This is a genomic window from Streptomyces sp. NPDC058701 (assembly GCF_042715295.1).
Lineage (GTDB): Bacteria > Actinomycetota > Actinomycetes > Streptomycetales > Streptomycetaceae > Streptomyces.
The window spans coordinates 175,848-284,101 of the sequence record NZ_JBHXSY010000002.1 but is presented as its reverse complement, the minus strand read 5'-3'; the positions used below and the strand labels follow the sequence as shown (position 1 = coordinate 284,101).

The 108,254-nt window shown below is 72.9% G+C and carries 96 protein-coding genes, 2 tRNA genes, 4 pseudogenes and 1 riboswitch; of the genes and pseudogenes, 59 read left to right on the top strand and 43 right to left on the bottom strand.

Annotated elements, in window-relative coordinates; all coding sequences use genetic code 11:
• The 4 genes from ACFWW8_RS03105 to moeZ form a co-directional block, all read left to right on the top strand.
• Positions 1 to 1,053 (top strand): hypothetical protein (locus ACFWW8_RS03105; RefSeq protein WP_386522768.1); only part of this gene is annotated, 1,053 nt, incomplete at its 5' end.
• 132 nt (positions 1,054 to 1,185) lie between these two features.
• Positions 1,186 to 2,193 (top strand): NAD-dependent epimerase/dehydratase, encoded by a 1,008-nt coding sequence (locus tag ACFWW8_RS03100; protein WP_386522766.1) that lies wholly within the window; start codon positions 1,186 to 1,188, stop codon positions 2,191 to 2,193.
• Entirely contained in the window at positions 2,181 to 2,936 is a 756-nt protein-coding gene (locus tag ACFWW8_RS03095; RefSeq protein ID WP_386522763.1) for a spherulation-specific family 4 protein, read from the top strand. Before ACFWW8_RS03100 ends, ACFWW8_RS03095 begins: the two co-directional genes overlap by 13 nt.
• Before the next feature lie 63 nt (positions 2,937 to 2,999).
• On the top strand, positions 3,000 to 4,178 hold the full coding sequence (gene moeZ, locus ACFWW8_RS03090) for an adenylyltransferase/sulfurtransferase MoeZ (RefSeq protein ID WP_386522760.1): 1,179 nt from the start codon (positions 3,000 to 3,002) through the stop codon (positions 4,176 to 4,178).
• A 79-nt stretch (positions 4,179 to 4,257) separates the two neighbouring features.
• Here moeZ and ACFWW8_RS03085 read toward each other — a convergent pair whose 3' ends face one another.
• Positions 4,258 to 5,853 carry an alpha/beta hydrolase gene (locus ACFWW8_RS03085; protein ID WP_386522758.1) on the bottom strand — a complete coding sequence of 532 codons (1,596 nt, stop codon included), beginning with the start codon at positions 5,851 to 5,853 and terminating at the stop codon, positions 4,258 to 4,260.
• A 653-nt stretch (positions 5,854 to 6,506) separates the two neighbouring features.
• A pseudogene (locus ACFWW8_RS03080) lies at positions 6,507 to 7,335 on the bottom strand (nitrate reductase subunit alpha); the annotation flags it as partial.
• A gap of 302 nt (positions 7,336 to 7,637) precedes the next feature.
• Here ACFWW8_RS03080 and ACFWW8_RS03075 point away from each other — a divergent pair.
• Positions 7,638 to 8,507 (top strand): YwiC-like family protein, encoded by an 870-nt coding sequence (locus ACFWW8_RS03075; protein ID WP_386522755.1) that lies wholly within the window; start codon positions 7,638 to 7,640, stop codon positions 8,505 to 8,507.
• Positions 8,508 to 8,758: 251 nt separating this feature from the next.
• Here the strand turns inward: ACFWW8_RS03075 and ACFWW8_RS03070 are convergent, their stop codons facing one another.
• A complete protein-coding gene (locus ACFWW8_RS03070) occupies positions 8,759 to 11,626 on the bottom strand; it encodes a flippase-like domain-containing protein (RefSeq protein ID WP_386522752.1) in 2,868 nt (955 codons plus the stop codon).
• A gap of 158 nt (positions 11,627 to 11,784) precedes the next feature.
• On the opposite strand from ACFWW8_RS03070, the gene ACFWW8_RS03065 reads away from it, so the two are divergent.
• The 5 genes from ACFWW8_RS03065 (at position 11,785) to nudC (ending at position 22,488) form a co-directional block, all read left to right on the top strand.
• A complete protein-coding gene (locus ACFWW8_RS03065) occupies positions 11,785 to 12,150 on the top strand; it encodes an MGMT family protein (protein WP_386522750.1) in 366 nt (121 codons plus the stop codon).
• 258 nt (positions 12,151 to 12,408) lie between these two features.
• Entirely contained in the window at positions 12,409 to 16,098 is a 3,690-nt protein-coding gene (locus ACFWW8_RS03060; RefSeq protein ID WP_386522748.1) for a UvrD-helicase domain-containing protein, read from the top strand.
• Between the two features lie 185 nt (positions 16,099 to 16,283).
• Entirely contained in the window at positions 16,284 to 20,015 is a 3,732-nt protein-coding gene (locus ACFWW8_RS03055) for a UvrD-helicase domain-containing protein (RefSeq protein ID WP_386522746.1), read from the top strand.
• Between the two features lie 10 nt (positions 20,016 to 20,025).
• A complete protein-coding gene (locus tag ACFWW8_RS03050) occupies positions 20,026 to 21,432 on the top strand; it encodes a dipeptidase (RefSeq protein ID WP_386522743.1) in 1,407 nt (468 codons plus the stop codon).
• Between the two features lie 108 nt (positions 21,433 to 21,540).
• Entirely contained in the window at positions 21,541 to 22,488 is a 948-nt protein-coding gene (gene nudC / locus ACFWW8_RS03045; protein WP_386522740.1) for an NAD(+) diphosphatase, read from the top strand.
• A 117-nt stretch (positions 22,489 to 22,605) separates the two neighbouring features.
• Here nudC and ACFWW8_RS03040 read toward each other — a convergent pair whose 3' ends face one another.
• The gene (locus tag ACFWW8_RS03040; protein ID WP_267718075.1) at positions 22,606 to 22,866 is read right to left on the bottom strand and encodes a mycoredoxin; all 261 of its coding nucleotides are present in this window, start codon (positions 22,864 to 22,866) and stop codon (positions 22,606 to 22,608) included.
• Between the two features lie 90 nt (positions 22,867 to 22,956).
• Between ACFWW8_RS03040 and ACFWW8_RS03035 the strand changes: the two genes are divergently transcribed.
• From ACFWW8_RS03035 to ACFWW8_RS03015, 5 genes are all read left to right on the top strand, one after another.
• A complete protein-coding gene (locus ACFWW8_RS03035; RefSeq protein ID WP_386522737.1) occupies positions 22,957 to 25,182 on the top strand; it encodes an ATP-dependent DNA helicase UvrD2 in 2,226 nt (741 codons plus the stop codon).
• Between the two features lie 193 nt (positions 25,183 to 25,375).
• Entirely contained in the window at positions 25,376 to 25,672 is a 297-nt protein-coding gene (locus ACFWW8_RS03030) for a hypothetical protein (RefSeq protein ID WP_386523018.1), read from the top strand.
• Between the two features lie 192 nt (positions 25,673 to 25,864).
• Positions 25,865 to 26,236 (top strand): WhiB family transcriptional regulator, encoded by a 372-nt coding sequence (locus ACFWW8_RS03025; protein WP_383927796.1) that lies wholly within the window; start codon positions 25,865 to 25,867, stop codon positions 26,234 to 26,236.
• Entirely contained in the window at positions 26,233 to 26,562 is a 330-nt protein-coding gene (locus ACFWW8_RS03020; RefSeq protein WP_386522735.1) for a hypothetical protein, read from the top strand. Before ACFWW8_RS03025 ends, ACFWW8_RS03020 begins: the two co-directional genes overlap by 4 nt.
• A gap of 106 nt (positions 26,563 to 26,668) precedes the next feature.
• Positions 26,669 to 26,875 (top strand): hypothetical protein, encoded by a 207-nt coding sequence (locus ACFWW8_RS03015; protein ID WP_386522733.1) that lies wholly within the window; start codon positions 26,669 to 26,671, stop codon positions 26,873 to 26,875.
• A gap of 39 nt (positions 26,876 to 26,914) precedes the next feature.
• Here ACFWW8_RS03015 and ACFWW8_RS03010 read toward each other — a convergent pair whose 3' ends face one another.
• Together ACFWW8_RS03010 and ACFWW8_RS03005 are read right to left on the bottom strand one after the other, a co-directional pair.
• Positions 26,915 to 28,243, bottom strand: coding sequence for an ABC1 kinase family protein (locus tag ACFWW8_RS03010; RefSeq protein WP_386522730.1), 1,329 nt, complete (start codon positions 28,241 to 28,243; stop codon positions 26,915 to 26,917).
• 74 nt (positions 28,244 to 28,317) lie between these two features.
• Positions 28,318 to 29,460: a ThiF family adenylyltransferase gene (locus tag ACFWW8_RS03005; RefSeq protein WP_386522728.1), complete on the bottom strand. Its 1,143-nt coding sequence runs from the start codon at positions 29,458 to 29,460 to the stop codon at positions 28,318 to 28,320.
• Positions 29,461 to 29,671: 211 nt separating this feature from the next.
• Here ACFWW8_RS03005 and ACFWW8_RS03000 point away from each other — a divergent pair, with 211 nt between their 5' ends.
• The 4 genes from ACFWW8_RS03000 to ACFWW8_RS02985 all read left to right on the top strand — a co-directional run bounded on the left by ACFWW8_RS03000 (position 29,672) and on the right by ACFWW8_RS02985 (position 33,443).
• Positions 29,672 to 30,211 carry a M48 family metallopeptidase gene (locus tag ACFWW8_RS03000; protein WP_386522725.1) on the top strand — a complete coding sequence of 180 codons (540 nt, stop codon included), beginning with the start codon at positions 29,672 to 29,674 and terminating at the stop codon, positions 30,209 to 30,211.
• 129 nt (positions 30,212 to 30,340) lie between these two features.
• Positions 30,341 to 31,969 carry a TerD family protein gene (locus tag ACFWW8_RS02995; protein WP_386522723.1) on the top strand — a complete coding sequence of 543 codons (1,629 nt, stop codon included), beginning with the start codon at positions 30,341 to 30,343 and terminating at the stop codon, positions 31,967 to 31,969.
• Between the two features lie 20 nt (positions 31,970 to 31,989).
• Complete coding sequence (locus ACFWW8_RS02990) at positions 31,990 to 32,670, top strand: AIM24 family protein (protein WP_386523015.1); 681 nt, start codon at positions 31,990 to 31,992, stop codon at positions 32,668 to 32,670.
• Between the two features lie 17 nt (positions 32,671 to 32,687).
• Entirely contained in the window at positions 32,688 to 33,443 is a 756-nt protein-coding gene (locus ACFWW8_RS02985; protein ID WP_386522720.1) for an AIM24 family protein, read from the top strand.
• Positions 33,444 to 33,514: 71 nt separating this feature from the next.
• On the opposite strand, the gene ACFWW8_RS02980 is transcribed toward ACFWW8_RS02985, so the two are convergent.
• Positions 33,515 to 34,054, bottom strand: coding sequence for an NUDIX hydrolase (locus tag ACFWW8_RS02980; RefSeq protein ID WP_386522719.1), 540 nt, complete (start codon positions 34,052 to 34,054; stop codon positions 33,515 to 33,517).
• The gene (locus ACFWW8_RS02975) at positions 34,051 to 35,526 is read right to left on the bottom strand and encodes a zinc-dependent metalloprotease (protein WP_386522717.1); all 1,476 of its coding nucleotides are present in this window, start codon (positions 35,524 to 35,526) and stop codon (positions 34,051 to 34,053) included. Before ACFWW8_RS02975 ends, ACFWW8_RS02980 begins: the two co-directional genes overlap by 4 nt.
• Positions 35,527 to 35,718: 192 nt before the next feature.
• On the opposite strand from ACFWW8_RS02975, the gene ACFWW8_RS02970 reads away from it, so the two are divergent.
• The 4 genes from ACFWW8_RS02970 to ACFWW8_RS02955 all read left to right on the top strand — a co-directional run bounded on the left by ACFWW8_RS02970 (position 35,719) and on the right by ACFWW8_RS02955 (position 39,108).
• Positions 35,719 to 36,876, top strand: coding sequence for an SDR family oxidoreductase (locus ACFWW8_RS02970; RefSeq protein ID WP_386522714.1), 1,158 nt, complete (start codon positions 35,719 to 35,721; stop codon positions 36,874 to 36,876).
• A 158-nt stretch (positions 36,877 to 37,034) separates the two neighbouring features.
• A complete protein-coding gene (locus tag ACFWW8_RS02965) occupies positions 37,035 to 37,496 on the top strand; it encodes a molybdenum cofactor biosynthesis protein MoaE (RefSeq protein ID WP_386522711.1) in 462 nt (153 codons plus the stop codon).
• 189 nt (positions 37,497 to 37,685) lie between these two features.
• Positions 37,686 to 37,919 (top strand): hypothetical protein, encoded by a 234-nt coding sequence (locus tag ACFWW8_RS02960; protein ID WP_386522708.1) that lies wholly within the window; start codon positions 37,686 to 37,688, stop codon positions 37,917 to 37,919.
• A 97-nt stretch (positions 37,920 to 38,016) separates the two neighbouring features.
• Entirely contained in the window at positions 38,017 to 39,108 is a 1,092-nt protein-coding gene (locus ACFWW8_RS02955; RefSeq protein WP_386522706.1) for a PDZ domain-containing protein, read from the top strand.
• Positions 39,109 to 39,132: 24 nt separating this feature from the next.
• Here the strand turns inward: ACFWW8_RS02955 and ACFWW8_RS02950 are convergent, their stop codons facing one another.
• A complete protein-coding gene (locus tag ACFWW8_RS02950; protein ID WP_386522704.1) occupies positions 39,133 to 39,702 on the bottom strand; it encodes a PPA1309 family protein in 570 nt (189 codons plus the stop codon).
• Between the two features lie 128 nt (positions 39,703 to 39,830).
• Here ACFWW8_RS02950 and ACFWW8_RS02945 point away from each other — a divergent pair, with 128 nt between their 5' ends.
• From ACFWW8_RS02945 to ACFWW8_RS02930, 4 genes are all read left to right on the top strand, one after another.
• A complete protein-coding gene (locus tag ACFWW8_RS02945) occupies positions 39,831 to 42,713 on the top strand; it encodes a UPF0182 family protein (protein ID WP_386523012.1) in 2,883 nt (960 codons plus the stop codon).
• A gap of 88 nt (positions 42,714 to 42,801) precedes the next feature.
• Positions 42,802 to 42,875, top strand: a tRNA-Met gene (locus tag ACFWW8_RS02940).
• Positions 42,876 to 43,166: 291 nt separating this feature from the next.
• Complete coding sequence (locus ACFWW8_RS02935; protein ID WP_386522701.1) at positions 43,167 to 45,023, top strand: tetratricopeptide repeat protein; 1,857 nt, start codon at positions 43,167 to 43,169, stop codon at positions 45,021 to 45,023.
• Positions 45,024 to 45,145: 122 nt separating this feature from the next.
• Positions 45,146 to 45,219: transfer RNA gene (locus ACFWW8_RS02930), tRNA-Met, on the top strand.
• Positions 45,220 to 45,379: 160 nt separating this feature from the next.
• Here ACFWW8_RS02930 and ACFWW8_RS02925 read toward each other — a convergent pair.
• On the bottom strand, positions 45,380 to 45,796 hold the full coding sequence (locus ACFWW8_RS02925; protein WP_386522699.1) for a Fur family transcriptional regulator: 417 nt from the start codon (positions 45,794 to 45,796) through the stop codon (positions 45,380 to 45,382).
• A 146-nt stretch (positions 45,797 to 45,942) separates the two neighbouring features.
• Between ACFWW8_RS02925 and ACFWW8_RS02920 the strand changes: the two genes are divergently transcribed.
• A complete protein-coding gene (locus ACFWW8_RS02920; protein ID WP_386522696.1) occupies positions 45,943 to 47,394 on the top strand; it encodes a catalase in 1,452 nt (483 codons plus the stop codon).
• A gap of 64 nt (positions 47,395 to 47,458) precedes the next feature.
• Here ACFWW8_RS02920 and ACFWW8_RS02915 read toward each other — a convergent pair whose 3' ends face one another.
• Positions 47,459 to 47,860, bottom strand: coding sequence for a cyclic nucleotide-binding/CBS domain-containing protein (locus ACFWW8_RS02915; RefSeq protein ID WP_386523010.1), 402 nt, complete (start codon positions 47,858 to 47,860; stop codon positions 47,459 to 47,461).
• Between the two features lie 168 nt (positions 47,861 to 48,028).
• On the bottom strand, positions 48,029 to 48,832 hold the full coding sequence (hisN, locus tag ACFWW8_RS02910) for a histidinol-phosphatase (protein WP_386522694.1): 804 nt from the start codon (positions 48,830 to 48,832) through the stop codon (positions 48,029 to 48,031).
• A gap of 128 nt (positions 48,833 to 48,960) precedes the next feature.
• On the opposite strand from hisN, the gene ACFWW8_RS02905 reads away from it, so the two are divergent.
• The gene (locus tag ACFWW8_RS02905) at positions 48,961 to 49,500 is read left to right on the top strand and encodes a TetR/AcrR family transcriptional regulator (protein ID WP_386522691.1); all 540 of its coding nucleotides are present in this window, start codon (positions 48,961 to 48,963) and stop codon (positions 49,498 to 49,500) included.
• Here ACFWW8_RS02905 and ACFWW8_RS02900 read toward each other — a convergent pair.
• The 4 genes and pseudogenes from ACFWW8_RS02900 to ACFWW8_RS02885 all read right to left on the bottom strand — a co-directional run bounded on the left by ACFWW8_RS02900 (position 49,466) and on the right by ACFWW8_RS02885 (position 53,226).
• Complete coding sequence (locus ACFWW8_RS02900) at positions 49,466 to 49,789, bottom strand: multidrug efflux SMR transporter (RefSeq protein WP_030225858.1); 324 nt, start codon at positions 49,787 to 49,789, stop codon at positions 49,466 to 49,468. The genes ACFWW8_RS02905 and ACFWW8_RS02900 overlap by 35 nt on opposite strands.
• A gap of 193 nt (positions 49,790 to 49,982) precedes the next feature.
• On the bottom strand, positions 49,983 to 50,993 hold the full coding sequence (gene rsgA, locus ACFWW8_RS02895; RefSeq protein ID WP_386522688.1) for a ribosome small subunit-dependent GTPase A: 1,011 nt from the start codon (positions 50,991 to 50,993) through the stop codon (positions 49,983 to 49,985).
• Between the two features lie 137 nt (positions 50,994 to 51,130).
• A pseudogene (gene aroA / locus ACFWW8_RS02890) lies at positions 51,131 to 52,459 on the bottom strand (3-phosphoshikimate 1-carboxyvinyltransferase); the annotation flags it as partial.
• Positions 52,460 to 52,512: 53 nt separating this feature from the next.
• Positions 52,513 to 53,226 carry a M50 family metallopeptidase gene (locus ACFWW8_RS02885; protein ID WP_386522686.1) on the bottom strand — a complete coding sequence of 238 codons (714 nt, stop codon included), beginning with the start codon at positions 53,224 to 53,226 and terminating at the stop codon, positions 52,513 to 52,515.
• Positions 53,227 to 53,279: 53 nt separating this feature from the next.
• Between ACFWW8_RS02885 and ACFWW8_RS02880 the strand changes: the two genes are divergently transcribed.
• The 8 genes from ACFWW8_RS02880 to def all read left to right on the top strand — a co-directional run bounded on the left by ACFWW8_RS02880 (position 53,280) and on the right by def (position 61,142).
• Positions 53,280 to 54,095 carry an SOS response-associated peptidase gene (locus ACFWW8_RS02880; protein WP_386522683.1) on the top strand — a complete coding sequence of 272 codons (816 nt, stop codon included), beginning with the start codon at positions 53,280 to 53,282 and terminating at the stop codon, positions 54,093 to 54,095.
• A gap of 27 nt (positions 54,096 to 54,122) precedes the next feature.
• On the top strand, positions 54,123 to 54,773 hold the full coding sequence (locus ACFWW8_RS02875; RefSeq protein ID WP_386522681.1) for an alpha/beta family hydrolase: 651 nt from the start codon (positions 54,123 to 54,125) through the stop codon (positions 54,771 to 54,773).
• A 335-nt stretch (positions 54,774 to 55,108) separates the two neighbouring features.
• Positions 55,109 to 55,753, top strand: coding sequence for a sigma-70 family RNA polymerase sigma factor (locus ACFWW8_RS02870; RefSeq protein WP_267718386.1), 645 nt, complete (start codon positions 55,109 to 55,111; stop codon positions 55,751 to 55,753).
• Positions 55,750 to 56,055 carry a mycothiol system anti-sigma-R factor gene (gene rsrA, locus ACFWW8_RS02865; protein ID WP_267718020.1) on the top strand — a complete coding sequence of 102 codons (306 nt, stop codon included), beginning with the start codon at positions 55,750 to 55,752 and terminating at the stop codon, positions 56,053 to 56,055. Before ACFWW8_RS02870 ends, rsrA begins: the two co-directional genes overlap by 4 nt.
• 203 nt (positions 56,056 to 56,258) lie before the next feature.
• Positions 56,259 to 57,914 carry an HD-GYP domain-containing protein gene (locus tag ACFWW8_RS02860; RefSeq protein ID WP_386522678.1) on the top strand — a complete coding sequence of 552 codons (1,656 nt, stop codon included), beginning with the start codon at positions 56,259 to 56,261 and terminating at the stop codon, positions 57,912 to 57,914.
• A 104-nt stretch (positions 57,915 to 58,018) separates the two neighbouring features.
• Entirely contained in the window at positions 58,019 to 59,311 is a 1,293-nt protein-coding gene (locus ACFWW8_RS02855) for an HD-GYP domain-containing protein (RefSeq protein ID WP_386523006.1), read from the top strand.
• A gap of 105 nt (positions 59,312 to 59,416) precedes the next feature.
• Positions 59,417 to 60,424, top strand: coding sequence for a tetratricopeptide repeat protein (locus ACFWW8_RS02850; RefSeq protein ID WP_383929199.1), 1,008 nt, complete (start codon positions 59,417 to 59,419; stop codon positions 60,422 to 60,424).
• Positions 60,425 to 60,506: 82 nt separating this feature from the next.
• Entirely contained in the window at positions 60,507 to 61,142 is a 636-nt protein-coding gene (gene def, locus ACFWW8_RS02845; RefSeq protein WP_386522675.1) for a peptide deformylase, read from the top strand.
• A 119-nt stretch (positions 61,143 to 61,261) separates the two neighbouring features.
• On the opposite strand, the gene ACFWW8_RS02840 is transcribed toward def, so the two are convergent.
• Both ACFWW8_RS02840 and ACFWW8_RS02835 read right to left on the bottom strand, forming a co-directional pair.
• Complete coding sequence (locus ACFWW8_RS02840; protein WP_386522672.1) at positions 61,262 to 61,462, bottom strand: hypothetical protein; 201 nt, start codon at positions 61,460 to 61,462, stop codon at positions 61,262 to 61,264.
• Between the two features lie 194 nt (positions 61,463 to 61,656).
• On the bottom strand, positions 61,657 to 62,625 hold the full coding sequence (locus ACFWW8_RS02835; protein ID WP_386522669.1) for a helix-turn-helix domain-containing protein: 969 nt from the start codon (positions 62,623 to 62,625) through the stop codon (positions 61,657 to 61,659).
• Positions 62,626 to 62,706: 81 nt separating this feature from the next.
• On the opposite strand from ACFWW8_RS02835, the gene ACFWW8_RS02830 reads away from it, so the two are divergent.
• Positions 62,707 to 62,934 carry a hypothetical protein gene (locus ACFWW8_RS02830; RefSeq protein WP_386522666.1) on the top strand — a complete coding sequence of 76 codons (228 nt, stop codon included), beginning with the start codon at positions 62,707 to 62,709 and terminating at the stop codon, positions 62,932 to 62,934.
• 114 nt (positions 62,935 to 63,048) lie between these two features.
• On the opposite strand, the gene ACFWW8_RS02825 is transcribed toward ACFWW8_RS02830, so the two are convergent.
• From ACFWW8_RS02825 to ACFWW8_RS02815, 3 genes are all read right to left on the bottom strand, one after another.
• Entirely contained in the window at positions 63,049 to 64,065 is a 1,017-nt protein-coding gene (locus tag ACFWW8_RS02825; RefSeq protein WP_386522663.1) for a ribonucleotide-diphosphate reductase subunit beta, read from the bottom strand.
• Entirely contained in the window at positions 64,065 to 66,506 is a 2,442-nt protein-coding gene (locus ACFWW8_RS02820; protein WP_386522660.1) for a ribonucleoside-diphosphate reductase subunit alpha, read from the bottom strand. Before ACFWW8_RS02820 ends, ACFWW8_RS02825 begins: the two co-directional genes overlap by 1 nt.
• A gap of 164 nt (positions 66,507 to 66,670) precedes the next feature.
• Positions 66,671 to 66,805: riboswitch (cobalamin riboswitch) on the bottom strand.
• Between the two features lie 41 nt (positions 66,806 to 66,846).
• A complete protein-coding gene (locus ACFWW8_RS02815) occupies positions 66,847 to 67,344 on the bottom strand; it encodes a GNAT family N-acetyltransferase (protein ID WP_386522658.1) in 498 nt (165 codons plus the stop codon).
• Between the two features lie 76 nt (positions 67,345 to 67,420).
• Here ACFWW8_RS02815 and ACFWW8_RS02810 point away from each other — a divergent pair, with 76 nt between their 5' ends.
• Positions 67,421 to 68,005 carry a Uma2 family endonuclease gene (locus tag ACFWW8_RS02810; RefSeq protein ID WP_386522655.1) on the top strand — a complete coding sequence of 195 codons (585 nt, stop codon included), beginning with the start codon at positions 67,421 to 67,423 and terminating at the stop codon, positions 68,003 to 68,005.
• Positions 68,006 to 68,055: 50 nt separating this feature from the next.
• On the opposite strand, the gene ACFWW8_RS02805 is transcribed toward ACFWW8_RS02810, so the two are convergent.
• From ACFWW8_RS02805 to ACFWW8_RS02795, 3 genes are all read right to left on the bottom strand, one after another.
• Complete coding sequence (locus ACFWW8_RS02805) at positions 68,056 to 68,244, bottom strand: CstA-like transporter-associated (seleno)protein (protein ID WP_386523003.1); 189 nt, start codon at positions 68,242 to 68,244, stop codon at positions 68,056 to 68,058.
• 146 nt (positions 68,245 to 68,390) lie between these two features.
• The gene (locus tag ACFWW8_RS02800) at positions 68,391 to 70,610 is read right to left on the bottom strand and encodes a carbon starvation CstA family protein (RefSeq protein ID WP_386523000.1); all 2,220 of its coding nucleotides are present in this window, start codon (positions 70,608 to 70,610) and stop codon (positions 68,391 to 68,393) included.
• Between the two features lie 184 nt (positions 70,611 to 70,794).
• Positions 70,795 to 71,559: a GntR family transcriptional regulator gene (locus ACFWW8_RS02795; protein WP_267718382.1), complete on the bottom strand. Its 765-nt coding sequence runs from the start codon at positions 71,557 to 71,559 to the stop codon at positions 70,795 to 70,797.
• A gap of 287 nt (positions 71,560 to 71,846) precedes the next feature.
• Here ACFWW8_RS02795 and ACFWW8_RS02790 point away from each other — a divergent pair, with 287 nt between their 5' ends.
• From ACFWW8_RS02790 to ACFWW8_RS02775, 4 genes are all read left to right on the top strand, one after another.
• Positions 71,847 to 73,130 carry an extracellular solute-binding protein gene (locus tag ACFWW8_RS02790; RefSeq protein ID WP_386522652.1) on the top strand — a complete coding sequence of 428 codons (1,284 nt, stop codon included), beginning with the start codon at positions 71,847 to 71,849 and terminating at the stop codon, positions 73,128 to 73,130.
• A gap of 127 nt (positions 73,131 to 73,257) precedes the next feature.
• Positions 73,258 to 74,280, top strand: coding sequence for a carbohydrate ABC transporter permease (locus ACFWW8_RS02785; protein ID WP_386522650.1), 1,023 nt, complete (start codon positions 73,258 to 73,260; stop codon positions 74,278 to 74,280).
• 92 nt (positions 74,281 to 74,372) lie between these two features.
• Positions 74,373 to 75,176 (top strand): carbohydrate ABC transporter permease, encoded by an 804-nt coding sequence (locus tag ACFWW8_RS02780; protein WP_386522996.1) that lies wholly within the window; start codon positions 74,373 to 74,375, stop codon positions 75,174 to 75,176.
• An 8-nt stretch (positions 75,177 to 75,184) separates the two neighbouring features.
• Positions 75,185 to 76,666 (top strand): glycoside hydrolase family 3 protein, encoded by a 1,482-nt coding sequence (locus tag ACFWW8_RS02775; RefSeq protein ID WP_386522647.1) that lies wholly within the window; start codon positions 75,185 to 75,187, stop codon positions 76,664 to 76,666.
• Positions 76,667 to 76,920: 254 nt separating this feature from the next.
• Here the strand turns inward: ACFWW8_RS02775 and nagB are convergent, their stop codons facing one another.
• Complete coding sequence (nagB, locus tag ACFWW8_RS02770; protein WP_386522644.1) at positions 76,921 to 77,706, bottom strand: glucosamine-6-phosphate deaminase; 786 nt, start codon at positions 77,704 to 77,706, stop codon at positions 76,921 to 76,923.
• An 821-nt stretch (positions 77,707 to 78,527) separates the two neighbouring features.
• On the opposite strand from nagB, the gene ACFWW8_RS02765 reads away from it, so the two are divergent.
• The gene (locus ACFWW8_RS02765; protein WP_386522993.1) at positions 78,528 to 79,997 is read left to right on the top strand and encodes a sensor histidine kinase; all 1,470 of its coding nucleotides are present in this window, start codon (positions 78,528 to 78,530) and stop codon (positions 79,995 to 79,997) included.
• Positions 79,998 to 80,156: 159 nt separating this feature from the next.
• On the opposite strand, the gene ACFWW8_RS02760 is transcribed toward ACFWW8_RS02765, so the two are convergent.
• Both ACFWW8_RS02760 and ACFWW8_RS02755 read right to left on the bottom strand, forming a co-directional pair.
• Complete coding sequence (locus ACFWW8_RS02760; RefSeq protein ID WP_003953983.1) at positions 80,157 to 80,414, bottom strand: WhiB family transcriptional regulator; 258 nt, start codon at positions 80,412 to 80,414, stop codon at positions 80,157 to 80,159.
• A gap of 315 nt (positions 80,415 to 80,729) precedes the next feature.
• Positions 80,730 to 81,695 carry a diacylglycerol/lipid kinase family protein gene (locus tag ACFWW8_RS02755; RefSeq protein WP_386522642.1) on the bottom strand — a complete coding sequence of 322 codons (966 nt, stop codon included), beginning with the start codon at positions 81,693 to 81,695 and terminating at the stop codon, positions 80,730 to 80,732.
• A gap of 84 nt (positions 81,696 to 81,779) precedes the next feature.
• Between ACFWW8_RS02755 and ACFWW8_RS02750 the strand changes: the two genes are divergently transcribed.
• Positions 81,780 to 82,229: a hypothetical protein gene (locus tag ACFWW8_RS02750; protein ID WP_386522639.1), complete on the top strand. Its 450-nt coding sequence runs from the start codon at positions 81,780 to 81,782 to the stop codon at positions 82,227 to 82,229.
• Positions 82,230 to 82,254: 25 nt separating this feature from the next.
• On the opposite strand, the gene ACFWW8_RS02745 is transcribed toward ACFWW8_RS02750, so the two are convergent.
• The 3 genes from ACFWW8_RS02745 to ACFWW8_RS02735 form a co-directional block, all read right to left on the bottom strand.
• The gene (locus tag ACFWW8_RS02745; RefSeq protein WP_386522990.1) at positions 82,255 to 83,262 is read right to left on the bottom strand and encodes an RNA polymerase sigma factor SigF; all 1,008 of its coding nucleotides are present in this window, start codon (positions 83,260 to 83,262) and stop codon (positions 82,255 to 82,257) included.
• A gap of 17 nt (positions 83,263 to 83,279) precedes the next feature.
• Positions 83,280 to 83,693 carry an anti-sigma regulatory factor gene (locus ACFWW8_RS02740; RefSeq protein ID WP_033218654.1) on the bottom strand — a complete coding sequence of 138 codons (414 nt, stop codon included), beginning with the start codon at positions 83,691 to 83,693 and terminating at the stop codon, positions 83,280 to 83,282.
• Between the two features lie 203 nt (positions 83,694 to 83,896).
• On the bottom strand, positions 83,897 to 84,157 hold the full coding sequence (locus ACFWW8_RS02735) for a UBP-type zinc finger domain-containing protein (RefSeq protein WP_386522635.1): 261 nt from the start codon (positions 84,155 to 84,157) through the stop codon (positions 83,897 to 83,899).
• A 54-nt stretch (positions 84,158 to 84,211) separates the two neighbouring features.
• Between ACFWW8_RS02735 and ACFWW8_RS02730 the strand changes: the two genes are divergently transcribed.
• Positions 84,212 to 85,795 carry a Na+/H+ antiporter gene (locus ACFWW8_RS02730; RefSeq protein ID WP_386522633.1) on the top strand — a complete coding sequence of 528 codons (1,584 nt, stop codon included), beginning with the start codon at positions 84,212 to 84,214 and terminating at the stop codon, positions 85,793 to 85,795.
• Here ACFWW8_RS02730 and ACFWW8_RS02725 read toward each other — a convergent pair.
• Positions 85,774 to 86,724: a 1-aminocyclopropane-1-carboxylate deaminase/D-cysteine desulfhydrase gene (locus tag ACFWW8_RS02725; RefSeq protein ID WP_386522631.1), complete on the bottom strand. Its 951-nt coding sequence runs from the start codon at positions 86,722 to 86,724 to the stop codon at positions 85,774 to 85,776. The genes ACFWW8_RS02730 and ACFWW8_RS02725 overlap by 22 nt on opposite strands.
• Positions 86,725 to 86,856: 132 nt before the next feature.
• Positions 86,857 to 87,084 carry a hypothetical protein gene (locus ACFWW8_RS02720; protein WP_386522629.1) on the bottom strand — a complete coding sequence of 76 codons (228 nt, stop codon included), beginning with the start codon at positions 87,082 to 87,084 and terminating at the stop codon, positions 86,857 to 86,859.
• 197 nt (positions 87,085 to 87,281) lie between these two features.
• On the opposite strand from ACFWW8_RS02720, the pseudogene ACFWW8_RS02715 reads away from it, so the two are divergent.
• Positions 87,282 to 87,749 (top strand): annotated as a pseudogene (locus ACFWW8_RS02715) (XRE family transcriptional regulator); the annotation flags it as partial.
• A gap of 4 nt (positions 87,750 to 87,753) precedes the next feature.
• Entirely contained in the window at positions 87,754 to 88,224 is a 471-nt protein-coding gene (locus ACFWW8_RS02710; protein WP_386522627.1) for an NUDIX hydrolase, read from the top strand.
• Positions 88,225 to 88,241: 17 nt separating this feature from the next.
• Here ACFWW8_RS02710 and ACFWW8_RS02705 read toward each other — a convergent pair whose 3' ends face one another.
• The 3 genes from ACFWW8_RS02705 to ACFWW8_RS02695 form a co-directional block, all read right to left on the bottom strand.
• A complete protein-coding gene (locus ACFWW8_RS02705; RefSeq protein WP_386522625.1) occupies positions 88,242 to 88,832 on the bottom strand; it encodes an N-acetylmuramoyl-L-alanine amidase in 591 nt (196 codons plus the stop codon).
• Positions 88,833 to 88,986: 154 nt separating this feature from the next.
• Positions 88,987 to 90,183, bottom strand: a complete 1,197-nt coding sequence (locus tag ACFWW8_RS02700) for a globin domain-containing protein (RefSeq protein ID WP_386522623.1) — start codon at positions 90,181 to 90,183, stop codon at positions 88,987 to 88,989.
• Between the two features lie 159 nt (positions 90,184 to 90,342).
• Positions 90,343 to 90,798, bottom strand: coding sequence for an RrF2 family transcriptional regulator (locus ACFWW8_RS02695; RefSeq protein WP_386522622.1), 456 nt, complete (start codon positions 90,796 to 90,798; stop codon positions 90,343 to 90,345).
• A 227-nt stretch (positions 90,799 to 91,025) separates the two neighbouring features.
• Between ACFWW8_RS02695 and ACFWW8_RS02690 the strand changes: the two genes are divergently transcribed.
• From ACFWW8_RS02690 to ACFWW8_RS02675, 4 genes are all read left to right on the top strand, one after another.
• The gene (locus tag ACFWW8_RS02690; RefSeq protein ID WP_386522620.1) at positions 91,026 to 92,432 is read left to right on the top strand and encodes a family 2B encapsulin nanocompartment shell protein; all 1,407 of its coding nucleotides are present in this window, start codon (positions 91,026 to 91,028) and stop codon (positions 92,430 to 92,432) included.
• A gap of 5 nt (positions 92,433 to 92,437) precedes the next feature.
• On the top strand, positions 92,438 to 93,478 hold the full coding sequence (locus ACFWW8_RS02685; RefSeq protein ID WP_386522618.1) for a family 2 encapsulin nanocompartment cargo protein polyprenyl transferase: 1,041 nt from the start codon (positions 92,438 to 92,440) through the stop codon (positions 93,476 to 93,478).
• Between the two features lie 130 nt (positions 93,479 to 93,608).
• On the top strand, positions 93,609 to 94,211 hold the full coding sequence (locus ACFWW8_RS02680; protein ID WP_386522616.1) for a GNAT family N-acetyltransferase: 603 nt from the start codon (positions 93,609 to 93,611) through the stop codon (positions 94,209 to 94,211).
• Positions 94,212 to 94,335: 124 nt separating this feature from the next.
• Positions 94,336 to 94,920, top strand: a complete 585-nt coding sequence (locus tag ACFWW8_RS02675; protein ID WP_386522614.1) for a dihydrofolate reductase family protein — start codon at positions 94,336 to 94,338, stop codon at positions 94,918 to 94,920.
• A 119-nt stretch (positions 94,921 to 95,039) separates the two neighbouring features.
• Here ACFWW8_RS02675 and snpA read toward each other — a convergent pair whose 3' ends face one another.
• Positions 95,040 to 95,696, bottom strand: a complete 657-nt coding sequence (gene snpA / locus ACFWW8_RS02670; RefSeq protein WP_386522612.1) for a snapalysin — start codon at positions 95,694 to 95,696, stop codon at positions 95,040 to 95,042.
• Between the two features lie 214 nt (positions 95,697 to 95,910).
• On the opposite strand from snpA, the gene ACFWW8_RS02665 reads away from it, so the two are divergent.
• A complete protein-coding gene (locus tag ACFWW8_RS02665) occupies positions 95,911 to 96,846 on the top strand; it encodes a LysR family transcriptional regulator (RefSeq protein WP_386522609.1) in 936 nt (311 codons plus the stop codon).
• An 84-nt stretch (positions 96,847 to 96,930) separates the two neighbouring features.
• Here the strand turns inward: ACFWW8_RS02665 and ACFWW8_RS02660 are convergent.
• Positions 96,931 to 97,717, bottom strand: a pseudogene (locus ACFWW8_RS02660) (hypothetical protein).
• A 160-nt stretch (positions 97,718 to 97,877) separates the two neighbouring features.
• On the opposite strand from ACFWW8_RS02660, the gene ACFWW8_RS02655 reads away from it, so the two are divergent.
• Positions 97,878 to 98,819, top strand: a complete 942-nt coding sequence (locus ACFWW8_RS02655) for a DUF4097 domain-containing protein (RefSeq protein ID WP_386522606.1) — start codon at positions 97,878 to 97,880, stop codon at positions 98,817 to 98,819.
• 1 nt (position 98,820) lies between these two features.
• Positions 98,821 to 99,759: a helix-turn-helix transcriptional regulator gene (locus ACFWW8_RS02650; protein WP_386522604.1), complete on the top strand. Its 939-nt coding sequence runs from the start codon at positions 98,821 to 98,823 to the stop codon at positions 99,757 to 99,759.
• A gap of 51 nt (positions 99,760 to 99,810) precedes the next feature.
• On the opposite strand, the gene ACFWW8_RS02645 is transcribed toward ACFWW8_RS02650, so the two are convergent.
• The 4 genes from ACFWW8_RS02645 to ACFWW8_RS02630 all read right to left on the bottom strand — a co-directional run bounded on the left by ACFWW8_RS02645 (position 99,811) and on the right by ACFWW8_RS02630 (position 102,996).
• Positions 99,811 to 100,329, bottom strand: coding sequence for a Clp protease N-terminal domain-containing protein (locus ACFWW8_RS02645; protein WP_386522601.1), 519 nt, complete (start codon positions 100,327 to 100,329; stop codon positions 99,811 to 99,813).
• Positions 100,329 to 100,538, bottom strand: a complete 210-nt coding sequence (locus tag ACFWW8_RS02640) for a helix-turn-helix domain-containing protein (protein WP_386522598.1) — start codon at positions 100,536 to 100,538, stop codon at positions 100,329 to 100,331. The genes ACFWW8_RS02645 and ACFWW8_RS02640 overlap by 1 nt, the downstream gene beginning before the upstream one ends.
• Before the next feature lie 83 nt (positions 100,539 to 100,621).
• Complete coding sequence (locus tag ACFWW8_RS02635) at positions 100,622 to 101,584, bottom strand: zinc-binding dehydrogenase (RefSeq protein ID WP_386522595.1); 963 nt, start codon at positions 101,582 to 101,584, stop codon at positions 100,622 to 100,624.
• Between the two features lie 209 nt (positions 101,585 to 101,793).
• Complete coding sequence (locus ACFWW8_RS02630; RefSeq protein ID WP_386522593.1) at positions 101,794 to 102,996, bottom strand: NADP-dependent malic enzyme; 1,203 nt, start codon at positions 102,994 to 102,996, stop codon at positions 101,794 to 101,796.
• 523 nt (positions 102,997 to 103,519) lie between these two features.
• Here ACFWW8_RS02630 and ACFWW8_RS02625 point away from each other — a divergent pair.
• From ACFWW8_RS02625 to ACFWW8_RS02615, 3 genes are read left to right on the top strand one after another with little or no spacing between them, the layout of a single operon-like run.
• Positions 103,520 to 104,479: an ABC transporter substrate-binding protein gene (locus tag ACFWW8_RS02625; protein ID WP_386522590.1), complete on the top strand. Its 960-nt coding sequence runs from the start codon at positions 103,520 to 103,522 to the stop codon at positions 104,477 to 104,479.
• 39 nt (positions 104,480 to 104,518) lie between these two features.
• Entirely contained in the window at positions 104,519 to 105,460 is a 942-nt protein-coding gene (locus tag ACFWW8_RS02620) for an amino acid ABC transporter permease (protein WP_386522588.1), read from the top strand.
• Entirely contained in the window at positions 105,460 to 106,224 is a 765-nt protein-coding gene (locus ACFWW8_RS02615; RefSeq protein WP_269289373.1) for an amino acid ABC transporter ATP-binding protein, read from the top strand. The genes ACFWW8_RS02620 and ACFWW8_RS02615 overlap by 1 nt, the downstream gene beginning before the upstream one ends.
• 119 nt (positions 106,225 to 106,343) lie before the next feature.
• On the opposite strand, the gene ACFWW8_RS02610 is transcribed toward ACFWW8_RS02615, so the two are convergent.
• Positions 106,344 to 107,111, bottom strand: a complete 768-nt coding sequence (locus ACFWW8_RS02610) for a class I SAM-dependent methyltransferase (RefSeq protein ID WP_386522585.1) — start codon at positions 107,109 to 107,111, stop codon at positions 106,344 to 106,346.
• Positions 107,112 to 107,192: 81 nt separating this feature from the next.
• On the opposite strand from ACFWW8_RS02610, the gene ACFWW8_RS02605 reads away from it, so the two are divergent.
• A complete protein-coding gene (locus tag ACFWW8_RS02605) occupies positions 107,193 to 107,822 on the top strand; it encodes a CGNR zinc finger domain-containing protein (RefSeq protein WP_386522582.1) in 630 nt (209 codons plus the stop codon).
• Here the strand turns inward: ACFWW8_RS02605 and sodX are convergent.
• Positions 107,726 to 108,151: a nickel-type superoxide dismutase maturation protease gene (gene sodX / locus ACFWW8_RS02600; protein WP_386522580.1), complete on the bottom strand. Its 426-nt coding sequence runs from the start codon at positions 108,149 to 108,151 to the stop codon at positions 107,726 to 107,728. The two genes, ACFWW8_RS02605 and sodX, sit on opposite strands and share 97 nt — an antisense overlap.
• Between the last annotated feature and the right edge of the window lie 103 nt (positions 108,152 to 108,254).

Below are 108,254 nucleotides of genomic sequence, written 5' to 3'. Positions count from 1 at the left end.
GACGGGCTGTTCGTGGCGGGTGCCGATGCGGTGTCCGTGCCGGACGGGCTGTTCGTGGCGGGTGCCGATGCGGTGTCCGTGCCGGACGGGCTGTTCGTAACTGACGGGTTGTTCGTGCCGCGGCCGGACGCGGTGGCCGCGCCGGAGCACGCGCCGCGCCCTGCCCCGGCGCCCGCCCCGGCCCCCGCCCCCGGGCGGCGGCGGTCCGGCGGGGATCCCGTCAAGGCGCTCCTGCACCGCCACCGGGACCTGTGCGAACGGGCCGTCGACCCGCTGGAGATCGCCGCCGGGCTCGAAGCCCACGGCGTCACCGACCGGACCGCAGCCCGGTTCCGCCACCGGGACGTCTTCTCGCTCGCCGAGGAGCTGTACGCCCGTGCCCCCCGGGGCGAGGCCGCCGCACCCGCCGCCGGGCCGCTCCCGGCCGGCTCCGCCGCCGGCCCCCGGGCCCTGCGCGGCTTCGGCCTCGCACTGCTGCCCGGGGCGCTCGCCCTCGGCGCGGCCGGCGCCGGGCAGTCCTGGACGGGGGCCGCCGCGGGGGCCGCCGCCGTGGCCGCCCTGGTGTGGCCCGGGCGCGCCACCGGCCGTTTCCCCGTCACCGCGCACCTGCTCGCCGCGGCCGTCGTCGGCTGGGCCGCCCACCGCCACGGCCCGGCCCTCGCCGTCGCGCTCGCGCTGGCCGTGGCCCCCGGACACCTGGTGGCGGCCGCGTTCGCCGCCCGGGCCCGGGCCCGGCTGGCGGGGAGCCGGAGCCTCGGGGAGTTCGCCGACCGGGCCCGGCCCCTGCTCGTCGGGAGCGCGGCGGTGTTCACCGCGGCCGCCGCCGGGACCGCCGCACTCGCCGGGGCCGGCCTCGCCGCGGCCGTACCGCTCGCGGTGCTGCTGTTCCTGGCCCGGATGCTGCTGCGGCACGGCGCCGACCGGCGGCCCGTCGCGGCCGCGCTGGTACTCGCCCTGGTCCCGGTCCCGGCCGCGGCGGTCGCCGCCGCGGCGGGGCTCCTCGTACACGCCTTCCTCGCCCTGTCCCGCGCGTCCGCCCATGCGCGGCCCTGAACCCCGTCCCCGTGACGGACCCCGCACTTCGGAGCCGACGCCGGAGCGCGTACCCCTGTCCCCGCCCCATCCACCCACCCGCAAGGAGACACAGGACATGACCGGCCAGCCAACCAACCAAGGGGCCACGCGATGAGGGTGCTGCTGATCGGTGCCAACGGATACCTCGGCCGCTACGTCGCCGACCGGCTGCTCGCCGACCCGGCCGTCCAGCTCACCGCGCTCGGCCGCGGCGACGACGCCGACGTCCGCTTCGACCTCGCCACCGGCAGCCCCGGCGCGCTCACCCGTTTCCTCGACGCCGTCCACCCGGGCGTCGTCGTCAACTGCGCCGGCGCCACCCGCGGCGGCGCCCGCGAGCTCACCCGGCACAACACCGTCGCCGTCGCCACCATCTGCGAGTCCCTGCGCCGCAGCGGCTGCGGCGCCCGCCTGGTCCAGCTAGGCTGCGCCGCCGAGTACGGTCCCAGCCAGCCCGGATCGTCCACGGCCGAGGACGCCGTGCCGAGACCCGGCGGACCGTACGGAGTCAGCAAGCTGGCCGCCACCGAGCTGGTGCTCGGCTCCGGACTGGACGCCGTCGTCCTGCGGGTCTTCTCGCCCGTCGGCCCCGGCACCCCGGCCGGCTCCCCGCTCGGCCGCCTCGCCGAGGCCATGCGCCGCGCGATGCAGTCCGGGGACGGCGAGCTCAAGCTCAGCGGGCTCGGCGTGCAGCGCGACTTCGTGGACGTACGGGACGTGGCGCGCGCCGTGCACGCCGCCTCCCTCTCCGCCGCCCAGGGCGTCGTCAACATCGGCACCGGCCGCGCGGTCCGGCTGCGCGACGCGGCCGCCGTCCTGGCCCGGGTCGCCGGATACGGGGGCGCCCTGCACGAGCTGGACGTCCCGCACGGCGTCCCGCAGGCGCACGCCCACCCCGGCCGGCCGTCCGGCCTCGCCGCCATCGGATCCCCCCGCTCCGAGGCGACGGCCGAACAGCTCGCCGCGCAGGCGCCCCAGCCGTACCCGTACCCGGACGGCTGCGGGGCCTGGCAGCAGGCCGACGTGCGCACGGCCCGCGACCGGCTCGGCTGGCGGCCGCGGATCAACCTGGAGGAATCCCTCGCGGACATCTGGATGGAGGCGGCGTGCCGCATCTGACCACGCCGCCGGGGGCCGCGCTGGCCGAGGGGACCGAGGCCGGCCGCCTGGGCCTCGGCATCCCCGGCTACGCGCACCCGCTCCTGGCGCCGGTCGAATGGGCCGAACTGACCCGCCCCGGCACCCCACTGCACTGGGCGGTGCTCAACGTCGCCGACGGTCCCGGCGGACGCCCCGATCCGCACTGCACCGAGGCCGCCGTGAAACTCCGCCGCTCGGGCGGCACGGTCCTCGGGCATCTCGCGATGCGGGCCGGGAAGCGGTCCTTCGGGGAGCTGGTCTCCGACGCCCACCGCTTCCGCGACTGGTACGGGGTGGGCGGCTTCTACCTGGCGCAGGCCCCGTCCGGACCGGCCGAACTGGCCGCGGTGCGCCGGGTGTCGGACGCCCTGCGCGGGCTCGGCGAGGACGTGCTGATCGTGTTAGGACAGGGCACGCACCCGTGCGAGGGCTACGTGGAGGCCGCCGACCAGCTGGTCACCTTCTCCGGGGCCTGGGCCGACTACCGCTGGTCCCAGGTCGCGGAGTGGACCGCCGACCACCCGCCGGAGCGGTTCTGCCACCTCGTCCACGGCGTGCCCCGCACGCACCTGGAGGAGGCGACGCGGATCGCACGCTGGCAGGGGGCCGCGACCGTCTGGTTCACGGACCGGCGCGGCACGCCGGCCCGGGATCCGTGGGCCTCGATGCCCGGTTACTGGGACGAAATCGTCTCGCGGATCGGACCGGGTGTCTCGGAATGAAGGAGGGCGTGGCAGTGTTACGGAGAGAACCACCGTTCAGACGTTCACATCTACGGAGTCCCCGTGTCGCTGCCACCCCTGGTAGAGCCAGCTGCTGAGCTCACCGTTGACGAGGTCCGTCGGTACTCCCGCCACCTGATCATCCCGGATGTCGGGATGGACGGCCAGAAGCGCCTGAAGAACGCCAAGGTGCTGGCCGTGGGCGCGGGCGGCCTCGGCTCGCCCGCCCTCATGTACCTGGCCGCGGCCGGCGTCGGCACGCTGGGCATCGTGGAGTTCGACGAGGTCGACGAGTCGAACCTGCAGCGCCAGATCATCCACAGCCAGGCGGACATCGGCCGTTCCAAGGCCGCGTCGGCCCGCGACAGCGTGCTGGGCATCAACCCGTACGTGAACGTGGTCCTCCACGAAGAGCGGCTCGAAGCCGAGAACGTGATGGACATCTTCAGCCAGTACGACCTCATCGTCGACGGCACGGACAACTTCGCCACGCGCTACCTGGTCAACGACGCCTGCGTGCTGCTGAACAAGCCGTACGTGTGGGGCTCGATCTACCGTTTCGACGGCCAGGCCTCGGTCTTCTGGTCCGAGCACGGCCCGTGCTACCGCTGCCTCTACCCCGAGCCGCCCCCGCCGGGCATGGTCCCGAGCTGCGCCGAGGGCGGCGTACTGGGCGTGCTCTGCGCGTCCATCGGGTCCATCCAGGTCACCGAGGCCATCAAGGTCCTCACGGGCGTCGGCGAGTCGCTGGTCGGCCGTCTGATGATCTACGACGCGCTGGAGATGCAGTACCGCCAGGTCAAGGTCCGAAAGGACCCCGACTGCGCGGTCTGCGGTCCGAACGCGACCGTCACCGAGCTCATCGACTACGAGGCCTTCTGCGGCGTCGTGTCGGAGGAGGCCCAGGAGGCGGCCGCCGGCTCGACGATCACTCCCAAGCAGCTCAAGGAGTGGATCGACACCGACGAGCCGATCGAGATCATCGACGTCCGCGAGGTCAACGAGTACGAGATCGTCTCGATCCCCGGCGCCAAGCTGATCCCCAAGGGCGAGTTCCTGATGGGCACGGCCCTCCAGGACCTGCCCCAGGACAAGCGCATCGTCTTGCACTGCAAGACGGGTGTCCGCAGTGCGGAAGTCCTCGCGGTCCTGAAGTCCGCGGGCTTCTCGGACGCGGTGCACGTCGGCGGCGGCGTCATCGGCTGGGTCCACCAGATCGAACCGGACAAGCCGGTCTACTAGGCCCGACCGCACCCGGTGATCCGCGGGGGCCGTACCGCGCTCGAAGCGCCGTACGGCCCCCGCGGCGTACCCGGACCGGTCAGCCGCTCTGCGGCTGCTGCGGGGCGACGGGGGTTCCCGTGGGGTCCGGGGCCGCGGTGCACACGGTGCCGGCCGGCGGGGTCTTCCCGTCCAGCAGGTACGCGTTCACGGCCTTCTGCACGCACGCGTCGCCGCTGTTGTAGGCGCCGTGGCCCTCGCCCTTGTACGTGAGTTCCACACCGACGCCGGGGCCGAGGCGCTCCACCATCTTGCGGGCGCCCTCGTACGGGGTGGCCGGGTCGCCGGTGTTGCCGATCACCAGGATCGGAGCCGATCCCGGGGCGGACACGTCCGGGGTCTCCCAGGCGCCCGGGACGGGCCAGTCGGTGCAGCCCATCATCGCCCAGCCCAGGAAGTCCCCGAAGACGGGCGAGGCCGCGCGGAACCCCGGGAGCTTGGCCTTGGTCTGCGCCAGGGTGTAGCGCGCCTTGGAGTCCGCGCAGTTGATCGCGGTGTTCGCGGCGCCGATGTTGCTGTAACGGCCTTCCTGGTCACGGCCGTTGAGGGCGTCCGAGAGGGCCATCAGCAGCTGGCCCTGGCCGCCGCCCGCCTCGTCCAGGCCCTGTTCCAGCAGGGGCCACAGCTCCTTCGAGTACAGGGCCTGGGCGATGCCGTTGGTGGCGGCGCTCTCGGTGAGCATCCGGTCGCCGATGCCCGCGATCGGCTTCGCGGCCAGCGACTTCTGGAGCGCGATGACGTTCTCCTCGATCTCCTTGGCGGTGCTGCCCTGGAGCTGGCAGGCGTCGCCGCGGTCCACGCAGTCCTGCGCGAAGTTGCCGAGGGCGAGCTGGAAGCCCTCGGCCTGGCCCAGGGCCCCCTCCTCCGAGGTCTTCGTCGGGTCCACGACGGCGTCGAAGACGGCCCGGCCGACGTTCTTGGGGAAGAGGTGGGCGTAGACCCCGCCGAGCTCGGTGCCGTAGGAGATGCCGAAGTAGTTGAGCTTCTCGTCGCCCAGGGCCTGGCGGACGCGGTCCAGGTCGCGGGCGGCGTTGGAGGTGCCGACGTGCGGGAGGACCTTCGCGGAGTTCGTCTCGCAGGCCTGCTGGTACTTCCTGATGTTGTCGACGAACGCCTTCTCCTGCTCCGGCGTGGCCGGCGAGGAGTCCTGGGCGTAGTACGCGTCCAGCTGCTTGTCGTCCTGGCAGCGGACGGGGGCGCTGCGGCCCACCCCGCGGGGGTCGAAGCTCACCAGGTCGTACCGGGCGCGCAGAGCCTCGTACTCCTTGGCGGCACCCGGGAGGGTGGTGATGCCGGAGCCGCCGGGGCCGCCGAAGTTGAAGACGAGGGAGCCGAGCCGGTTCTTCTGGTCGCGCGCCTTCGCGCGGATCAGCGCGAGCGGGATCGTCTCCCCCTCGGGCCGGGCGTAGTCCAGGGGGACGTCGAGGGTGGCGCACTGCCAGTCCTTGCCCGGTGCCGCCCCGCCGCCCTCGGCGGGGGTCGGGGCCTCGCACTCGCCCCACTTGAGGGGTTCGGCATCCTTGGCGCCGTCGGCCTTCGTTTTCTCCCCGTCGCCGCTGTCGGAACAGGCACTGGTGCTGAGCAGCGCGGCGGCGAGGGCGGCGGCAGCGGTGGCCCGCAAGGCGTTTCTCGACATGCGCCCATCCTGTGCGCGCTTCGCCGAGCCCGCCCCCGCGATGACCCGAACGGGGGTTCCCGGCGGGCGGTCGCGGATCAGTGTGCGGGGAGCAGCTGCCGGGCGGCGGCCCGGCCCGTCGCCACGCAGGCCGCCACGCCCACGCCCTCGTACGCCGCCCCGCACAGGGCCAGCCCGGGGAGCTCGGAGACCGCCTCGCGGATGCGGGCGACGCGGTCGCGGTGGCCGACGCCGTACTGGGGCAGGCCGCGGTCCCAGCGGGTCACCCGGGCGGCCAGGGGCTCGCCCATCGGGCCGACGGCGTGGTGGAGTTCGGCGATCGCGGAGCGGACCAGGTGCCGGTCGGGGCGGGCCAGGAGGTCGTCCTCGCCGATCCGGCCGATGGAGGCCCGCAGGACGAAGGTGTCGGGTGCGGCGGCGTGCAGCCACGCCCACTTGTTGGACAGGAAGGAGGCGGCCTTCAGGGTGTGCCCGTCCACGGGCGGGACCAGGAAGCTGTTGCCCCCGGGGAGGAAGGGGGCCCGGGACCGGGAGAACGCCATGGTGACGACCGCGGTCGAGGCGTGCGCGATGCCGGACAGCTCGGCCTCGGCGAGCGGCGCGTGCGGGCGCAGCAGCTCCGCCGCCGCGAAGGCCGGAAGGGCGAGGACCACCGCGTCCGGGTCCTCGCCGGCGAAGCCGAGCTCGCCGCTCTTCAACTGCTCGACGGCACGGGCCACCGGGTCCTCGGCCTCGCCGAGCTCCAGCGGATTGCGGTCGAAGGACGGGTACGAGGGCATCCAGCCCATCCGGGCGCTCGCGGCCAGGCAGTCCGAGCCGGTCATGCCCTCGAAGGCGCCCCCGGCGAGCGGGGAGGCCAGGGCGTCGGCCGGCGGGTGTCGTAGCGCCACTGGTCGGTGTGCAGGTAGAACCAGGCCGCGCCGATCATCTGGCGCGGCGGCCGCGACCAGTCGGAGGTGGCGGCGAGGGTGGCCCAGCCGGTGACCGGCCGGCACTTCTCCTGGCCGACGTAGTGGCCCCGGCCGCCGCCGTTGCGGCCCTGGCAGCCGGTGAGGGTGAGCAGGGCCAGGAAGGAGCGGTAGATGGTCTCGGAGTGGAACCAGTGGTTCGTGCCCGCCCCCATCAGGATCATGCAGCGGCCCCCGGACTCCTCGGCGGTCCGCGCGAACTCCCGCGCCACGCGGGCGGCCTGGGCGGCCGGCACCGAGGTCAGGGACTCCTGCCAGCCGGCGTGCCGGGCTGGCTCGCGTCCTCGTACCCCGTGGGCCACTCGCCGGGCAGGCCCTCGCGGCCGACCCCGTACTGGGCGAGCATCAGGTCGAAGACGGTGGTGACGAGGCGGCCGCCGAGCCGGCGCACGGGCACGCCGCGGCGCACGGTCCCGCCGCGCTCGTCGTCCTCGAAGCGCGGCAGGACGATCTCGGCGCTCCCGCCCTCCCCGAGGAGGGTGAGCCGGGGGACGGTGTCACCGAGGTCGAGGTTGCCGCCCTTGTGGTGGACCGTGCGCAGGTCCCCGGAGACTTCGGCGCGGGTGAGGAAGCTGCCCGCCCTGATGAGCGAATCGACCGCGTCGTGATGTCCCTGACGCTCGTGCAAGGCGACCCTCCAGGCCGGAGAAGAAAGGAGTGGCGGTCCGGACGAGAGGACCCGCTCCTGACGCTACGCCCGTGAAACGGGTCAAAGCGGTGACAAAGGTCCCATGCGGGCATGACTTCCTTCCGCTCTTTTCCGGGTCGGGTGGATGCCAGGCCGGGAGGGCCCAATGCGCAGAGGGCGGCGGGTAATTGCGCGATGGAGTTCCCCATACCGGGGGTCGGGCGCAAGGGGCGGCGGACGGTGGCGAGAGCGGCCGCGGGAGCGAGAGCGGGAGCGGGTACGGGGGCAGGTACGGGGGCGGAAGCGAACCGCGGAGCGGGCGCCGCCGAGGGGGGTACACCTGGCTCCCGGACCAGCACGGTGCGTGGGCCATGCTGGCCGTGCCGTTCCTCGCGGGCACCCTGCTCGCCCCGCGGCCTGGGTGGGCGCACGCGCCGCTGTTCGCGGCCTGGCTGCTCGGGTACGTCGCGGTGTTCCACGCCCAGCAGTGGCTCCGGCTGCACGCGCGCGGACTGCGCTCCGCCCGGCGGCACGGCAGGCCGGCCGTGGTCTTCGGCGCGGCCTTCGCGGCGGCGGCGCTCCCGCTCGCGGTGGCGCACCCGTGGCTGGCCGTGGCGGCCCTGCCGGCCGCGCCCTTCGTGGCGGTGAACACGTACCACGCGCTGCGCGGCCGCGAACGGGCCCTGGTCAACGGTCTGGCGGCGGTGGTCCCGGCGTGCGGGATGCTGCTGGTCGCGCAGCGGCTGGGCGGGGGTGCGACGGGCGCCGCATGGGCGCCGGCGCTGGCCTGCCTGCTGTACTTCGCGGGGACGGTCCCGTACGTGAAGACGATGATCCGGGAACGGAACTCGCGCCGCCACCGCCGGGGTTCGGTCGTCTACCACGCGGCAGCCCTGGTGGTGGCCGCCTGCCTCTCGCCCTGGCTGGCCCCGCCCTTTGCCGCCTACCTGGCCCGCGCCGCCGCCCTCCCGGGCCGGGGCCTGCGGGTCCCCGTGGTCGGAGCGGTCGAACTCGCCTGCTCGGCGGCCCTCCTCCTGACCCTGCCCCTCGCCTTCTGACCCGCCGGGCTACGGCGCTCCGGAGCGCCGCCCCGAACCCCGCGCCTCGCACGCCGGCGGGGCTGGATGCGGCCCCCGCCGCCGCCAAGGCCCGAGCGGGCGGTGCCGATTTCAGCCCCGTCGGCGTTCGAGGCGCGGCGCGCAGCGCCGTAGGGGGTCCGGGGCGCAGCCCCGGGGCTTGCCCGCGCCGGGGTCCGGAGGCCGGGGCCCGGGAGGCCGGGCCCCCGGATACCGGCGCCCCGGCCGGGAGGCTAGATGGCCTCCTTGCGCGTCAGGAAGTTGAACGAGATCCACCCCGGCAGCACCGGCAGCCAGAACGTCATCAGCCGGAACAGCAGCACCGCCGAGATCGCGACTTCCTTGTCCAGCCCCGCGGCGATCAGTCCCAGCGTCAGCGTGGTCTCCACCGCGCCGATGCCGCCCGGCGTCGGCGCCGCGGACCCGAGGGCGTTGCCCGCGAGGAACACCACCGCGATGCTCGCGTAGCTGATGTCCTGGCCGCCCCCGAACGCGCGGATCGACGCGTCCAGGCACATCACGAAGCACCCCGTCAGCAGCAGCATCCCGCCGATGCCCGTCACCAGCTTCTGCGGCCGCTGGAGCACGTCCAGCATGCGCGGCACCACGCCCGCGAACAGCGCCCGCACCCGCGTCACCACGAACTTCCGCATGAACGGGACCGCCGTCACCACCAGCACCAGCACCGCCACCGTCAGCAGACCCGCGATCACCGTCCGGGACGGGGTCATCTCCGGGGTCTTCTCGGTGCCGGTGAGGTAGCCGAACGACAGCAGCAGCAGGATGTGGCTGGCCAGCCCGAACAGCTGCGAGGCGCCGACGCTCGCGACCGCGAGCCCGGGCCGCACCCCCGCCCGCTGCAGGAACCGGGTGTTCAGCGCGACACCGCCGACCGCCGCCGGAGCCACCAGCTTCACGAACGACCCGGCCACCTGGGCCACGACCGTCCGCAGGAACGGCACCCGCTCCGGCACGAAGCCCAGCAGGCTCATCGCCGCGGCGAAGTAGGTCAGCACCGAGAAGGCCATCGCCGTCCCGACCCAGCCCCACTGCGCCTCGCCGACGATCGTCCCGAACTCCACGTGGGCCAGCTGGGTCAGCAGGAAGTACGCGCCGAACGCGCCCGCGATGAACGACACCAGCGTGCGCGGCCGGATCCGCTCCAGCCGGGCCGGCTCCACGGGGGCCTGCGGGCGGATCAGCAGCACCTGCTGGCGGATCTGGCTCAGCAGGTCCTCCTCCCGCGCCCCGTCCAGCGCGTCGTCCAGCGCCCGCTTCTCGGCCTTGCGGTCGGCGGAGGCGGACGTCGACGCGGCGTCCGCCTCGCGGGCCGCCTTCGCCGCCCGCGAGGACTCCAGTACGGCCTCCCGCTCCCGGTCCGCCCGCTCCCGGGCCAGCCTGCGCAGCGTGGACCGGGTGGAGCGGCTCAGCGCGATCGACTGGAGCAGCGGCAGGCAGTCCGCCACCGCGTCCGGGCCGAGCACCGACACCGCCGAGGCCACCGACCGCTCCGCGCCGACCCGCAGGCCGAGCGTGGTCAGCAGCTGCGCGATGTCCATCCGGAGCACCAGGTCGCCGGCGGCGATCTCACCGCCCCGCAGGTCGGTCAGGATGACGTTGCCGGAACGATCCACCACGAGGGCGTCACCGGTGAGCCTCCGGTGCGCGATCCGCCGCGACTGCAGGGCCCGTACCTGTTCCCACGCGTTGCGGCTCAGCTCGTCGGTGATCTCCTCGTCGGGGAGGGAGTCCAGGGTCCGGCCGCCCAGGTGCTCGTAGACGAGCATCACGGCGTCCGGGCCCAGCTCGGAGGTGGCGATCAGCTTCGGCGCGTTCGCCCCGGCCGCGATGGCCGCGTACGCGAGCAGCGCCTCCTGCTCCAGCGCCTGGCGCAGGGACTGCAGGCTGCGCCGCGTGGTGATGCCGCGCAGGGTGAGCCGGCGCCAGACCCGGTAGAAGAAGCCCTGGGCCTGCTGCTCGCGGTCGACGACGGTGACGTCGAGGGGCGCACCGTCCTCCAGGGTGACGTGGTAGCGCCGGCCCCGGTCGCTGACCTCGCTCGCCTCGGCGCCGTCACCCTGGTCCGCGCGCATCGCGCTGACCGGGCGGAACCCGACCCGGCGCAGTCCCGCGAGGAGGGTATGGCCGGTGGGCCGGACGTTGGGCGAGCCGACCGCGTACAGCGTTCCGTACGCGACGCTCCAGCCGAGCAGCACCGTCAGGATGATCGAGAAGGGGGTGGTGTAGCCGCCGACCAGCATCGTGAACGCGTCGAGCAGCAGGACCACCCACAGGGCGACCCGCCAGCGGGGTCTGCGCGTCATCCCGACGGCGGTCATGTACGCGATCACGGGCGCGAGGTAGCCGTGCACCGGGTCGGTGAGGGCCCCGCCGACCCCGGCGGGCCGGGTCAGCGCCTCCTGGATGGTGCCGGGGGCGGCCTGGGAGACCCACAGGTCGGTGGCGAGCGTCACCCCGTGCGCGAGGACGGCGGCGAGCACGCCGTCGGCGATGCGCAGCCCGTCGCGCTTGATCAGCCGCTCGATGGCGAAGGCCACGGGCAGCAGGAGCACGGCGATGCTCGACACCAGGGCCGCGACCTTGATCAGCAGGTCCGGCGCCGCGCCCGTGCCCTCCTTGATGTCGGCCTGCAGGCCGGCGGTCGTGCCGTGGGCGAAGGCGGAGATGCCGAGCACGACGGCGATGCCGAGGATGCCGACGAGGAGCCGTACGAGGTCGGAGGGGCGGTGGACGCGGGCAGCGAGCAGCGGTTCGTCGACCTCGACGCGGTCGGCCTCCGTCGGGGCGTGGCCGTGCGGGCCCTCCGGCTCGTCACCGGAGGCGGAGCCGGGGGCGGGGGCGGAGCTGGCGTCGGGGGCGCGGGCCGGGTCGCCGCCGGGCTCGCCCGAGGCCACGGGGGCCCCGGGGCCCGCCGGGCCCTCGCGGCCGTCGCCGGCGTCCGGCCCCTCGCTCTCGCGGTCGCCGTTCGGACGGCGGTGGTCCGGCTCCCAGCGGTCCGGGCGCGGTCGGCCGGGGCGCGGGGCGGGACCCTCGTCCGGGCGCGCGCCATCGTCTGGATCCGCGCCGTCCGGAGGGCTCACACCCTGCTCCTTCGTCGTCACTTCCGTCTCTTCTTGATCACGTATCACCAGTCACCGCCCGGAAGATGGTGGCACGGACCGACGGGAGCGCGGGGCATCAGGGTGCGCGCCGGTGCGGAACCCAATCTTCCGCGGAGGGGCGTCCGACGTGCTGCACTATGGGCCGGATGAGCGAGGAACTGCCCGCCTACGCGGAGCGCGTACTGGAGGCGGCCGAGCGGATTCCGCCCGGCCGGGTGATGACGTACGGCGACGTCGCCGAGTGGCTCGGCGAGGGCGGCCCCCGCCAAGTCGGGCGCGTCATGGCCCTGTACGGGGGAGCCGTGCCCTGGTGGCGCGTGGTGCGGGCGGACGGCGTGCCGCTCCCGGGGAGCGAGCGGCGCGCCCTGGAGCACTACCGGGCCGAGGCCACGCCGCTGCGTCCGACGGCCGGCGGAGGGTTCCGGCTGGACATGCGCCGGGCGCGCTGGGACGGGAGCCCGGACCCCGGACGGGACGACAAGCGCGACGAGGCTCACACCTGACAGCTTCGGCCATGCGCGGCCCGGACGGGCGGTCGAGCGCCCGTGCGAAGGCCCGTACGGGGGACGCGGAGGAACTGCGCGGGGGCACGCGGTTGACGTAGCGTTGCCCCTTCGGCCCCGGCCGGGGCCGTCGCGGCGGGTGTCGCGGCAGCCGCCGCGGGGACCCCCGCGGCGCCGCCGCACCGCGCGGACCGCCCGCCCGGGACGGGCACCGCGAACCCCGTACCACCCGCAGACCCACCAGGACCGGCAGCTCACGTGATCACCTCTTCCTCCGACCGCACCGCACGGCGGCGCACGCGGACCCCCGACGCGTACCGCCTCGTGCGCACCGGGCCGGAACGGGTGGATCCCCCTGTTCTGGACGCAGCGCAGCGCGCGGTGGTTGACCACGCCGGCGGCCCCCTGCTGGTCCTGGCCGGACCCGGCACCGGGAAGACCACCACGCTGGTCGAGTCGGTCGCCGCCCGCGTGGAGGCGGGAACCGACCCGTCCCGCGTCCTGATCCTCACCTTCAGCCGCAAGGCCGCGGTCGAACTCCGCGACCGGGCCGCCGTGCGGCTCGGCGGCGCGCGGGCGCCGCAGGCCACCACCTTCCACTCCTTCTGCTACGGCCTGGTCCGCGCCCACCAGGACGCCGACCTCTTCGCCGACCCGCTGCGGCTGCTGTCCGGCCCCGAGCAGGACGTGATGGTCCGCACCCTGCTGGAGGGCCAGCGCCGGATCCGGTCCATCCGCTGGCCCGACGACCTGCGGGCCGCGCTGACCACGCGCGGCTTCGCCGACGAGGTCCGCGCGGTGCTGGCCCGCGCTCGCGAGCTGGGCCTGGGCCCGGCCGCCCTCGACTCCTTCGCGACCCGGATCGGGCGCCCGGACTGGAAGGCGGCGGCGGCCTTCCTCTCCGAGTACCTGGACGTCCTGGACATGCAGGGCACGCTGGACTACGCCGAGCTCCTCCACCGCGCGGTCCTCCTCGCCGAGCGCACCCCGGCGCTCGCCTCCGCGTACGACGTGATCCTCGTGGACGAGTACCAGGACACGGACGCCTCGCAGCTGCGCCTGCTGCGGGCGCTGACCGGCCCCGGGGGCACGCTGGTCGCCTTCGGCGACCCCGACCAGTCGATCTACGCGTTCCGCGGCGCCGACATCAACAACGTCCTCGACTTCGAGTCGGCCTTCCCGGGCGCGCAGGTCCGCGCGCTGACGGTGGGCCGCCGCTCGGGCTCGGCCCTGCTGGCGGCCACCCGGCTGCTCACCACGCGCATGCCGGTGCCGCGGCTGCCGTCGGCCGCGGTGAAGGCCCACCGGGCGCTGACGCCCGTACGGGAGGGCGGCCGGGTCGAGGTGTACACGTACCCCACCGCCGGGGCGGAGCTGGACAACATCGCCGACGTCCTGCGCCGGGCCCACCTGGAGGACGGGGTGCCGTGGCAGGACATGGCGGTCCTGGTCCGCTCCGGCGGCCGCAGCCTCCCGGCGATGCGGCGCGCCCTGAACACGGCGGGGGTCCCGACCGAGACGGACGCCTCGGGCTCCCCCCTGCGGCACGAACCGGCGGTCGCACCCCTGCTGACGGCCCTGCGCACCGCGGCCACGGCCGCCACCCCGGCCCCCCTCCCGTCCCCCCGCGCGGCGGAACCGGACCGGGACCCCGACCCGGCGCCGACCCCCGTGACGGATCTGGACGCCGGCGCGGGCCCGCCCCCCGCTGCCGCCCCGGACCCGGCGCCCGTCGACGCGCCGGAGACGGCGGTGGCGGCGCTCGTCCCCGGAGCCGCCGCCGACGGAACCGGGCGCCCGCTGCCGGGCACACCCGCCGAGCCCGCCCCCGAGCCGACCGCCTCCGCCGCGGACCTGACGGCCGTGGACCTGACGGCCGCGGAGCCGACGGCTGCGGAGTCGGCCGCCGTCGGGACCGTCCCGGCGTCCCGCGCCGCGGACCCGGCGCCGGACCGGCCGTCCGGCGACGCGGTGGCGGGGGCCGACGCGGAACCCACCGCGGGTGCGGAGCCGGACCCCGGGGCGGACCCGGATCCCGGCACCGGGCCCACCGCCGGTGACCCGGCGGGCGAGGGGTGGGTCGGGGTCGAGGCGGCCCTCGCGCTGCTCGCCTCGCCGCTCGGCGGCATGGACGCCGCCGACCTCCGCCGCCTCGGCCGGGCTCTGCGCGACGAGGAGCGCGCCGCCGGCGTCAAGGTGCCCGCGCCCTCCGACGTCCTGCTCGCCCGCGCCCTCGCCGAGCCCGAGCGGCTCACCGCACACGACCCCGCCTACGCCCGCGGCGCCCAGCGCCTCGGCCTGCTCCTGCGCAAGGCCCGCGAACTGCTCCAGGGCGGCGGTACCGCCGAAGAGGCCCTCTGGGCCCTCTGGGACGGCACCCCCTGGCCGCAGCGCCTGGAGCGGAACGCCCGCCGCGGCGGCGCGGCCGGCCGCAACGCCGACCGCGACCTCGACGCCGTCTGCGCCCTGTTCGACACCGCCGCCCGCGCCGAGGAGCGCACCGGCGGCCGCGGCGCCCTCAACTTCCTCGAACAGCTCGAAGCCGAGGACATCGCCGCCGACACCCTCACCGGCCGCGCGGTCCGCTCCGACGCGGTCCGCCTGATGACCGCCCACCGCTCCAAGGGCCTGGAGTGGTCCCTGGTCGTCGTCGCCGGAGTCCAGGAAGGCCTGTGGCCCGACCTGCGCCGCCGCGGCTCCCTGCTGGAGGCCGACCGCATCGGCCGCGACGGCCTCGCCGAGCCCCTCACCCCCGGCGCCCTGCTCGCCGAGGAGCGCCGGCTCTTCTACGTCGCGGCCACCCGCGCCCGGGAGCGCCTCGTCGTCACCGCCGTCAAGGCCCCCGCCGAGGACGGCGACCAGCCCTCCCGGTTCCTCACCGAGCTCGGCGTACCGCCCAAGGACGTCACCGGCCGTCCCCGCCGGCCCCTCGCCGTCCCGGCGCTCGTCGCCGAGCTCCGCGCCACCACCGTCGACCCCGGGGCCTCGCCCGCCCTGCGCGACGCGGCCGCCCGCCGCCTCGCCCGGCTCGCCGCGCTGACCGACGACGAGGACCGCCCGCTCGTCCCCGCCGCGCACCCGCAGCGCTGGTGGGGCCTGTACGAGCCCACCCGCAGCGCCGTCCCGCTCCGCGACCGGGACCGGCCCGTCGCCCTGTCCGGCAGCGCCTTGGAGCAGCTCGCCCACACCTGCTCCCTCCAGTGGTTCCTCGGCCGCGAAGTCAAGGCCGACGCCCCCTCCACGGCCGCCCAGGGCTTCGGCAACGTCGTCCACGTCCTGGCCGACGAGGTCGCCTCCGGCCGCACCCCCGCCGACCTCGCCGTCCTGATGGAACGCCTCGACTCCGTCTGGGACGCCCTCGCCTTCGACGCCCCCTGGAAGTCGGCCCAGGAGAAGGAGAACGCCCGCACCGCGCTGGAGCGCTTCCTGCGCTGGCACACCACCGACCGGGGCGGCCGGGAGGCCGTCGCCACCGAGCACGAGTTCGACGTCACCCTCGACGCCGGCGAGTACGCCGTCCGCATCCGGGGCTCCATGGACCGCGTCGAGGCGGACCCGCAGGGGCGCGCGTACGTCGTCGACTTCAAGACCGGCAAGGCGTCGCCCACCAAGGACGAGGTGGCCCGCCACCCCCAGCTCGCCGTCTACCAGCTCGCCGTCCGCGAGGGCGCCGTCGACGAGGTCTTCGACGGCCGCCGCCCGCCGCCCGGCGGCGCCGAACTGGTCCAGCTCCGCCAGGGCGCGGCCGTACGGGACGGCGGCGACGCCGTGCCCAAGGTCCAGGCGCAGGAGCCGCTCGACGGCGCATGGGTCGGCGACCTGCTGGCCACCGCCGCCGGACGGGTCCTGGACGAACGCTTCGCGCCCGCCGTCGGCCGCCACTGCGACCACTGCTCCTTCCGCAGCTCGTGCAGCGCCCGGCCGGAGGGCCGCCAGACCGTGGAGTGACGCCGACCGCGGAGTGACGCCGCCGTGGAGTGACGCCGACCGCGGAGTGACGCCGTACGGCACGGGCGGCGGGGGACCCGCCGGGCGGCGCGGGACCCGCGGGGGGAGCGGGGAAGCCCGGGCTCCGGGCCCGGCCGGAGACCGGGTCGGCGAGGAGTGTCGGTGCGGGCGGCTAGCCTTTTCACGTGTCCGCGCGCCCGTCCGTCCTCGCCGACCCCGAGCAGCTCAAGGAGCTCCTCGGCATCCCCTTCACGCCCGAACAGCTGGCCTGCGTCACCGCCCCGCCCGCCCCCCAGGTGATCGTCGCGGGCGCCGGCTCCGGCAAGACCACCGTCATGGCGGCCCGCGTGGTCTGGCTCGTGGGCACCGGCGCGGTCGCCCCCGAACAGGTCCTCGGCCTGACCTTCACCAACAAGGCCGCCGGCGAGCTCGCCGAGCGCGTGCGCAAGGCCCTCGCCCGGGCCGGCATCACCGACCCGGACCCCTCGCCGGCCGACGCGGACGCGGCCGGCGGCGAGCCGCGCATCTCCACGTACCACGCGTTCGCCGGCCAGCTGCTGAAGGACCACGGCCTGCGCATCGGCCTGGAGCCCAGCTCCCGCCTGCTCGCCGACGCCACCCGCTTCCAGCTCGCCGCGAAGGTGCTGCGCGAAGCCCCCGGCCCCTACCCCTCGCTCACCAAGTCCGTCCCCGACCTGGTCAGCGACCTGCTCGCGCTCGACGCGGAACTCTCCGAGCACCTGGTCGAACCACCCGAGCTGCGCGCCTGGGACACCGCCCTGCTGGACACCCTCGCGGGAACGAGGCTCAGCAACGAGGACCTGCGCAAGGTGCCGGAGGCGGTGCGCGGCCGCCTCGAACTGCTGGAGCTAGTCGCCCGCTACCGCGCCGCCAAGCGCTCCCGCGACCTCTTCGACTTCAGCGACCAGATAGCCCTCTCCGCGCGGCTCGCCACCACCCGGCCCGAGGTGGGCGCGCTGCTGCGCGAAGAGTTCCGGGTGGTCCTGCTCGACGAGTACCAGGACACCTCCGTCGCGCAGCGGCTGCTCCTGTCGGGGCTCTTCGGCGCGGGCAGCGGGCACGCCGTGACCGCCGTCGGCGACCCCTGCCAGGCGATCTACGGCTGGCGCGGCGCCTCCGTGGCCAACCTCGACGACTTCCCCGAACACTTCCCGCACGCCGGGGGGAGCCCCGCCACCCGCTTCTCGCTCAGCGAGAACCGGCGCAGCGGCGGACGCCTGCTGGAGCTGGCCAACGGCCTCGCCGCACCGCTACGGGCCATGCACGAGGGCGTCGAGGCGCTGCGCCCGGCACCCGGCGCGGAGCGCGACGGCCTCGTCCGCTGCGCCCTCCTCCCCACGCACGCGGAGGAACTGGACTGGCTCGCCGACTCCGTCGCCCACCTGGTCCGCACCGGGACGCAGCCGCGGGAGATCGCCGTGCTGTGCCGCTCCGCCGGCGACTTCGCGCGCATCCAGGCCGTCCTGGTGGACCGGGACGTCCCCGTCGAGGTCGTCGGCCTCTCCGGGCTCCTGCACCTGCCCGAGGTCGCCGACCTGGTCGCCGTCTGCGAGGTCCTCCAGGATCCCGGCGCCAACGCCTCCCTCGTCCGGCTCCTCGTCGGCCCGCGCTGGCGGATCGGCGCGCGCGACCTGGCCCTCCTGGGGCGGCGGGCGCGGCTGCTGATCGGCCGGGCCCCCGGCGGCCCGCGGACGGACGCCGACGAGCGGCTCGCGGCCGCCGTCGAAGGAGTCGACCCGGCCGAGATCGTGTCGCTGGCCGACGCCCTGGAGACGTTCCTCGACGGAGCCGGGCAGGCCCCCGACGACCTGCCCTTCTCGGCGGAGGCCCGGGTCCGCTTCGCGCACCTCGCCCAGGAGCTGCGCGACCTGCGGCGCTCGCTCGCGGACCCGCTGATGGACGTACTGCACCGGGTGCTGACGGCGACCGGACTGGAGGTCGAGCTGTCCGCGTCCCCGCACGCGCTGGCCGCCCGCCGCCGCGAGACCCTGTCGAACTTCATGGACGTCGCCGCCGGCTTCGCCGCCCTGGACGGCGAGGCCTCGCTGCTCGCCTTCCTCGCCTTCCTGCGGACCGCCGCCCAGTACGAGAAGGGCCTGGACCACGCGCTGCCCGGCGGCGAGAACACGGTGAAGGTGCTGACGGGCCACAAGTCCAAGGGACTGGAATGGGACGTGGTGGTCGTCCCCGACCTCTGCGCGGGCTCCTTCCCCAAGGAGAAGCCGCCGGAGTCCTGGACCTCGTACGCCAAGGTGCTCCCGTACGCGCTGCGCGGGGACGCCCCCACCCTGCCGGGGGACCCGGCGTGGACCTCGGCCGGCCTGAAGTCCTTCAAGGCCGCCCTGAAGGACCACAAGGCCGTGGAGGAGCTCCGCCTCGGCTATGTGGCCTTCACCCGCCCGCGCTCCCTCCTCCTGGCCTCCGGCCACTGGTGGGGCCCGACCCAGAAGAAGCGCCGCGGACCGTCCGAGTTCCTGACCGCGCTGTACGGGCACTGCGCCGCCGGGTACGGGGAGATCGAGGCCTGGGCCCCCGAGCCCGAGGCCGGCGCGGAGAACCCGGCGCTGGCCGGCGAGGCCGGGGCGGACCACTCCTGGCCGCTGCCGCTGGACCGGGACTCCCTGCGGCTGCGCCGCGCGGCGGCCTCGCTGGTGGAGTCCTACCTGGCGGCCCCGCCGCCGTCGGCGCCCGCCGGGGAGGAGCCGTACCTCTGGCCCCCGGACTGCGAGGACCCGTCCGACGACGAGACCCCGTGGCCGGACCCCGCCCCGCACGCCCCCGACGGCGACCCGCACGCCTCCCCGTCGGCGGACCCCGCCCCGCACGCCCCCGCGGCCGCCGACGACCCGTACGCCTCCGCGGGCGCCCGGCCGCACCCCGAGGACCCCTGGGCGGACGACCCCTGGGCGACCGAGCCGTGGGAGGCCGGCGCCCGCGGGTCCGCCGCGCTCCCCGCCGGACCGGAGCCCGTCGCCCCGGACGACCCCTGGGCGACCGACCCCTGGGCGACCGAGCCGTGGGCCGCCGGGCCCCGCGACGCGGGCCCCGTCCCGGCCGGGGCTCCGGCCGCCGCCGACCCCCGGGCCGCCGACCCCTGGGCAGCCGAGCCGTGGGCCGACCGGCCGGGGTCCCGGGGCACGGCCGAGCCGTCCGCCGGCCCCGCCGTGGGCCGCCCGACCCCGGAGGACGCCCGGGCCATCGCCTCCTGGGACCGGGACCTGGACGCCCTGGAGGGTGAGCTCCGCCGTGCCCGCGCGGCCGTACGGGACGTCGAGCTGCCCTCCGCGCTGTCCGCCAGCCAGCTGCTCCGGCTCGCCGCCGACGAGCAGGGCTTCGCCCGCGACCTCGCCCGCCCCATGCCCAAGCCGCCGCAGCCCGCCGCCCGCCAGGGCACCCGGTTCCACGCCTGGGTCGAGTCCCGGTTCGACGAACTCCCCCTGCCGATGCTCGACGTCCTGGACCCCGCCACCGAGCTGCCCGGCTCCGACCAGGAGATCGCCGACGAGGCCGACCTCGCCTCCCTCAAGGCCGCCTTCGAGCGCAGCCCGTACGCCGACCGGCCCCCGCACCGCATGGAGGCCCCGGTCCAGATCACCCTGGCCGGCCGCGTCATCCGGGGCCGGATCGACGCCGTCTACGCGAACCCCGACGGCTCGTACGAGATCGTCGACTGGAAGACCGGCCGCACCACCGAGGCCGACCCCCTCCAGCTCGCCGTCTACCGCCTCGCCTGGGCGGAGGCCACCGGCACCCCCCTCGACCGGGTCGCCGCCGTGTTCCTGCACGTCCGCAGCGGCCGCGTGATCCGGCCCCGCGACCTCCCCGACCGGGCCCGCCTTGAGCGGATCCTCCAAGGCAAAACGGGCACGGACGGTGACCGCCAGGCGGACGGCTAGGCTCGTGGGCATGAGCGACAGCCCGCCGGACAGCGTCGTCCGCACGTACATCGAGACCCACCGCGCCGCCTTCCTCGACGACCTCGCCGAGTGGCTCCGCATCCCCTCCGTCTCGGCGCAGCCCGAGCACGCGGGCGACGTACGCCGCAGCGCCGAATGGCTCGCCGCCAAGCTCAAGGAGACCGGCTTCCCGGTCGCCGAGGTCTGGGAGACCCCGGGCGCCCCGGCCGTCTTCGCGCACTGGCCGAGCGAGGACCCGGACGCCCCCACCGTCCTCGTGTACGGGCACCACGACGTGCAGCCCGCGGCCCTCGCCGACGGCTGGCACACCGACCCGTTCGACCCGGTGGTCAAGGACGGCCGGATGTACGGGCGCGGCGCCGCCGACGACAAGGGGCAGGTGTTCTTCCACACCCTCGGCGTACGGGCCCACCTGGCCGCCACCGGCGCCGCCGCCCCCGCCGTGCACCTCAAACTGATCGTGGAGGGCGAGGAGGAGTCCGGCTCCGTCCACTTCCGCGAGCTGGTCGAGGCCCGCGCCGCCGAACTCGCCGCCGACGTCGTGATCGTCTCCGACACCGGCATGTGGTCCGAGACGACCCCCACCGTCTGCACCGGCATGCGCGGCGTCGCCGACTGCGAGATCGACTTCCAGGGCCCGGACCAGGACATCCACTCCGGGGCCTTCGGCGGGGCCGTGCCCAACCCGGCCGCCGTCGCCGCCCGCGTCGTCGCCGCGCTGCACGACGAGGACGGGCGCGTCACCCTCCCCGGCTTCTACGACGGCATCGCCGAGCTGACCGACGCGGAGCGCGAACTCATCGCGGAGCTCCCCTTCGACGAGTCCGAGTGGCTGCGGACGGCCAAGTCCCACGCGGCCGCCGGCGAGGCCGGCTACACCACCCTGGAGCGCGTCTGGGCCCGCCCGACCGCCGAGGTCAACGGCATCGGCGGCGGCTACCAGGGCCCCGGCGGCAAGACGATCGTGCCCGCCTCCGCCCACGTGAAGCTGTCGTTCCGCCTGGTGTCCGGGCAGGACCCGTACGAGGTGGAGACCACCTTCGAGCGCTGGCTGGAGGAGCGGGTCCCGGACGGGATCCGGTACTCCGTCACCTTCGGCGCCCCCACCCGCCCGTGCCTGACCCCGCTGGACCACCCGGCGCTGCGGTCGGTCGTGCGGTCCATGGGCCGGGCGTTCGGCCAGAAGGTCCGCTTCACCCGCGAGGGCGGCTCCGGGCCCGCCGCGGACCTCCAGGACGTCCTGGGTGCTCCCGTCCTCTTCCTTGGCATCTCGGTGCCCTCCGACGGCTGGCACGCCCCGAACGAGAAGGTCGAGCTGGACCTCCTCCTCAAGGGCGTCGAGACGACCGCCTACCTCTGGGCCGACCTGGCCGCCACCCACCGCACACCCGTATGAGGCCCGCCGCCTGAAGCCCGCCGTCCGCGGCACGGCGTCCGGCGCACCCGCCGCCGGGCGCCCGTCACACCGCCCTGCCGAGCCCGCCATGCCCTACCACCGGGGGAGTTGGAAGTACCTGTGAGCACCCGTACCGAGCCCGAGCGTCCGATCTCGCTCGCCGCACCCAGCGGCATCGACCGCGCGGCGCACCACCGCCTGGACGAGGCCTGGCTCGCCGCGGCCTGGAGCCACCCGAGCACCCGCGTCTTCGTGGTCTCCGGCGGCCAGGTCCTGATCGACGACACCCCCGACGGCGGCACCGCGATCGTGATGACCCCGGCCTTCGAGGCCCCGGTCACCGAGACCCACCGCTACTTCCTGGGCACCGACGAGGACGGCGTACGGTACTTCGCGCTGCAGAAGGACTCGCTGCCGGGCCGCATCGACCAGTCGGCCCGCCCGGCCGGACTGCGCGAGGCCGGGATGCTGCTGTCCCAGCGCGACGCCGGTCTGATGGTGCACGCGGTGGCGCTGGAGAACTGGCAGCGCATGCACCGGTTCTGCTCCCGCTGCGGCGAACGCACGGTGGTCGCGGCCGCCGGGCACATCCGCCGCTGCCCGGGCTGCGGCGCCGAGCACTACCCGCGCACCGACCCCGCCGTGATCATGCTGGTCACGGACGCGCACGACCGTGCACTGCTAGGCCGCCAGGTGCACTGGCCCGAGGGCCGCTTCTCGACGCTGGCCGGCTTCGTGGAGCCCGGCGAGTCGATCGAGCAGTCCGTCGTCCGCGAGGTGTGGGAGGAGGCGGGCGTCAAGGTCGGCGACGTCGCGTACGTCGCGAGCCAGCCGTGGCCCTTCCCGTACAGCCTGATGCTGGGCTTCACGGCGCGCGCCACCACCTCCGAGATCACGGTGGACGGCGAGGAGATCCAGGAGGCCCGCTGGTTCTCGCGCGCCGACCTGCGCGAGGCGATCGAGAAGGGCGAGGTCCTGCCCCCGTCGGGGATCTCCATCGCGGCGCGCCTCGTCGAGCTCTGGTACGGGGAGCCGCTGCCGCGCCCGATCGCGTAGCCGGTGCCCGCCCCGGCCCGGCCGGGGCGGCGGCTCCGTAACGTTCGTCACAGCAGTTTCGTCACAGCAGAAGGCCCCCGCCTCGGCGGGGGCCTTTCTGGTGGGCGCGGGGCGCGCTCAGACGGCGAGGGCCTGCTTGACCTGCGCCAGGCTCGGGTTCGTCATGACGGACTCCTTGCCGGCGGAGGACTTCACGAGCACGGTGGGAACCGTCTGGTTGCCGCCGTTGGCCTTCTCCACGAACGCGGCGGACTCCGGGTCGAGCTCGATGTTGATCTCGTTGTACGCGATGCCCTCACGGTCCATCTGGCTCTTCAGCCGGCGGCAGTAGCCGCACCAGGTCGTGCTGTACATCGTGACGGTGCCCGTCTCCTGCATGCTGCGCTCTCCTTCGTGCGGCCCCGGCGGTCCGAGTGTCCGAGTAGTCGAACGTACGCGACCGCCCGGCCATTCCCGTAAGTACGACGGATGCGGACGCCCTGTGGACAGCTTTCCCGCCCGCCCCACCGGACCTGGCAGCATGGCGGGGTGACAGCAGCAACGCACTCCCCGTCCTTCCCCGCCGCCGCGGACCCGGCCGACGCGGTCCTCCTGGGCCTCGACCCGGAGCAGCGCGAGGTCGCGACGACCCTGCGCGGGCCGGTGTGCGTGCTGGCCGGCGCGGGTACCGGCAAGACCCGCGCGATCACCCACCGCATCGCCTACGGCGTCCACTCCGGCCAGCTCATGCCGGCCAGCGTGCTGGCCGTCACCTTCACCAACCGCGCGGCCGGCGAGATGCGCGGCCGGCTCCGCGGCCTCGGCGCGGGCGGGGTCCAGGCCCGGACCTTCCACTCCGCCGCCCTGCGCCAGCTCCACTACTTCTGGCCGAAGGCCATCGGCGGGGACATGCCCCGGCTGCTGGAGCGCAAGGTCCAGTTCGTCGCCGAGGCCGGCGCGCGCTGCCGGGTCCGGCTCGACCGCGGCGAGCTGCGCGACGTCACCGGCGAGATCGAATGGGCCAAGGTCACCCAGACCGTGCCCGCCGACTACCCGGCCGCCGTCCTGAAGTCCGGCCGCGAAGCCCCCCGGGACACGGCCGAGATCGCTCAGATCTACGCCATGTACGAGCAGCTCAAGCGCGACCGCGGCATGATCGACTTCGAGGACGTGCTGCTGCTGACGGTCGCCATCCTCCAGGACCGCCACGACATCGCCGAGCAGATCCGCGCCCAGTACCAGCACTTCGTCGTGGACGAGTACCAGGACGTCAGCCCGCTCCAGCAGCGGCTGCTCGACCTGTGGCTCGGCGAGCGCGACAGCCTGTGCGTGGTCGGCGACGCCAGCCAGACGATCTACTCGTTCACCGGCGCCACCCCCGACCACCTGCTGAACTTCCGCACCCGCTACCCGCAGGCCACCGTGGTCAAGCTGGTCCGCGACTACCGCTCCACCCCCCAGGTCGTCCATCTCGCCAACGGGCTGCTCAACCAGGCGAAGGGCCGGGCCGCCGAGCACCGCCTGGAGCTCGTCTCCCAGCGCGAGGCCGGCCCCGACCCGGTCTACGCCGAGTACCCCGACGAGCCCGCGGAAGCCGAGGGCGTGGCCCGCCGCGTCCGGGACCTGGTCGCGGCGGGAGTCCCGGCCGGCGAGATCGCCGTGCTCTTCCGCATCAACGCCCAGTCCGAGGTCTACGAGCAGGCCCTCGCCGACGCCGGCGTCCCCTACCAGCTCCGCGGCGCCGAGCGCTTCTTCGAGCGGAACGAGGTCCAGAAGGCGATCCTCGCCCTGCGCGGCGCCGCCCGCTCCGGCGGGAACGACCCGCTGCTCGACGACGTCGTCGAGCTCGGCTCCCAGGTCCGGGCCGTGCTCAGCTCCACCGGCTGGACCGCCGAGCCGCCCGCCGGCTCCGGAGCCGTGCGCGACCAGTGGGAATCGCTGGCTGCCCTCGTCCGCCTCGCGGAGGACTTCGCCCGCGCCCGGCCCGGCGCCACCCTGGCGGACCTGACGGTCGAGCTGGACGAGCGCAAGGCCGCCCAGCACGCCCCGACCGTCCAGGGCGTGACCCTCGCCTCGCTGCACGCGGCGAAGGGCCTCGAATGGGACGCCGTGTTCCTCGTCGGCCTCACCGACGGCATGCTGCCGATCACGTACGCGAAGACCGACGAGCAGGTCGAGGAGGAGCGCCGGCTGCTCTACGTCGGCGTCACCCGGGCACGGCACCACCTGAACCTCTCCTGGTCCCTCTCCCGCGCTCCGGGCGGCAGGCCCTCCAGGCGCCCCAGCCGCTTCCTGAACGGCCTGCGGCCCGGCTCCGCGGTCCCCGGCCCCGGGACGGCGGCCGCGGCCGAGCGGAGCCCCCGCAAGCGAGGCCGCCGCGGACCGGCGCTGTGCCGGGTCTGCGGCAGGACGCTCACCGAGGCCGGCGAGCTGAAACTGATGCGCTGCGAGGACTGCCCCTCGGACATGGACGAGGGGCTCTACGAGCGGCTGCGGGGCTGGCGCGCGGCCCGCTCGAAGGAGCAGGGCCTGCCCCCGTACTGCGTCTTCACGGACAAGACGCTGATGGCGATCGCGGAGGCCGCGCCGTCCGAGGGCGGAGATCTCTCGATGATCTCCGGCGTCGGCGCCCGCAAGCTCGACCGGTACGGGGCCGATGTCCTGGCCATCTGCGCAGGTCAAGAGCCCGGCACCGCAGAAGCTGACGACGCGTAGAAACTCGTCGGAAAAATAGTTTGCACATGCCCAGCGAAGCCCCATAGGTTCTTAGCAACGGAAACGGTGGCTTCTCCGAAGCCCCTGATCCGTGCTGTACTTATCCGAATACGCATGGGACGGGCCTTCGGGCCGGTCCCCGAGACGCCGAGAGGAGGCGAGACCAGTGACCAGCTTCATCACCTTCACCAAAATGACCGATCGCTCGGTCGACGCTTCCTGCCTGCTCGGTTCCGTCTCGCTCCCGGGTACCGGTCTGTCCGCGATTTCCGCCGGCAGCCCCGCCGCCCTGCTGGCGACCCTTCCGGTCAGTGAGCGCAATGAGCGACCGATCAAGGCACTGGTGGCAGTAAGGGAAGCCCAGGCACATGGCGCCTATGGGTTTGCCGCCGCGGCCGGTGCCGGATCCAAGACGAAGCAGACGACGAAGCAGCAGCACCACCTGATGTGGGCCTTCCGTGGGCTCGAACCCTGGAGCGATCCAGCCTGACGTGTGTCAGGCCGGCGCCTTCAGGGCCGCGGAACCCCACCCGGGATCCGCGGCCCTTCTGTTTGTCCCCGAACGGGGACGACGGAGCGAAGGGGCCTCGGGACTGGCAGAACCAGTCGGTGTGAGGGCGAACCAGCCGAACCCGGCCGACCGGCCGGAACGACTAGCCACCAAGACGAGGAAAAAACCACCGTGCAACTCGAAGCGCACGCCCCGTCCGTACCGCAGACCCAGACGATCTCCCCGCCCGCAGTCCCGGAGGACCACGCCTTGACCCCGCTCACCGCGCTGACCGCGCTCGACGACGCCATCGAGAACCTCGGCGTACCCGTTCCGTGCCGCACCTTCGACCCCGAGGTCTTCTTCGCCGAGTCCCCGGCGGACGTCGAGTACGCGAAGTCCCTCTGCCGTACCTGCCCGCTCGTCGAGGCCTGCCTCGCCGGGGCGTCCGAGCGCCGCGAGCCCTGGGGCGTCTGGGGAGGCGAGCTCTTCGTCCAGGGCGTCGTCGTCGCCCGCAAGCGTCCCCGTGGCCGTCCCCGCAAGAACCCGGTCGTCTCGGCATGACCGCCCACGGAACCATCGACCGCCCCCACACGCACGACCCGCTGAAGCAGGCCCCCATGACCCCGCACACCACGAGCGAGCAGCCGCACGGCGCCGCCCACGCAGACTTCATCACCGCAGGCGCGATGACCTCGCGTCAGAACAGGACCCGCGAAATGCAACTCATCCCAGAAGCCCTGGCCCGTGCCCATATGGACGACCGCATGCGTGAGGCCGACGCCGAGCGTCACGCCCTGCGCCTGGTCGCCGCCCGCCGGATGCAGCGACGCGCCGAGCGCGTCTCGCTGCGCGCCCGGCGCGCGCTGGCCATGGCCGTCATGCACTGACGGCCGGTACGGAGCTCCACCACGTCCCGGGGGGACCGGTCCGAACGGACCGGTCCCCCCGGTGCGTTGCGGACGGCCCCGCCGCGTACGGGGATATCGTCTGGAGGTGGACCAGCCGACCCCCCACCCCGCCCCGTCGGGACCCGAGGACCAGCCCGTCGTCTGCGCGAGCTGCGGTGCCCGGTCCCCGGACGGCGCCCCGCCGACCTGGACCTGCTCCGTGGAGAACGGCGCCCGGCTCTACTTCTGCGTCGACTGCGCCCGGGCCAACCTCCGGGCGATCGAAGGCCGGCTCGACTCCTCCTGGTGGTGACCGGCCCGCCGCCCCCGCCGCGCGGCCGCCGTCACGGCCTCACTCCGCCGAGCCGAACCCCGGCAGCCAGGAGTCCAGTTCGTCCCGGAGTCGCACCGTCGCGCCCAACTGGCACAGCACCCCGATGGTGCTCAGCGTCACCCGGTGGATCAGCAGGTAGGACGGCGGCAGGTTGATCTGCCGGCCCAACTGGTGCGCGGGGGAGCGCGGGTCGGCGATCCGCGCCGCCTGGCCCCGCAGCCACGGCCGGGTGAAGGTGAACTCCTCGGCCTCGGCGGGCTCGATGATCGGCTTGAGGTAGGCCAGCAGCGCGTCGGGGTCCAACTCGATGGACTCCTTCACGAACCCCTCCGCCCGCAGGTGCCCGTAGACCCCCTCGGCGTCCCCGTCCAAGGTCATCCGCAGCGACCGGCCGATGGGCCTCGGCCAGCCGCCGGGCAGCCGGTCGACCGTGCCGAAGTCCAGCACGCCCAACCGCGTCCGGCCGTCCGGGCCCGATATCAGCCGGAAGTTGCCCGGATGCGGGTCCGCGTGGAGCAACCCGGTGCGCGCGGGACCGGAGAAGAGGAAGCGGGCCAGCAGCTGACCGGCGCGATCGCGCTCCTCCCGGCTGCCGTCGGCTATCACCTCCGACAGCGGGGTGCCCTCCATCCACTCGGTCACCAGCACCTGATCGCCCTGGTGCACGACGTCCGGCACGACCACGTCCGGGTCGCCCACGAACGCGTCCGCGTGGGTGCGCTGGGCCTCGGCCTCGAGCTCGTAGTCCAGCTCCTCCGAGACCCGGTCGCGCAATTCCTTGATCAGCGGCTTGATGTCCATGCCCGGGACGAGCGGACCCAGCAGCCCCGCGAACCGCCCCAGCTGCTTCAGGTCCGAGAGCAGTGCCTCGCCCGCCCCCGGGTACTGGACCTTGACCGCCACCGGCCTGCCGTCGTGCCACACCGCCCGGTGGACCTGCCCGATCGAGGCCGCCGCGGCCGGCTTGTCCTCGAACTCCTCGAACAGCTCCCGCCAGTTCGCGCCCAGCCGCTCCGCCAGCACCTGGTGCACCGTCGCCGCGGGCAGCGGCGGGGCCGCCTCCTGGAGCTTGGTCAGCGCCGCCCGGTAAGGCCCCGCGACCTCCTCGGGAAGAGCCGACTCGAAGACCGACAGGGCCTGGCCGAACTTCATCGCCCCGCCCTTCAGCTCCCCGAGCGTCTTGAAGAGCTGCTCGGCGGTGCGCTGCTGGAGCTCGCGCGCCACGATCTCCGCGGACCTGCCGCCGATTCGCTTGCCCAGCCCCCACGTGGCCCGTCCCGCGAAGCCGAGCGGCAGCGCGGCCAGCTTGACGGTGCGGGTGACCGCCTTCCGGGGAAGATCAGACATGCGCCCCTCCAGTTCCCAGACAGCTGCGCCGCAAGCGGCGGTTCGCGAAGACCCCTCGGACCCAAGGCATCCTGTCATGACCCCTCGGCCCGGCCGGCCCCCGATCCTCCTCCCGTCCGCTCGAGCACGGCCGGACGGCCGGCGGCCGCACCGCACGGGCAGTCGGGATGCGGGCCGACCCCGGAGCGCTCCCAGTGGAGCGAGGGAAGGGCCGCCTCCCAGCGGGCGCCCGTGGAGGCGGGCAGCTCCCCGTCGAGGAAGGACAGCGTGTGGGCCGCGGCCAGGCCTGCGGTCGCCGTGGACAGCCCCAGGTCGCAGGCGGCGGTCGGGCGCCGCCGGTGCGCGGAGCGCCACTGCACCAGCATCCTGGGCCAGGCCCCGTCCCGCTCCACCCGGTCGCGCTCCATGCACCCCGCGCACGCCGTCGCCCCCGGCAGCACCAGCGGGCCCACCAGCCCGGTGCCCTCCAGCACCCCCGCGTACAGGTGCGGTACGCCCGAGGCGACCCAGCCCGCCGCGGTCTCCGGGTCGGGCGCCCAGGCCTGCAGTCCGTCCCGCGGGGCCACGACCACCAGGGCCAGTCCCGCCTCCGGGCCGTCCCGCTCCCCGGCCCGCGGCGCCCGCCCCGGGGCGGACTCGCGCACCAGCCGGCCCGCCGCCTCGGCGCGCAGCCGGCCCACGCTCGCCGCCCCCAGCCCGCCCGGCGCCACGTCCGCCGGCTCCACCCGGCCCCCGTCGAGCACCTCGACCCGGCCCACGCCCGCGCCCGCCAGAACCGCGGCGATCACCGCCCCCACCCGGCCGCCGCCGCGCACCTGGACCCGTACCGCCCGACGGGCGGCCACGCCCCGCAGGTCCCCGCCGGGCTCCCGGCGGACCAGGGACAGCGAACCCAGGTCGGGCCCCAGCCGCTCCAGCTCCTCCGGCCGCCCCCGCACGGCCTGCGCCCGCGGGCCTCCGGCCGTGGCGTCGTCGAGCAGGCCGGCCTCCGCCAGCCGCCGGACCAGCTCGTCGGCCCGGCCGGCCGGCAGCCCCATCCCCGAGGCCTCGGCCCGCAGCAGGTCCATCCCCCGGGTCCCGTCGATCCGGTCGATGAGCGAACCGGTCGCCGTGTCCACCGGGCCGAAGACCACCGCGTGCGCCGGGGTCACCCCGAACTGCACCGTCCGCAGATCCCGCCACGCCCGCGCCAGCGCCGGCTTCACCTTCGGATACATCGCCGCCCCCCTCGATTCGCTCCCGCACTCACTTCCCGTCCGTCGTCCACCGTGCCCGCCCGCCGCGTTCCGTGCGGAAGTTTGTCCACAGGCTGGGGGTATCAGGCACATGAAAGGGAAAAAGGACGTTCCGGCCGCGGCCCGTGAACCGATCCTGTTCGAACGCCGGACGTGCGGGACTTCCACGACGGCCAGCAGGTACCGTCGTGGCGTGTCCGCCGATCCATCGCAGAGCGCCGTCGAAGTCCGCCGGAGCGCGCGCCGCCGCAGGACCGTATCCGCCTACCGCGAGGGTGACCGTACGGTCGTCCTCATCCCTGCCCGGATGTCCGAGGCCGAGGAGCAGCGCTGGGTGGGCGTGATGCTCGACAAGCTCGCCGCCCAGGAGGGCCGGCGCACCCTCGGGGACGCCGAGCTCACCGCGCGCGCCGAGCGCCTGTCCGAGCAGCACTTCGGCGGCCGCGCGCGCCCCCGCACGGTCCGCTGGGTCACCAACCAGAACACCCGCTGGGGCTCCTGCACCCCGTCCGAGGGCAGCATCCGGCTCTCGCACCGCCTGCAGGGCATGCCGGAGTACGTCGTCGACTACGTGCTCCTGCACGAGCTGGCGCACCTCCTCGTACCCGGCCACGGCCCCCGGTTCTGGGAGCTGCTGGAGGCCTACCCCCGCACCGAACGGGCCCGCGGATACCTGGAGGGGGTGGTCGCCGCCGAGCGCCTCCCGAAGGTCCCCGCCGACGCCGGGGGCTGACCCGGACCCCGCCCGGGACGTCACGCACGGTGATATGTACCGGGTCGGTACCGACTTGGCCGGATGTCCGTCGTTGCCGTTAGCCTGAGCGGCACGCATTCACAGTCGGGATGGGGGACGGTCGTACGTATGGCCAGGGAATTCCAACGCGGCCACAAGGCCAAGATCAGTGATTTGACGGCGGGTACCGACCTGTACGTGGGCGTCCAGATCTCCGGACCCGGACTCGCCTTCGACATCAGCTGCTTCGGCCTCGACGCGAACGAGCAGCTTTCGGACGACCGCTACTTCGTCTTCTTCAACCAGCCGAAGTCGCCGGAGGAGTCCATCCAGCAGCTGGGCGCCCAGGCCGGCGACAGCGAATCCTTCCGGGTGACGCTGGACCGCATCCCGGCCTCCATCCACAAGCTGTCCTTCACCGCCACCATCGACGGCGCCGGACAGATGTCGCAGATCGGCCCCGGCTACATCCGCGTCGTGGCCGGCGGCGAGGAAGTCGTCCGGTACGCGTTCACGGGCTCCGAGTTCACCACTGAGCGGGCCGTGATGCTCGGCGACTTCTACCTCAAGGACGTGTGGCGCTTCGCCGCCGTCGGCCAGGGCTTCGACGGCGGGCTCGACGCGCTGCTGCGGAACTTCGGCGGCGAGGTCGCCGAGGAGGCGCAACCCGAGCAGCAGGTCCCGGCCCAGGGCGGCGCCGCCCCCGGTTTCGCCCCGCCGCCGCAGGCCGCCGCCCCCGCGCCGTCCTTCGGCGCACCGGCCCACCAGGCCCCGCCCGCCCCGGCCCCCGCGCCGTCCTTCGGCGCGCCCGCGCCCGCCGCGGCCCCCGCCCACCAGCCGCAGCCCTACCAGCAGCCGGCCGCCCCGGCCCCGGTGCACGCCGCGCCCACCATGGCCGCCCCGCTCGCCCCGCCGGCCCCCGCGCCGTACGGGCAGCCGCAGCAGCCCTCGTACGGCCAGGTCCCCCCGCCGGCCCCGGCCCCCGCCCCCTACGGCCAGCAGCCGGGCCACGGCCAGCCCCCCGGCTACGGACAGGTACCGGGCCAGCCCCCCGGGTACGGCCAGCAGCCCGCCCCCGTGCACCGGGCCGCGGCCGGAGCGGGACTCGCCGCCGCGCTCCAGCCGTACAAGGAAGCCCCCACCGGCGCCCGCTGGACCCCGCAGAACCAGCAGCTCATGCGGGTCGATCTGTCGATGGGCGGCCAGGCCGTCCTCGCCCGCCAGGGCAGCATGGTGCTGTACCAGGGCAAGGTCGACTTCAGCTACAAGGGAGCGGGCTTCGCCGGCCGCATCGTCGGCAACGCCACCGGCCAGGAGATGCAGCTCATGCGCTGCACCGGCCGCGGCCAGGTCTTCCTCGCCGAGAACGGCGCCCACCTGCACGCCATCGAGCTCCAGGGCGACGCCATCTGCGTCTCCGCCGAGGCGGTCCTCGCCTTCGACGAGTCGCTGCAGCACGAGGTCCGCCGCATCGAGGGCCACGGCATCCCCGGCGGCGCCCTGTTCACCATGCAGTTCCAGGGCACCGGCACGGTGATCGTCAAGACGCACGGCGTCCCGGTGGTCCTGCCCGTCACCCCGACCGCGTTCGCGGACAGCAACGCCATCGTCGCCTGGTCCGCGGCCTCGCAGGTCATCCTCTCCAGCCAGGTCCGGCTCCGGCGCAACGCCTACCCCGGTCACAGCGGGGAGACCGTGAACCTCCAGTTCCGCGGTGCTCCCGGCAACTTCATCGTCGTCCAGCCGTACGAGGTCTGAGGGAGCCCGACATGAACGCAATGAACCAGCAGCTCGCGGGCTACGCCCCGAGCCCCGTCACGGCCCGCATGGAGAACCACGGCCGGGCCATGCTCAAGGTCGCCATGCAGAGCGGCCAGGACCTCTTCGCGCGCACCGGCTCGATGGTCGCGTACGAGGGCTTCGTCCAGTACGAGCCCAACCCGCCGGCCGTGCGCCAGATGGCCTCGCAGTGGCTCACCGGCGAGAGCGCCCCGCTGATGAAGTGCACCGGCGACGGGCTGCTCTACCTCGCCGACTACGGCGCGGACGTCGTCGTCATCAACCTCGACAACGACGCCCTGTCGGTCAACGGCAGCAACCTGCTCGCCTTCGACGCCCACCTCCAGTGGGGCGTCGAACGGGTCAAGGGCATGGCGAAGTTCGCCGGCCAGGGCCTGTTCAACGTGCAGGTCTCCGGCACCGGCTGGGTCGCCATCACCTCCCGCGGCACGCCGATCGTGGTCGACTGCGGCCGCGGCGACGACGAGACGTACGTGGACCCCGACGCACTCGTCGCCTGGTCCCCGAACCTCAAGGTCAAGGGGAAGCGCAGCTTCAAGGCCTCGTCGATGATCGGCCGGGGCAGCGGGGAGGCCTACCAGATGGCCTTCTCCGGCCAGGGCATCGTCGTCGTACAGCCCAGCGAGGACAGCACCGACCGGCTCCGGGCCCGGGGCTGAGGGGGAGCGGACACATCATGCAGAGCGCACTTTTCGCCCACGCCGAGGCGCAGTCCCAGGAGCGGTACGCGGTCCAGAACCCGCAGCTGCTGCGGGTCTCGCTGACCGGCACCGACGACGTCCTCGCCCGCAAGGGCGCGATGGTCGCCTACCAGGGCATCATCGACTTCGACGGCGAGTACCAGAGCACCAGCCAGCGGGGCGCGCGGGCCCGCACCGGCGAGGGCCTCGACCTCATGCGCTGCTCCGGGCAGGGCACCGTCTACCTCGCCAACCTGGCCCAGTACGTCCACGTCGTGGACGTGGACCAGGAGGGCCTCACCGTCGACAGCAGCTACGTGCTGGCCCTGGACTCCACGCTGCACACCGAGGCCATCGCGGTGGACAGCCAGTACGGAATCTCCGGGTCAGGCAAGTACCAGCTCAACATCACCGGCCGGGGCAAGGTCGCCCTGATGACCTCCGGCCAGCCGCTGATGATGCAGGTCACGCCGGACAAGTACGTCAACGCCGACGCGGACGCCATCGTCGCCTGGTCCACCTCGCTGCGGGTCCAGATGCAGGCCCAGACCCATTCCACCGGAGTCTGGCGGCGCCGCGGCAACACCGGCGAGGGCTGGGAGCTCAGCTTCCTCGGCACCGGCTTCGCACTGGTGCAGCCCAGCGAGGTGCTGCCGCCGCAGAACGCCCAGCTCGGACAGGGCGCCGCCGCGCAGTTCGGCATGGGCCAGCAGGGCGCGCACGGACAGAACCAGAACAACGCCTGGAACTGACGACCGGGTAGACGGCGGAGGTGCGGTCCCGCGCGGGACCGCCCCTCCGCCGTCTACCCGCGGCGGGGTGCTCAGCGGCCCGGGCCGCCGAGTCGCGCCAGGGTCGCCTCCAGCAGTCGCACGACCGAGGTGTCGGCCACCGCCGCCACCTCCGCGTACGGGAACCAGCGCAGGTCCAGCGACTCCTCGCTGATCTCCGCCACCGCACCGGCCGGGGCCAGCGCGGCGTACTGCACGTCCAGGTGCCAGTGGCACGGGGCCGGGATCGGATGCCGGTCCAGCCGCACCGGCCCGCCGGGCAGCAGCGCCAGCCCGGAGGCGATGCCCGACTCCTCCACGGCCTCCCGCAGCGCCGCGTCCGCCAGGGTGGCGTCACCGGGCTCGCAGTGGCCGCCCATCTGCAGCCACATGCCCAGCTTCTTGTGCAGGGTCAGCAGGACGCGTCCGCGCTCCGGGTCGACCACCAGCGCGCTGCCCGTGAGGTGGCCGGCCGTGCAGGGCTTGTAGACCCCGTCCGGGTGGGCGGCCAGGTGCTCCAGGTACACATCGCGCAGGTCGGGCTGGTCCTCGTACCGCTTCAGGACGAGGACGGCGTCGTCGTACAGGCTCACTTCTTCTCTTCGCCCCCGGTCCCGTCCCCGGTCCCCTCATCGCCGCCGGCACGGCCGGACGGGCCCGCCGGACCGGCGTCACGACCGCCGCGCTTCTCCGCGGCCTCGCCGAGCATCTTGTCGATCTCGGAGAAGTCCAGCTGCTCGCGGTGCACGAAGCCGTCCGGGTCGTCCAGGTCGGAGGCGGTCGGCAGCATGTCGGGGTGCTCCCACAGGCCGTCCCGGCCGTCCACGCCTCGCGCGTCGGTCAGCGAGGCCCACAGCCGCGAGGCGTCGCGCAGCCGGCGCGGACGCAGCTCCAGACCGATCAGCGTCGCGAAGGTCTGCTCCGCGGGGCCGCCCGAGGCGCGCCGCCTGCGCATGGTCTCGCGCATGGCGTCGGCCGAGCCCAGGCGGGGCTTGGCGGCCTCGTGCACCACCGCGTCGACCCAGCCCTCGACCAGCGCGAGCGCCGTCTCCAGGCGGGCCAGCGAGGCCTTCTGCTCGGGCGTGTCCTGGGGCTGGAACATGCCGCCCTGGAGCGCTTCCTGCAACTGTTCCGGGTTCGACGGGTCGAGGTGGCCGACCACGTCCTCCAGCTTCGAGGTGTCGACCTTGATGCCGCGGGCGTAGGCCTCGACGGCGCCGAAGAGGTGCGAGCGCAGCCACGGCACGTGGGCGAAGAGCCGGGCGTGCGCCGCCTCGCGCAGCGCCAGGTACAGCCGCACCTCGTCCGAGGCGACGCCCAGGTCCTTGCCGAAGCCCTCGATGTTCAGCGGCAGCAGCGCGACCCGGCCGGACGGGCCCAGGGGCAGCCCGATGTCGGTGGAGCCGACGACCTCGCCCGCGAGCGTGCCCACGGCCTGCCCGATCTGCTGGCCGAACATCGCCCCGCCCATGGAGCGCATCATGCCGAGCAGCGGGCCCGCCATGGCCTGCATCTCCTCGGGCAGGACGCCGCCCATGGCCGCGCCGACGCGCTCGGCGACCGGGTCGACGAGTTCCTTCCACACCGGGAGGGTCGCCTCGACCCACTCGGCGCGGCTCCAGGCCACGGCGGTGTTCGCTCCCGAGGGGAGCGAGGTCACGCCGTCCAGCCACACGTCCGCCAGGCGCAGGGCCTCCTCGACCGCCGACTTCTCGGCGAGGCCGACGCTGGTGTCCTTCACCCCGTCCGCCGTGCCCTGGGCGACGGTCTGGCGGGCGATGTCCTTGGCCATGCCCCAGTTCACGGGACCGCCCTCGTAGCTCAGCATCTGGCCCAGCTGCTGGAAGGCCGCACCCAGGTCGTTCGGGTCCATCGAGCCGAACATGGCGGCGAACGGGTTGTCCGCGCCGCCCGGGCCGCCCACGCCGCCCGGAAGGCCCATGCCGGGGAACCCGAACGGATTCTGCGGGCCGCCCTGGCCGCCCTGATTGCCCTTCTTCTTGCCCTCGTCGCCGTCTTCCGGCTCCTCCGGCGGAAGGCCGAATCCGAATGGGGTGTCGCTCACGGGTTTCCTCGGCTCGTAGGGCCGCCGGCGGGAGCCGACGGGCAATGGTCCGACAACACCACCCAGCGTAGACACCCCAGCCGCTTACGGGCTCGGTGCTCCGCCGACTCCTGGGCTGCGGCAGGATGGACATCACCTGGTGGGTACGCGTCACGGCGCGTCCCCACTGAAGACAACCGCTGGAGACGCCCGGTGAGTTCCCCAGATCCACAGGTTCGCGCGACCGACGACGCCGAAATCCGCCCCGAGCCCGGCGACAGCGCCCACGGCGTTCGCCGGCCGCGAAACCCCGCCGCGCGAGGCCCCGTGATCGCCGTGACCGGCGCCGCGTCGGGTGTCGGCGCTGCCCTGGTGACCCTGCTGGCCGCCTCCGAGGAGGTCAAACAGGTCGTCGCGATCGACGAACGGCGCGGGGACTGCGCGGACGCGCAATGGCACGTGCTGGACGTGCGCGACCCCGCGATCGCCGAGAAACTGCGCGGCGCGGACGTCGTGGTCCACCTCGCCCTGGACCTCGGCCTGGAGTCCGACCCGGCGGCCCGCACCGCGTACAACGTGCGCGGCACCCAGACCGTGCTGACGGCCGCCGCGGCGGCTGGCGTGCACCGGGTGGTGCTCTGCACCTCCGCGATGGTCTACGGGGCCCTGCCGGACAACGACATCCCGCTCTCGGAGGACTCCGAGCTGCGGGCCACCGCCGAGGCCACCGGTGTGGGCGACCTGCTGGAGATCGAGCGGCTCGGCCGCCGGGCACCCCGCGCGCACCCCGGACTGAACGTCACGGTGGTCCGCCCGGCGGTCCTGGTCGGCGGTACGGACACCTCGCTGACCCGGTACTTCGAGTCCCCGCGCCTGCTCGTGGTGGCGGGCTCCCGCCCCACCTGGCAGTTCTGCCACGTGGAGGACCTGGTCAGCGCGCTGGAGTACGCCGCCCTGGAGAAGGTCGAGGGGGAGCTCGCGGTGGGCTGCGAGGGCTGGCTGGAGCAGGAGGAGGTCGAGGAGCTCAGCGGCATCCGCCGCATGGAACTCCCCTCGGCGGTCGCGCTGGGCGCGGCGGCCCGGCTGCACCGGATCGGCCTGACCCCGTCCCCGGCGGGCGACCTGGCGTACACCATGCACCCGTGGGTGGTCAGCGTCAGCGGCCTGCACGCGGCCGGCTGGCGGCCGCGCTGGACCAACGAGGAGGTGCTCGCCGAGCTCCTCCAGGAGGTCGCGGGGCGGCACACCGTCGCCGGCCGCCGCCTGGGCCGCAAGGACGCGGCCACGGCGGCCGGAGCGGCCGGCGCCACCGTGGCCCTGCTGGGCGCCGCGGCAGCGGTCCGCCGCGCCCGCAAGCGCCGCGGCATCTGACGCCCCGCCCGGATCCGGCGCCACCGTGTCCGTCCCCCGCCGGGGGCACGGACACGGGCGCCACCAGCGGTTTCCTGTAGGAGGCTCCCAACCCGGGAGCCGGGCCCCGGGCGAAACGGCTATTCCGCCGCGTCGGCGCCTAGGGCACGATGGACGCCATGGCACCGCACTTCGACCACCCCGGCGAGCAGGCCGCTCAGGACCCGATCCGCCTGCTCGGGATCCGCGAGACCCCGCTTTCGATCGACGAGGTATTCCAGGCCGTCGGCGACGACGCGACGGGCGGTACGACGCTCTTCGTCGGCACGGTGCGCAACCACGACAGCGGAGCGGACGTCGACTCGCTCGGCTACTCCTGCCACCCGACCGCCGAGGCCGAGATGCGCCGGGTGGCCGAGCGCGTCGTGGCCAGGTACCCGGTCCGCGCCCTGGCGGCCGTGCACCGCGTCGGCGACCTCTCCGTCGGCGACCTGGCGGTCGTCGTCGCCGTGTCCTGTCCGCACCGGGGCGAGGCCTTCGAGGCCTGCCGGATGCTGATCGACGACCTCAAGCACGAGGTGCCGATCTGGAAGCACCAGACCTTCGCGGACGGCACGGAGGAGTGGGTCGGCGCCTGCTGAGACGGGCCGCTCCGGCCCGGCGGGCGCCCGTCCGGCGCGGGCCGGGCCCCGCACGGGGGAGCGTCCCCGGCAGGGGGTAACGTCGCACCCGTTCGGCCGCGCAACACGCCCTCGATTTGCGTAACCCCTTTCCGGGCACGAGCGTTGAAGCCACGACGACACGCATCACCGGGATAGGGAGGCACGCCCATGGCGTCACTGGCGTGGTTGCTGATTCCGCTGTTCGCCGCGATCGGAGCGGCGATATGGGGCAGCTGGGCGGCACGCGACCGCACCCAAGGCGACATATCGGAACTCGCTGGTTACGCGCGGTTCCGCGAGGCCATGGGCAGGACCGGTTACACAGGCGACACCGATCCGGCGGGCACGGCCGATCGGGCGAGGGCGAAGGCGGAGGCCCACTCCGGTTCAGACGCCGTATGACGCGTCCCGTGAGAATCCCCTGAGACTTCCCCGCCGGGCCCCCGTACGGCCCGGCCCCACGGGCCGCCCCAGAGGCCCGTCCCGTACTGTCGGATCCATGCCACGCCGCACCGCGACGATGCTCGCCTCCACCCTCGTGCTGTTCGCGCTGCTCTGCGCAGGCGTCTTCATCAAGGTCCCGTACTCGGAGATGAGCCCGGGTCCGACGGTGAACACCCTGGGGGACTCGCACGGCGAGCCCGTGCTCAACATCTCGGGGCGCACGACGTACCCGACCAGCGGCCACCTCAACATGACGACGGTCCGCGTCACCAGTGCGGACTTCAACATGAACCTGCTGGAAGCGGTGTACGGCTGGCTGGCCGACGACAACATCGTCGTGCCGCACGAGAACCTCTACCCCGACGGCAAGACGAACGAGCAGTCCACTCAGGAGAACGCCGAGGAGTTCACGCAGTCGCAGCAGAGCGCCAAGGTCGCCGCCCTGAAGCAGCTCGGCATCCCGGTCACCGCCCGCGTGATCGTCTCCTCGGTCGTCAAGAACAGCCCTTCCGAGGGCCGGCTGCACGCCGGCGACGTGGTCAAGGCCGTCGACGGCACTCCCGTCACGGCGCCCGGGGACGTGGCCAAGCTCGTCACCAAGCACAAGCCCGGTGAGCCCGTCGAGTTCACCGTCGTGCCCGCCGCCGAGGCGGCCGAGGCGGCGAAGGCGAACCGCGAGCCCACCGGCTCCGGCAAGGTCACCGTCACCGCCGCCAAGGCCGAGGACGACGGCCACGCGATCGTCGGCATCCGGGCCGGCACCGACCACACGCTGCCGTTCGCCATCGACATCAAGCTCGCCGACGTCGGCGGTCCGAGCGCGGGCCTGATGTTCGCCCTCGGCATCGTCGACAAGCTGACGCCCGAGAACCTGACCGGCGGGAAGTTCATCGCCGGCACCGGCACCATCGACGACGCGGGCAAGGTCGGCCCGATCGGCGGCATCCAGATGAAGACCATCGGCGCCCGCCAGGCCGGTGCCCGGTTCTTCCTGACGCCCGCCGAGAACTGCGCCGCCGCGGCCCGCGACGTGCCCGACGGCCTGACGCTGGTGAAGGTCTCCACCATCGGCGACGCCACGGCCGCCCTGGAGAAGATCGGCAAGGGGGACACGGCCGGGCTCACGCGCTGCGAAGCCGCGCCCTGACCGGTCCCCCGGGCCCCGGTGCCGCTACGAGAAGGTGGCCGCCAGCGCCTCGGCCAGACCGGGCACCAGACCCCCGCCGGTGAGCACCTCGGTCGAGGAGTCCTTCTCCCGCAGCCGCACGGCCGACTCGCGCGAGCCGTCGCGCAGCACGGCCACCGTGAGGCGCACCTCCTGGCGCTCCGGGTGACCGGCGACCCAGCGGGACAGCTGCTTGTCGCTCAGCCCCTCCGGTACGGAGGCCTCCGCCGACGGCGGCAGCATCAGCCGCTCCACTGTCAGGGCGCAGCCGACGACCGCGTCCGGCCACGCGATGGTGCCGAGGAACTTGTCGAGCGGGGTCCCGGCCGGGACCTCGTCCTGCTCGATCGGGGTGAGGGAGGACTTGCCGGCGTCGTCCTGGTCGAGACCGAGCTGGCCCGCCAGGCGCGGCTCCTGCCTCTTGAGCCGGGCGGTGTCGACGAGCGCGAACAGCCGGGCGGGCTTGTCCCAGCCGAGTCCGGCCGCGTACTCGTCGATCTCGAGACAGGCACGGGTCAGCGGACTGGCCGCCATGGGAGTGCCGGGGGAAGGAGAAAGGTTGGACATGGGCAACATCCTGCCTCCTTTCCACCTGATACCGGGAACTGACTAAAGCCTCAGTAAGTTCACTGAGTGGGCTCTACGATCGGGGGCCCGTTCATTACCAGACAGCGACTTTCGAGGTGCGCACCTTGGCTTTCCAGATGCCGGACCGCGGCGGAGGCCCTTCGGGGCCACGGATGAGAGTCGGCCGCCCGTCCCGGCGGGCCCGCACTCTCCTCATGACCCTGGGCGTACTGGCCGTCCTGGCCATGCTCTTCATCATGTTCGCGGGCTTCTGGACGGACTGGCTCTGGTTCCGCTCCGTGAAGTACTCCAGCGTCTTCACCACCACGCTGTGGACCAAGATCGGGCTCTTCGCCGTCTTCGGTCTGCTGATGTCGGGCGCCGTCGGATTCAACATCTGGCTGGCCCACCGGCTGCGGCCGCCGCTCAGCGCGATGTCGATGGAACAGCAGAGCCTCGACCGCTACCGGATGAGCATCGCCCCGTTCAAGAAGTGGCTGCTGCTGGGCATCGCGGTGCTCGTCGGCCTGATCGCGGGTGCCTCGGCGGCCGGCCAGTGGAAGACCTGGCTGATGTTCGTGAACGGGGTGGCCTTCGGCCAGAACGACCCGCAGTTCAACCTGGACGTGTCGTTCTACACCTTCGACCTGCCCTGGTACCGCTTCATGCTCGGCTTCGGCTTCGCCGCGGTCGTGCTCTCGGTGATCGCCGCGGCCGTCGTGCACTACCTGTACGGCGGACTGCGCGTGACCAGCCCGGGCGCCCGGGCCACCGCCGCGGCGACCGGGCACCTGTCGGTGCTGCTCGGCCTGTTCGTGACGCTCAAGGCCGTCGCGTACTGGCTCGACCGGTACGGCCTCGCGGTGAAGTCGAGCGACTTCAAGGCGGCGGACAACTGGACCGGCCTGCGGTACGTCGACGCCAACGCCTACCTGCCCGCCAAGACGATCCTCGTCGCCATCGCCGCGATCTGCGCCGTGCTGTTCTTCGCGACGCTGTGGCGCCGTACCTGGCAGCTGCCGGTGATCGGCTTCGGCCTGATGGTGCTCTCGGCGATCCTGATCGGCGGGCTGTACCCGGCGATCGTGCAGAAGTTCCAGGTCCAGCCGAACGAGCAGGCCAAGGAATCCCCGTACGTCCAGAAGAACATCAAGGCCACGCGCGACGCCTACGGCGTCACCGACTCCGAGGTGAAGGACTACCCCGGCGTCCCGGCCGCGGGGACCGACAAGGCCAAGCTGCGCCAGGCGGCCGACACGACCGCCAGCGTGCGGCTGCTCGACCCGAACATCGTCTCGCCGGCGTTCCAGCAGCTCCAGCAGGTCAAGGGTTACTACGCCTTCCCGTCCACGCTCGCCGTGGACCGGTACAGCGGACAGGACACGGTGATCGGCCTGCGCGAGCTGAACATCGGCGGCATCCCCAAGAACAACTGGATCAACGACCACTTCAAATACACCCACGGCTACGGCGTGGTCGCCGCCAAGGGCACCACCGTCGGTGACCAGGGCGCCCCGGACTTCACCCAGTCCGACCTGCCCTCCAAGGGCATGTTCGGCACGGACTTCGAGCAGCGCATCTACTACGGCGAGCAGACGAAGCAGTACTCGATCGTCGGCGGACCGCAGAAGGAGCTCGACTACTCGGACGACCAGGGCGAGAAGGAGACCAGCTACCAGGGCAACTCCGGCGTCAGCCTGCAGAACCCGATCAACCGGGCTGCCTACGCGCTCACCTTCAGCGAGCCGCAGATCCTCTACTCCGGGGCCATCGGCGACGGCTCGCGCATCCTGTACAACCGCACGCCCAAGGAGCGCGTCGAAGCCGTCGCCCCGTGGCTGACCATCGACGGCGCCCCGTACCCGGCGGTCGTCGACGGCAAGGTCAAGTGGATCGTCGACGCGTACACGACGACCAACGGCTACCCCTACGCCTCGCGCACCACCCTGGGCCAGAGCACCGCGGACTCGCTCACCAACAGCCAGCGCGCCGTGGTGGCCCAGGAGAACCAGGTCAACTACATCCGGAACTCGGTGAAGGCCACCGTCGACGCGTACGACGGCACGGTCGACCTGTACCAGTGGGACACCGAGGACCCGGTCCTGAAGACCTGGATGAAGGCGTTCCCGGGCACGGTGAAGGCCAAGAGCGAGATCTCCAAGCCGCTCATGGACCACCTGCGCTACCCGCAGGACCTCTTCAAGGTCCAGCGAGAGCTGCTGACGCGCTACCACGTCACCGACCCGCAGACCTTCCTCAGCGGCAGTGAGGCCTGGGCCGTCCCCGACGACCCGACCACCAAGGCCGGCACGGCGGTCCCGCCGTACTACCTGTCGATGAAGATGCCGGGCCAGACGGAGAAGGACCAGGTCTTCTCGCTCACGACGACGTTCACGCCGAATGAGCGGGACAACCTGAGCGCCTTCATGGCGGTCAACGCCGATCCGGGCACCCCGGACTACGGCAAGATCAGCCTGCTGAAGCTGCCGACCAGCAAGCCGGTCGACGGCCCCAAGCAGGTCCAGAGCAAGTTCCAGTCCGAACCCAAGATCGCCGAGTCCATCCGCCTCCTGCGGGGCGGCGACTCCGAGGTCGAGTACGGAAACCTGCTCACGGTCCCGCTCGACGGCGGCATGCTCTACGTCGAGCCGGTCTACGTGCGCAGCTCCGGGCTGAAGTACCCGCTGCTGCGCAAGGTGCTCGTGACCTACGGCGGCCAGACGGCCTTCGAGGACACGCTGGAGAAGGCGCTGAACGTGGTCTTCGGGGCCGAGGCCCCGACCGTTCCCGTCCCGCCGGACCAGCCCCCGGGCGAGGGCACCGTGACGCCGCCCGTCGTTCAGGACCCCACGGTCAAGGCGGCCCTCGGTGACGCGCAGAAGGCCATCGAGGACGCCGAGAAGGCCAGGCAGGCCGGCGACTGGACCGCCTTCGGCAAGGCGCAGGAGGACATCAAGGCGGCGCTGAAGCGGGCGATCGACGCCGAGGCGAAGCTGACGGCACCCCAGCCGAGCGGTTAGCCCGAACGGTCCGGCCGCGCGGCACCGCCGTGCGGCCGGACCGTCGGTACGGGACCGTCCCGCGCCCGTGGTACTGTTTGTCTACCGACGCGGGGTGGAGCAGCTCGGTAGCTCGCTGGGCTCATAACCCAGAGGTCGCAGGTTCAAATCCTGTCCCCGCTACTGAAGACGAAGGCCCGGATCCATGGGATCCGGGCCTTCGTCGCGTCCGGGCCCCGAGTGCGGTCCGGTCGTGGTCCGTTGGTTCCTGGTCCGTGGGTTGGTGGTCCGTGGGTTCGCGCTCCGTGAGTTCGTCCATGGGGGCGGTCCGGTCGGACACGCGGGTCGCTGAGACGGGTGAGTTGGGGGTGGAGCGTGTTTGACTTAGCTATCTGTGGGCATGTCGACAAAACGCTGTAGTGACCTCACTGGCTGCGACATACCAGGTGTACGCGGGTAGCAGGTGATGCGACGATGGGATTTATGGGGGACAGGTCAACTCTGCTGGAGACAGGGCGGTTTGTGAGGGCGGAGGCCGAGCCGGGTACGGGAGCCGGCGAGACGGTTCCCGCTGTCAACGCGCAGACCGTACTGACCGATGCGGATTTCGCGGAGGACGTGTTCGCCGAGACCGACGCGGCGAGCGACGCCGAGCTCGAAGCCCGGCACCGGGTGGCCGCCGACAAGGGCGACCCCGGGGCCATGAGCGTGCTCGGCGCCCTCCTGCTGCGCCGCGGCGACCTGGACGGGGCCGAGCCGTACCTGCGCGGGGCGACCGGTGAGGGCGACCGGGCCGCCGCGAACAACCTCGGTGTGCTCCTGCACCAGCGGGGCTACCCGGACGAGGCCGCCGGCTGGTGGCGGGTCGCCGCCGTGGCCGGATCCGCTCCGGCCGCGCACGCCCTGGGCCGCCACTTCCGCGAACGCGGCGACGAGCCCGCTGCCGAGTACTGGCTGCGCCAGGCGGCGGAATCCGGCCACGCCCTGGGCGCGTACGGGCTGGCGGACCTGCTGGAGCACCGCGGGGACAAGGGCGTCGAGCGCTGGTTCCGGGCCGCCGCGGAACAGGGGCACCGCGAGGCCGCGTACCGGCTGGCGCGCCACCTGCGCAAGGGCGATCCGGGCGAGGCCGAGCAGTGGTACCGGCAGGCCGCCGCGCGCGGACACCGCCGGGCCGCGCTCCACCTGGGCGCCCTCCTGGAGGCGCGCGGGGAGCTCAAGGAGGCCGGGCGCTGGTACCTCACCTCCGCCAAGCAGGGGGAGGCCCGTGCCGCGTGCGCCCTCGGCTTCCTGCTGCGCGACGCCGGGGACGAGGAGAGTGCCGCCGCCTGGTGGAACCGGGCCGCGCGGGACGGCGACGGCAACGCCGCCAACGCGCTGGGCGCGCTGCACGCCGCGCGCGGGGAGACCCAGACCGCGGAGCGCTGGTACCGGTCCGCCATGGACGCGGGCGATCAAAACGGGGCGTACAACCTTGCTTTGCTGTGCGTCGCACAGGACCGGACCGCGCAGGCCGAGCAGTGGTACCGGCGGGCCGCGTACGCGGGGCACCGCGAGGCGGCCAACGCGCTGGCGATCCTGCTGCTGCAGGGCGGGGACGCGGAGGGCGCCGAACCGTGGTTCTCCAAGGCCGCCGAGGCGGGCAGCGTCGACGCCGCTTTCAACCTCGGCATCCTGTTCGCCAGCCGGGACGAGGACCGTACGGCTCTGAAGTGGTACGAGCGAGCCGCTTCGGCGGGGCACACCGACGCGGCGCTCCAGGTCGGCATCGCGTTGGTCCGCGACGGTGAGGAGCGGGCCGCCGAGCGGCACCTGCGGTGCGCGGCGGGCGGCGGGAGCGCGGAGGCCGCCTTCCGGCTGGCCTCGCTGCTGGAGTCGCTGGCCCCGCCGCCGGAGCCGCTGGCGCTGGGCGAGTCGGCGGGCGGCGCCGAGCGGACCGAGAGCGAGGAGTGGTACGAGCGGGCCGCCGAGCTGGGGCACCGCCGGGCGCAGGTGCGGGTCGGCATGCTGGCCGCCGCCCGGGGTGACCTGGCGGTCGCCGCGCGGTGGTACCGGGAGGCGGCCGAGGCCGGCTCCCGCAACGGGGCGTTCAACCTCGGCCTGTTGCTGGCCCGCGAGGGCAGCGAGCCCGAGGCGGCGCTGTGGTGGACCCGCGCGGCGGTCGCCGGGCACGGCCGCGCCGCGCTGCGGCTGGGCCTGCTGGCGGCCCGGCACGGCGACCTCGCGGAGGGCCAGAAGTGGTGCGTGCGCGCCATGGAGCTGGGCCCGGCCGAGGTCTCCGAGCGGGCGGCCCGCCTGCGGGAGGCGCTGGCCGAGGAACTGTCGGCCTGAGCCGGAGGCCGGGACGGCCCGTCGCCGCCCGGCCGTCGCCGGGCGCGCGGTGTCCGGGCGGCGACCGCCCGTCAACCGATTTGCATCTGCCGTCCGCGTCCCCGTAGAGTCGGGTTTACCGACGCGGGGTGGAGCAGCTCGGTAGCTCGCTGGGCTCATAACCCAGAGGTCGCAGGTTCAAATCCTGTCCCCGCTACTGAAGGCCCGAGGCCCGGATCCCATGGATCCGGGCCTCGAGTCGTTCCCGGGCGCAAGCCCGCCGGAGACCGCGCCCCGTCCGGACCGTGTCGTGGGCGACCTGACGGAGAAGGGGCCCGGAGCGTGCGCTCCGGGCCCCTTCTCCGTCAGGCTTGCGTTCAGGCGCCCGCGCAGTTCGGGCAGACGCCGCGGTACGTCACCTCGACCGCCGAGACCGTGAAGCCGAAGCGCTCGGTGTCCGGCAGATCGGCCAGTGGGTCGCCCGCCGGGTGGACGTCGCGGATCGCTCCGCACTGCGCGCACACCAGGTGCTGGTGCGGCCGGTGGGCGTTGGGGTCGTACCGCTTGGCGCGGCGGTCCGTGGAGACCTCCAGGACCTCGCCGAGGGTGACGAGCTCACCCAGGGTGTTGTAGACGGTCGCACGGGAGATCTCGGGCAGTTTGGCCACGGCGCGGGCGTGCACCTCGTCGGCCGTCAGGTGAACGTGGTCACCGTCGAGCACCTCGGCCACGACGCGCCGCTGGGCCGTCATGCGCCAGCCGCGTCCGCGAAGTCGTTCCAGCAGGTCACTCATGAGCGCCAGCTTAACAGCGGGGGAACTCGGTGTAACTCCCGAACCGGTGTGAACTTGGATGCTTGCTTGACTTAGACAATGTCTATTGTAGGATCGGTTACGGCTCAGGCCAGGGACAGGGCACAGCAACCACGCAGGAGGCGCACGTGACGCAGGGACCGCTCACCACGGAGGCCGGAGCTCCGGTCGCCGACAACCAGAACAGCGAGACCGCCGGCGTCGGCGGCCCCGTCCTGGTCCAGGACCAGCTCCTGCTGGAGAAGCTCGCGCACTTCAACCGCGAGCGGATCCCGGAGCGCGTGGTCCACGCCCGCGGCGCCGGCGCGTACGGCACCTTCACGGTGACCCGTGACGTCTCACAGTGGACCCGGGCGGCGTTCCTGTCCGAGGTCGGCAAGGAGACCGAGACCTTCCTGCGCTTCTCCACGGTCGCCGGCAACCTCGGCTCCGCCGACGCCGTGCGCGATCCCCGGGGCTGGGCGCTGAAGTTCTACACCGAAGAGGGCAACTACGACCTCGTCGGCAACAACACCCCGGTGTTCTTCATCAAGGACGCCATCAAGTTCCCCGACTTCATCCACACCCAGAAGCGAGACCCGTACACGGGCTCGCAGGAGGCGGACAACGTCTGGGACTTCTGGGGCCTGTCGCCCGAGTCGACCCACCAGGTGACCTGGCTGTTCGGCGACCGCGGCATCCCGGCGTCCTACCGCCACATGAACGGCTTCGGCTCGCACACGTTCCAGTGGAACAACGAGGCCGGCGAGGTCTTCTGGGTCAAGTACCACTTCAAGACCGACCAGGGCATCAAGAACCTCACCCAGGCCGAGGCCAACCGGCTCGCCGGCGAGGACCCCGACTCGCACCAGCGCGATCTGCGCGAGGCCATCGAGCGCGGCGACTTCCCGTCCTGGACCGTGCAGGTCCAGATCATGCCGGCGGCCGAGGCGGCCGAGTACCGCTTCAACCCGTTCGACCTCACCAAGGTGTGGCCGCACGCGGACTACCCGCCGATCGAGATCGGCAAGCTGGAGCTGAACCGCAACCCGGAGAACGTCTTCGCCGAGGTCGAGCAGTCGATCTTCTCCCCGGCGCACTTCGTCCCCGGCATCGGCCCGTCCCCGGACAAGATGCTCCAGGGCCGCCTCTTCGGCTACGGCGACGCCCACCGCTACCGCGTCGGCATCAACGCCGACCACCTGCCGGTCAACCGTCCGCACGCCACCGAGGCGCGCACCCACTCCCGCGACGGCCACCTGTACGACGGCCGCCACAAGGGCGCGAAGAACTACGAGCCCAACAGCTTCGGCGGCCCGCACCAGACGGACCGCCCGCTGTGGCAGCCGGTCGCGCTGACGGGCGGCACGGGCAACCACGCCGCGCCGGTCCACCGCGAGGACAACGACTTCGTCCAGGCGGGCAACCTCTACCGCCTGTACTCGGAGGACGAGAAGTCCCGTCTGGTGGAGAACCTGGCCGGCTTCATCGCCAAGGTCTCCCGTGACGACATCGTCGAGCGGGCGGTCAACAACTTCCGCCAGGCGGACGGCGACTTCGGCAAGCGGCTCGACGCCGCGGTCCAGGCCCTCCGCGGCTAGAACCCCGCCGCTCGTCGAACACAGGAGGGCCGGATCCCCGACGGGGATCCGGCCCTCCTGCCGTTCAGCCCGCCAGTTCGGCGGTGCGGCGCCGGCTCGGGACCCAGCAGCGGATCACGTCGCGCACCGAGACTATGCCCACCGGGCCGCCGTGCTCCAGCACGATGAGGTGCCGGAAGCCCCCGTTCGCCATGGCCTCGGCGGCCTCCTGCACGGTGGCCTCCGGGGTGCAGAACACGACGTTGTTGGTCGTGTGCGCCCCCACGGACTCGTGGTCGGGATCGTGTCCCGCGCCGATGGAGTTGAGGATGTCGCGCTCGGTCAGGATGCCGACCCCGCTGTGCTCGGGGTCGAGGACGACGGCCGCGCCCACGCGCCGGCCGGACATCAGACAGGCCGCCTGCCGCAGGGTGTGTGCGGGGCCGAGGGTGAGGATCACGGAGCTCATTGCGTCGCGGACGAGCATGAAGAGAGCCACCTCCTGGGGGTGAGTCCGCCCGCCTGGAAGGGTGCCGATTGAGAAGTCGTTCACAAAGGCACAAGCGGGCGGATCCTCAGATTCCCACGGACACGGAGGGTCAGCAAGGAGGCGCGTAGCGCGGACCGGGCCCGCGGGCCCGCGCCGGAGCGGGGATCAGGCGCGCGGGCGCAACAGGCCCAGCATCTCCTCGTGGAGCAGTCCGTTCGAGGCGGCGGCGTTCCCGCCGTGCACGCCGGCCTCCCCGTCGAGGCTGGTGAAGCGGCCGCCCGCCTCCTGGACGACGACCGCGATGGCGGCCATGTCCCACAGGTTCAGCTCCGGCTCGGCGCACAGGTCGAGCGAGCCCTCGGCGACCATCATGTACGGCCAGAAGTCGCCGTAGCCGCGGGTGCGCCAGCAGGCCCGGGTCAGGTCCAGGAAGCCGGGGAGCCGGCCCTGCTCCTCCCAGCCGGACAGCGAGGAGTACGCGAACGAGGCGTCGCCCAGCCCGGCCACCTTCGAGACGCCGATCGCCGTCGTACCGCCGAGCGCGCCGCCCGCGAACGCGCCGCCGCCCTGCGCCGCCCACCAGCGGCGGCCCAGAGCCGGCGCGGACACCACGCCGACGACCGGGCGGAAGACCCCGTCGGAGCCCTCGGCCATCAGGGAGATCAGGGTGGCCCACACGGGGACCCCGCGCACGTAGTTCTTCGTCCCGTCGATCGGGTCCACGACCCAGCGGCGCGGGCCGGTGCCCTCCAGGCCGTACTCCTCGCCGAGGATCGCGTCGTCGGGGCGGGCGGCGGCGATCCCGGCCCGGATGATCTCCTCGGCGGCCTTGTCCGCCTCGCTCACCGGGGTCATGTCCGGCTTCGTCTCGACCACCAGGTCGAGGGCACGGAAACGCTCCATCGTGGCGGCGTCCGCCGCGTCGGCGAGGTCGAGGGCAAGGCGCAGGTCATCGTCATACTCGGACATGGCCGAACAGTATCGCGCCGCCTCCGCGCCCGGGACGCGCCCTTGACAGGATCTGTCGCCCCGTCAACTCTGGCGGAGGGGGCCCGGCGGGAAAGCCCGTCGGGACGCCCGGAGGGGGGAGGCGACCCATGCCGGCAGCCCGGGAGTCCTTACTGGACGCGGCGGGAGCCGCGCTCTCGGCCCGCCCCTGGCCCGCCGTCCGGATGGTCGAGGTGGCCGCGGCCGCGGGAGTGTCCCGCCAGACCCTGTACAACGAGTTCGGCGGCAAGGCCGGGCTGGGCCGCGCCCTGGTCCGGCGGGAGGCCGAACGGTACCTCGACGGGGTGGACCGGGCCCTGGCCGCGCCGGCCGAGGACGCCGAACGGCTCGCCGCCGTAGCGGAGTGGACCGTACGGGCGGCGCGCGCCCGTCCCCTCGTACGGGCCCTGCTCACCGGGGCCTGGGACCCGGAGCTGCCCGCGGCCGGGCGGGCGCCGGGGCCGGGCGAGCTGGCCCGCGCCGTGCGCGACCGGGCCGCCGGGGCGCTGGCCCCGCGGGAGGACGCCCGGCGGTGCGAGCTCGTCGTACGGCTCGCCCTCTCCTACGTGGTCGCCCCCGGGGAGGAACCGGACGCGCGGGAGATGCTGCGCCTGCTCAGTGAGCCGAACCGGACAGCTGGAGCCCGATGACACCGAGGATGACCAGCGAGATCGAGACGAGCTTGAGGGTGGAGACCAGGTCGCCGAGGAAGACCATGCCGTAGATCGCCGTCCCGGCCGCTCCGATGCCCGTCCACACCGCGTACGCCGGGCCCACGTCCAGCTTCTTGAGCGCCAGGGTCAGCAGGCCGAAGCTGCCGAGCGCGAAGCACGCGAAGGCGATGGTCGGCCAGAGCCGGGTGAACCCGTGGGAAAGCTTGAGGCACACCGCGAAACCGGTCTCCAGGATCCCCGCGACCACGACCAGCAGCCACGCCATGTCGAATGCCTCCCCGCCTCACGTGGCGCGGCCGGGCCGGGGTCCGGGCCCGAACCTGCGCGCCACTCGGTGCGAGTATGCCTTTACCAGGCGCGGCCGTCCGCAAACCCCGCCGGACGCGGCGGGGCGGCCCGCGGGGAGGCCGCGGACAGGGCCGCGGACAGGGCCGCGGGCCGGGCCGCGAGGGGGCCGGTCAGTCGCCGTCGCGGCGCTCGCGGGTCTCCAGCAGCCGCCGCAGCGAGTACAGCCGGGCCTGGTCCGCGTGGCCGTCCTCCACCCACTTGTCGAGCGCGCAGTCCGTCTCGTCGTGGCTGCAGGCGCGCGGGCAGCCCTCCGTACCGGGCACCAGGTCGGGGAAGGCCAGGATGACCCGGGACGGGTCCACGTGGTGCAGGCCGAAGGAGCGCACGCCCGGGGTGTCGATGACCCAGCCGTCGCCCGACGGCAGCGGCAGGGCGAGCGCCGAGGTGGTGGTGTGCCGGCCGCGGCCGGTGACCGCGTTGACGTGTCCGGTGGCGCGCTGGCGGCCCTCGGCGACCAGCGAGTTCACCAAGGTGGTCTTGCCGACGCCGGAGTGCCCGACGAAGGCGGTGATCCGGCCGTTGAGGCGCTCGCGGACCCGGTCGGCGGCGTCGCCCGTCGCGAGCTCCTCGCGGTTGGTCACCACGTAGTTCACGCCGAGCGTCGAGTAGATCTCCAGGATCTTGTCGGCGGCCGTCAGATCCGACTTGGTGAGCACCAGCAGCGGCTCCAGCCCCGCGTCGTACGCCGCCACCAGGCAGCGGTCGATCATGCGCGGCCGCGGCTCCGGATCGGCCAGGGCCGTGACGATCGCGAGCTGGTCGGCGTTGGCGACGACCACGCGCTCGTACGGGTCGTCGTCGTCCGCGGTGCGCCGCAGGACCGAGCGGCGCTCCTCGATCCGCACGATCCTGGCGAGGGTGTCCTTCTTGCCCGACAGGTCACCGACGATCCAGACCCGGTCGCCGACCACCGCCGCCTTGCGGCCCAGCTCGCGGGCCTTCATCGCGTGCACGGTGCGGTCCTCGACCAGACAGGTCAGCCTGCCCCGGTCGACGGTCAGGACGAAGCCCTCCGAGGCGTCCTCGTGCTTGGGCCGGATGGTGGTCCGGGGCCGGTTGCCCTTGCGGTTGGGGCGGGACGGGATGTCGTCCTCGTCGGTGTTCTTGCCGTACCTGCGCATGACGGGCCCTACGCTCCCGCACCCGCTCCGGCCCGGGAGGGGCCGCCGGAGGACGTCCCGGACGCACCCGCACCCGTACGGGCCCCCGGGGCGCCGGAGGCCGCGGGAGCCGCGGCGGCCGCGGGAGCGCCGGAGGTCCCGGCGAGCATGTCCGCCCACATCGCCGGGAAGTCCGGCAGGGTCTTCGCGGTCGTCGCCACGTTCTCGATGAGCACGCCGTCCACCGCCAGACCGATCACCGCGCCCGCGGTGGCCATCCGGTGGTCGTCGTACGTGTGGAAGGTGCCGCCGTGCAGCGGGCGCGGCCGGATGTGCAGTCCGTCCGCGGTCTCGGTGACGTCGCCGCCGAGCGCGTTGATCTCCTTGGTCAGCGCGGCCAGCCGGTCGGTCTCGTGCAGCCGCAGGTGCTGGACCCCGCGCAGCACGGACTCCGAGTCGGCCAGGGCCGCCACCGCGGCGATGCCCGGCGTGAGCTCGCCGACCTCGCCCAGGTCCACGTCGATGCCGTGGATCGTGCCGGTGCCCGAGAAGACCAGGCCGTCGTCGGTCAGCTCGCAGGAGCCGCCCATCTCCGTGAAGATCCGGCGCAGCGCGTCACCGGGCTGCGTGGTGCGGCGCGGCCAGTCCGGGATCGTGACCGTGCCGCCGGTGATCAGGGCGGCCGCCATGAAGGGCTGGGCGTTGGAGAGGTCCGGTTCCACGACCATGTCGCGGCCCAGCAGGGCGCCGGGGGAGACCCGCCACACGTTCTTCTCGCCGCCGGCCTCGGGGGTGTCGACCTGGGCGCCCGCCGCGCGCAGCATCTCCACCGTCATCCGGATGTGCGGCATGGACGGCAGGTTGGTGCCCACGTGCCGTACCTCGACGCCCTGGTTGAAGCGAGGGGCGGAGAGCAGCAGCGCGGAGACGAACTGGGAGGAGTTGGTCGCGTCGATCTCGACGACGCCGCCCTCCAGCGCCCCGCCGCCCTGCACGGTCAGCGGCAGCGCGCCCCGGCCGTCGTCGTCGATGCGGGCGCCGAGCGTGCGCAGCGCGGTGATGACCTGACCCAGCGGACGCTCGTAGGCGCGGGCGTCGCCGTCGAAGCGGATGTCGCCCGCGGCAAGGGTGGCGACGGGCGGGAGGAAGCGCATGACCGTACCCGCGTTGCCGACGTCGACCGTGGCCGGGCCGTGCAGCGCCGCCGGGATGACCCGCCAGGCCTCGCCGCTCGCGCCGTCGCCGGCGGAGCTGGAGGAGACGGTCTCCTCGATGCCCACGCCCATCGCGCGCAGGGCGTCCGACATCAGCTGGGAGTCGCGCGAGCGCAGCGGGCGGCGCACCCAGCCGGGCTCGGCGGCGAGGGAGGCCAGCACCAGGGCCCGGTTGGTGACCGATTTGGACCCGGGCACCGTGACGGTGGCGTGTACGGCCGCTTCGGCGAGCGGAGCGGGCCAGAGGGCGGGGAGCGCGGGGGAATCGGTCATGGCCCCCACTTTAGTGGCTCCGCCCGGCGCCGGATCTTGATCGCGACGCCGTCTCAGAGGCCGAGCAGCCAGCGGCCGCCGCCGACGAGGGAGCAGAGCGCGACGACGTGGAAGAGGACCAGCCACACCACCGGGTGGACGTGCGTGAGCCGTCCCAGCTGGTCGGCGTCGGAATCGGGTGCGCCACCGCCCCGGCGCTTGGCCTGGAGCTCGAAGACCGGCCGCACCCCGCCCAGCAGCAGGAACCACACCACCGCGTACGCGAAGAGGGCCTGGACCTCCGCGGGTGCCAGCCAGGACACCAGCAGGAAGGTTCCGCCGGTCAGGATCACCGTCAGCGCCCCGTACGCGTTGCGGATCATCACCAGCATCACCACGAGCAGGGCGGTCGCCGCCCACAGCAGCAGCGTGATCCGGTGCGCGGAGAGCAGCGCGGCCCCGCCGAGCCCGAGCAGCGAGGGGGCGGTGTACCCGGCGGCCGCCGTCAGGACCATGCCGAGGCCCGTCGGCTTGCCCCGGCTGACCGTGACGCCGCTGGTGTCGGAGTGCAGGCGTATGCCGTCCAGGCGCCGCCCGGTGAGCAGCGCCAGCAGGCCGTGCCCGCCCTCGTGCGCGATGGTGACCGCGTTGCGCGAGAGGCGCCACAGCGGGCGCGGCCCCACGGCGGCCAGCGCCGCCACCCCCGTCACGATCACCAGCCACAGGTCGGGCGCCGTCTGTATCCCCGTGAGCCGGTCCCAGAGGCCGGCCGTAGAGCTGCTGTCCATGAAGTGGCGGACTCCTTGCGGTGGTGGTCGGGTGCCATGGCAGTGTGGCAGCCATGTGCGGACGGTATGCAGCCAGTCGTAGCCCCGAGGACCTCGTGGAGGCCTTCGGCGTCGAGAAGTGGGAGCCGGAGGAGTCCCTGGCGCCCGACTGGAACGTGGCGCCGACCAAGGAGGTCCTCGTCGTCCTCGACCGTCCCGTCAAAGACGCTCCGGATCCGCGTCCGGTTCGCCAGCTCCGCGTCCTGAAGTGGGGGCTGGTGCCGTCCTGGGCCAAGAACCCCGACGGCGCCGCCCGGATGATCAACGCCAGGTCCGAGACCCTGCACGAGAAGCCGTCCTTCCGGCGCCCGTTCGCACAGCGCCGCTGCATCGTCCCCGCCGACGGCTACTACGAGTGGGTCACCGCCCACGACGAGCGGCAGCTGGAGGTCGAGGGCAAGAAGAAGCGGGCGCGCAAGCAGCCGTACTTCGTGCTGCCCGCCGACGGATCGGTCTTCGCCATGGCCGGGATATACGAGTTCTGGCGCGACGCGACCCTGCCCGCCGACCACCCCCGGGCCTGGTGGGCCACCTGCTCGGTGATCACCGCCGAGGCCGAGACCGGCCCGCTGGGCGTGGCCCCCGCCGAGGGACCCGCCTCGCTCGCCGACATCCACCCGCGGATGCCGCTCATGCTGACCCCCGACCGGTGGGACGCCTGGCTGGACCCGGCCCGGACCGACCCGGACGGGCTGCGGGAGCTGCTGGCGCCGCCGCCGGGCGGCCTGATGCGGGCCTACCCCGTCTCCACCGCCGTGAGCAACGTCCGCAACAACGGTCCCGAACTGCTGGACGAGCTGGCCGCGCCGGAGGAGGCGACGCTCTTCTGACCGGCGCCGACCCGGCATGATCGGCGCATGACCCCGCGTACCGAAAGCGTCGACACCCCCCCGGGCGAGGCCCGCGTCACCTGGCACCCCGCCGCCTCCGCCCGCCTCGTGCTCGCCGTGGGCCACGGCGCCGGCGGCGGCATCGAGGCCCGCGACCTCCAGGCGCTCGCCGCCGCCCTGCCCGCGCGCGGGATCACCGTGGCCCTGGTCGAACAGCCCTGGCGGGTCGCCGGGAAGAAGGTGGCCGCCGCGCCCAAGGTGCTGGACGAGGGGTGGCGCGGGCTCTGGCCGGTGCTCGCGCGCCCCGGACTGCCCGTGGTCGCGGGCGGCCGCAGCGCCGGGGCCCGGGTGGCCTGCCGGACCGCCGCCGGCCTCGGCGCCGCGGCGGTCCTGGCGCTGGCGTTCCCGCTGCACCCGCCGGGGCGCCCCGAGAAGTCCCGCGCCGACGAGCTGCTCGGCGCCGGCCGGCCCGCCCTCGTGGTCCAGGGCGGCCGGGACGCCTTCGGTCGCCCCGGGGAGTTCCCGGCGCCGGGGGAACAGGACCCGTACGAGCTCGTCGAGGTGCCCGACGGCGACCACGGCTTCGCGGTGCCGAAACGGGCGGCCACCACCCAGCAACAGGCCCTCGACGTGATCACCGACGCGGTCGGCGGATGGCTGGAGCACCTCGCCCCCTGACCGCGACCTGACACATTCGCGCCGCGGATCGCGGCGGCGGCGCGGCACCCCGCCGCCCCGCGGCACGACGGGGTGCCGAACCCGCCGCCCGCCGGGGAATGCGCCGTACGGCCCTTCTGTTGTCCCGGATGTCGGTACGCACGGCAATTCGTCGGCAGGAGAGGAAGCGCATGACCCAGGCCATCAGCCAGAACCGCAGGCAGGCCGCTGACCTGGACTGGACGGTACTGCCCGGGCCCAAGCGCAGCTCGCTCCGAGCGGCGGAGGGCCGGGGAGGTCGACTATTCTCCGATTCGAGCGGAACCGCTTTCGGAGCCGCCACGCTGTCGGAGGAGGTGGGTCCTGTCGCTGGGACCGACGAAGGCCACGCGGAGGAGACGACCCCGGAGCGCAACGCGCGCTTCGAGAGGGACGCCCTCGGCTACCTCGACCAGATGTACTCGGCCGCGCTGCGCATGACGCGCAACCCGGCCGACGCCGAGGACCTGGTCCAGGAGACGTACGCGAAGGCGTACGCGTCGTTCCACCAGTTCCGGGAGGGCACCAACCTGAAGGCGTGGCTCTACCGGATCCTGACCAACACGTTCATCAACTCCTACCGCAAGAAGCAGCGCGAGCCCCAGCGCAGCGCCGCGGAGGAGATCGAGGACTGGCAGCTGGCGCGCGCCGAGTCGCACATGTCGACCGGGCTGCGCTCCGCCGAGTCGCAGGCGCTCGACCACCTCCCCGATTCGGACGTGAAGGAAGCCCTCCAGGCCATTCCGGAGGAGTTCCGCATCGCGGTCTATCTCGCCGACGTCGAGGGCTTTGCGTACAAGGAGATCGCGGACATCATGGGTACACCCATCGGTACGGTCATGTCGCGACTGCACCGTGGCCGCCGTCAACTCCGCGGAATGCTGGAGGACTACGCCCGTGAGCGCGGGCTGGTACCCGCCGGCGGGGGAGAGTCGAACGACAGGAAAGGCTCGGGCTCATGAGTTGCGGAGAGCCGCACGAGACGGAGTGCGCTGAGGTCCTGGACCACCTGTACGAGTTCCTCGACCACGAGATGCCCGACAGTGACTGCACCAAGTTCGAGACACACTTCGGCGAGTGCAACCCCTGCCTGGAGAAGTACGGCCTGGAGCAGGCCGTGAAGAAGCTGGTCAAGCGCTGCTGCGGGTCGGACGACGTGCCGAGCGACCTGCGGTCGAAGGTCATGGGCCGGATCGAGCTGATCCGGTCGGGCCAGGCGGTGCCGGACCACGACGTCACCGCCGACAACCCGGCCACCGGCTGACCCGGCCGGTCCCGGGCGCTCCGCCCCGTTTCCACCCACGCCCCCGGAAGGGCACTTCGTTCACCCGAAGGTGCTAATCCGGGGGCGTCCGCTTGGCGCAATGCGGAAATGTGGCCCACCGGCATCGGGGCCCCACCTATTCTCCCCCTTCGGTACTGGTGTGATTCTGTACCCGGCTCGGACGCCATAGGGAGGAGAGCGCCATGCGGGCACTTCCGCCGGCGGCGCGCGGATACATCCTCTGCGGCGTCCTCGCGGCGCTCGCCTGCGTCACCCCCGCGTTCACCGGTGCCGGCAGCACCCCGTGGGCGGCGGTGGTCCTGCTGTCGGTGCTCTACCTCGGCTGCGAACTCGTCACGTTCTGCCCGCCGCTGAGGGCCCGGGTCCCCGAGGGCGTCGGCTCCTTCTTCCCCGTCCTGCTCGCCGCCGTGTTCCTGCTGCCGCCCGCGGCCGCCGCGCTCGTCGCCCTGCCCGGCGGGCTCGCCGGGACCGTGACCGAACCGCCCGTCCGGGTCCGCCGGGTCTGGCACGGCGCGCAGCAGGCGATGGCCGCCTGGGCCGCCGGGCAGGTGTTCGCGCTGCTGGGCGGCCCGGCCGCGCTCGGCTCGCGGGGCGGGCCGGCGGAGTCCGCCGCGTCCTTCGGGCCCGCCGTCCCTTCCGGGGCCCCCGGAGCGGGCGTGTGGCTCGCGGACTTCCCGTACGTCCTGGTCCCCGCGGCGGCCGCCGCCCTCGTCTTCTGCCTCGCGCTCGCCGCCCTCGACGGCGGCGTCCTGGTCACCGCCGAGCGCCGGCCCGCCGCCGCGCTCTGGCGCGGAACGCTGACCCGGTCCCTCGCCCCGCACTGCGTGCACGCACTGGCCGGGCTGATGATGGCCGTCCTGTGGCGCAGCCCGTACGGGCTGACGGCCGCGCTCCTGGTCCTGCTGCCGATGTACATCTCCTGCTGGGTCTTCGCCCAGTACCACCGCGAGCGCGCCGCCCACCGGGCGACCATCCGCGCCCTCGTGCAGGCCGTCGACATCAAGGACCGCTACACGCGCGGCCACAGCGAGCGCGTCGGCCAGGCCTCCGCGATGATCGCCCGCCAGCTGGGGATGGCCGGGGACCGCCTCGAGGTCGTCCGCATCGCCGGGATCCTGCACGACGTCGGCAAGCTCGGCGTCCCCACCCGGCTGCTGCGCAAGGACGGACCGCTCACCCCCGAGGAGCGCCGGATCATCGAACTGCACCCCGAGTACGGGCACGAGATGGTGCGCGGCATCGGCTTCCTGGGCGAGGCGCGGTCCGCGATCCTGCACCACCACGAGCGGATCGACGGCTCCGGCTACCCGTACGGGCTGACCGGTGACCAGATCCCGGTACTGGCCCGGGTCGTGGCGGTGGCCGACGCCTTCGACGCGATGACCTCCACCCGCTCCTACAGCCGGGCCCGCCCGGTGCCGGCCGCGCTGACGGAACTGGAGCGGTGCGCGGGGGCGCAGTTCGACCCGGCCGTGGTGCTGGCCCTGGCCGAGGCCATCGGACGGCACGGCTGGCATCCCGTGGTCACCTCCGACGAGGACCTCCAGGTGACCGGCGCCGCCGCCCCGGGGCCGGGGAGCGGCGCTCCGGGCGGCAGCGGCCCGAGCGGGGTCCCGACCGCTCCCGCCCCCGCTCCCGCCCCCGCCGCCGGGCCGGGGCTCCCGGGACTCCCGGTCCAGGGCCGGGACGCCGCCCCGGACCTGCCGGGCGACGGGGGACGGGCCGTCTTCCAGGGCGCGGGCCGGCCGCCCGCGGGCCCCGCGGCGGCGCCCGGCGGCTCCGGAGCAGGAACCTTCCGGCTGCCCGACGAGCGGCGCGGGCCGGGAGCGGGAGCGTGAAGGGGACCACCGGGCGGGGCGGCGCGGGGAGCGCCCGTCGGGACGCCGCGCCGCGCGTCGGGACCGGCGGTGCGGTGCGGGTCCGGGCCGGCGCCGCGTCCTGCCTGCGCGGGGCCGCCGCGTGGAGCGTCCGCGGGGCCGCCGCGCTGGTCACCGTCGCGGCCCTCGGCCACACCCTGTGGACCGGGCTCCTGGATCCGGGCGCGGCCCTGGCCTTCGGCATCCTGGTCGCGGTCGGCGAGCTCGCCCGCCGCGACCGCCGCGCCGGCGGCCGCCCCGAGCTCGCCGGGCCCGCCGAGGCCGAGGACCGGCGGCCCGCGCCGCTCGGCTCCGCCGGGGCCCTCGCGTACGCCCTGCTCGGCCAGAACGCCGGGCAGCCCTCCCACCACGGGGTCCTCCAGACCGTCGCGGTCGTGGTCGCCGCCGCCCTCGTCGGGGTGGTCCCGCACATCGCCCGGGGCGGCGGCCCCGCGCTCGACCACGTGGCCCGCCGGGTCCTGACCGTCGCGTTCGCCGCCGCCTGTTTCCAGCCGCTCTACAACTCCGGCCGGCTGGAGCATTGGCTCGGCCAGAGCCCGTACCTGGTCCTCTTCCTCCTCTGCCTGCTCTTCCTCACCGCCCTGTGCGACGCCGTGCTCGCCGCGGCCCTGGCCGGGGCCCGGACCGGACGGCCGTACGGACCGCTGCTGCGCGACGAACTGCGCTCCCGGCCGGGCATCGGCTCCGCGATCTGCGCCACCGGGGTGGTGATGGCCCTGGGCGTGGCCGTCGCCGGGCTGTGGGCCCTGCCCGTCTTCAGCGTGCCCCTGCTGCTGACGCAGTTGTCCCTCCACCGGATCGCCGCCGTCCGCACCACCTACCGGCAGACCATCACCTCCCTGGCCCGGGCCACCGAGATCGCCGGATACACCCGGCCGGGCCACTCCCGCCGGGTCGCCGCCCTGAGCTGCGCCGTGGGCCGGGAGCTCGGCCTGTCGGAGCGGGAGCTCACGGTGCTGGAGTACGCCGCGCTGATGCACGACATCGGCCAGCTCTCCCTGGTCGACCCGGTCCCGGAGGGGGCGACCGCCGAGCTGCCTCCCGCCGAGGCCCGCCGCATCGCCGGGCTGGGCGGGGAGGTGGCCCGCCAGACCGGGGTGCCGGCCGAGGTCGCGGTGGTGGTGGAGCTGCAGGCCGACCCGTACCGGGAGCAGCCCGTGGCGGCCCGGATCGTGCGCGCGGTGAACGCGTACGACGACCTGGTCGCGGGCAGTCGTCACCCGGGCGGCTCACTGGCCGCCCTGGAGCAGCTGCGGCTGGGCACCGGGCGGGACTACGAGCCGGAGGTCGTGGAGTGCTTGGCGAGGGTTCTGGCCAGGGAGGGGCGTGACAGAGTTGTTCCCGTCCCGCCTGGGTAACCCATGGGTAATGAGCGGCCGTCCGAGCGGGCATGGTTGGATGCCAGTAAGAGGGACCGTGACAGTGTCCGCAAGGCTGCACCGTTGGACCGGCAGGCGGGAATCGTGAGGATCTTCGGGAAGGTACGGCATCGGCCCTCCGCCTCGTGGCGGCAGGCCACCGACCGCGCGTTCACGCTGATCGGAGACGGTCGGTACGAGGACGCGGGAGCGCTGCTGACCAGAGCGGCGGACCTGGAACCGTGGCTGTCCGAGTCCTGGTTCAATCTGGCCCTGCTGCACAAGTTCCGCCACGACTGGGAGCAGGCGCGGGCCGCCGGGCTCCGCGCCGTGGCCCTGCTGGACCGCGAGGCCGGCGCCCCGGACTGGTGGAACGTCGGGATCGCGGCCACCGCGCTGCAGGACTGGCCGCTGGCGCGCAGGGCCTGGCAGGCGTACGGGCTGAAGGTGCCCGGGGACTCCCACGGCTCGGGAGCGGGCGGGAAGTCCGGCGGCGAGCCGGTCGGCATGGAGCTGGGCAGTGCCGCCGTGCGGCTGTCACCCGAGGGCGAGGCGGAGGTGGTCTGGGGCCGCCGGCTGGACCCGGCCCGGCTGGAGGTCCTGTCGATCCCGCTGCCCTCGTCCGGGCGGCGCTGGGGCGAGGTCGTGCTCCACGACGGGGTGCCGCACGGGGAGCGCGTGACCGCGGCCGGTCCCTCGTACCCGGTCTTCGACGAGATCGAGCTGTGGGCGCCGTCGCCGGTGCCGACCTGGGTGGTGCTGCTGGAGGCGGCCACCGAGTCGGACCGCGACGCGCTGGAGCAGCTGGCCTCGGACGCAGGCTTCGCCGCCGAGGACTGGTCCTCGTCGGTGCGGCTGCTGTGCCGCACCTGTTCGGAGAGCGAGATGCCGAGCGACGAGGGCGACGGCGAGCACCTGGACCCGCACGACCACAGCGAGCCGGGGCACCCCGGGCCGCTGGGGCACCGTACGGCGGGCTCCGGATCGCTGTGGGTGCCCGAGCGCGAGTGCGGGATCGCGGCGCCGGCCGGGTTGGTGCGCGGCCTGCTCGACGGCTGGGTCGCGGACAGCCCGGACAGCCGCGAGTGGCGGGATCTCGAAGAAGTCTGCTGAGCCGGGGCCGTAGGCTGTACGGGCACATCGGTGGCCATTGGCGACCACCGGTGCCAGGACTTACGGAAGGCGTACGGCGGACATGGCGCAGCAGGAGAACGAGGTCGTCGAGAACCTGAACGACGGGTACGTCGTGGACACCGAGGGCTGTGCGGAGCGCGAGCTCGCCCACCGCGAGCGTGGTACCGCCCGTCCGATCACGGTGGTCGGCAACCCGGTCCTGCACCGGGAGTGCAAGGACGTCACCGAGTTCGGCGACGAGCTGGCGCAGCTGATCGACGACATGTTCGCCAGCCAGAAGGCCGCCGAGGGCGTGGGCCTGGCCGCGAACCAGATCGGCGTGGACGCGAAGGTCTTCGTCTACGACTGCCCGGACGACGACGGCAACCGGCACACCGGTGTCGTGGTCAACCCCAAGCTCGTCGAGCTGCCGGCCGGCGCGCGGGTGCTCGACGACTCCAACGAGGGCTGCCTGTCGGTCCCGACGGCGTACGCCTCGCTGGCCCGCCCCGACTACGCCGAGGTCACCGGCCAGGACGCGCAGGGCAACCCGATCAAGGTGCGCGGCACCGGCTATTTCGCGCGCTGCCTGCAGCACGAGACCGACCACCTGTACGGGTACCTGTACATCGACCGGCTCTCCAAGCGCGACCGCAAGGACGCCCTGCGGCAGATGGAAGAGGGCACCCCGCGCTACGAGACCGTCCCGAACGCGTAGCCGGGACGGCGCGGCCACCGCGCACGTCGACAGGGCCCCGCTCCGCACCCGGAGCGGGGCCCTGTCGACGTGCGGCGCGAGCGCCGGCGGAACGGCCGGGGAGGCGGCCGGGGGGCGGGCTACTTACGTGCCGAGCCCCAGCCGCTGTCCGCGGGAGCGGAACCCCAGCCGCTGTCCGCGGGCTTCGACTCCCTGCCGCTGTCGGCGGGCGCGGCGCCCCAGCCGCTGTCCGCGGACGCGGTGGCGGCCGCACCGCCGAGGAGCAGCGCGGCGAACGCGGCCGCGGTGAGGATACGAGCGGTACGGGACGTACGGGACATGCAGGCCCCCTGGGCTTGGTGTGAGGTGCGGGGCCCGGGCGCTGTGCGGGCAGCCGGGCCGGGCATGCTCACCGTACGTCATCGATCGGCTACGGATGGGGCCGGTTCGGGTCAAGTGTGCCCATGGTTTCGGCCAGTCGCATATCGGTCAGGCGACCGGTCCGGGGGGTGCGTGCCGGAGTGCGCGCGCCCGGTCAGGCCACCGCCCGGGGCCCCCGGAAGGCCCGGCGGAAGGAGTTCGGGGTCGTGCCCAGGGCGCGCAGGAAGTGGTGGCGCAGCGCGGCCGCGTTGCCGAAGCCGCAGCGCCCGGCGATCGCGTCGACCGTCTCGTCCGTGGACTCCAGCAACTCCTGCGCGAGCAGTACCCGCTGGCGCAGCACCCACTGGTACGGGGTGCTGCCGGTCTCCTGCAGGAAGCGGCGGGCGAAAGTGCGCGGGGACAGGTGGGCGCGCTCCGCGAGCTGCTCGACGGTGATCTCGTCCGCCAGGTGGCGCGCCATCCACGCGATCACCTCGCCGACCGTGTCGCAGGAGGTGCGGGGGAGCGGCCGCCGGATGTACTGGGCCTGGCCGCCGTCCCGGTGCGGGGGGACGACCATCCGCCGCGCGATGGTGTTGGCCACCTCGGCGCCCTGCTCCTGCCGTACGACGTGCAGGCACGCGTCGATCCCGGAGGCGGTGCCCGCCGAGGTGACCACGGGGCCCTCGTCCACGTACAGCACGTCGGGGTCGACCCGCGCCCGCGGGTAGCGGCGGGTCAGGGCGGGGGCGTGCATCCAGTGCGTGGTGCAGCGCCGGTCGTCGAGCAGGCCGGCCGCGCCGAGCAGGAAGGCTCCGCTGCACACGCTCAGTACGCGCGCGCCGCGGCCCACGGCCCGGTGCAGGGCGTCCAGCAGGGGGCGGGGGTACTCGCGGGTGGGTGCGTCGCGGTCCGCGGGCAGGCAGATCAGGTCCGCCTCCTCCAGCCGGTCGAGCCCGTGGGGGAGGGTGAGGCTGTAGTGGCCGTCGCCGGCGGAGAGGGGGTTGTCCTCCACCGCGCAGACGGCGAAGTCGTACGTCGGCAGGCCCATCGCGCTGCGGTCGATCCCGAAGACCTCGCAGAAGATGCCCAGTTCGAAGGGGGCGACGCCGTTGACCACGGCCACGGCCACGTTGTTCAGCATGACGCCAGTGTGGCAGTAATTCGCACTTCCGTGACAGTCCTGCCACTGTTCGATCTTCGCCGCACTCGCGAGAGTGGAGTCATGAACACGTTCCTGGACTACCTGACCGTCCTCGCCGTCGCGGCGCTCCTCCTCGCTCCGGCCCTCTACGGAGCCCTCGGCGACCACCGCACCGACCGGCAACTGCGCACGGCCGCCGGACGGCGCCCGCAGCACCGACGGAACCTCCGGGAAGGGTTCGGTCGTACGCGCGCGGAGTCCCGTCCGGCGGCGCCGCGCCTGGCCGTACGGCACGCGCCGGGCCGCTGAACCGCGCCCGCGGCATGCCTCCCCGCGCAGCGGTGCGTCCCCGTCCCCGGCCTTCCCGGGGACGGGGACGCACTCATGCCGGCCGGGCCGGCGACGCGGACTGGGCGACGCGGACTAGAAGTCCTCGTCCAGGTCGACCGTGCCCTCGACCGCGACCTGGTAGGCCGACGGGCGGCGCTCGAAGAAGTTCGTCAGTTCCTGCACGCCCTGGAGCTCCATGAAGGAGAAGGGGTTCTGCGAGCCGTACACCGGCGGGAAGCCGAGACGGACCAGGCGCTGGTCCGCGACGCACTCCAGGTACGCGCGCATCGACTCGGTGTTCATGCCCGGCAGGCCGTCGCCGCACAGGTCGCGGCCGAACTGGAGCTCCGCCTCCACGGCTTCCCGCAGCATGTCGGTGACCTGCTGCTGGAGGGCGTCGTCGAAGAGCTCCGGCTCCTCCTTGCGGACGGTGTCCACGACCTCGAAGGCGAAGTTCATGTGCATCGTCTCGTCCCGGAAGACCCAGTTCGTGCCGGTGGCCAGGCCGTGCAGCAGGCCGCGCGAGCGGAACCAGTAGACGTACGCGAAGGCGCCGTAGAAGAAGAGGCCCTCGATGCACGCGGCGAAGCAGATCAGGTTCAGCAGGAAGCGGCGCCGGTCGGCGGCCGTCTCCAGCCGGTCGATCTTCTCGACCGAGTCCATCCACTTGAAGCAGAACTGCGCCTTCTCGCGGATCGAGGGGATCTCCTCGACCGCGTCGAAAGCGGCCGCGCGGTCGTCCGGGTTGGGCAGGTAGGTGTCGAGCAGCGTCAGGTAGAACTGGACGTGCACGGCCTCCTCGAACAGTTGGCGCGACAGGTACAGGCGCGCCTCCGGGGAGTTGATGTGCTTGTACAGGGTCAGCACGAGGTTGTTCGAGACGATCGAGTCGCCCGTCGCGAAGAACGCGACCAGCCGGCCGATCATGTGCTGCTCGGACGGCGTCAGCTTCGCCAGGTCGGCGACGTCCGAGTGGAGGTCGACCTCCTCCACCGTCCACGTGTTCTTGATCGCGTCGCGGTAGCGCTCGTAGAAGTCCGGGTAGCGCATGGGGCGGAGCGTGAGCTCGAAGCCCGGGTCCAGCAGGTTCTTGGTGTCGTTCGAGCTCATCACTGGCAGGCCTCGCAGGACTCGGGGTTCTCAAGGGAGCAGGCCAGCGCGTCGGCGTCGACGGCCTGCGGAAGCGGAGCGGCGGACGCCGGGACGGCGGCGGACGCCGGGACGGCGGAACCGGACGCCGCGCGGGCGATCTTCGTCGCCGGGCGCGAGCGCAGGTAGTACGTCGTCTTCAGACCCTGCTTCCAGGCGTACGCGTACATCGAGCTGAGCTTGCCGATGGTGGGCGTCTCCAGGAACAGGTTCAGCGACTGCGACTGGTCGAGGTACGGGGTCCGGGCCGCCGCCATGTCGATCAGACCGCGCTGCGGGATCTCCCACGCCGTGCGGTACAGCGCGCGCACCTCGGCCGGGATCCAGCCGAAGCCCTGGACGGAGCCGCTGGCCTCGCGCAGCGCCTCGCGGGTCTGGGCGTCCCACACGCCGAGCCGCTTCAGCTCGGCCACCAGGTACGCGTTGACCTGGAGGAACTCACCGCTCAGCGTCTCGCGCTTGAACAGGTTGGAGACCTGCGGCTCGATGCACTCGTAGACGCCCGCGATGGAGGCGATCGTCGCCGTGGGGGCGATCGCGAGGAGCAGCGAGTTGCGCATTCCGGTCTTCGCGATCCGGGCGCGCAGCGCGTCCCAGCGCTCCGGCCAGTGCTGCTCGATCTGGTAGTGGTCGGGGTGCAGCACGCCGCGCGCGGTACGGGTCTGCTCCCAGGCGGGGAGCGGGCCGTTCTTCTCGGCGAGGTCGCAGGAGGCCTCGTACGCGGCGAGCATGATCCGCTCGGACAGCTTCGTGGACAGCGCCCGCGCCTCGGGGGAGTCGAAGGGCAGCTTCAGCTGGAAGAAGACGTCCTGGAGGCCCATGGCGCCCAGACCCACCGGCCGCCAGCGGGCGTTGGAACGGCCCGCCTGCTCGGTCGGGTAGAAGTTGATGTCCACCACGCGGTCCAGGAAGGTCACCGCGGTGCGGACGGTCTCGTCCAGGCGCTCCCAGTCGATCTCGCCGGTCTCCGCCAGGACGAAGGCGCCCAGGTTGACCGAACCGAGGTTGCAGACGGCCGTCTCGCCGTCGTTGGTGACCTCGATGATCTCGGTGCACAGGTTGGAGGAGTGGACGACCGTGCCCGGCTCGGCGGTCTGGTTCGCCGTGCGGTTGGAGGCGTCCTTGAAGGTCATCCAGCCCTGGCCGGTCTGCGCGAGGGTGCGCATCATCCGGCCGTACAGCTCGCGGGCGGGCATGGTCTTGCGGGCCAGGCCCGCCGCCTCGGCCTTGCGGTACGCGGCGTCGAAGTCGTCGCCCCACAGGTCCACCAGCTCGGGGACCTCGGCCGGGGAGAACAGCGACCAGTCGGCGTCGGCGTTCACGCGGCGCATGAACTCGTCCGGCACCCAGTGGGCGAGGTTCAGGTTGTGCGTGCGGCGCTGGTCCTCGCCGGTGTTGTCGCGGAGCTCCAGGAACTCCTCGATGTCCGCGTGCCAGGTCTCCAGGTAGACGGCGGCGGCGCCCTTGCGGCGACCGCCCTGGTTCACCGCGGCGACGGAGGCGTCGAGGGTCTTCAGGAACGGGACGATGCCGTTGGAGTGGCCGTTGGTGCCGCGGATCAGCGAACCGCGGGCGCGGATGCGGGAGTACGACAGGCCGATGCCGCCGGCGTGCTTGGAGAGGCGCGCGACCTGGTGGTAGCGGTCGTAGATCGAGTCGAGCTCGTCCAGCGGGGAGTCCAGCAGGTAGCAGGAGGACATCTGCGGGTGCCGGGTGCCGGAGTTGAAGAGCGTGGGGGAGGACGGCAGATAGTCGAGGCGGCTCATCAGCCGGTACAGCGAGGCCACTTCCTCGACGGCCTGGACGCCGCCGACCTCACCGTCGGGCCCGGTCTCGGCGAGACCGCAGGCCACGCGCAGCATGAAGAACTGCGGGGTCTCCACGACCTGGCGGGTGATCGGGTGGCGCAGCAAGTAGCGGCTGTGCAGGGTGCGCAGGCCGAAGAAGCCGAAGCGGTCGTCGGCCCCCTCGGCCAGGGCGTGCTCCACCAGCGCGTCCAGGCGGGCCGCGTGGGTGGCGACGAACGCGGCGGTGCGGTCGGCGATCAGGCCCTCGCGGTGGCCCACGGCGACGGAGGCGGAGAACGAGGTGGCGCCCTGGCCGGCGGCCTCCCCGGCCACGGCCAGCGTCAGCAGCCGGGCGGCGAGGCGGGAGTACGCCGGGTCCTCGGAGATGAGCCCGGCGGCAGCCTCGGTGGCCAGCCCGCGCAGCTCGGCCTCGTCGGCGACGGAACTGCGGCCGCGCAGCGCGGCGGCGGCGACCCGGCCGGGATCGGTGTCGGGCAGGTCGGCCGTCAGTTCGGTGAGGGTACGCAGGAGTGCGGTCCCGGGACCTTCGCCAGATCCATGAAGAGCCGTGGACGGAACGGACTCGGCGCGCGGTGCGGAAGGCGCGATGGTCACGGGGGTTGCTCTCCCTCGCTCGGCCCGGTCATCGGCGGGGCGGGGTGCGAGGGGCGCATGCGGGACAGCGCACGGGCCGGCCCGGGCAGGGCAGGCAGCTCGTGCACCGCATGGCGTCCACCGGCCCAACCGCGAGGCCCGGACGTATCGGCACCCGGTTCGGTCGAGCCGGGTGCGCTGTCGGCAGGTCCTCGGACTTGCGGATACACCAATCGGTGCACTTCATACCGTTGCGGGACAGTTCCGGATTCGCACCGGATTCCCCTGCGGCGACAGCAGCCCTGAGCATACATGTGGGGGCGCCCCTCTGTGGAAGCCCCCACATGTTGTGTCGGCGTGGCTACAGCTTCAGCCGGTACGTCAGCAGGGTGAGGCCCTCGACGGGCGCCCAGTCCCGCTCCGGAGTGCGTTCGAAACCGAGCCGGGAGTAGATCCGGTGGGCCCGGGCCATGCTCCGCTGGGTGGAGAGGACCAGCGCGGAAACCCCCTCGATCGCCCGCGCCCGGTCCAGGCAGGCCCGCACCAGCGCCTCGCCGGCGCCCTGCCCGCGGCCCTCCCGGGCCACGGCGAGCATCCGGAACTCGGCCTCGTCCGGGGCGGCGATGTCGGCGAGCGGGCTTCCGGGCGGGGCGAAGGTCACGCCGCCGAGGATCCGTCCGCCGCGCTCGGCGACGAGCACCTCGGCCAGGGCGGCCCGGCCGGCCACGTCGCGCAGGACGTTCAGGTAGGCGTCGTTCTCGTTCACGTCGAGATGCCCGTCGGCGAGGTAGGCCTGCGCCGTGATCTCGCCCAGCTCCGCGTACTCGGCGGGCAGCGCCGCCCTGATCACCATGTCCATGCGGTCGAGTGTGCAGGACGGGTACCGGTGCCCGGCGCTATCGTCGTAGGCAGACCGTCCAAGGAGGCGAGCCCGCATGACCGCGATGATCGACCGGCCGCACATGCTCACCGAGGAGTTCGAAGCCGTGGCGCGCATAGCGGCTCGCGAGATGGAGGGTGCGCGGCTGGAGTTCATCGACGGGGTCCTGAGGAGCAAGGCCGTGCCTGATGGGGACCACGGAATGATCATTCAGTGGCTCACGCGGATCTGTATGCAGCACCGACCCGAGCTCTGGCTGCATCCCGGGCAGGGGCTCAAGGTGGAGCAGTACCGGGCCGGCCGGGCGATCCCCGATGCGGTGCTGGCACCCGCGGGCGCGTTCGCCGGACAGGGCGAGTGGGCCGCACCCGACTCCGTGCTCATGGCTGTCGAAGTGACCTCGTGGGACTCCGACACCGACCGGCGGGACCGGATCGAGAAGCCCCGCGCCTATGCCGAGACCGGCATCCCCGTCTATCTGCTCATCGACCGGGACAAGTGCGAGATCTCCCTCCACACCGAGCCCGAGGGGCGGCGCTACCTGAACGTGCGCACCGTGCCGTACGGCATGGACGTCGGGCTCCCCGAGCCCGTCGGCATCACCCTCGGGACCGAGCCCCTCAAGGACTGGGTCCGCTGAAGGCCGAAGGCCCCGCCCGGTGGGCGGGGCCTTCGGCGGCGCGGCACCGGTCAGCAGCAGCGGAAGCCATTGCGGGGGTCCGCCTCGCGGGCGTCCGTGCGAGCCCGTTCGAAGGCCCGGCGGGTCGGGACCGCGGCGTCGGGGTCGTGGGAGCGGGCGTGTGCGACGTACCGGTCGTACGCGGCCTCGCCGGAGAACTCCCGTACGAAGTACCGGGCGCGGGCCAGCGCCCGGTGCAGCCGCCCCGGGCCGGCCCGGCCGCCGCCGCTCGCGTCCGCGCCGCTCCGGCCGCCGCCGCCGCCGCTCGCGTCCGCGCCGCTCTGCTCGCCGCCGATCCCGTCCGTACCGATTCCGTCCGTACCGCTCCGGCCGGGTGCCGCGGGGCTCATGCGACCGGTTCCCTGGTCCGCCCGCCGCTGGAGTCCAGGCCCGCGGCCGCGAGTTCGGCCCGCTCCTCGGCGGTCGGGACCAGCCCGGCCGGGGCGACGATCTTCGACTCGGTCCACGGGACCTCGGACAGCTTCACGGACGCCGGGTCGGCGATCGCCTTGAAGCAGGTCCGGGCCGCGTCCACCAGCACGATGACGATCAGGAGCGCGAACAGCACGCACAGCACACCGTCCACCGTGGCGTTGGTGACCACGGTCTCCATCTCGCCCATGGTCTTCGCGGGCGGCAGGACCTTGTCGGCGTCGATGCCGGCCTGGTACTTGTCGCGCTGGGCGAAGAAGCCGACCTTCACGTCCTCCGAGAAGATCTTCTGGTAGCTGGCGGTGAGGGTGACGGCCACGTCCCACACCAGCGGCACGCCCGTCACCCACGCCCACTTGAGCCGCCCGGACTTGACCAGGAGGGTGGTGCAGACGGCCAGGGCGACCGCCGCGAGGAGCTGGTTCGCGATGCCGAACAGCGGGAAGAGCTGGTTGATGCCGCCCAGCGGGTCCTTGACGCCGACCCACAGGAAGTAGCCCCAGCCACCGACGACGATGGCGCTCGCGAACCAGACGCCGGGCTTCCAGCTGACGTCCTTGAAGGACTTGTGCACGTTGCCGAGCGTGTCCTGGAGCATGAACCGGCCCACGCGGGTGCCCGCGTCGACGGTGGTCAGGATGAACAGCGCCTCGAACATGATGGCGAAGTGGTACCAGAAGGCCTTCATGCCCGCGCCGCCGATGACGGCCGAGAAGATCTCCGACATCCCGAGTGCGAAGGTCGGCGCCCCACCGGTACGGGAGAGCAGGCTGGTCTCCTCGACGTCCTTCGCGGCCTGCGCGAGGGCTTCCGGACTGATGGCGAAGCCGAAGTTCGTCACCGCCTGCGAGGCGCTCTCCACGGTGGTGCCGACGACGCCGGGGGGCGAGTTGACGGCGAAGAACAGGCCGGGCTCGATGATGCAGGCCGCGATCATCGCCATGATGGCGACGAAGGACTCGGTCAGCATGGCGCCGTAGCCGATGACCCGGACCTGGGTCTCCTTCTGGATCATCTTCGGGGTGGTGCCCGAGGCGACCAGCGAGTGGAATCCGGACAGGGCTCCGCACGCGATGGTGATGAAGACGAACGGGAACATCGAGCCGGCGAAGACCGGGCCGTCGCCGCGGGCGGCGAACTCGGTGACCGCGGGCATCTTCAGCGTGGGCATCGCGATGACCACGCCCAGCGCGAGCAGCGCGATCGTGCCGATCTTCATGAAGGTGGAGAGGTAGTCGCGGGGCGCGAGCAGCATCCACACGGGCAGGACGGAGGCGACGAAGCCGTACGCGACCATCCAGACGACGAGCGTCTCCTTCTCCAGGGTGAAGGTCCCGGCGAGGGAGGACTCGGCGACCCAGCCGCCCGCGACGATCGCGAGCAGCAGCAGCGCGACCCCTATGACGGAGACCTCGGTGACCCGGCCGGGCCGCAGCACGCGGAGGTAGAAGCCCATGAACAGGGCGATCGGGATGGTCATGCCGATGGAGAAGACGCCCCACGGCGAGTGGGCGAGGGCGTTGACGATGACCAGTGCCAGCACCGCCAGCAGGATGATCATGATGGCGAACACGGCGACCAGCGCGGCGGCGCCGCCGACGGGACCGATCTCGTCCCGGGCCATCTGGCCCAGCGAGCGCCCGTCACGGCGGGTGGAGAAGAAGAGCGTCACCATGTCCTGGACGGCGCCCGCGAAGATGACGCCCGCGACGATCCAGATCGTGCCGGGCAGGTAGCCCATCTGGGCGGCGAGCACGGGTCCGACGAGCGGGCCGGCGCCGGCCACGGCCGCGAAGTGGTGGCCGAAGAGCACGCGGCGGTCGGTCGGGTGGAAGTCGACACCGTTGTCGAGGCGTTCGGCCGGAGTGGCCCGGGTCTTGTCCACCTTCAGCACGCGGTGCGCGAGGAAGCGGGAGTAGAAGCGGTAGCCGATGGCGTACGAGCCCAGTGCGGCGGCGAGGAGCCACGCCGCCGAGATCTCCTCGCCGCGGGAGAGGGCCAGCACTCCCCAGCCGAGGGCACCGACGAGTCCGACGAGCACCCACACGGCGATGGACTTGGGAGAGGGCGAGCCCTGCGTGGTGCCCGGACTCGCCGCGTCCCGTTCTGTTCCCGTTGATTCCGATTTGGGCATGGCCTTCGTCCCCTCGTCGATCATCTGCGTAAGCGGCAGGGAATCTACGGGGGATTGCCCGGTGAACGTAAGACCCCGTCCGTATACCGGTACGTACGGATGCGGGGCCGGACGGTCGGACGGGTAGTCAGCCGGGTGGGTGGGCGGGGCGGTCGGACCGCGGGGTTCGCGGGCCGCCCGGCCGTCAGACCGCCGGCCGCTGGAGGCGGGCCACGAACTTGTAGCGGTCGCCGCGGTAGACCGAGCGCACCCACTCCACCGGTTCGCCGTCCGCGTCCAGGGAGTGCCGGGACAGCATCAGCATCGGCAGTCCGACGTCGGTGCCGAGCAGGCCGGCCTCGCGCGGGGTGGCCAGCGAGGTCTCGATGGTCTCCTCCGCCTCGGCGAGCCGGACGTCGTACACCTCCGCGAGGGCGGTGTAGAGGGAGGTGTACTTGACCAGCGAACGGCGCAGTGCGGGGAAGCGCTTGGCCGACAGGTGCGTGGTCTCGATGGCCATCGGCTCGCCGCTGGCCAGGCGCAGCCGCTCGATGCGCAGGACCCGTCCACCGGTGGTGATCTTGAGGAGTCCGGCGAGGGTGTCGTCGGCCGTCACGTACCCGATGTCGAGGAGCTGGGAGGTCGGTTCCAGCCCCTGGGCCCGCATGTCCTCGGTGTAGGAGGAGAGTTGGAGCGGCTGGGAGACCTTCGGCTTGGCGACGAAGGTGCCCTTGCCCTGGATGCGCTCCAGGCGGCCCTCCACGACGAGCTCCTGCAGAGCCTGCCGGACGGTCGTCCGGGAGGTGTCGAATTCGGCCGCGAGCGTGCGCTCCGGCGGTACCGGTGTGCCGGGCGGCAGGGTCTCGGTCATGTCGAGCAAGTGCCGCTTGAGTCGGTAGTACTTGGGTACACGTGCCGTGCGGGTCGCGGCCCCGCCCTCCGGCTCCGTGAGTGCCCCTTCGGTGGCCATCGCCGCCCGCCTTCCCGACTCCAGTTTCGCTGCCGTCACCGGCTCCTCCGATATGTGCGGTCACATCGTGACACGTGTGGGGGGACGGGCCTTCTCTCTGCCCAGGTGTCGGTCCGATAACGGACCGAGCACCCGCTCATTAGACCCTTGACACCCCTAAAGGTCTAGGCCAAGCTCCAGCTACTGGTCTAAACCAATATGGATCAGATCCCGGCCCCACGGGAGTACTTGGTACGTCACCGCGGTGGGCGAGGGAAGTTGCAGGCAGCATCCCTGAGGAGGGTGGCGTGAAGCGCAAGCTCATCGCGGCGGTCAGTGTCGCGGGCATGATGGTCGGAGTCGCGGCGTGCGGCAACGGCGGCGACGACAAGGGCAAGACCGACGCGGCCGGCCCCAAGGAGATCACCGTCTGGATGATGGACGGCTCGGCGCCCAAGGCCTGGATCGACGAGGTCAACAAGGAGTTCTCGGCCAAGCACCCCGGTGTCACGGTCAAGGTCGAAGAGCAGAAGTGGACCGGGATCCAGGAGAAGATCACCACCGCCCTCTCCGAGAACACCCCGCCCGACGTCCTGGAGCTCGGCAACACCCAGACCGCCGGTTACGCGGTCACCGGCGGACTCGCCGACCTGTCCGGCGACAAGGCCAAGCTCGGTGCCGACGCCTGGCAGAAGAGCATGCTCGCCTCGGCCGAGGTCGACGGCAAGCTCTACTCCGCCCCGTGGTACGCGGCCAACCGCGTCGTCATCTACGACAAGAAGGCCTACGCCAAGGCCGGCATCACCCCGCCCACCACCCGTGACGAGTGGGTCGCCGGCCTCGAGAAGCTGAAGGCCTCGGACCCGGCCTCGCAGCCGATCTACCTGCCCGGCCAGAGCTGGTACGTCCTCGCGGGCTTCGTCTGGGACGAGGGCGCCGACCTCGCCGTCAAGGACGGCGACAAGTGGAAGGGCCAGCTGGGCACCCCGCAGGCCGCCTCCGCGATGGACTTCTACAAGAAGCTCCAGTCGTTCTCCACCGCGCCCAAGGACAAGGACGAGGCCACCCCGCAGCAGTCCACCGACATCGTCCCCAAGGGCGGCGTCGCCTCCTGGATCGGTCTCGGCTGGGAGGCCGGCGGTGCCGAGAAGGCGCTGAAGGAAGCGGGCAAGGAAGCCGACTTCGGCTACTTCCCGATCCCGGGCAAGACCGCCGACAAGTCCGGCACCGTCTTCCTCGGCGGCTCGAACCTCGCGGTCGCCGAGCGCTCCAAGAACAAGGAGCTCGCCAAGGAGTGGCTGGCCCTCGCCGCCGGCAAGGACCAGATGACCAAGTACGCCGCCGAGACCAAGGGCGCGCTGCTGCCGAACCAGGCCAGTGCGAACTTCGCCGCCCCGGCGGGCTCCTTCGCCGAGGCCATGGCCAAGGCCGGCCTCAACGGCAAGATCACCCCGGTCACGGCCGGCTGGGCGAACGTCGAGACCGAGCCGAACCCCATCAAGGAGTTCATGACCAAGGTCCTGAAGGGTGAGGACGCCGCCAAGGCGGGCGCGGAAGCGGACAAGGAAATCGCGAACCGCATCAACAAGTAGTCCCACCCGGCAGTACCCGCACGACCCAGCAGTGTGAACGCACCGGGGGGTGCGGCAGGCGCCCGGGCGCCTGCCGTGCCCCCGGTCGCGCATTTGACTCCACAGTCAACCGCGAGGAAGCCAAGCCATGACCGTGCACTCCCAGGGAGCGACGACCAGCGCTCCACAGGACGCACCACCGAAGTCCGCCGGACGGCCGCCCAGGGTGCCCGTGACCGCACCCGGCTCCAGCCATACGACTCCTCGCGGTGGCAGAAGGTCGCTCCCCACGGGGTGGCTGCCCTATCTGCTGGTCGGGCCCGCGGTGCTCAGCCTCGCGACGCTCCTGCTGTACCCGCTGATCAAGAACGTGATCCTGTCCTTCCAGGACATCAACAAGATCGAGTTCATCCAGCGGAAGTACCCGTTCGCCGGGTTCTCCAACTACACCGAGCTGCTCGGCGACACGACGTTCTGGACCGTCGTCGTCCGAAGCTTCGCCTTCACCTTCGCCAACGTGCTGCTGATCATGGTGCTCGGCAGCCTCATCGGCATCCTGCTCAACCGCCTCGGCACGTGGATGCGCCTCGTCCTGTCGATGGCACTGGTCATGGCCTGGGCCATGCCGATCGTCGCCTCCGTCCAGGTCTTCCAGTGGCTGTTCGACGAGCAGTTCGGCGTCATGAACTGGGTGATGCGCACCGCCGGCTTCTCCGGCTACGAGCAGCACAACTGGTTCGAGACCGGCCTCTCCACCCTGACGATCGTCACGATCCTGGTGGTCTGGGGCTCCATCCCCTTCGTGGCCCTCAACATGTACGCGGGACTGACCACGGTCGGCGGCGAACTGTACGAGGCCGCCCGGATGGACGGCGCCAACGGCTGGCAGACCTTCTGGAAGATCGTCTTCCCGAACCTCAAGCCCTTCTTCCTCATCACCACCTTCCTCGAGGTGATCTGGGTCTTCAAGGCCTTCACCCAGGTGTACGCGATGAAGAAGGGCGGCCCCGACCGCGCCTCCGAGATCCTCCCGGTCTTCGCCTACGTCGAGGGCCAGAGCCAGGCCCACTACGGCCTCGCCGCCGCGATCTCCGTCCTGACGATCCTCATCCTCGTGATCGTCATGTCCTTCTACTTCCGCCTGATCCTGAAGCAGGAGGAGGAGCAGTGAGCACGACCACCGCCCCGAAGCCCGCGCCCGCGGCCCCGTCCGCGAAGCCCGCGCAGCGGCTCCGCACCCGCCGGCCGGTCCGGCCCGCAGCCGTGGCCAAGAACGTCGGCGCGCTGCTCCTGGCACTCGTCTTCGTCTTCCCGGTCTACTGGATGTTCTCGTCGGCGCTCAAGCCCGCCGACCAGATGCTCGCCAAGGACCCGGTCTTCTTCTTCACCCCGACGATGGACAACTTCACCAAGGCCACCGGGGTCGAGAACTTCTGGACGTACGTCTCCAACAGCGTCCTGGTGACCGTCGGAGCCGTCCTGCTCTCGCTGCTCGTCGCCCTCGCCGCGAGCTTCGCGATCGCCCGGATGAGGTTCAAGGGCCGCAAGGGCCTCGTCCTGACCGTGATGATGGCGCAGATGGCCCCCTGGGAGGTCATGGTCATTGCGATGTACATGATCGCCCGCGACAGCGAGATGCTGAACAGCCTCCCGCTGCTGACCGCGATCTACTTCGTGATGATCCTCCCCTTCACCATCTGGACCCTGCGCGGCTTCATCGCCGCCGTCCCGGTGACGCTGGAGGAGGCCGCCCAGATCGACGGCTGCACCCGCGGCCAGGCCTTCCGCAAGGTGATCTTCCCCCTGCTGGCCCCCGGCCTGATGTCCACCTCGCTCTTCGGCTTCATCACCGCCTGGAACGAGTTCGCGATGGTCCTGATCCTGAACAAGGACAAGTCCGCGCAGACCCTCCCCCTGTGGCTGACCGAGTTCATGAGCGCCTTCGGCAACGACTGGGGCGCCACGATGGCCGCCTCCTCGCTCTTCGCGGTTCCGGTGCTCGTCATCTTCATCTTCCTCCAGCGCAAGGCCGTCGGTGGCATGACCGCCGGCGCCGTGAAGGGATAACGGCCGCCATGACTGTCCTTGCGCACCGCACCGATACGGTGACCCGCGACGCGCTCGCCGTCCTCCAGCCCGGCTTCGAGGGCACGACCGCCCCCTCCTGGCTGCTGCGCCAGGTCGCCGAAGGCCTCACCGCCGTCGGCCTCTTCGGCCGCAACATCACCTCGCCCGATCAGCTCGCCGCGCTCACCGCGCAGCTGCGCGCCGAGCGGGGCGAGGTCCTGGTCGCCATCGACGAGGAGGGCGGCGACGTCACCCGCCTGGAGGTCCGCGGCGGCTCCTCCTTCCCCGGCAACCTGGCCCTCGGCGCCGTCGACGACACCGACCTGACCCGCGCCGTCGCCCACGAGCTGGGCCTGCGGCTCGCCGAGTGCGGGGTCAACCTCAACTGGGCCCCGTCCGCGGACGTCAACTCCAACCCGGACAATCCGGTGATCGGCGTACGCTCCTTCGGGGCCGACACCCACCTCTCCGCCCGGCACACCGCCGCCTACGTCGAGGGCCTCCAGGCCGCCGGCGTCGCCGCCTGCACCAAGCACTTCCCGGGCCACGGCGACACCAACGTCGACTCGCACCACGCACTGCCGCGCATCGACGTGGACCTGGGCACCCTCCAGGCCCGCGAGCTCGTCCCCTTCAAGGCGGCCGTCGCGGCCGGTACGAAGGCCGTGATGAGCGCGCACATCCTGGTGCCGTCCCTCGACCCGACCCGACCCGCCACCCTCAGCCCGCAGATCCTGACCGGCCTGCTGCGCAAGGAGCTCGGCTACGAGGGGCTGATCGTCACCGACGGCATGGAGATGCACGCCATCGCCGGGACGTACGGCATCGAGCGCGGCTCGGTCCTGGCCATCGCGGCCGGCGCCGACGCCATCTGCGTGGGCGGAGGCCTGGCCGACGAGGCCACCGTGCTCCGGCTGCGCGACGCGCTGGTCGCCGCCGTGCGCGAGGGGACCCTCCCGGAGGAGCGGCTCGCCGACGCCGCCGCCCGGGTCCGCGCGCTGGCCGAATGGACCGGCGCGGCCCGGTCGGACGCGCGGCCGGAGGGGAGCCGCACGTCCGGCATCGGGCTCACGGCGGCCCGCCGGGCGGTGGCCGTCACCGGCACGCCGGCCCCGCTCACGGCGCCGTACGTGGCCACGCTCGCGCCCGTCGCGAACATCGCGGTCGGCGACGAGACCCCGTGGGGCGTGGCCGCCGAACTGGCCGCGCTGCTCCCGGGAACCGGCTCCGGCGTCTACCCGCAGGGGGCCGCCGCCGCTGACGTCCTGGCGGACGCGGGGGACCGTACGGTCGTCGCCGTGGTCCGCGACGCCCATCGGCACCCGTGGATGGCCGAGGCCGTGGACGCGCTGGTCGCGGCACGCCCCGACACGGTCGTCGTCGAGATGGGCCTGCCGCGGGCCGAGCCCCGCGGGGCCCTGTACATCGCCACGCACGGCGCCTCGCGCGTCTGCGGCCGCGCCGCGGCCGAGGTCATCGCCGGCGCGTAGCACCCGTACGCGGCGGAGCCGGGCAACCCGTCACGGGGGGTGCCCGGCTCCGTCGCCGTCCGTCGCCGCCAGGCCTTCCTCCCGCACGGTCAGCCGGGTGGGGAAGGAGGGCCTGCCGTCGTTGTCCTCGACCCGGTGACCCGCACCAACGCGACCCGCGGGACCGGGGGAGCGGGCGGGGGGCGGGCCGTCAGGGGACGCGAAAGGGCCGGGCGCCCCCTGACGGGGTGCCCGGCCCTTCGGTGCCGTACGGGCTACAGCCCCTGCCAGGAGGGCTTGTTCGCGTACGTGTGGCGGAAGTAGTCCGCCAGCTTCAGCTTGGAGGCGGCCGCCTCGTCCACGACGACGGTGGCGTGCCGGTGCAACTGCAGGGCGGAGGCCGGGACCAGTGCGGACAGCGGGCCCTCCACGGTCTGCGCGACGGCCTCGGCCTTGCCCTCGCCGGTGGCGAGCAGCACCAGGTGGCGGGCGTCGAGGATGGTGCCGATGCCCTGGGTGATGACGTGGTGCGGCACCTGGTCTATGTCGTTGTCGAAGAAGCGCGCGTTGTCCACGCGGGTCTGCTCCGTCAGCGTCTTGATCCGGGTGCGGGAGGCGAGCGAGGAGCACGGCTCGTTGAAGCCGATGTGGCCGTCGGTGCCGATGCCCAGCAGCTGGAGGTCGACGCCGCCGGCGGCTGTCAGGGCACGGTCGTACGCCTCGCAGGCGCCGACGATGTCCTCGGCGGAGCCGTCGGGGCCGATGAAGGAGGACTCGGACAGGCCGAGCGGCTCCACGACCTCGCGCAGGACGACGGCGCGGTAGGACTCGGGGTGCCCGGCGGGCAGGCCCACGTACTCGTCGAGCTGGCAGATCCGGGCCCGGGAGGCGTCCACCCGGCCGGCCGCGACCTGGGCCGCGAGGGCCTCGTAGATCGGCAGCGGGGTGGAGCCGGTCGCCACGCCCAGCAGGGCGTCGGGCTTGCGGCGGACCAGTGCGGCCATGGCCTCCGCGATGAGCTCGCCGCCTGCCTTGGCGTCCGGGACGATGACAACTTCCACGCGGGGCCTGCCGATCTGAGAGGTGTGGGCGTGTTGTGGTATAGACCAATCTAGCAGAGCTGGACCCCCCGTGTCCGGCTCCGCGCCCTCTTCCCCATGGTGATCCGGAAGTCCGGCCCCGGCCTCCCGGGAACGCCGCCCCCGACCGCCCTGGAGGAGCGCCGGCCGGAGGCCGCTCGTCGCGTCTGAGCGGGAGGCCGAGTGGGCGCGGGCCTGCGGGTTCGCGAGCCGGGTCGCGTGCAGACCGGTCGCGGTGATGCCGGGGCCCGCCGAGGTCCCGGTGATGCCGCGCGGGGCGAGGGCGGCCGACAGGCGGCGGGTCGGGGTGTTCACCGCGCCCTCGGCCATGCGCCCCGGCAGGAGCTGGAGGCGGTGGCGGCGCTGGCACGGCGGGCGGGCCTGTCCCGAGCGGTAGTGCGAGCGGGAGCGTAATCCGCAGCAGTGGTGCGAGCCGGGGCGTGATCCGCGGCGGGCGAGTTTCCTCTGGGCCACGGTGCAGGACGGGACCCTCAGCCCATCCGGCACCGTAGCCCGGAGTACTTACGGCCGTCGGGTGTGCGGTTCCCGGCGGCCGGTGGGAGGGGCCTGCGCGGTCAGGGCAGAGCGCGCGGCTTACCTCGATCCGTCCTCCTGTGCGGGGAGGGCGGAAGCTTAAGGCAATTGTGGACTAGACCATTCTGTTCTGTCCATCCAATGACGGCACCGTACATCCCGTCACTTCCTCCAACAGTACGCCGCCGGGCCCGCTCCTGGATACTCCTTGGTATTGCCGTGGGGAAAGTCATCAGCCGTACCCGGGGTACGCTCGCCACGTGCCCTCCATGAACGACCTCGTACGCCAGCACACCGCTCTCAGTGAAACCGACCTGGAGTGGCTCCACCTGCTGGTCTCGGAGTGGCAGCTGCTCTCCGACCTGTCCTTCGCCGACCTCGTGCTGTGGGTTCCCACCCTCGACGGCAGCCGGTACGTCTCCGTCGCCCAGATGCGCCCGAACACAGGTCCGACCTCGTACCAGGACGACATGGTCGGCCACCTGATCCCGCGCGGCCGCCGCCCGCTCCTCGACGCGGCGCTCGACGAGGGCCGGATCGTGCGCGAGGGCGACCCGGAGTGGCGCGAGGAGGTGCCGGTCCGGGTCGAGTCGATCCCCGTACGGCGTGAGGGACGGGTGCTGGGCGTCATCGCGCGCAACACCAACCTGCTCACCGTGCGTACACCGAGCCGCCTGGAGCTCACCTACCTCCAGTCCGCCTCCGACCTGGCCCAGATGATCGCGGCCGGCTCCTTCCCCTTCCCCGGCCAGCAGGTCGACATGGACGCCTCGCCGCGGGTCGGCGACGGCCTGATCCGGGTCGACGTCGACGGCGTGGTGACCTACGCGTCCCCGAACGCCCTGTCCGCCTACCACCGGCTCGGCCTCGCCTCCGACCTGGTCGGCCAGCACCTGGGCGACACGACCACAGAACTGGCCCCCTCCCGCGGCCCCGTCGACGAGGCCCTGGTCAAACTGGCCAGCGGCTGGGCACCGCGGGAGACCGAGGTCGAGGGCAACGGCGGGGTCATCCAGCTGCGCGCGATCCCGCTGAAGCCGAAGGGGACCCGCATCGGCTCCCTGGTGCTCTGCCGCGACGTCACGGAACTACGCCGTCGCGAACGCGAATTGATCACCAAGGACGCGACCATCCGGGAGATCCACCACCGGGTGAAGAACAACCTCCAGACGGTGGCCGCCCTCTTGCGCCTCCAGGCCCGCCGCATGGATTCGCCGCAGGGCCGCGAGGCGCTCGACGAGGCGGTGCGGCGCGTCGGTTCGATCGCGATCGTGCACGAGACGCTGTCTCAGAACCTGGACGAGCGGGTCGAGTTCGACGAGATCGCCGACCGGGTGATCGCGATGGTCTCGGAGATCTCCCCGGGCCGGGTCGACTGCCGCCGCACCGGGCGGTTCGGGATCCTGGACGCGGAGGTCGCCACCCCCCTGTCGATGGTGCTGACCGAGGTGGTGCAGAACGCCCTGGAGCACGCCTTCACCCAGGGGGAGGGCGGCACCGTGGAGGTGTCCGCGGCCCGCACCGGCGTCGGCCGCACGGACGGCCGACTGCTGATCACGGTGCTCGACGACGGCTGCGGTCTGCCCGAGGGGTTCGACCCGCAGCGGGCCGGCAACCTCGGGCTGCAGATCGTACGGACCCTGGTGGAGGGGGAGCTCGGCGGCACGTTCGACATGCTCCGGGCCGAGCCGCGCGGCACCAAGGTCGTGCTCGACCTGCCGTCCAGCCCGCAGAAGTAGCGGCGGTACCGTCACGCGCTGTGACGGTACCCCGCCCGGAGGGGACTCCGGACAGCACTGAGCCCCGGACCGAATCGTCCCGGTCCGGGGCTCAAGAGCACGTTGCTAAGCGCTTGTGGCAGGTACTACGCGCTGCGCGTCGAGGCTCGAAAGTCGTTGTCAGGCGCTTGCGTTGCGCGCCCGGTTGCGAGCGGCGCGGCGCTTCATCGCGCGGCGCTCGTCCTCGCTCAGACCGCCCCAGACACCGGAGTCCTGGCCGGACTCGAGCGCCCACTGCAGGCACTGCTCCATGACGGGGCAGCGGCGGCAGACGGCCTTGGCTTCCTCGATCTGCAGCAGCGCAGGACCGGTGTTGCCGATGGGGAAGAAGAGTTCCGGGTCTTCCTCACGACAAACGGCGTTGTGACGCCAGTCCATGGCTGCTCCATCTCCTTGTATTGCGGGCAGGTTGCTTGTGAATGTGAACGCTTTCACGAATCCCCCCGTGAGGGAAGGTCGACCGCCCGGTTGCCCGGAGTCAGGATTCGTGGAGGGGTTCTGGCGGTCTGTGTGGGTGCCGGGTTGTGCGGGCTGTCCCAACCGCCATGTAGAGATTCGCAAACCTCGGACGGGGATACAACCCCTTCCGGAAAGTTTTTTTTGATTCGTCGGTGTCTACTAGGTCACAGCCCTAGTTCCTAGGGGTGTACCAGCGTGTAAACGTTCGAGTGAAAGGACTTTAGGCCCTTCCACTCACACAATCACACGCAGTGCGCGGCGTACGCCTGTGAACTGAACGCTGGTCCGCAGGCCGAGGTGGTCACCGTCCATCTGGAACGGAAGCGGCACCTTCGAATGCAAGGTGAAGTCCGTCAGATCGTGCAGAGACACGGCGTGCTTGCCGTGTGGACCCCGCTCAGGAGTCGAGGTCAGGAGCTGTGTGGCGTACCGGGCGACCGCCGGAGTTGACAAACGATTGAGTGCCAATACGTCAAGCGCGGTATCGAACGACGCCTCCGGTGAGGCGTAAAGCGGACGATTGCCCAGATACGTCCACGGGGAGGTGTTGCACACTATCGACAGCACCAGGTCCGGCACCGGATCCGCGCCGGGGCGCTCCAGGGTGACCGTGCCGTGCCGCCGGTTCGGTTCCTCCAGGTACTGCCGCAGCAGCTGCCGTACGTACAGGGCGTGGGTCGAACGCTTGCCCCGCTCCCGCTGCTGCTCGACCCGGCCCACGACGCCCGCGTCGAAGCCGAAGCCCGCGCAGAAAGTGAACCAGCGCGCCGGAACGGACTCGTCCTCCGTGCCCGGGGTGCCGGCCGCCAGACCCAGGCCCACCGTCCGCTCGCGCTGCTCCCGCAGCGCGTCCAGCAGGGCGCCGGTCGCCTCGACCGCGTCGTTGGGCAGGCCGAGGGCCCGGGCGAACACGTTGGTGGAGCCGCCGGGAACCACCGCCAGCCCGGGCAGCCGCTCCGGGTCGGGCCCGTGGTGCAGGAGCCCGTTGACCACCTCGTTGACCGTGCCGTCGCCGCCGAGGGCCACGACGAGGTCCATGCCGCTCTCCGCCGCCCTGCGGCCCAGGTCCCGGGCGTGGCCCCGGTACTCGGTCGTCACCGCTTCCAGCTTCATCTCGCTGGCCAGGGCGTGGGTCAGGACGTCACGCGTGCGCGCACTGGTCGTCGTCGCTGCTGGGTTGGCCACGAGAAGTGCACGCATGAGCGCCAGACTACCCACCCCTTCATATGCCGAGCCGACTGGCCGTCCCCTCCGGGCCCGCCGGCCCGCGGCTACGCTGCTGGGGTGAGTACGAAGCAGCCCCAGAGCGCCCCCGCCACCGCCGCCGCCGAGACCCCCGCGCCGCCCGGGCGGCTGACCGCCGCCGCCGCGCTCACCGCCCTGGAGGGCCTGGCCCTGGCCGGCCTCGGTGTCTACATGCTGTTCGTGGGCATCGCCGGGGACCCCGACTCCCCGCAGCAGGCCGAGACGGGCGGGATCACGCTGCTCGCGCTCGCCGCGCTGCCGCTGGTGGCGGCCCGCGGGCTGCGGCTGGGCCGCCGCTGGAGCCGCGGCCCGGCGCTGATCACGCAGCTGCTGGCGTTCCCGGTGGCCTGGACCCTGTACGGCGCGGGCGGCGCGATGATCGCAGCCGCGGCCGTCCTGGCGGTGGCCGCCGTGGCCGTCGTCGTGCTGCTGGTGAACCCGACGGCCACGCGGGCCCTCGGGATCGGGCCCCGGGAAGAGGCCCGATAACCCGTACGACCTCCCGTGGCGGGGGTCACTCCTCGACGAGGAGCTTCTCCCGCAGCTGGGCCAGGGTGCGGGCCAGCAGCCGGGAGACGTGCATCTGAGAGATGCCGACCTCCTGGGCGATCTGCGACTGGGTCATGTTGCCGAAGAACCGGAGCAGCAGGATGCGCTTCTCCCTCGGCGGCAGCCCCTCCAGCAGCGGCTTGAGGGACTCCCGGTACTCGACCCCCTCCAGGGCCTCGTCCTCCGAGCCCAGGGTGTCCGCGACCGCCGGCGACTCGTCGTCGGTGTCCGGGACGTCCAGGGAGAGCGTGCTGTAGGCATTGGCCGATTCCAGCCCCTCCAGCACCTCCTCCTCGGAGATCCCCAGCCGCTCGGCCAGTTCGTGCACCGTGGGGGAGCGGCCGTGCTGCTGGGACAGCTCGGCCGTGGCGGTGGTCAGCGAGAGCCGCAGCTCCTGCAGGCGCCGCGGCACCCGTACCGCCCAGCCCTTGTCGCGGAAGTGGCGCTTGATCTCACCGACCACGGTGGGCGTGGCGTACGTGGAGAACTCGACGCCGCGGTCCGGGTCGAACCGGTCCACCGACTTGATCAGACCGATCGTCGCGACCTGCGTCAGGTCGTCGAGCGGCTCACCGCGGTTGCGGAACCGCCGAGCCAGGTGCTCGACCAGCGGCAGGTGCATCCGCACCAGCCGGTTGCGCAGCTCCGCCTTCTCCACCGACCCGTCGGGCAGGGCCCGCAGCTCGATGAACAGGGCCCGCGCGCCGCTGCGGTCGCGCGGGTCCGGCAGGGCCGGTGCCGCGTGGAACACCGGTGCCGGAGGGGCCTCCGGGGCCGTGGCAGCGGCCTCGGGTGGCTGTGATGGCTGTGGTTCTTCGTGCTGGTTGTCGCTCATAGGGCCCGCCCGTCGCTCCGCCGAGTCCAAAAAGCCGTCTTCCGCATCCGTCTCCGCCGGGTGCGGCCGGGCGTGCTGCTGTTCCGGGATGCCGCCGTCGACCTCGTGCCGTACCCGGGGCCGATCCCCGCCCCGCACCGGGATCTCCCCGCCGCTCACGCCGGTCCTGGTCCCGCGCCGCGTTGTTTGTAGAGGCTGATGCTCACTGTCTTGTTCTCCTCGACCGTGGCCTCGACCTTGCCGGCCAGCGCCGACAGGACCGTCCACGCGAACGTGTCGCGCTCGGGAGCGCGCCCGTCCGTCGTGGGTGCCGAGACGGTCACTTCCAGCGAATCGTCGATCAGCCGGAAGACGCAGCTGAGGACGGAGCCGGGCACGGCCTGCTGGAGCAGGATCGCGCAGGCTTCGTCCACCGCGATGCGGAGGTCCTCGATCTCGTCGAGGGTGAAGTCCAAACGTGCCGCGAGGCCGGCCGTGGCCGTTCGCAGCACCGACAGGTAGGCACCCGCAGCGGGCAGCCGGACTTCCACGAAGTCCTGGGTCCCGGGCTCGCCTGCGATCTGGGACACCCTCACCTCCAAGGTGGTACGAGCTCTGTTCGCCGGTGACGCTATCGCGATCCGGGTGATCGTGTCGCGGCACCCCTCGCGGCGCCCGCTGTGAGCACCCTCCGCACGGCCAGTGACTGATGGTAAGCCCATGGGTACGCACAGTGGCTAGGGGTCTGCGGGGTCAAATCGGGGGAACCGGCGGAGGGTTGACCTACCCCACCTCAGACGATCGAACCGTCGACAAAACACCAGCGCCAGGTCTCGCCCGGCTCGAAGCTCCGCATCACCGGATGGCCGGTCTCCCGGTGGTGCGCGGAGGCGTGCCGGAAGGGGGAGGAATCACAACAGGCCACGTGGCCGCACCCCAGGCACATCCGCAACTGCACGGGATGGCTGTCGACCGCCAGACATTCCGGGCAGGTCTGGGCAGAGGGGATGGGCTCGGGGCGCGGCAGTTCGGCAACGTGGGTGCACTCGCTCATGATGGCCAGCGTACGACCAGGGTGGGCGCGCGCGACGGATGGGATGGATCTTCCATGGAGGTATTGCCGCTGGTGGCGCTGGTCGCCGGCAGTGCGGTCGTGGCGGGGCTGGCCCGCCGCACCCCGGTTCCGGCACCGCTGCTGCTGGTCGCCGTCGGGCTGGTGGCCGCGTACGTCCCCGGCGTGCCGTCGTACGTCCTGGACCCGCACATCGTGCTGCCGCTGCTGCTCCCGCCGCTGCTGCACACGGCCGCCGTGGACAGCTCGTACCTGGACCTGCGGGCGAACATCCGACCCATCGGACTGCTCTCGGTGGGGTACGTGCTCTTCGCGACGCTCGCCGTCGGCTACGCGGCGTACCTGGTGGTCCCGGGCCTGTCGCTGACGGTGGCGCTGGTGCTCGGTGCGGTCATCGCGCCGCCGGACGCCGTCGCGGCCACCGCCATCGCGCGCAAGCTCGGGCTGCCGCACCGGATCACGACCATCCTCCAGGGCGAGTCCCTCGTCAACGACGCCACCGCCATCACCGCCTACAAGGTGGCCGTCGCGGCGGCGGTCGGGGTGAGCGCGGGCTGGGCGGGCGGCATCGCCGAGTTCCTGCTGGCGTCGGTGGGCGGGGTCGGCGTCGGCCTGCTGCTGATGGTCCCGATCCACCAGCTCCGCACGCGGCTCAAGGAGCCCCTGCTGCAGAACACCCTCTCGCTGCTGATCCCCTTCGTGGCGTACGCGGCGGCCGAGCGGGTCCACGCGTCCGGGGTCCTCGCGGTGGTCGTGGTGGCGCTGTACCTCGGGCACCGGAACTGGCAGGTCGACTTCGCCACCCGGCTCCAGGAGGAGGCGGTGTGGAAGGTGATCTCGTTCGTCCTGGAGTCGGTGGTCTTCGCGCTGATCGGACTCCAACTGCCGGTGGTCCTCAAGGGCCTCGGCGAGTACGGGGGCACGGCCCTGGTCTGGTACGCGGTCTTCGTGTTCCTCGCGGTGGTCGTGGCGCGCTTCGTGTGGGTCTTCCCGGCCACCTTCCTGCCGAGGTGGCTGTCGGAGCGGGTGCGCCGGAGGGAGCCGGACACCACCTGGAAGGCGCCGGTGATCGTGGGCTGGGCGGGGATGCGCGGGGTGGTCTCGCTGGCCATCGCGTTCTCCATCCCGATGGGCGTGCCGCACCGCAACCTCATCCTCTTCCTGACGTTCACCACGGTCATCGGCACCCTGGTCGTGCAGGGGCTGACGCTGCCGCCGCTGATCCGGCTGCTGCGGCTGCCGCCCCGGGACCTGCACGCGGAGACGCTGGCGGAGGCGCAGGCGCAGAGCGAGGCCTCGCGGGCGGCGGAGGAACGGCTGCGGGAGCTGCTTGAGGAGCCGGAGAACCGGACCCTGCCGCCGCCGCTCGCCGACCGCCTCCGCACGGTCCTGGAACGGCGCCGCAACGCGGTGTGGGAGCGGCTCGGCGAGGTCAACGCGGAGACGGGCGAGTCGGCGGACGACGTCTACCGGCGCCTGGCCCGGGACATGATCGAGGCCGAGCGGGAGGTGTTCGTGGCCCTGCGCGACCAGCGCCGCATCGACGACGAGATGCTCCGGGTACTGTTGCGCCGCCTGGACCTGGAGGAGGCGGCCGCCTACCGCGAGGAGGCGGCCTGATCCTCCCCCGCGGTCTCTGCCCAGGGCCGCCCGGTGACGACCGCGGCCAGGGCGGTGCCGGGGGCGAAGGTGCCGGCGGCGGTGAGTTCCGTCAGGGCCCAGAGGAGCTTGGCCACGTAGACCCGTTCGACGGGGACCCCGTGGCGGGTCCCGAAGTCGGCGGCGAAGGCCTCCAGCGCGGCCGGTACGCGGGCGTAGCCGCCGTGGTGGAAGTCCTCCGCCAGGGTCCAGTCACCGGCCGGGGCGCCGAAAGCGCTTTCCTGGAGGGAACGTATCTCCGCCTCCAGGAAGCCGCCCGCCAGGACCGGAACGCCCAGCGCCCGCTGCCCGGGCGCGAGCCCGGCGGCCAGCCCCGCGAGCGTGCCGCCGGTACCGCAGGCCACCGCGATCACGTCCGCCCCGCCCCGGAGCTCGCGGCCGAGCTCCGCGCAGCCCCGGAGGGCGAGGGCGTTGCTGCCGCCCTCGGGAATCACGTACGCGCCGGTGGCACCGGCCGCGTCCAGCAGCCGGGCCCGCGTCCGGGGTTCGGCCTGGTGCCGGTAGTCGGCGCGCGAGGCGAAGTGCAGCCGCATGCCGTCCGCCGCGCAGCGGGCGAGGGAGTCGTTCAGCGGCCGGTCGGCGAGTTCGTCGCCGCGTACGATGCCGACGGTCTCCAGCCCCAGCAGCCGCCCGGCGGCCGCGGTGGCGCGCAGGTGGTTCGAGTACGCGCCGCCGAAGGTCACCAGGGACCCGCACCCGGCCGCCAGCGCCGCCCGCAGATTGGGCGCGAGCTTGCGCCACTTGTTGCCGGGAAGCTCGGGGTGCACGAGGTCGTCCCGCTTCAGCAGCAGCCGTACGCCGTGCCGGTCGAACCGCTCGTCGCGGACCTCCCGCAGCGGGGAGGGCGGGCGCGGCCGCAGCAGGACGTCAGGGTTCGCGGGACGGTTCACCCGTCCATTGTGGGGCGCTCCTGCCCGTGCCGTCGCACGTCAGAGCCCCGCCCACGCCATTGGGGTGGTGTGAGCGGGGCCGGAGCCGGCGCGCTGGGCTGTCTTGCTCGCCGTCGCCCAGCGGGCCGGGGTCTACGTCTCGCGGGTGACGCGCGCGCGATCCGTGAACACCCGGCTGAACAGGTCGTGCCCCGTCCGCCCGGCGTGCCGGAGCGCCCAGTCTTGTGCGTCCGCCTGTTCGTCGTGAGCGCCGGACTCGGCTCCACAGCCCTCGGCGACACAGAACGCCTCGTACGTCACCCCGCCTTCGGGGGCGTGCCGGATCGTGTGGGGGACGTAGCGGAGCACGGCGCGGGTCATCGACTCACCTCCGTGTGCGGGTGCTGGCGGATCTCCACGTTGCAGTCCACGACCCCCGAGAGGTCCCGGCGCCGGTAGCAGTCAGTGCGCTGAGCGACCAGTGCCCCGCACACGTCGCAGTCCGGGTCTGCTGGATCGGGGGGGTCGGGCACCGGGAACGGATGCCGCTGTTCGACTTGTTGCCACAATCCCGGCGATACGTGGATCTCCTCGCGGCAGCGCGCGAGCGCATCGACGTCCTGGTCTACGCGGCGGTGTTCCTGCACGAGGCGTATCCCCGGCTGAACGACCTCCTGCGGGAGCGTGCTGCCGACGGGTGCGCGGTACGCATCGCAGTCGGCGACGCGGACAGCGAGAACGTCCAGCAGCGAGGGCAGGAAGAGAAGTTCGGGCACGGCATCGAATCCCGCTGTCGCGTCGCTCTCTTGCACTACCGGCCGTTGGCGAGCGTGCCGGGCATCGAGCTTCGGACACACGGCACGACGCTCTACAACAGCTTGTACCGGGCTGATGATCAGGTGTTGGTCAATGCCCACGTCTGGGGTGTGAACGCGTACGGTGCGCCCGTGTGGCACCTCCGCCGCCACGACTCCGGCGGCATGTTCGACACCTACGCGGACAGCTTCAATGCCGTGTGGGAGACAGCACGCCCTGTGGAGGCATGACCGGATGGCCCGGACCGAGTACTACGACGATCCCCATGCGCCCGAGCCGAACAGCATGGTCGTGGCCGCATCAGCGGTGGTCACCGACGGCGACGGCCGCATCCTGCTGCAACGGCGACGGGACAACGACCTCTGGGCGCTGCCCGGCGGAGGGATGGACCTGTGCGACTCGCTGCCCGGCACGGCCGTCCGTGAGGTCAAGGAAGAGACCGGCCTCGACGTGGAGATCACGGGACTGGTCGGCACGTACACGGACCCCCGGCACGTCATCGAGTACAGCGACGGCGAGATCAGGCGACAGTTCAACGTCTGCTTCACCGCCCGGATCACGGGCGGTGAGCTGTCGTTGTCCGACGAGAGCACGGAACTGCGGTTTGTGGCGCCGGCCGATCTCGACGCGCTGCCCATGCACCACACGCAGCGCCTGCGCGTGCGCCACTTCCTGGAGCGCCGTTCCCGGCCGTACCTCGGGTGAGGGGGCCGGTTCCGGGGTTACTTCAGACGTTCCGCTACGCGGGTGCGCATCGCGGACATCGTGAAGCCTCTGGGGTCGACCTTGCCCGGTTGCCATTCGAGGTGCCCGATGACCGAGCGGGCCGTCCAGCCGTGGAAGCGGCAGATGGCCGCCGCCGTGCGGGAGATCGCGTCGAGCTGGGCCGCCGGCCACGGGTCTTCGCCGTCGCCGAGGTTCTCGCACTCGAAGCCGTAGAAGTGGCGGTTTCCGTCGGTGTTCGCCTCGTGGTCCGGGGGGAGCCGCTTTTCCGCGATCACCGCCGCCAGTACGTCGGAGTCGCCGGAACCCGCGTGGTTGGCGCGGCCGTAGCCGACCAGGTGGACCCGGCCGTCCTTGGCGATGACGCCGTGGCAGAGCGGGCCGGGGAGGTCGGAGCGGCCGTCGCGGCAGAGCGCCACGGTCCGCGCGGTGCCGCGGGTGACGGTGTGGTGGATCATCACGCCGTGCACCGGGCCCCAGGGGCCCTTGTGGTTGCGGTTGTGGGTGCGCCAGGCGCCGACCTCTACGACGGTCAGGCCCTCGGCGCGCAGGGAGGTGAGGAACCGGTCCGCGGACATGGGTGCGGCCATGGCCGCCTCCTTCGTTGCGGTGCACGGTCGGGCACCCTGTGTGTCCGATCCGTTACGCTCCGGTGTAGTGGAGGCGGGCCTTCCGCGGCTAGTGCGTTCGTACGGTGTGCGAAGCGATCCGGACACGTCCGGATCGGATCAGGCGCACCACGTGTCACGCGGAGGCGAGCCAGAGGTCGGGACCGAAGACCTCGTAGTGGATGTCCGCGGCCGCGACGCCCTTGGCGAGCAGCTGCTCGCGCGCCGACCGCATGAAGGGCAGCGGTCCGCAGAGGTAGGCCCGGGTGCCGGGCGCGACCGGGACGTCGCGGAGGTCCAGGCGGCCCTGGCCGTCGCCCGGCCCGGCCGACTCCTCGTACCAGAACCGGGCCGAGGCGTCGGCGAGCTTGTGGGTCAGTGCCCGGTGGTCGTCGCGCAGCGGGTGGTCGGCCGGGCTGCGGTCGGCGTGCAGGACGGTGACGGGGGCGGCGTGCCCGGTGTCGGCGAGGTGCTCCAGCATCGAGAGCATCGGCGTGCAGCCGATGCCGGCGGAGGCCAGCAGGACCGGGGCGGCGGAGTCGTGCAGCACCAGGTCGCCGTACGGGGCGGACACGCGCAGGGAGTCGCCGGCGCGGACGCGGGCGTGCAGGTGGTTGGAGACCTCGCCGTCGGGTCCGCCGCCGGTCCGGCCGTGGACCCGCTTGACGGTGATCGCGCGGGTCGGGGCGCCGGGGGCGGTGGTCAGGCTGTACTGCCGGATCTGGCGGGCGCCGTCCGGGAGTTCGACCTGTACGGAGACGTACTGGCCGGGCAGGTGCGCGGGCGCCGGGGCGCCGTCCGCGGGGACGATGCGGAAGGTGGCGCAGTCGGCGGTCTCCTCGGTCCGGCCGGTCACGGTCCACTCCCGCCAGACGTCGCCGGCGGCCACCTGCCGGGCGGCGTAGAGCCGCTCCTCGAGGGCGGCGAGGGCGTTCGCCATCAGCCAGTACACCTCGTCCCAGGCCTCGGCGACCTCGGGGGTGAGGGCGTCCCCGAGGACCTCGGTGATCGCCGCGAAGAGGTGCTCGTGGACGACCGGGTACTGCGCGCGGGTCACGCCGAGGGAGGCGTGCTTGTGGGCGATGCGGTTCAGCATCACGTCGGGGCGCTGGTCCGGATGGGCGACGAGGTGCGTCGCGAAGGCGGCGATCGAGCCCGCGAGGGCCTGCTTCTGGAGGCCGGCGGCCTGGTTCCCGCGGTTGAAGAGGTCGCGCAGGAGGTCCGGGTGCGCCGCGAACAGCTTCGTGTAGAAGAGCTCCGTGATGTCGCCGATCGCCGCCCCGACGGCGGGCAGGGTGGCGCGTACGGTCGCGGTCGACTTCTCGGACAGCATGGTGACTCCTCGGTTACTGGTATCTGAAATGCGCATTTGACGCTGTCAGAGCGCAAGAGGTGTGAAGCCGTGTGGTGATGCGGACGTGTGTTCGATCGCGGGAATCGGCTTGGTGCCGATGATCCGTCTCCGGTGGAAACCGGCCACCGGCCCCCGGGGTCAGGCCCCGCCCGGCCGGGAGCCGGAACCTCCCGAGATTCCCAGGAGGACCGGGCCGGTCGGGGCCGCCACCAGCTCGTTCACCGTCAGCGGGTCCAGTGACGCGAAGAACGCCTCCTGGGCGCGGCGCAGCGCCCCGCGCAGGATGCAGGCCCCCCGCAGCGGGCACGGAGCGCTCCCCTCGCACTCCACGACGTCGCCCGCGCCCTCCAGCTCGCGCACCAGCCCGCCCGCCGACGCCGAGCGGCCGGCGGGGGTCAGGGTGAGCCCGCCGCCGCGGCCGCGCCGCGCCTCGACCAGGCCGAGGTGCTGCAGCCTGGCCACCACTTTGGCGGCGTGGGTGTACGGGACCTCCATGGTCGCCGCCACGTCCCGGGTCGTCGGGAGGTCCGTCTCCTCGACGGCGAGGCGCATCAGGACGCGCAGTGCCAGATCGGTGAACCGGGTCAGCCTCATGGGGTCACCGTAGATAAGTTGCATCCAAATTACCAAATTAGGCTGTGCCCAATGCGTATCGATGGCCGAAACCGGCGGGGTGGCGGAGGTGCCCGTGAAGGAGTCGACCCCAGAGAGTGCCCCGCACCCGGACGGAGTAGTCCCACCCTTTTGTGTAATGGTCCCACCACGTTCCGTACTGGAAGGCTGCATCCCGCAGATCCATGGAGTGATCGAAAGGGAAATACATGTCGGTCCAGGCAGGTTCCGAATCCGAGACCCAGGCACCGCAGCGCAGTCTGGGCACATCGGCCGCGCGGAACTTGGCAACCACGACCAAGTCCGCGCCGCAGATGCAGGAGATCACCTCGCGGTGGCTCCTGAAGATGCTCCCGTGGGTGTCGGTGCAGGGCGGCACGTACCGCGTCAACCGCCGCCTGAGCTACTCGGTCGGTGACGGACGCGTCGAGTTCATCAAGACCGGGACCCAGGTCCAGGTCATTCCGGCCGAGCTCGGCGAGCTCCCGCTGCTGCGCGACTACGAGGACCTCGACGTGCTGGGCGAGCTCGCGCAGCGCTGCCAGCAGATCGACTTCGAGGCCGGCCAGGAGCTGACCTCCTTCGGCAACACCTCCGACCGGGTGTTCCTGCTCGCCCACGGCCGCATCGACCAGGTCGGCCCGGGCCCCTACGGCGAGGACGCCGTCCTGCGGACCGTCGCCGACGGCGCCTACTTCGGCGAGGACTCCCTCGTCGACGAGGAGGCCATCTGGGAGTACACCGCCCGCGCCGCCACCTCCGGCACCGCGCTCGTCCTGTCCCGCCAGGACTTCCAGCTGCTCGCCGACCGGGTCGACTCGCTGCGCGCGCACATCGACGACGTACGGACGCAGCCCGCGCAGCGGACCAACAAGTACGGCGAGGCCGCCATCGACCTGTCGGCCGGCCATCAGGGCGAGGCCCTCCTCCCCGGCACGTTCGTGGACTACGACGCCCACCCGCGCGAGTACGAACTCTCCATCGCGCAAACAGTTCTCCGGGTCCACACGCGCGTCGCCGACCTGTACAACCAGCCGATGAACCAGACCGAGCAGCAGTTGCGGCTCACGGTCGAGGCGCTGCGCGAGCGCCAGGAGCACGAGATGCTCAACAACCGCGACTTCGGTCTGCTCCACAACGCCGACTACGACCAGCGCATCCAGCCGCACGACGGCGCCCCCGGCCCCGACGACATGGACCAGCTGCTCAGCATGCGGCGCGGCTCCAAGTTCTTCCTGGCGCACCCCAAGGCCATCGCCGCCTTCGGTCGCGAGTGCAACCGGCGCGGCCTGTACCCGGAGTCGGTGGACATCGGCGGCAGCCGGGTGCCGTCCTGGCGCGGGGTACCGATCTTCCCGAGCAACAAGATCCCGATCAGCGACGCCCGCACCACCTCGATCCTGTGCATGCGCACGGGCGAGGACGAGCAGGGCGTGATCGGCCTGCACCAGCCCGGCATCCCGGACGAGATCGAGCCGAGCACGTCGGTCCGCTTCATGGGGATCAGCGAGCAGGCGATCATCTCGTACCTGGTCACCGCGTACTTCTCCGCCGCGGTGCTCGTCCCGGACGCGCTCGGTGTGCTGGAGAACGTCGAGATCGGCCGCTGGCGCTGAGCGCGGTGAGCACCGTCGCGACCGGCGAGGGCCAGGAGGCCGCGGTCCTCCTGGAACGGACGAGAGAAACGGTCAACCCGGAACTGCGCCGGACGGTCGAGAGCCTGCCCGGTTCGATGCGGCGCGTGGCGATGTACCACTTCGGCTGGGAGCACGCGGACGGCACCCCGGCTGCGGGCAACGCCGGCAAGGCCATCCGGCCCGCACTGGTGCTGGCCTCCGCCCAGGCGCTGCGGGGCCCGGGCGGGGAGGCGGACGACGCCGTACGGGCGGCGGTCGCCGTGGAGCTGGCCCACAACTTCACGCTGCTGCACGACGACGTCATCGACAAGGACGCCCGGCGCCGCGGCCGGGCCACCGCCTGGACCGTTTTCGGCACACCGGACGCGATCATCACCGGCGACGCCATGATGGCGCTCGCGCTGCGGCTGCTCGCCGAGGACCCGCACCCGGCCTCGGCGGCGGCCTCGGCCCGGCTCGCGTCCTGCGTGATCGAGCTGTGCGCCGGCCAGCAGGCGGACTGCGCGTTCGAGCGGCGGGCGCGCGTCTCGCTCGACGAGTGCCTGACCATGGCCACGGCCAAGACCGGCGCCCTGCTGGGCTGCGCGTGCGCGCTGGGCGCGCTGTACGCGGGGGCCGGGCCGGACGAGGTCGACGCCATGGACGCCTTCGGCCGGGAGGCCGGGCTGGCCTTCCAGCTGATCGACGACCTGATCGGCATCTGGGGGGACCCGGGGCACACCGGCAAGCCCGCCGGGGCCGACCTGATCGCCCGCAAGAAGTCCCTCCCGGTCGTGGCCGCCCTCACCTCGGGCACCACGGCGGGGGAGGAGCTGGCCGCCTTGTACGCGGGTCCCATGACCGGGGACGACGTGCACAAGGCCGCCGCCGCGGTCGACCGGGCGGGCGGCCGCGACTGGGCGCAGGCCCACGCCGCCGACCGGATGGGCCGGGCGGTGCAGCAGCTGTCCCGGGCCGTTCCGGACCTGGGGGCGGCCGGCGGGCTGCTGGCGCTGGCGGAGTTCGTCACGCGCCGCACGCGGTGACCCCGTAGGGAGCGGCCTCGGGGGGAGGCCTGTTCCGGCACCGGATGGTGCCGGAACAGGCCTTTTCGCATGAGGGGGCCAACTCTAGGATCGCCCAAGGTTGTTGATGCTCGGGCGAAGGGTGTGACCCGTGGTACTGGAGATACGGCAAGCGGAGCAGTCGGACCGGGACGCGGTGACGCGCCTCCTCGACGAGGCCTTCCGCACCGACCCGGTGAGCAGCTGGGTCTTCCCGGACCCGGAGCACCGGGCCGCGGTGCACGGGAAGTTCCTGGGCGTCTTCGTCGACGTGGCGCTGGCCGAGGGCCGGATCGACTGCGCGGCGGACGGCTCCGCCGCCGCGCTCTGGCTGCGGATCCCGGCGGGCGAGCCGGAGGAGGGGGCCGCCGAGGACGACGTCCCGGCGAGGATGCGGGCGGTGGCCGACCCCGGCAACGAGCGCTGCGAGCTGGTGGGCCGGCTCACGGGCGCGGTGCACCCGACGTCCGAGGAGCACGAGTACCTGCTGATGATCGCCGTCGCCCCGGGCCGCCAGGGCGAGGGGCTGGGCGGCGAGCTGATCCGGCCGGTGCTGGAGCGCTGCGACCGCGAGGGGGTGCCCGCGTACCTGGAGGCGAGCAGCGAGCGCAGCATGCGGCTGTACGAGCGCCTGGGCTGGGAGCTGACCGGCGAGCCGGTCCGGCTGCCCGACGGGCCCCTGATGTGGCCGATGTGGCGCAAGCCGCGGGGGTGACGGCGCCGGTGGGCGGGGGCCGTGAACGGGGCGCGACGCACAAGGGCTTGGCGAACCACTGCAAGTGAAGTAGTTTGCCTGGCGTGCCCCGGTGCGGCGGCACTGTCCGACGGAAGAGACCCGCTTGCGCAAGCTCACGTACTTCACCGCCACGACGGTCGACGGATTCATCGGCGCCCCCGACGGCGACGCCGACTTCCTCTACGCCTTCCTGGACCCGGAGTTCATCGGCCACCTGGTGGCCGAGTACCCGGAGACGATCTCCTCCCAGGGCCGGGCGCAGCTCGGCATCGAGGACCTCGCCCCGAAGCGCTTCGACACGGTCCTCATGGGCCGCAACACCTACGAGCCGGGCCTGAAGGCGGGCATGGCCAGCCCCTACGGCCACCTGCGCGAGCAGTACGTCGTCTCGCGCTCCCTGACCGTCCCCCCCGACCCGGCGGTCCGGCTGATCAGCGGGGACGTGGCCGCCGCGGTCCGCGGGCTCAAGGAACGGGACGGGCTCGGCATCTGGCTGTGCGGCGGCGCCGACCTCGCGGCGCAGCTGGCCGGCGAGATCGACGAGTACGTCGTCAAGACCTATCCGGTCGTCGCGGGGACCGGCATGCCGATGTCCCGCGCGGGATTCGGCGTGCGCCCGCTGGAACTGACCGGCTGCACCGTCCTGGGCGGCGGGCAGGTCGTCACCTCGTACGACGTCAAGCGCTGACGCCGGCCGACGCGCGCGGACGCTCCGCGGGCCGGGCACGGGCAGCGGACGTGCCCGGCGTGCGGGGAGGCTGCGGAGCGGCCCGGCGGCCGGCGGACCGGCCGGCCGGGCCGGTGGGGCTAGCCCTTCGCGTCGAGACCCGAGGCGACCAGGCCGTTCGCCCACAGCTGGTTCACCCGCGCGCGCTCGGTGGCGTTCGGGGTGGAGTTCTGACACGACGTGCCCGGGCCGCCGCCCGACATCAGCTCGCTGCACGGGCCCGAGTAGCGGTCGGGCAGGCCCAGTACGTGCCCGGTCTCGTGGGACGTCACGCGGGTGGAGTTGTACTGCTGGTTCTGCCGGTAGTCCAGGAAGATGTACCCGCGGCCGTGGCCGTCCGTGCTCGCGTACGAGCCGCGGGAGTCGTTGCCCTCGCGGTAGGAGAAGTTCCCGCCGGAGGACACCTCCTGGAGCTTCACGTTCGTCACCGAGCTGTTCCAGATCCGGGTGGAGCTGGCTATCTGCGTACGGAAGCTGGGCGCGCTGCGGGTGTTGTAGGTGACGGTCACGGCGAGGGCGCCCGGGTTCGCGGCGCGCTGTTCGGTGACCGAGCGCTGCACGGCCTCGAAGAACGCCTTGGTGGCGGCCTGGTTCTCCTGGGAACGCTCGTACGCGGCGAAGGTGGCGGAGTTGCCGACGGGGGCGGGGGCGGCGGCCGCGGGGACGACGCCGCCGAGGGCGGCGGCGAGGCCGAGGCCGATGCCGGCGGACAGCACGGCCTTACGGGAGTGGCGCATGTGGGGGAGCTCCTACTCGTCCGGTGGTGCGGTGGGGGGTGGGTCGTTCGGTACCGGAGTCTGGAGGAGCGGACGGGGCCGGGGGATGATGTCACTCCCCGATAGCCCGGCCCTATCGGGAAGATTTCGGTTGCCCAACAGGAGTGAGAATGGCGGGATTCGGGGGGCTATCGGCGGCTGGTGCGGTCCACCCGGCCCGGCCTACTCTCGGGGCATGGAGCTTGAGGTCAGGCACCTGCGCGCGCTGTGTGCCATCGCCGACGCCGGAAGCCTGCACAAGGCCGCCCGGCAGCTCGGCGTGAGCCAGCCCTCCCTGACGACCCAGCTGCGGCGGATCGAACGGGCCCTGGACGGCGAGCTGTTCTTGCGCGAGCGGACCGGGTGCCGGCCCACGCCGTTCGGCCGCACCGTCCTGGGCCGGGCGCGGCCGCTGCTGGCCGAGATGGCCGCCCTGGTGGCGGAGGCGCACGCGCTGGCCCACGGGCCGAGGCTGCGGATCGGCTCCACGGCCAGCCGGGCCCTGCCGGGATGGCTGCGGCGGCTCCACCGGAGGCTGCCGGACACGGAAACCTCCCTGGTGGTGGACGTCTCGGCGAACGCCCTGCTGCGGATGGCGGGTTCGGGGCAGCTCGACGTGGCGTTCGTGCACGAGGTCGAGGGCAGCCCGCTGCGGGTGCCGCCCGGGCTGGAGGTGCACGTGCTGATGGAGCGGGAGCCGCAGTTCGTGTCGATGTCGCGGGACCATCCGGCCGCGGGCCAGTCGGTGGTGTCCTTACGGGACCTGGCCGGCGACCGCTGGACGGTCGATCCGTCGGTCGACGGGGAGTGGGACGGGCTGCGCCGCGTCTTCGCCGGGGCGGGGCTCGATCCGCCGGTGCTGCACGCCGACTACCACACGGCCACGTCGCTGATCGTCTCCGGCGAGGCGGTGGCCCCGTGCCAGCCGACCTCCGGGCCGCGCGACGACATGGCGATCCGTCCGTTGTGCGGGGACCCCCTCGCCGTACGGCTGTTACTCGCCACCCGGCCGGGGGCGCACGCCGAGGTCTACGCGGACCTCCGCGCCGCCTACCGCGAGGCGGCCATGAGCACGCCGCCCTACCGGGCGTGGCTGCGCCACCACGCGAGCCCGCTGCTGGAGGTGGCGTAACGATTCACCGCAGGTGAGTCCGAGCCTGCGTGAGGCGGTCTGAGGGCGTCTGAGGCGGCGGCCCGGGCCGACCCCCGGCGCCGCTCAGCCGCGCCGGGCCGACCGGGCGCGCTCGTACGCCAGGGCCGGCGCGCCGTGCGCCGTCAGGACCGCTCCGGCCGTCAGCCAGCCCGGGCTGCGGTGCCGGGCACCCCAGAGCAGCAGCGGGGCGCCCGCCGCGAGCTGGGCCGTCCCCACCAGGCGGGCCCTCGGGCCGAGGACCCAGGGCCCCAGCGGCCCCTCCTCCAGCACGTCGAGCTCCGCCCGCGCCGCGTCGCGCCAGCCGGACCACTCCACCGTCCCGGAGCCGGTCGGCCGGTTCGCCCGGGGCGAGCCCCGCGGGCAGGGTCAGCCCGGCGCGGGACAGCAGCGCGATCAGCCCGAGCAGCCGGGAGTTCCCGTCGGCCGCGGCGTCGGGGCGGGTCAGGCGCTCCAGCTCCTCCAGGTCGAGCACGGGGTCCAGGCCCAGCCGTGCCGCCAGGACGCGCATCGCGTCGGGGTCGCCGACCGGGCCGCCGTCGGCCTCCCACGCGTGGACCACCGGCCGGCGGAACCCGCTCGCCAGGGAGAAGCCCGTCCGGCCGTCCTCCCACCACAGGCTCAGTACGGGCCAGCCGACGCCGACCGCCACCGCCTGGCCCCAGCCGGCGAGCACCTCCGCCACGTCCTCCTCGCCGTCCAGCCACGGTTCGCCCTCCGGGACGAAGGCGCTCCACCCGCCCGCCGGGGCCCGTAGCAGGCGTACGCGCAGCAGGTGTGCGGCGGGGCGGGTGGCGCGGGGTTCGGCGCGGCAGAGCAGGAGGCCGCCGGCGGTGCTCTGGGGGATCGGCATACCCACACGCCAAGGCAAAACGCCCCTTACCACCCCGTACCGATGATTCGGACCACGCGCTTGACTTCCCCCGACCGCGATATATCGTGTTCTGGAGAAGACGCGATATGTTGCGTGCGTCGAGACCCGTGTCCGTGAACGCACGAGGAGGATCAGCACCATGGCAGAGCAGGCGTCACCGTCGACGTGGCACATCGCCGAACCGCAGAAGCTCACCTTCGAGGAGCCGGTCACCGAGCTCCGCGTCCGCCTCGTGGGCGGCACGGTCAACGTCGTCGCCGCCGAAGACGGCCCGGCCCGGCTGGAGGCCTCCGCGATCGACGGGCCCCCGCTGTACGTGGTCCAGGAGGACGGCGTCCTCACCGTCTCCTACGAGGACCTGCCCTGGAACGGCTCCCAGGGGTTCAAGGCCTGGTTCGAGGCCAAGCCGTGGAAGGCCTGGTCCGCCTCCTCCTCCGCCGGCCGCAAGGCCTGGGAGCGCAGCGCCTCCGTCACCCTCACCGTCCCCGCCGCCACGCGCGTGCACGTCGGCGCGGTCGGCGCCACCGCCTTCGTCTCCGGCATCTCCGGCGGCACCGACGTCAACGGGGTCTCCGGCGACGCCACCCTGGTCGGACTGTCCGGCCGGGTCAAGACGCACACGGTCTCCGGCAGCGTCGAGGCCCAGTCCGTCACCGGCGACCTCGGATTCCACTCGGTGTCCGGCGGCCTGACGGTCGTCGACGGTGCGGGCGGCTCCGTCCGGGCCGACTCGGTCAGCGGGGACATGCTCATCGACCTGGACCTCGACCCGGCCGCCGCCCGCCCGGTGGACATCGCCCTGAACTCCGTCTCCGGCCAGGTCGCCATCCGCCTCCCGCACCCCGCCGACGCCCGCGTGGAGGCCAACACCGCCACCGGCGGCGTCTCCAACGCCTTCGAGGACCTGCGGGTCTCCGGCCAGCTGGGCGCCAAGCGGATCACCGGCACCCTCGGCTCCGGCACCGGCACCCTGCGGGCCACCACCGTCTCGGGCGGGATCGCGCTGCTGCGCCGCCCGCAGGCCGACGCCGACGCCCCCCTCGCCGACGCCCCCCTCACGCTCGACAAGAAGGTGCTCTGACATGCCGCCCGTCTTCGCCCACGGCCGCCTCCGCCTCTACCTGCTCAAGCTGCTGGACGAGGCCCCGCGCCACGGCTACGAGGTGATCCGGCTGCTGGAGGAGCGCTTCGAGGGCCTGTACGCGCCCTCCGCGGGCACCGTGTACCCGCGGCTGGCGAAGCTGGAGACCGAGGGGCTGGTCACGCACGCCACCGAGGGCGGGCGCAAGGTGTACTCCATCACCGAGGCGGGCCGTGCCGAACTGGCCGACCGCAGCGGCGAGCTGGCCGACCTGGAGCTGGAGATCCGCGACTCGGTCACCGAACTGGCCGCCGAGATCCGCGACGACGTCCGGGGGGCCGCGGGCGACCTGCGGCGCGAGATGCGGGCCGCGGCCTCCGCGTCGGCGACGCAGGTCCAGGACGAGTCCTGGCAGGCGGCCAAGGAGGAGCTGCGCAAGGCGCGGCAGGACTGGAAGGAGCAGGCCCGCCGGGCGAAGGACGAGAGCCGCCGGGCCCGCGAGGAGGCCCAGCAGGCCCGCCGCCAGGCGAAGGAGGCCCAGGACCGGGCCCGCGAGGAGGTCCAGCGCATCGCGGGCCAGCTGCAGGACCAGCTGGCCAAGTCGGGCGGGGTGCTGGGGAGCCTGGCCGGAGCCTGGCTCGGCGGCAGCGGCGGATCCGCGGCCGGGCAGAGCGGCCCGTCCGGCTCGCCGGCCGGGTCCGAACGGTCCTCCGGGGCCGCGCCGACCGCCGCGGCCCCGGCCGACGGCACCGGCTGGGCCGGGGACCTGGAGCCCACCGCCGACCCGGCGCGCGACCTGGACCGGCTGCTGGACCGGTTCCGCGACGAGGTGCGGGACGCGGCCCGCGACCACGGCGTGACCCCGGCCCGGCTGGCCGAGGCCCGTGCCCACCTGGCGGCGGCGGCCTCCCGCCTCAACGGGACGCTGAGCACGCCGTAGGCGCCGGCGTACGGCGCCCCGCGTGCGGCGGCCGTACGCGGGCGCGCCGGCTCAGGCCGCGAGGCCCGATTCGGCCGTGCCGTAGGTGACTCCGTGGTCCGCGAGGACCTCGGAGACCGTGCCCGGGCGGGACAGCAGGGCCAGCAGCAGGTGCAGGGTCCCGATCTCCCGGTCGCGGCGGCCCACGGCGATGCGCAGGGACTGCTCCAGCACCTTCTTCGAGCCCTCGGTGAGGCGGGCGGAGCCGCCCAGGACGCGCCCACGGGGTGCCGGGGCGGCCAGGGCACCTTCGCCGTGCGCCTCCTCGACCCGGGCGACGATCTCGGTGACGTCGATGCCGAGCCCGGCGAGGGCCTCCTCGTCGGCCCGCGTCATGCCGCCCCGGCGGCGGGCCGACGCGAGGTCCTCCGCCACGGAGGCGCGGTCCACGCCCAGCGGGTCCAAGGCGCCGAGGTCCAGCAGCGAGAGGAGCAGGTGCTCCTCGGCCATCGGGGCGCCGCCGGCCCGCCGGGCCTCTTCCATCGCCCCCGTCACGGCGGAGCGGGCGTCGCGGGTGAAGCGTTCGAACATCAGACCCTCCCGTGTTTCTTGTGCACGGCCTGCCGGCTGACGCCGAGCTCGGCCGCGATCTCCTGCCAGGACCAGCCCTGCGCGCGGGCACTGCGTACCTGTACGGCCTCCAGCTGCTCCAGCAGCCTGCGGAGGGCGGATACGGCACGCAGGCCCACGCGTGGGTCGCGGTCACCGGCCCGTTCGGCAAGATCGGTGGCTTCCGTCATGCATGTCAATCTAGGTTGACACGGGAGGGGATGTCAACCTCAATTGACGGCGGTGCCGGTCCGTCCGTCGGCGCTCGGAGCGCTCAGGGCGTGAGGACGACCTTCCCGAACAGGTCGCCCGACTGGAGCTTCTCGAAGCCCTCCCGCGCCCGGTCCAGCGGCAGGACCTCGTCGATGACCGGCCGCAGGCCCGTCGTGGCGCAGAACGACAGCAGGTCCTCCAGCTCGTCCTTGGTGCCCATGGTCGAGCCGACCACCTTCAGCTCCAGGAAGAAGATCCGGGTCAGCTCGGCGTGCGCCGGACGGTCGCCGCTCGTGGCGCCGGAGATGACCAGCGTGCCGCCCGGGCGCAGGGACTTCACCGAGTGGGACCAGGTGGCCGCGCCCACCGTCTCGATCACCGCGTCGACCCGCTGCGGCAGCCGCGCGCCCGGCTCGTACGCCTCCAGGGCGCCCAGCTCCACGGCCCGCTCGCGCTTCGCCTCGTCCCGGCTGGTGGCGAAGACGCGCAGGCCGGCGGCCTTGCCGAGGGCGATGGCGGCGGTCGCGACCCCGCCGCCGGCGCCCTGCACCAGGACGGAGTCGCCGGGTCGGACCCCGGCGTTGGTGAACAGCATCCGGTACGCCGTCAGCCAGGCGGTCGGCAGGCAGGCGGCTTCCTCGAACGACAGGCCGGCGGGCTTGCGCAGGACGTTCCAGGCGGGGACGGTCACCTGCTCCGCGAAGGTGCCCTGGTAGCGCTCGGTCAGGATGGAACGGGGCTCGTCGGGCCCGACCCCGTGGCCGCTCTGGCCGATCACGGAGTGCAGGACGACCTCGTTGCCGTCCTCGTCGGTCCCGGCGGCGTCGCAGCCGAGGATCATCGGCAGTTTGTCCTCGCCGAGGCCGACCCCGCGCAGCGACCACAGGTCGTGGTGGTTGAGGGAGGCGGCCCGGACGTTGACGGTCACCCAGCCGGGGCGGGCCACGGGGGCCGGGCGGTCGCCCAGCACGAGGCCGTTCAGCGGCTGGTCTCGGTCGATTCTGGCGGCATAGGCAGCGAACATGCCGCGACGCTACCGTTCGGTAGGTACGGGTTCCAGCCCCTGCGGCCCGCCGGAGGTGAGGTCTTCGCCGCACCGCCGGGCCCGCGGTCGCTCGCACCGCCGGCCCGCGACCGGCCGCGGGCCGGACCCGCGGCCGCGCCGCCCGGACGCGCGGAGGCCCGGCCGGATCGCTCCGGCCGGGCCTCCGCGCGTACTGCGGGCCGTGAGGGTCAGGCCAGGCGGGCCACGCCGTCGGCCTTCGCCGCCGCGGCGACCGCGGCCGAGACGGCCTCGGCGACGCGCGCGTCGAACGGCGAGGGGATCACGTAGTCGGCGGCGAGCTCGTCACCCACGACGCCGGCGATGGCGTCGGCGGCGGCGATCTTCATGCCCTCGGTGATCCGGGTGGCCCGGACCTTGAGGGCGCCCGCGAAGATGCCCGGGAACGCCAGCACGTTGTTGATCTGGTTCGGGAAGTCCGAACGCCCGGTCGCCACGACGGCCGCGTACTTGTGCGCGACGTCGGGGTGCACCTCCGGGTTGGGGTTGGCCATGGCGAAGACGAAGCAGTCCTTCGCCATCGTCGCGACCGCGGACTCGGGAACCGTGCCGCCGGAGACGCCGATGAAGACGTCCGCGCCCGCGAGGGCGTTCTCCAGGGAGCCGGTCTGCCCCGTCTTGTTGGTCAGGCCCGCGATCTCCGCCTTGACGTCCGTCAGGTCGGAGCGGTCCGCGGACACGACGCCCTTGCGGTCGGTGACGCAGACGTCACCGATGCCCGCGTCCACGAGGATCTTGGCGATGGCGATGCCCGCCGCGCCCGCGCCCGAGATCACCGCGCGCAGGTCGCCGAGGGTGCGACCCGTGAGCTTCGCGGCGTTGCGCAGCGCGGCCAGCGAGACGATGGCCGTGCCGTGCTGGTCGTCGTGGAAGATCGGGATGTCCAGGGCCTCCTGGAGCCTGCGCTCGATCTCGAAGCAGCGGGGGGCGGAGATGTCCTCCAGGTTCACCCCGCCGAAGGACGGGGCGAGACGGATGACCGTCTCGATGATCTCGTCCGTGTCCTTGGTGGCGAGCGCGATCGGGACCGCGTCCACACCGCCGAACTGCTTGAAGAGAATGGCCTTGCCCTCCATGACGGGGAGGGAGGCCTCGGGGCCGATGTCACCGAGGCCGAGCACGGCCGTACCGTCGGTGACGACGGCGACCACGTTCGACTTCCAGGTGTACTCGTTTACCAGCTCCGGCTGCTCGGCGATGGCGCTGCACACCTTCGCCACGCCGGGGGTGTACGCCAGGGACAGGTCGTCCTTGTCGTGGACGGGCACCGTGGCCACGATGGCCATCTTGCCGCCCCGGTGCAGTGCGAACACCGCGTCGGGGTTGTTGTCCGTCGTACTGTCACTGCGAGGGTTGACGATCTCCGCTGCCACTTTGTGTGACCCCTTAAGTCCTTTGAATCGTTGAGGGTGGCCACTCCTGGTTAAGGGGTGGGCGGGCACCGCGTCCGTGCTCCGCATCGACGGTTGGCCCGTCTCCACGGAGGGGAGGTTCGTACGCGCGGGCGCGCCGCACGCGCGCCCTGAGCCCCGGATGAGGGGTGTAAGGATCTGTTCTACCCGAAGAACGCTCGCCCAGACGAGTCGATTCCAGCTCGACTGTAAGCCTCTTGTCCCAGTTTTGGTGAAAAGTCCAAGAGGCTGGGCCCGGCACGTGAGACGGACCGCAAATAGTCCGTCAAACGGGGGATGCGGCGGTGCATCGTGCGGCTCCGAGGGGCCCTGCCCGCAGTCCTGTTCGGTGCCGGAGTGGCCCGTTATGCGATTTTGACCTGATGGGCAGCCTGAATGCGCCAGTCCGAATGGCAAGATGCCGTAATCACACAAGGTCGCGACACTCGATGGTGCGTGCCCGACCGTTTTCGGATGCTTTTCCACCTGCCGGAGGAACCAGCTCATGACCGCTAGCACCACTCGTCGTACGACCGCCGCCCGGTCCCGGATCGCGGCGGTCGGCGCCATCGCGGTTGCCGGCGCCCTGATCCTCACCGGCTGCGGTGACCAGACCGACAAGGGCTCCACCACGTCCCCGTCGGGTGCGGCGAACAGCGCCCCGCTGTTCTCCAAGCTGCCGAAGAAGATCCAGGACGCGGGTGTGATCAAGGTCGGCACGGACGCCACCTACGCGCCGATGGAGTTCACCGAGGGCGGCAAGATCGTCGGTGTCGACCCCGACATCGCCGCGGCCCTCGGCAAGCAGCTCGGTGTGAAGTTCGAGTTCACCTCCGGCACCTTCGACACCCTCCTCGGCGGCCTGCCCACCGGCCGCAGCGACATGGTCATGTCCTCCCTGACCGACACCAAGGCCCGTCAGGAGGGCCTCGACGACAAGGGCGCCAAGACCGGTACCGGCGTCGACTTCGTCGACTACTTCTCCGCCTCGACCGGCATCCTGGTCAAGAAGGGGAACCCGGACGGCATCAAGACCCTCGACGACCTCTGCGGCAAGAAGGTCGCCGTCCAGCGCGGCACGACCTACGAGCAGTCCGCCAAGGACCAGTCCGAGAAGTGCAAGACGGCCGGCAAGGGCGAGATCTCCATCGAGTCCTTCCCGACCGACGCCGAGGCCCAGACCCGCGTGAAGGCCGGCGGCGCCGTCGCCGACCTGAACGACTCCCCGGTCGCCGCGTACATCGCGCAGACCGCGGGCGGCGGCAACGACTTCGAGGCCATCGCCAACCCGGGTGACGCGGGCCTCTTCGGCATCGCCGTCGACAAGAAGAACACCGAGCTGCGCGACGCGCTCAAGGCCGCCCTCGACGCGACGATCAAGGACGGCACGTACAAGACCGCCCTGGACAAGTGGAACGCGGGCTCCGGTGCCGTGACCGAGGCCAAGATCAACGCAGGTCAGTGATTCCCGCGCTACACCGCAGCACTCTGAAGGGCAGTCACTGTGACTGACAAGCTCGACAAGGTCCCCGGGCCGGCGGCAACCCCGCCGGCCGGGGGCCTCCCCCCCGAGGCCATCCGCGCCATCCCGGTCCGCCACTACGGCCGCTGGGTCAGCGGGATCGTCGTCATCGGCCTGGTCGCGACGCTCGCGTTCGCCTTCTCGCAGGGCAACGTCCGCTGGCAGACCATCCCGGACAAGCTGTTCGACAGCAGCATCATCAGCGGCATGCTGAGCACGGTCTGGATCAGCGTCTGCTCGATGCTCCTGGGCCTGGTCCTCGGCGTGCTCTTCGCCGTGATGCGGCTCTCGAAGAACCCGGTGACCAGCACCATCGCCTGGTTCTACATCTGGTTCTTCCGCGGGACCCCGGTCTACGTACAGCTCCTCATCTGGTTCAACCTCGCCCTGATCTTCCCGATCCTGAACCTCGGGTTCTACAAGGACGAGATGACCCAGGTCATGACGCCGTTCCTGGCGGCGCTGCTGGGTCTGGGCCTCAACGAGGGCGCCTACATGGCGGAGATCGTCCGGGCCGGCATCCAGTCCGTCGACGAGGGTCAGAGCGAGGCGTCCCACGCCCTCGGCATGACCCAGACGAAGACGATGCGCCGGGTCGTGCTGCCGCAGGCGATGCGCGTGATCGTCCCGCCGACGGGCAACGAGTTCATCAACATGCTCAAGACGTCGTCGCTGGTGGTCGCGGTCCAGTACGCCGACCTGCTGCGCGCCGCGCAGGACATCGCCGCCACCTCCTTCGCGGTGATGGAGATGTTCATCGTCGCGTCGATCTGGTACCTCGCCCTGACCAGCGTCTTCAGCGTCGGCCAGTACTACCTGGAGCGCCGCTACGCACGCGGCTCGCTGCGATCCCTGCCGCCCACTCCGCTGCAGAAGATCAAGGCGAATCTCTCCCGCTTCTCGAACCGCAAGGCGGTGGCCTGATGACGACCCCCATGGTGAAGGCCGAGGGCGTCCACAAGTCCTACGGCGCCGCGCACATCCTCAAGGGCATCGACCTGGAGGTCGCGCCGCGTGAGGTGTTCTGCCTGGTCGGCCCGTCCGGCTCCGGCAAGTCCACCTTCCTGCGGTGCATCAACCACCTGGAGCAGATCAACGCCGGACGGCTCTCCGTCGACGGCCGGCTCGTCGGCTACCGCCAGAAGGGCGACAAGCTGTACGAGCTCAAGGACAGCGAGGTCGCGGCGCAGCGCAAGGACATCGGCATGGTGTTCCAGCGCTTCAACCTCTTCCCGCACATGACGGCCATCGAGAACGTCATGGAAGCCCCCGTCATGGTCAAGCGCGAGAGCAAGGCCGTCGCCCGGGCGCGCGCCGTCAAGCTGCTCGACCGGGTCGGCCTCGGCGACAAGGGCGGGAACTACCCCGCCCAGCTCTCCGGCGGCCAGCAGCAGCGCGTGGCGATCGCCCGCGCGCTCGCCATGGAGCCGAAGCTGATGCTCTTCGACGAGCCCACGTCGGCGCTCGACCCGGAGCTGGTGGGTGACGTCCTCGACGTCATGCGCGGTCTGGCCGAGGACGGCATGACGATGATCGTGGTCACGCACGAGATGGGCTTCGCCCGCGAGGTCGGCGACAACCTCGTCTTCATGGACGGCGGCGTGGTCGTCGAGTCGGGCCACCCGCGCGACGTGCTGGGCAACCCCCAGCACGACCGCACGAAGGCGTTCCTGTCCAAGGTGCTGTAGGCGGCACCGGCGGGCGGGCGAGGGGCGGTACGGGATTCCCGTGCCGCCCCTCGGTCATGCCGCGGCGGGTGCGCGGCGGGACGCGCCGGGAGCCGGGCCCCGGGCCCGGTACCGGCGGGTCACCGCAGGCCCAGGACCAGGGCGTCCGAGGGGGAGCGCCAGACCGTGCGGGCCTCGGCGAAGCCGGCGTCGAGGAGGGCGCGGGCGTGCCAGGCCTCGGTCGGGGTGTCGCCGTCGGCGTGCTCCCCGTAGATCGCGAACCGCTCCTTCACCGACCCGGCCAGCTCGGGGTCCGCGGCCGCCAGGGCCCACCACTCGCGCCAGTCCGGCACCCCGGACGCCGCCCGGACCCGGTCCATCCCGGCGTGCCGGTGGGCGTGCTCGGCGGCGTCGATGCGGGGCGTGGCCGGGTCGGGCATGTGGTCGGCGTTCATGAACACCCCACCCGGGCGGACCAGGGGCGCGAGCTGCCCGTACAGGACGGTGAGGTCCCGGCTCGGAAGCCAGTGCAGGGCCGTCGCCGTCAGGACCGCGTCGTACGACCCGTGCGGCAGGGCCGCGCGCCAGTCGGGGGCCTTGAGGTCGGCGGTGACGAAGGAGACGCGCGCGTCCCCCGCGAAGTGGCCCCGGGCGATCGCCAGCAGCGCCGGATCAAGGTCGACACCCGTACTGGTGGCTTCCGGGAACCGCTTGAGGAGCCGGTCCGTGATACTTCCCGTACCGCACGCGAGGTCCAGTACCCGGGGAGCCGGCCCCACGACCGCTTCGACCATGTCCAGCATCACCCGGAACCGCTCCTCGCGGTCGGGCATGTACCACTCCTGCTGCCGGTCCCAGCTGTCCTGCCAGGCCTGCCAGTCGGTGTCGCCGTTCGTCGTTCCAGCCATCGCGAACCCCTCCGTACGTAATACCCTCGTATTCGTCTCAGCTGTTACCGAGACGATAATCCGCTGCCGTAAGGACTACAAGTGGAACTGGCCCATTACTCGGACTACGCCGTGCGCCTGGTCAACACCGAGGAGCCGGCCCGCAACAAGGACGCGCTCACCTCGGTGGACGCCGTCCGCGCCCTGTTCGGCCCCAGCGTGCAGATGGCGCGCCGCGTCACCGACACCGACGTCACCCGCTTCCGCAACGTCCGCGGCCGGCTGCGGTCCGTCTTCGAGGCCGCCGACGGCGGCGACCACGTGCTCGCCGTCGACCTGCTGAACTCGCTGCTCATGGAGTTCCCGGTCAGCCCCCAGGTCTCGGGCCACGAGACCCTCGGCGACGACGGAGGCCCCGACTGGCACATCCACCTCGCCGAGCACCCCTCGAACGCGTCCGCGGGCTACGCCGCCATGGCCTCCATGGGCCTGGCCTTCCACCTCACCGAGCACGGCCCCGACCGGCTCGGCCTGTGCCAGGCGCCGCCCTGCCGCAACGCCTACCTCGACACCTCCACCAACCGCTCCCGGCGCTACTGCTCCGACCGGTGCGCCACCCGCGCCAACGTCGCCGCCTACCGCGCCCGCAAACGGCTGGAGGCCGAGGCGTCCGCCCACAGCGGCCGCACCGCCGAGAGCGCCCAGGACAGCCGCGCCCTCAGCGAGCACTGATCCTCCCGGCGCGGCCGCACGCGCAGCAGCGCCGTCGCCAGCACCAGCTCGCCGGGGACCGGACCGAAGACGCTGCTGTCGCCGGGCGCCTCGTTGAACGGGTTGTCGCCGAGCACCCACCAGGCACCGCCCGGCCGGCGCTCCACCGCCCGCTTGATCACGAGCAGGTCCTGCTGGAACGGGTGGCGCAGCACCACCACGTCACCCGGACGTACGGCCGCTCCGTACCGGACCACCACCTGGTCGCCGTGGGCCAGGGTGGGGGCCATCGACGGCCCCGACACGTCCACCAGACCGAACCGCTTCAGCGGGCTCCGGCTCTCCACCATGAGCGACCTCCTCGTCACCTCCGCATGCTGCCGTACGGGCCCGTACATTCGCTCACCGGTCCGGCCGCGACCCTGGACTTTTGTCCTAAGCCCATGGGGGCAG

Bases quoted from the DNA above. Each gene is read 5' to 3' on its own strand.
- ACFWW8_RS02795 (WP_267718382.1), bottom strand. From the start codon at position 71,559: ATGGCCACCGAAGGGGCACTCACGGAGCCGGAGGGCGGGGCCGCGACC.
- rsrA (WP_267718020.1), top strand. From the start codon at position 55,750: ATGAGTTGCGGAGAGCCGCACGAGACGGAGTGCGCTGAGGTCCTGGAC.
- ACFWW8_RS02985 (WP_386522720.1), top strand. From the start codon at position 32,688: ATGCAGAGCGCACTTTTCGCCCACGCCGAGGCGCAGTCCCAGGAGCGG.
- ACFWW8_RS03050 (WP_386522743.1), top strand. From the start codon at position 20,026: ATGAGCGACAGCCCGCCGGACAGCGTCGTCCGCACGTACATCGAGACC.
- ACFWW8_RS02905 (WP_386522691.1), top strand. From the start codon at position 48,961: ATGCCGGCAGCCCGGGAGTCCTTACTGGACGCGGCGGGAGCCGCGCTC.
- rsgA (WP_386522688.1), bottom strand. From the start codon at position 50,993: ATGCGCAGGTACGGCAAGAACACCGACGAGGACGACATCCCGTCCCGC.
- ACFWW8_RS03005 (WP_386522728.1), bottom strand. From the start codon at position 29,460: ATGTATCCGAAGGTGAAGCCGGCGCTGGCGCGGGCGTGGCGGGATCTG.
- ACFWW8_RS02990 (WP_386523015.1), top strand. From the start codon at position 31,990: ATGAACCAGCAGCTCGCGGGCTACGCCCCGAGCCCCGTCACGGCCCGC.
- ACFWW8_RS02785 (WP_386522650.1), top strand. From the start codon at position 73,258: ATGACCGTGCACTCCCAGGGAGCGACGACCAGCGCTCCACAGGACGCA.
- ACFWW8_RS02705 (WP_386522625.1), bottom strand. From the start codon at position 88,832: ATGGCCGCACCCATGTCCGCGGACCGGTTCCTCACCTCCCTGCGCGCC.
- ACFWW8_RS02915 (WP_386523010.1), bottom strand. From the start codon at position 47,860: ATGCTCGTCCGCGACGCAATGAGCTCCGTGATCCTCACCCTCGGCCCC.
- ACFWW8_RS03100 (WP_386522766.1), top strand. From the start codon at position 1,186: ATGAGGGTGCTGCTGATCGGTGCCAACGGATACCTCGGCCGCTACGTC.
- ACFWW8_RS03040 (WP_267718075.1), bottom strand. From the start codon at position 22,866: ATGCAGGAGACGGGCACCGTCACGATGTACAGCACGACCTGGTGCGGC.
- ACFWW8_RS03030 (WP_386523018.1), top strand. From the start codon at position 25,376: ATGACCGATCGCTCGGTCGACGCTTCCTGCCTGCTCGGTTCCGTCTCG.
- ACFWW8_RS02875 (WP_386522681.1), top strand. From the start codon at position 54,123: ATGACCCCGCGTACCGAAAGCGTCGACACCCCCCCGGGCGAGGCCCGC.
- ACFWW8_RS03065 (WP_386522750.1), top strand. From the start codon at position 11,785: ATGGGCCGGATGAGCGAGGAACTGCCCGCCTACGCGGAGCGCGTACTG.
- ACFWW8_RS03085 (WP_386522758.1), bottom strand. From the start codon at position 5,853: ATGTCGAGAAACGCCTTGCGGGCCACCGCTGCCGCCGCCCTCGCCGCC.
- ACFWW8_RS02755 (WP_386522642.1), bottom strand. From the start codon at position 81,695: ATGCGTGCACTTCTCGTGGCCAACCCAGCAGCGACGACGACCAGTGCG.
- ACFWW8_RS02615 (WP_269289373.1), top strand. From the start codon at position 105,460: ATGACGACCCCCATGGTGAAGGCCGAGGGCGTCCACAAGTCCTACGGC.
- ACFWW8_RS02815 (WP_386522658.1), bottom strand. From the start codon at position 67,344: ATGGACATGGTGATCAGGGCGGCGCTGCCCGCCGAGTACGCGGAGCTG.
- ACFWW8_RS02695 (WP_386522622.1), bottom strand. From the start codon at position 90,798: ATGAGGCTGACCCGGTTCACCGATCTGGCACTGCGCGTCCTGATGCGC.
- ACFWW8_RS02885 (WP_386522686.1), bottom strand. From the start codon at position 53,226: ATGGACAGCAGCTCTACGGCCGGCCTCTGGGACCGGCTCACGGGGATA.
- ACFWW8_RS02830 (WP_386522666.1), top strand. From the start codon at position 62,707: ATGAACACGTTCCTGGACTACCTGACCGTCCTCGCCGTCGCGGCGCTC.
- ACFWW8_RS02925 (WP_386522699.1), bottom strand. From the start codon at position 45,796: ATGAGTGACCTGCTGGAACGACTTCGCGGACGCGGCTGGCGCATGACG.
- ACFWW8_RS02610 (WP_386522585.1), bottom strand. From the start codon at position 107,111: ATGGCTGGAACGACGAACGGCGACACCGACTGGCAGGCCTGGCAGGAC.
- ACFWW8_RS02625 (WP_386522590.1), top strand. From the start codon at position 103,520: ATGACCGCTAGCACCACTCGTCGTACGACCGCCGCCCGGTCCCGGATC.
- ACFWW8_RS02945 (WP_386523012.1), top strand. From the start codon at position 39,831: ATGCCGGACCGCGGCGGAGGCCCTTCGGGGCCACGGATGAGAGTCGGC.
- ACFWW8_RS03035 (WP_386522737.1), top strand. From the start codon at position 22,957: ATGCGGACGCCCTGTGGACAGCTTTCCCGCCCGCCCCACCGGACCTGG.
- def (WP_386522675.1), top strand. From the start codon at position 60,507: ATGGCGCAGCAGGAGAACGAGGTCGTCGAGAACCTGAACGACGGGTAC.
- ACFWW8_RS02720 (WP_386522629.1), bottom strand. From the start codon at position 87,084: ATGACCCGCGCCGTGCTCCGCTACGTCCCCCACACGATCCGGCACGCC.
- snpA (WP_386522612.1), bottom strand. From the start codon at position 95,696: ATGCGCCACTCCCGTAAGGCCGTGCTGTCCGCCGGCATCGGCCTCGGC.
- ACFWW8_RS02965 (WP_386522711.1), top strand. From the start codon at position 37,035: ATGGCACCGCACTTCGACCACCCCGGCGAGCAGGCCGCTCAGGACCCG.
- ACFWW8_RS02955 (WP_386522706.1), top strand. From the start codon at position 38,017: ATGCCACGCCGCACCGCGACGATGCTCGCCTCCACCCTCGTGCTGTTC.
- ACFWW8_RS02760 (WP_003953983.1), bottom strand. From the start codon at position 80,414: ATGGACTGGCGTCACAACGCCGTTTGTCGTGAGGAAGACCCGGAACTC.
- ACFWW8_RS03010 (WP_386522730.1), bottom strand. From the start codon at position 28,243: ATGTCTGATCTTCCCCGGAAGGCGGTCACCCGCACCGTCAAGCTGGCC.
- ACFWW8_RS02800 (WP_386523000.1), bottom strand. From the start codon at position 70,610: ATGCCCAAATCGGAATCAACGGGAACAGAACGGGACGCGGCGAGTCCG.
- ACFWW8_RS02640 (WP_386522598.1), bottom strand. From the start codon at position 100,538: ATGACGGAAGCCACCGATCTTGCCGAACGGGCCGGTGACCGCGACCCA.
- ACFWW8_RS02700 (WP_386522623.1), bottom strand. From the start codon at position 90,183: ATGCTGTCCGAGAAGTCGACCGCGACCGTACGCGCCACCCTGCCCGCC.
- ACFWW8_RS02960 (WP_386522708.1), top strand. From the start codon at position 37,686: ATGGCGTCACTGGCGTGGTTGCTGATTCCGCTGTTCGCCGCGATCGGA.
- sodX (WP_386522580.1), bottom strand. From the start codon at position 108,151: ATGGTGGAGAGCCGGAGCCCGCTGAAGCGGTTCGGTCTGGTGGACGTG.
- ACFWW8_RS02810 (WP_386522655.1), top strand. From the start codon at position 67,421: ATGACCGCGATGATCGACCGGCCGCACATGCTCACCGAGGAGTTCGAA.
- ACFWW8_RS02645 (WP_386522601.1), bottom strand. From the start codon at position 100,329: ATGTTCGAACGCTTCACCCGCGACGCCCGCTCCGCCGTGACGGGGGCG.
- ACFWW8_RS02840 (WP_386522672.1), bottom strand. From the start codon at position 61,462: ATGTCCCGTACGTCCCGTACCGCTCGTATCCTCACCGCGGCCGCGTTC.
- ACFWW8_RS02735 (WP_386522635.1), bottom strand. From the start codon at position 84,157: ATGAGCGAGTGCACCCACGTTGCCGAACTGCCGCGCCCCGAGCCCATC.
- ACFWW8_RS02655 (WP_386522606.1), top strand. From the start codon at position 97,878: ATGGCAGAGCAGGCGTCACCGTCGACGTGGCACATCGCCGAACCGCAG.
- ACFWW8_RS02635 (WP_386522595.1), bottom strand. From the start codon at position 101,584: ATGTTCGCTGCCTATGCCGCCAGAATCGACCGAGACCAGCCGCTGAAC.
- ACFWW8_RS02880 (WP_386522683.1), top strand. From the start codon at position 53,280: ATGTGCGGACGGTATGCAGCCAGTCGTAGCCCCGAGGACCTCGTGGAG.
- ACFWW8_RS02665 (WP_386522609.1), top strand. From the start codon at position 95,911: ATGGAGCTTGAGGTCAGGCACCTGCGCGCGCTGTGTGCCATCGCCGAC.
- ACFWW8_RS02835 (WP_386522669.1), bottom strand. From the start codon at position 62,625: ATGCTGAACAACGTGGCCGTGGCCGTGGTCAACGGCGTCGCCCCCTTC.
- ACFWW8_RS02900 (WP_030225858.1), bottom strand. From the start codon at position 49,789: ATGGCGTGGCTGCTGGTCGTGGTCGCGGGGATCCTGGAGACCGGTTTC.
- ACFWW8_RS02710 (WP_386522627.1), top strand. From the start codon at position 87,754: ATGGCCCGGACCGAGTACTACGACGATCCCCATGCGCCCGAGCCGAAC.
- ACFWW8_RS02730 (WP_386522633.1), top strand. From the start codon at position 84,212: ATGGAGGTATTGCCGCTGGTGGCGCTGGTCGCCGGCAGTGCGGTCGTG.
- ACFWW8_RS02935 (WP_386522701.1), top strand. From the start codon at position 43,167: ATGGGATTTATGGGGGACAGGTCAACTCTGCTGGAGACAGGGCGGTTT.
- ACFWW8_RS02650 (WP_386522604.1), top strand. From the start codon at position 98,821: ATGCCGCCCGTCTTCGCCCACGGCCGCCTCCGCCTCTACCTGCTCAAG.
- ACFWW8_RS02860 (WP_386522678.1), top strand. From the start codon at position 56,259: ATGCGGGCACTTCCGCCGGCGGCGCGCGGATACATCCTCTGCGGCGTC.
- ACFWW8_RS02995 (WP_386522723.1), top strand. From the start codon at position 30,341: ATGGCCAGGGAATTCCAACGCGGCCACAAGGCCAAGATCAGTGATTTG.
- ACFWW8_RS02690 (WP_386522620.1), top strand. From the start codon at position 91,026: ATGTCGGTCCAGGCAGGTTCCGAATCCGAGACCCAGGCACCGCAGCGC.
- ACFWW8_RS02950 (WP_386522704.1), bottom strand. From the start codon at position 39,702: ATGTTGCCCATGTCCAACCTTTCTCCTTCCCCCGGCACTCCCATGGCG.
- ACFWW8_RS03020 (WP_386522735.1), top strand. From the start codon at position 26,233: ATGACCGCCCACGGAACCATCGACCGCCCCCACACGCACGACCCGCTG.
- ACFWW8_RS02775 (WP_386522647.1), top strand. From the start codon at position 75,185: ATGACTGTCCTTGCGCACCGCACCGATACGGTGACCCGCGACGCGCTC.
- ACFWW8_RS02825 (WP_386522663.1), bottom strand. From the start codon at position 64,065: ATGAGCTCGAACGACACCAAGAACCTGCTGGACCCGGGCTTCGAGCTC.
- ACFWW8_RS02765 (WP_386522993.1), top strand. From the start codon at position 78,528: ATGAACGACCTCGTACGCCAGCACACCGCTCTCAGTGAAACCGACCTG.
- hisN (WP_386522694.1), bottom strand. From the start codon at position 48,832: ATGTCCGAGTATGACGATGACCTGCGCCTTGCCCTCGACCTCGCCGAC.